General features: G+C 69.5%; 95 protein-coding genes and 9 pseudogenes (2 of these 104 cut by a window edge). 52 read left to right on the top strand and 52 right to left on the bottom strand.

What is annotated here, in order from left to right; genetic code table 11:
- Positions 1-556: the 3' portion of an RDD family protein gene (locus ACKTSN_RS28730; RefSeq protein ID WP_409471758.1), read on the top strand. It extends 482 nt beyond the left edge of the window; only the last 556 of its 1,038 coding nucleotides appear in the window; its start codon lies beyond the left edge, outside the window; the stop codon is at positions 554-556.
- A 144-nt stretch (positions 557-700) separates the two neighbouring features.
- Here the strand turns inward: ACKTSN_RS28730 and ACKTSN_RS28725 are convergent, their stop codons facing one another.
- Together ACKTSN_RS28725 and ahcY are read right to left on the bottom strand one after the other, a co-directional pair.
- Positions 701-1,315 carry a hypothetical protein gene (locus tag ACKTSN_RS28725; RefSeq protein WP_409471757.1) on the bottom strand — a complete coding sequence of 205 codons (615 nt, stop codon included), beginning with the start codon at positions 1,313-1,315 and terminating at the stop codon, positions 701-703.
- A gap of 145 nt (positions 1,316-1,460) precedes the next feature.
- Positions 1,461-2,918: an adenosylhomocysteinase gene (ahcY, locus tag ACKTSN_RS28720; RefSeq protein WP_409471756.1), complete on the bottom strand. Its 1,458-nt coding sequence runs from the start codon at positions 2,916-2,918 to the stop codon at positions 1,461-1,463.
- A gap of 507 nt (positions 2,919-3,425) precedes the next feature.
- Here ahcY and ACKTSN_RS28715 point away from each other — a divergent pair.
- Positions 3,426-5,648, top strand: coding sequence for a fructose-specific PTS transporter subunit EIIC (locus ACKTSN_RS28715; RefSeq protein ID WP_409471755.1), 2,223 nt, complete (start codon positions 3,426-3,428; stop codon positions 5,646-5,648).
- A 127-nt stretch (positions 5,649-5,775) separates the two neighbouring features.
- On the opposite strand, the gene ACKTSN_RS28710 is transcribed toward ACKTSN_RS28715, so the two are convergent.
- The 7 genes from ACKTSN_RS28710 to ACKTSN_RS28680 form a co-directional block, all read right to left on the bottom strand.
- A complete protein-coding gene (locus ACKTSN_RS28710; RefSeq protein WP_409471754.1) occupies positions 5,776-6,756 on the bottom strand; it encodes a cation diffusion facilitator family transporter in 981 nt (326 codons plus the stop codon).
- A 129-nt stretch (positions 6,757-6,885) separates the two neighbouring features.
- The gene (manA, locus tag ACKTSN_RS28705; protein ID WP_409471753.1) at positions 6,886-8,037 is read right to left on the bottom strand and encodes a mannose-6-phosphate isomerase, class I; all 1,152 of its coding nucleotides are present in this window, start codon (positions 8,035-8,037) and stop codon (positions 6,886-6,888) included.
- A 78-nt stretch (positions 8,038-8,115) separates the two neighbouring features.
- Positions 8,116-9,243, bottom strand: a complete 1,128-nt coding sequence (locus ACKTSN_RS28700) for an SIS domain-containing protein (RefSeq protein WP_409471752.1) — start codon at positions 9,241-9,243, stop codon at positions 8,116-8,118.
- A gap of 117 nt (positions 9,244-9,360) precedes the next feature.
- A complete protein-coding gene (locus tag ACKTSN_RS28695; protein ID WP_409471751.1) occupies positions 9,361-9,531 on the bottom strand; it encodes a Trm112 family protein in 171 nt (56 codons plus the stop codon).
- Positions 9,532-9,854: 323 nt separating this feature from the next.
- The gene (locus ACKTSN_RS28690) at positions 9,855-11,219 is read right to left on the bottom strand and encodes a phosphomannomutase/phosphoglucomutase (protein ID WP_409471750.1); all 1,365 of its coding nucleotides are present in this window, start codon (positions 11,217-11,219) and stop codon (positions 9,855-9,857) included.
- 103 nt (positions 11,220-11,322) lie between these two features.
- Positions 11,323-12,939, bottom strand: a complete 1,617-nt coding sequence (locus tag ACKTSN_RS28685) for an L-lactate permease (RefSeq protein WP_409474947.1) — start codon at positions 12,937-12,939, stop codon at positions 11,323-11,325.
- 132 nt (positions 12,940-13,071) lie between these two features.
- Positions 13,072-13,494, bottom strand: a complete 423-nt coding sequence (locus ACKTSN_RS28680; RefSeq protein WP_053760356.1) for a DUF3499 domain-containing protein — start codon at positions 13,492-13,494, stop codon at positions 13,072-13,074.
- 294 nt (positions 13,495-13,788) lie between these two features.
- On the opposite strand from ACKTSN_RS28680, the gene ACKTSN_RS28675 reads away from it, so the two are divergent.
- A complete protein-coding gene (locus ACKTSN_RS28675) occupies positions 13,789-14,238 on the top strand; it encodes a metallopeptidase family protein (RefSeq protein WP_409471749.1) in 450 nt (149 codons plus the stop codon).
- 14 nt (positions 14,239-14,252) lie between these two features.
- Here the strand turns inward: ACKTSN_RS28675 and ACKTSN_RS28670 are convergent, their stop codons facing one another.
- The 3 genes from ACKTSN_RS28670 to ACKTSN_RS28660 all read right to left on the bottom strand — a co-directional run bounded on the left by ACKTSN_RS28670 (position 14,253) and on the right by ACKTSN_RS28660 (position 19,877).
- The gene (locus tag ACKTSN_RS28670; protein ID WP_409471748.1) at positions 14,253-15,737 is read right to left on the bottom strand and encodes a DUF5719 family protein; all 1,485 of its coding nucleotides are present in this window, start codon (positions 15,735-15,737) and stop codon (positions 14,253-14,255) included.
- The gene (locus ACKTSN_RS28665) at positions 15,734-19,432 is read right to left on the bottom strand and encodes a glycosyltransferase (RefSeq protein WP_409471747.1); all 3,699 of its coding nucleotides are present in this window, start codon (positions 19,430-19,432) and stop codon (positions 15,734-15,736) included. The genes ACKTSN_RS28670 and ACKTSN_RS28665 overlap by 4 nt, the downstream gene beginning before the upstream one ends.
- Before the next feature lie 181 nt (positions 19,433-19,613).
- Positions 19,614-19,877, bottom strand: coding sequence for a WhiB family transcriptional regulator (locus ACKTSN_RS28660; RefSeq protein ID WP_010986447.1), 264 nt, complete (start codon positions 19,875-19,877; stop codon positions 19,614-19,616).
- A 718-nt stretch (positions 19,878-20,595) separates the two neighbouring features.
- On the opposite strand from ACKTSN_RS28660, the gene ACKTSN_RS28655 reads away from it, so the two are divergent.
- The 4 genes from ACKTSN_RS28655 to ACKTSN_RS28640 all read left to right on the top strand — a co-directional run bounded on the left by ACKTSN_RS28655 (position 20,596) and on the right by ACKTSN_RS28640 (position 24,528).
- Positions 20,596-21,087, top strand: coding sequence for a cysteine dioxygenase (locus ACKTSN_RS28655; protein WP_409471746.1), 492 nt, complete (start codon positions 20,596-20,598; stop codon positions 21,085-21,087).
- Between the two features lie 62 nt (positions 21,088-21,149).
- Positions 21,150-22,109, top strand: coding sequence for a 2-phospho-L-lactate transferase (gene cofD, locus ACKTSN_RS28650; RefSeq protein ID WP_409471745.1), 960 nt, complete (start codon positions 21,150-21,152; stop codon positions 22,107-22,109).
- Entirely contained in the window at positions 22,106-23,416 is a 1,311-nt protein-coding gene (locus tag ACKTSN_RS28645; protein WP_409471744.1) for a coenzyme F420-0:L-glutamate ligase, read from the top strand. Before cofD ends, ACKTSN_RS28645 begins: the two co-directional genes overlap by 4 nt.
- A gap of 74 nt (positions 23,417-23,490) precedes the next feature.
- Positions 23,491-24,528, top strand: a complete 1,038-nt coding sequence (locus ACKTSN_RS28640; protein ID WP_409471743.1) for a DNA-3-methyladenine glycosylase family protein — start codon at positions 23,491-23,493, stop codon at positions 24,526-24,528.
- 283 nt (positions 24,529-24,811) lie between these two features.
- On the opposite strand, the gene ACKTSN_RS28635 is transcribed toward ACKTSN_RS28640, so the two are convergent.
- Complete coding sequence (locus tag ACKTSN_RS28635) at positions 24,812-25,894, bottom strand: sugar phosphate nucleotidyltransferase (RefSeq protein ID WP_409471742.1); 1,083 nt, start codon at positions 25,892-25,894, stop codon at positions 24,812-24,814.
- A 105-nt stretch (positions 25,895-25,999) separates the two neighbouring features.
- Positions 26,000-27,397, bottom strand: coding sequence for a peptidoglycan recognition protein family protein (locus ACKTSN_RS28630; protein WP_409471741.1), 1,398 nt, complete (start codon positions 27,395-27,397; stop codon positions 26,000-26,002).
- A 111-nt stretch (positions 27,398-27,508) separates the two neighbouring features.
- On the opposite strand from ACKTSN_RS28630, the gene ACKTSN_RS28625 reads away from it, so the two are divergent.
- From ACKTSN_RS28625 to ACKTSN_RS28600, 5 genes and pseudogenes are all read left to right on the top strand, one after another.
- The gene (locus ACKTSN_RS28625; RefSeq protein ID WP_409471740.1) at positions 27,509-28,264 is read left to right on the top strand and encodes a TIGR03089 family protein; all 756 of its coding nucleotides are present in this window, start codon (positions 27,509-27,511) and stop codon (positions 28,262-28,264) included.
- Between the two features lie 392 nt (positions 28,265-28,656).
- Entirely contained in the window at positions 28,657-29,913 is a 1,257-nt protein-coding gene (locus ACKTSN_RS28620) for an LCP family protein (RefSeq protein ID WP_409471739.1), read from the top strand.
- Between the two features lie 249 nt (positions 29,914-30,162).
- Complete coding sequence (locus ACKTSN_RS28615; protein WP_409471738.1) at positions 30,163-31,902, top strand: LCP family protein; 1,740 nt, start codon at positions 30,163-30,165, stop codon at positions 31,900-31,902.
- 386 nt (positions 31,903-32,288) lie between these two features.
- Positions 32,289-33,932 carry an LCP family protein gene (locus tag ACKTSN_RS28610; protein ID WP_409471737.1) on the top strand — a complete coding sequence of 548 codons (1,644 nt, stop codon included), beginning with the start codon at positions 32,289-32,291 and terminating at the stop codon, positions 33,930-33,932.
- Positions 33,933-34,180: 248 nt separating this feature from the next.
- Positions 34,181-35,410 (top strand): annotated as a pseudogene (locus tag ACKTSN_RS28600) (IS701 family transposase).
- A gap of 363 nt (positions 35,411-35,773) precedes the next feature.
- Here ACKTSN_RS28600 and ACKTSN_RS28595 read toward each other — a convergent pair.
- The 3 genes and pseudogenes from ACKTSN_RS28595 to ACKTSN_RS28585 form a co-directional block, all read right to left on the bottom strand.
- The gene (locus ACKTSN_RS28595) at positions 35,774-36,679 is read right to left on the bottom strand and encodes a hypothetical protein (protein ID WP_409471735.1); all 906 of its coding nucleotides are present in this window, start codon (positions 36,677-36,679) and stop codon (positions 35,774-35,776) included.
- A gap of 105 nt (positions 36,680-36,784) precedes the next feature.
- Positions 36,785-37,231 (bottom strand): hypothetical protein, encoded by a 447-nt coding sequence (locus ACKTSN_RS28590; protein WP_409471734.1) that lies wholly within the window; start codon positions 37,229-37,231, stop codon positions 36,785-36,787.
- Positions 37,232-37,369: 138 nt separating this feature from the next.
- Positions 37,370-38,159, bottom strand: a pseudogene (locus ACKTSN_RS28585) (IS5 family transposase).
- Between the two features lie 168 nt (positions 38,160-38,327).
- Between ACKTSN_RS28585 and ACKTSN_RS28580 the strand changes: the two are divergent.
- A pseudogene (locus ACKTSN_RS28580) lies at positions 38,328-39,097 on the top strand (transposase).
- A gap of 27 nt (positions 39,098-39,124) precedes the next feature.
- Positions 39,125-39,421, top strand: a pseudogene (locus ACKTSN_RS28575) (LytR C-terminal domain-containing protein); the annotation flags it as partial.
- An 85-nt stretch (positions 39,422-39,506) separates the two neighbouring features.
- Here the strand turns inward: ACKTSN_RS28575 and ACKTSN_RS28570 are convergent.
- Positions 39,507-40,778, bottom strand: coding sequence for an ABC transporter permease (locus tag ACKTSN_RS28570; RefSeq protein ID WP_409471733.1), 1,272 nt, complete (start codon positions 40,776-40,778; stop codon positions 39,507-39,509).
- A pseudogene (locus ACKTSN_RS28565) lies at positions 40,775-41,068 on the bottom strand (ATP-binding cassette domain-containing protein); the annotation flags it as partial. The pseudogene ACKTSN_RS28565 and the gene ACKTSN_RS28570, both read right to left, overlap by 4 nt.
- On the opposite strand from ACKTSN_RS28565, the gene ACKTSN_RS28560 reads away from it, so the two are divergent.
- The 3 genes from ACKTSN_RS28560 to ACKTSN_RS28550 all read left to right on the top strand — a co-directional run bounded on the left by ACKTSN_RS28560 (position 41,051) and on the right by ACKTSN_RS28550 (position 42,485).
- On the top strand, positions 41,051-41,698 hold the full coding sequence (locus ACKTSN_RS28560) for a hypothetical protein (RefSeq protein WP_409471732.1): 648 nt from the start codon (positions 41,051-41,053) through the stop codon (positions 41,696-41,698). The pseudogene ACKTSN_RS28565 and the gene ACKTSN_RS28560 sit on opposite strands and share 18 nt — an antisense overlap.
- A gap of 103 nt (positions 41,699-41,801) precedes the next feature.
- Positions 41,802-41,993 carry a hypothetical protein gene (locus ACKTSN_RS28555; RefSeq protein WP_409471731.1) on the top strand — a complete coding sequence of 64 codons (192 nt, stop codon included), beginning with the start codon at positions 41,802-41,804 and terminating at the stop codon, positions 41,991-41,993.
- Between the two features lie 69 nt (positions 41,994-42,062).
- Complete coding sequence (locus tag ACKTSN_RS28550; RefSeq protein ID WP_409471730.1) at positions 42,063-42,485, top strand: spore-associated protein A; 423 nt, start codon at positions 42,063-42,065, stop codon at positions 42,483-42,485.
- A gap of 101 nt (positions 42,486-42,586) precedes the next feature.
- Here the strand turns inward: ACKTSN_RS28550 and ACKTSN_RS28545 are convergent, their stop codons facing one another.
- The gene (locus ACKTSN_RS28545) at positions 42,587-43,615 is read right to left on the bottom strand and encodes a glycosyltransferase family 2 protein (RefSeq protein WP_409471729.1); all 1,029 of its coding nucleotides are present in this window, start codon (positions 43,613-43,615) and stop codon (positions 42,587-42,589) included.
- A gap of 134 nt (positions 43,616-43,749) precedes the next feature.
- Between ACKTSN_RS28545 and ACKTSN_RS28540 the strand changes: the two genes are divergently transcribed.
- The gene (locus ACKTSN_RS28540; RefSeq protein ID WP_409471728.1) at positions 43,750-45,216 is read left to right on the top strand and encodes an LCP family protein; all 1,467 of its coding nucleotides are present in this window, start codon (positions 43,750-43,752) and stop codon (positions 45,214-45,216) included.
- A 7-nt stretch (positions 45,217-45,223) separates the two neighbouring features.
- On the opposite strand, the gene ACKTSN_RS28535 is transcribed toward ACKTSN_RS28540, so the two are convergent.
- Positions 45,224-45,790: an acyl-CoA thioesterase gene (locus ACKTSN_RS28535; RefSeq protein WP_409471727.1), complete on the bottom strand. Its 567-nt coding sequence runs from the start codon at positions 45,788-45,790 to the stop codon at positions 45,224-45,226.
- Between the two features lie 119 nt (positions 45,791-45,909).
- Between ACKTSN_RS28535 and ACKTSN_RS28530 the strand changes: the two genes are divergently transcribed.
- Together ACKTSN_RS28530 and ACKTSN_RS28525 are read left to right on the top strand one after the other, a co-directional pair.
- On the top strand, positions 45,910-47,181 hold the full coding sequence (locus ACKTSN_RS28530) for an LCP family protein (RefSeq protein ID WP_409471726.1): 1,272 nt from the start codon (positions 45,910-45,912) through the stop codon (positions 47,179-47,181).
- Positions 47,174-47,797: an HAD family hydrolase gene (locus ACKTSN_RS28525; protein ID WP_409471725.1), complete on the top strand. Its 624-nt coding sequence runs from the start codon at positions 47,174-47,176 to the stop codon at positions 47,795-47,797. Before ACKTSN_RS28530 ends, ACKTSN_RS28525 begins: the two co-directional genes overlap by 8 nt.
- Positions 47,798-47,841: 44 nt before the next feature.
- Here the strand turns inward: ACKTSN_RS28525 and ACKTSN_RS28520 are convergent, their stop codons facing one another.
- Both ACKTSN_RS28520 and ACKTSN_RS28515 read right to left on the bottom strand, forming a co-directional pair.
- Positions 47,842-48,198: a four-helix bundle copper-binding protein gene (locus tag ACKTSN_RS28520; protein WP_409471724.1), complete on the bottom strand. Its 357-nt coding sequence runs from the start codon at positions 48,196-48,198 to the stop codon at positions 47,842-47,844.
- Positions 48,199-48,391: 193 nt separating this feature from the next.
- Positions 48,392-49,549, bottom strand: a complete 1,158-nt coding sequence (locus ACKTSN_RS28515; RefSeq protein WP_409471723.1) for an acyl-CoA dehydrogenase — start codon at positions 49,547-49,549, stop codon at positions 48,392-48,394.
- 189 nt (positions 49,550-49,738) lie between these two features.
- Here ACKTSN_RS28515 and ACKTSN_RS28510 point away from each other — a divergent pair, with 189 nt between their 5' ends.
- Positions 49,739-51,082, top strand: a complete 1,344-nt coding sequence (locus ACKTSN_RS28510; RefSeq protein ID WP_409471722.1) for a UDP-glucose dehydrogenase family protein — start codon at positions 49,739-49,741, stop codon at positions 51,080-51,082.
- A 179-nt stretch (positions 51,083-51,261) separates the two neighbouring features.
- On the top strand, positions 51,262-51,654 hold the full coding sequence (locus tag ACKTSN_RS28505; protein ID WP_409471721.1) for a VOC family protein: 393 nt from the start codon (positions 51,262-51,264) through the stop codon (positions 51,652-51,654).
- Positions 51,655-51,666: 12 nt separating this feature from the next.
- Here the strand turns inward: ACKTSN_RS28505 and ACKTSN_RS28500 are convergent, their stop codons facing one another.
- The 3 genes from ACKTSN_RS28500 to ACKTSN_RS28490 are packed head-to-tail and all read right to left on the bottom strand — an operon-like array spanning position 51,667 to position 54,521.
- Positions 51,667-52,845: a dipeptidase gene (locus ACKTSN_RS28500; RefSeq protein ID WP_409471720.1), complete on the bottom strand. Its 1,179-nt coding sequence runs from the start codon at positions 52,843-52,845 to the stop codon at positions 51,667-51,669.
- Between the two features lie 15 nt (positions 52,846-52,860).
- Complete coding sequence (gene purE / locus ACKTSN_RS28495; RefSeq protein WP_409471719.1) at positions 52,861-53,385, bottom strand: 5-(carboxyamino)imidazole ribonucleotide mutase; 525 nt, start codon at positions 53,383-53,385, stop codon at positions 52,861-52,863.
- Positions 53,382-54,521, bottom strand: coding sequence for a 5-(carboxyamino)imidazole ribonucleotide synthase (locus ACKTSN_RS28490; protein ID WP_409471718.1), 1,140 nt, complete (start codon positions 54,519-54,521; stop codon positions 53,382-53,384). The genes purE and ACKTSN_RS28490 overlap by 4 nt, the downstream gene beginning before the upstream one ends.
- A gap of 173 nt (positions 54,522-54,694) precedes the next feature.
- Here ACKTSN_RS28490 and ACKTSN_RS28485 point away from each other — a divergent pair, with 173 nt between their 5' ends.
- A complete protein-coding gene (locus ACKTSN_RS28485) occupies positions 54,695-55,231 on the top strand; it encodes a GtrA family protein (protein ID WP_409471717.1) in 537 nt (178 codons plus the stop codon).
- Positions 55,232-55,371: 140 nt separating this feature from the next.
- Here ACKTSN_RS28485 and ACKTSN_RS28480 read toward each other — a convergent pair whose 3' ends face one another.
- Both ACKTSN_RS28480 and ACKTSN_RS28475 read right to left on the bottom strand, forming a co-directional pair.
- Positions 55,372-56,637 carry an ATP-binding protein gene (locus tag ACKTSN_RS28480; protein WP_409471716.1) on the bottom strand — a complete coding sequence of 422 codons (1,266 nt, stop codon included), beginning with the start codon at positions 56,635-56,637 and terminating at the stop codon, positions 55,372-55,374.
- Positions 56,638-56,709: 72 nt separating this feature from the next.
- On the bottom strand, positions 56,710-57,387 hold the full coding sequence (locus tag ACKTSN_RS28475) for a response regulator transcription factor (RefSeq protein WP_409471715.1): 678 nt from the start codon (positions 57,385-57,387) through the stop codon (positions 56,710-56,712).
- A gap of 457 nt (positions 57,388-57,844) precedes the next feature.
- Here ACKTSN_RS28475 and ACKTSN_RS28470 point away from each other — a divergent pair, with 457 nt between their 5' ends.
- The 3 genes from ACKTSN_RS28470 (at position 57,845) to ACKTSN_RS28460 (ending at position 60,070) form a co-directional block, all read left to right on the top strand.
- Positions 57,845-59,341, top strand: coding sequence for an oligopeptide:H+ symporter (locus ACKTSN_RS28470; protein WP_409471714.1), 1,497 nt, complete (start codon positions 57,845-57,847; stop codon positions 59,339-59,341).
- Between the two features lie 97 nt (positions 59,342-59,438).
- The gene (locus ACKTSN_RS28465) at positions 59,439-59,702 is read left to right on the top strand and encodes a hypothetical protein (RefSeq protein WP_409471713.1); all 264 of its coding nucleotides are present in this window, start codon (positions 59,439-59,441) and stop codon (positions 59,700-59,702) included.
- A complete protein-coding gene (locus tag ACKTSN_RS28460) occupies positions 59,699-60,070 on the top strand; it encodes a hypothetical protein (protein ID WP_409471712.1) in 372 nt (123 codons plus the stop codon). Before ACKTSN_RS28465 ends, ACKTSN_RS28460 begins: the two co-directional genes overlap by 4 nt.
- Before the next feature lie 57 nt (positions 60,071-60,127).
- Here ACKTSN_RS28460 and ACKTSN_RS28455 read toward each other — a convergent pair whose 3' ends face one another.
- The 6 genes from ACKTSN_RS28455 to ACKTSN_RS28430 form a co-directional block, all read right to left on the bottom strand.
- Positions 60,128-61,447: a hypothetical protein gene (locus ACKTSN_RS28455; protein ID WP_409471711.1), complete on the bottom strand. Its 1,320-nt coding sequence runs from the start codon at positions 61,445-61,447 to the stop codon at positions 60,128-60,130.
- Positions 61,448-61,527: 80 nt separating this feature from the next.
- Positions 61,528-62,592 carry a hypothetical protein gene (locus ACKTSN_RS28450; protein WP_409471710.1) on the bottom strand — a complete coding sequence of 355 codons (1,065 nt, stop codon included), beginning with the start codon at positions 62,590-62,592 and terminating at the stop codon, positions 61,528-61,530.
- The gene (locus ACKTSN_RS28445; protein WP_409474945.1) at positions 62,592-63,431 is read right to left on the bottom strand and encodes a hypothetical protein; all 840 of its coding nucleotides are present in this window, start codon (positions 63,429-63,431) and stop codon (positions 62,592-62,594) included. The genes ACKTSN_RS28450 and ACKTSN_RS28445 overlap by 1 nt, the downstream gene beginning before the upstream one ends.
- Positions 63,432-63,495: 64 nt before the next feature.
- Positions 63,496-64,185 (bottom strand): LPXTG cell wall anchor domain-containing protein, encoded by a 690-nt coding sequence (locus tag ACKTSN_RS28440; protein ID WP_409471709.1) that lies wholly within the window; start codon positions 64,183-64,185, stop codon positions 63,496-63,498.
- Between the two features lie 157 nt (positions 64,186-64,342).
- Positions 64,343-64,864: an ATP-binding protein gene (locus ACKTSN_RS28435; protein ID WP_409471708.1), complete on the bottom strand. Its 522-nt coding sequence runs from the start codon at positions 64,862-64,864 to the stop codon at positions 64,343-64,345.
- A gap of 257 nt (positions 64,865-65,121) precedes the next feature.
- Positions 65,122-65,505 (bottom strand): STAS domain-containing protein, encoded by a 384-nt coding sequence (locus ACKTSN_RS28430; protein ID WP_409471707.1) that lies wholly within the window; start codon positions 65,503-65,505, stop codon positions 65,122-65,124.
- 249 nt (positions 65,506-65,754) lie between these two features.
- Between ACKTSN_RS28430 and ACKTSN_RS28425 the strand changes: the two genes are divergently transcribed.
- The 3 genes from ACKTSN_RS28425 to ACKTSN_RS28415 all read left to right on the top strand — a co-directional run bounded on the left by ACKTSN_RS28425 (position 65,755) and on the right by ACKTSN_RS28415 (position 69,088).
- The gene (locus ACKTSN_RS28425) at positions 65,755-66,702 is read left to right on the top strand and encodes an RNA polymerase sigma factor SigF (RefSeq protein ID WP_409471706.1); all 948 of its coding nucleotides are present in this window, start codon (positions 65,755-65,757) and stop codon (positions 66,700-66,702) included.
- Between the two features lie 197 nt (positions 66,703-66,899).
- Complete coding sequence (locus ACKTSN_RS28420; protein ID WP_409471705.1) at positions 66,900-68,423, top strand: RICIN domain-containing protein; 1,524 nt, start codon at positions 66,900-66,902, stop codon at positions 68,421-68,423.
- Positions 68,424-68,476: 53 nt separating this feature from the next.
- The gene (locus tag ACKTSN_RS28415) at positions 68,477-69,088 is read left to right on the top strand and encodes an EamA family transporter (RefSeq protein WP_409471704.1); all 612 of its coding nucleotides are present in this window, start codon (positions 68,477-68,479) and stop codon (positions 69,086-69,088) included.
- Positions 69,089-69,105: 17 nt separating this feature from the next.
- On the opposite strand, the gene hutI is transcribed toward ACKTSN_RS28415, so the two are convergent.
- The 4 genes from hutI to hutU all read right to left on the bottom strand — a co-directional run bounded on the left by hutI (position 69,106) and on the right by hutU (position 74,856).
- Positions 69,106-70,437: an imidazolonepropionase gene (hutI, locus tag ACKTSN_RS28410; RefSeq protein WP_409471703.1), complete on the bottom strand. Its 1,332-nt coding sequence runs from the start codon at positions 70,435-70,437 to the stop codon at positions 69,106-69,108.
- A complete protein-coding gene (locus ACKTSN_RS28405; protein WP_409471702.1) occupies positions 70,434-71,774 on the bottom strand; it encodes a formimidoylglutamate deiminase in 1,341 nt (446 codons plus the stop codon). Before ACKTSN_RS28405 ends, hutI begins: the two co-directional genes overlap by 4 nt.
- Positions 71,771-73,012, bottom strand: a complete 1,242-nt coding sequence (locus ACKTSN_RS28400) for an allantoate amidohydrolase (protein WP_409471701.1) — start codon at positions 73,010-73,012, stop codon at positions 71,771-71,773. Before ACKTSN_RS28400 ends, ACKTSN_RS28405 begins: the two co-directional genes overlap by 4 nt.
- 179 nt (positions 73,013-73,191) lie before the next feature.
- The gene (gene hutU / locus ACKTSN_RS28395; RefSeq protein ID WP_409471700.1) at positions 73,192-74,856 is read right to left on the bottom strand and encodes a urocanate hydratase; all 1,665 of its coding nucleotides are present in this window, start codon (positions 74,854-74,856) and stop codon (positions 73,192-73,194) included.
- 162 nt (positions 74,857-75,018) lie between these two features.
- Here hutU and ACKTSN_RS28390 point away from each other — a divergent pair, with 162 nt between their 5' ends.
- The 5 genes from ACKTSN_RS28390 to ACKTSN_RS28370 all read left to right on the top strand — a co-directional run bounded on the left by ACKTSN_RS28390 (position 75,019) and on the right by ACKTSN_RS28370 (position 78,746).
- Positions 75,019-76,398, top strand: a complete 1,380-nt coding sequence (locus ACKTSN_RS28390; protein WP_409474944.1) for a diaminopimelate decarboxylase — start codon at positions 75,019-75,021, stop codon at positions 76,396-76,398.
- 170 nt (positions 76,399-76,568) lie between these two features.
- Positions 76,569-76,961, top strand: a complete 393-nt coding sequence (locus ACKTSN_RS28385) for a hypothetical protein (RefSeq protein ID WP_129799865.1) — start codon at positions 76,569-76,571, stop codon at positions 76,959-76,961.
- Positions 76,958-77,800 carry a transcriptional regulator gene (locus ACKTSN_RS28380; protein ID WP_409471699.1) on the top strand — a complete coding sequence of 281 codons (843 nt, stop codon included), beginning with the start codon at positions 76,958-76,960 and terminating at the stop codon, positions 77,798-77,800. The genes ACKTSN_RS28385 and ACKTSN_RS28380 overlap by 4 nt, the downstream gene beginning before the upstream one ends.
- Before the next feature lie 67 nt (positions 77,801-77,867).
- Positions 77,868-78,356 (top strand): roadblock/LC7 domain-containing protein, encoded by a 489-nt coding sequence (locus ACKTSN_RS28375; protein ID WP_409471698.1) that lies wholly within the window; start codon positions 77,868-77,870, stop codon positions 78,354-78,356.
- A gap of 15 nt (positions 78,357-78,371) precedes the next feature.
- Entirely contained in the window at positions 78,372-78,746 is a 375-nt protein-coding gene (locus ACKTSN_RS28370) for a hypothetical protein (protein WP_409471697.1), read from the top strand.
- Positions 78,747-78,753: 7 nt separating this feature from the next.
- Here ACKTSN_RS28370 and ACKTSN_RS28365 read toward each other — a convergent pair whose 3' ends face one another.
- The 3 genes from ACKTSN_RS28365 to ACKTSN_RS28355 all read right to left on the bottom strand — a co-directional run bounded on the left by ACKTSN_RS28365 (position 78,754) and on the right by ACKTSN_RS28355 (position 81,803).
- Positions 78,754-79,338: a hypothetical protein gene (locus tag ACKTSN_RS28365; RefSeq protein WP_409471696.1), complete on the bottom strand. Its 585-nt coding sequence runs from the start codon at positions 79,336-79,338 to the stop codon at positions 78,754-78,756.
- A 99-nt stretch (positions 79,339-79,437) separates the two neighbouring features.
- Positions 79,438-80,280, bottom strand: a complete 843-nt coding sequence (locus ACKTSN_RS28360) for a MurR/RpiR family transcriptional regulator (RefSeq protein WP_409474943.1) — start codon at positions 80,278-80,280, stop codon at positions 79,438-79,440.
- A gap of 14 nt (positions 80,281-80,294) precedes the next feature.
- The gene (locus ACKTSN_RS28355) at positions 80,295-81,803 is read right to left on the bottom strand and encodes an aromatic amino acid ammonia-lyase (protein ID WP_409471695.1); all 1,509 of its coding nucleotides are present in this window, start codon (positions 81,801-81,803) and stop codon (positions 80,295-80,297) included.
- Positions 81,804-82,069: 266 nt separating this feature from the next.
- On the opposite strand from ACKTSN_RS28355, the gene ACKTSN_RS28350 reads away from it, so the two are divergent.
- From ACKTSN_RS28350 to ACKTSN_RS28330, 5 genes are read left to right on the top strand one after another with little or no spacing between them, the layout of a single operon-like run.
- On the top strand, positions 82,070-83,176 hold the full coding sequence (locus ACKTSN_RS28350; RefSeq protein WP_409471694.1) for a TniQ family protein: 1,107 nt from the start codon (positions 82,070-82,072) through the stop codon (positions 83,174-83,176).
- Positions 83,173-83,934: a TnsA-like heteromeric transposase endonuclease subunit gene (locus ACKTSN_RS28345; RefSeq protein WP_409471693.1), complete on the top strand. Its 762-nt coding sequence runs from the start codon at positions 83,173-83,175 to the stop codon at positions 83,932-83,934. Before ACKTSN_RS28350 ends, ACKTSN_RS28345 begins: the two co-directional genes overlap by 4 nt.
- A complete protein-coding gene (locus ACKTSN_RS28340; RefSeq protein WP_409471692.1) occupies positions 83,931-86,087 on the top strand; it encodes a transposase in 2,157 nt (718 codons plus the stop codon). Before ACKTSN_RS28345 ends, ACKTSN_RS28340 begins: the two co-directional genes overlap by 4 nt.
- Positions 86,087-87,271: a TniB family NTP-binding protein gene (locus ACKTSN_RS28335; RefSeq protein ID WP_409471691.1), complete on the top strand. Its 1,185-nt coding sequence runs from the start codon at positions 86,087-86,089 to the stop codon at positions 87,269-87,271. Before ACKTSN_RS28340 ends, ACKTSN_RS28335 begins: the two co-directional genes overlap by 1 nt.
- A 58-nt stretch (positions 87,272-87,329) precedes the next feature.
- A complete protein-coding gene (locus tag ACKTSN_RS28330; protein ID WP_409471690.1) occupies positions 87,330-88,487 on the top strand; it encodes a TniQ family protein in 1,158 nt (385 codons plus the stop codon).
- Between the two features lie 73 nt (positions 88,488-88,560).
- On the opposite strand, the gene ACKTSN_RS28325 is transcribed toward ACKTSN_RS28330, so the two are convergent.
- Positions 88,561-89,457, bottom strand: coding sequence for a TniQ family protein (locus ACKTSN_RS28325; protein ID WP_409474942.1), 897 nt, complete (start codon positions 89,455-89,457; stop codon positions 88,561-88,563).
- Positions 89,458-89,493: 36 nt separating this feature from the next.
- Positions 89,494-90,516, bottom strand: coding sequence for a LacI family DNA-binding transcriptional regulator (locus ACKTSN_RS28320; RefSeq protein ID WP_409471689.1), 1,023 nt, complete (start codon positions 90,514-90,516; stop codon positions 89,494-89,496).
- A gap of 145 nt (positions 90,517-90,661) precedes the next feature.
- On the opposite strand from ACKTSN_RS28320, the gene ACKTSN_RS28315 reads away from it, so the two are divergent.
- From ACKTSN_RS28315 to ACKTSN_RS28275, 9 genes and pseudogenes are all read left to right on the top strand, one after another.
- Positions 90,662-91,231 (top strand): TIGR00730 family Rossman fold protein, encoded by a 570-nt coding sequence (locus tag ACKTSN_RS28315; protein WP_409471688.1) that lies wholly within the window; start codon positions 90,662-90,664, stop codon positions 91,229-91,231.
- Between the two features lie 2 nt (positions 91,232-91,233).
- Positions 91,234-91,866, top strand: coding sequence for an HAD family hydrolase (locus tag ACKTSN_RS28310; RefSeq protein ID WP_409471687.1), 633 nt, complete (start codon positions 91,234-91,236; stop codon positions 91,864-91,866).
- Complete coding sequence (locus ACKTSN_RS28305) at positions 91,863-92,891, top strand: ribose-phosphate pyrophosphokinase-like domain-containing protein (protein ID WP_409471686.1); 1,029 nt, start codon at positions 91,863-91,865, stop codon at positions 92,889-92,891. The genes ACKTSN_RS28310 and ACKTSN_RS28305 overlap by 4 nt, the downstream gene beginning before the upstream one ends.
- On the top strand, positions 92,875-93,603 hold the full coding sequence (locus ACKTSN_RS28300; protein WP_409471685.1) for a ribulose-phosphate 3-epimerase: 729 nt from the start codon (positions 92,875-92,877) through the stop codon (positions 93,601-93,603). The genes ACKTSN_RS28305 and ACKTSN_RS28300 overlap by 17 nt, the downstream gene beginning before the upstream one ends.
- On the top strand, positions 93,600-94,178 hold the full coding sequence (locus tag ACKTSN_RS28295; protein WP_409471684.1) for a phosphoribosyltransferase family protein: 579 nt from the start codon (positions 93,600-93,602) through the stop codon (positions 94,176-94,178). Before ACKTSN_RS28300 ends, ACKTSN_RS28295 begins: the two co-directional genes overlap by 4 nt.
- Positions 94,178-95,566, top strand: coding sequence for an MFS transporter (locus tag ACKTSN_RS28290; RefSeq protein ID WP_409471683.1), 1,389 nt, complete (start codon positions 94,178-94,180; stop codon positions 95,564-95,566). The genes ACKTSN_RS28295 and ACKTSN_RS28290 overlap by 1 nt, the downstream gene beginning before the upstream one ends.
- 453 nt (positions 95,567-96,019) lie before the next feature.
- Positions 96,020-96,946: pseudogene (locus tag ACKTSN_RS28285) on the top strand (IS630 family transposase); the annotation flags it as partial.
- Between the two features lie 670 nt (positions 96,947-97,616).
- A complete protein-coding gene (locus ACKTSN_RS28280; protein WP_409471682.1) occupies positions 97,617-99,422 on the top strand; it encodes a reverse transcriptase domain-containing protein in 1,806 nt (601 codons plus the stop codon).
- Positions 99,419-99,697 carry a hypothetical protein gene (locus ACKTSN_RS28275; RefSeq protein ID WP_409471681.1) on the top strand — a complete coding sequence of 93 codons (279 nt, stop codon included), beginning with the start codon at positions 99,419-99,421 and terminating at the stop codon, positions 99,695-99,697. The genes ACKTSN_RS28280 and ACKTSN_RS28275 overlap by 4 nt, the downstream gene beginning before the upstream one ends.
- Before the next feature lie 65 nt (positions 99,698-99,762).
- Here the strand turns inward: ACKTSN_RS28275 and ltrA are convergent, their stop codons facing one another.
- From ltrA to ACKTSN_RS28255, 4 genes and pseudogenes are all read right to left on the bottom strand, one after another.
- Complete coding sequence (gene ltrA / locus ACKTSN_RS28270; protein WP_409471680.1) at positions 99,763-101,034, bottom strand: group II intron reverse transcriptase/maturase; 1,272 nt, start codon at positions 101,032-101,034, stop codon at positions 99,763-99,765.
- A 755-nt stretch (positions 101,035-101,789) separates the two neighbouring features.
- Positions 101,790-102,740 (bottom strand): annotated as a pseudogene (locus ACKTSN_RS28265) (IS701 family transposase); the annotation flags it as partial.
- Positions 102,741-102,971: 231 nt separating this feature from the next.
- Complete coding sequence (locus ACKTSN_RS28260; RefSeq protein WP_409471679.1) at positions 102,972-104,225, bottom strand: IS4 family transposase; 1,254 nt, start codon at positions 104,223-104,225, stop codon at positions 102,972-102,974.
- A gap of 81 nt (positions 104,226-104,306) precedes the next feature.
- A pseudogene (locus ACKTSN_RS28255) lies at positions 104,307-104,591 on the bottom strand (transposase); the annotation flags it as partial.
- 58 nt (positions 104,592-104,649) lie between these two features.
- On the opposite strand from ACKTSN_RS28255, the gene ACKTSN_RS28250 reads away from it, so the two are divergent.
- A complete protein-coding gene (locus tag ACKTSN_RS28250) occupies positions 104,650-105,009 on the top strand; it encodes a transposase (protein WP_431197164.1) in 360 nt (119 codons plus the stop codon).
- 15 nt (positions 105,010-105,024) lie between these two features.
- Here the strand turns inward: ACKTSN_RS28250 and ACKTSN_RS28245 are convergent, their stop codons facing one another.
- The 4 genes from ACKTSN_RS28245 to ACKTSN_RS28230 all read right to left on the bottom strand — a co-directional run bounded on the left by ACKTSN_RS28245 (position 105,025) and on the right by ACKTSN_RS28230 (position 108,685).
- Positions 105,025-105,999 (bottom strand): DMT family transporter, encoded by a 975-nt coding sequence (locus ACKTSN_RS28245; protein WP_409471677.1) that lies wholly within the window; start codon positions 105,997-105,999, stop codon positions 105,025-105,027.
- A 536-nt stretch (positions 106,000-106,535) separates the two neighbouring features.
- Entirely contained in the window at positions 106,536-107,090 is a 555-nt protein-coding gene (locus tag ACKTSN_RS28240) for a nitroreductase family protein (protein ID WP_409471676.1), read from the bottom strand.
- A 58-nt stretch (positions 107,091-107,148) separates the two neighbouring features.
- The gene (locus tag ACKTSN_RS28235; RefSeq protein ID WP_409471675.1) at positions 107,149-108,165 is read right to left on the bottom strand and encodes an arginase family protein; all 1,017 of its coding nucleotides are present in this window, start codon (positions 108,163-108,165) and stop codon (positions 107,149-107,151) included.
- On the bottom strand, positions 108,101-108,685 hold the full coding sequence (locus ACKTSN_RS28230) for an isochorismatase family cysteine hydrolase (RefSeq protein ID WP_409471674.1): 585 nt from the start codon (positions 108,683-108,685) through the stop codon (positions 108,101-108,103). Before ACKTSN_RS28230 ends, ACKTSN_RS28235 begins: the two co-directional genes overlap by 65 nt.
- Before the next feature lie 490 nt (positions 108,686-109,175).
- On the opposite strand from ACKTSN_RS28230, the gene ACKTSN_RS28225 reads away from it, so the two are divergent.
- The 3 genes from ACKTSN_RS28225 to hypF are packed head-to-tail and all read left to right on the top strand — an operon-like array spanning position 109,176 to position 113,251.
- On the top strand, positions 109,176-109,892 hold the full coding sequence (locus tag ACKTSN_RS28225; protein ID WP_409471673.1) for a hypothetical protein: 717 nt from the start codon (positions 109,176-109,178) through the stop codon (positions 109,890-109,892).
- A gap of 36 nt (positions 109,893-109,928) precedes the next feature.
- The gene (gene hypE, locus ACKTSN_RS28220; RefSeq protein WP_409474940.1) at positions 109,929-110,936 is read left to right on the top strand and encodes a hydrogenase expression/formation protein HypE; all 1,008 of its coding nucleotides are present in this window, start codon (positions 109,929-109,931) and stop codon (positions 110,934-110,936) included.
- Complete coding sequence (hypF, locus tag ACKTSN_RS28215; RefSeq protein ID WP_409471672.1) at positions 110,936-113,251, top strand: carbamoyltransferase HypF; 2,316 nt, start codon at positions 110,936-110,938, stop codon at positions 113,249-113,251. Before hypE ends, hypF begins: the two co-directional genes overlap by 1 nt.
- A 485-nt stretch (positions 113,252-113,736) precedes the next feature.
- Here hypF and ACKTSN_RS28210 read toward each other — a convergent pair.
- A pseudogene (locus tag ACKTSN_RS28210) lies at positions 113,737-113,755 on the bottom strand (hypothetical protein); its annotated part runs 514 nt beyond the window's last position; the annotation flags it as partial.

The following is a 113,755-nucleotide window of genomic DNA, read 5'->3' as shown; positions in this document are numbered from 1 at the left end:
TCCGCCACCGTCGTGGCTGGCCGGGCGGTTCTCGGGGACTGACCTTTCCGCGGTCCCCGATGGGCTGTGGCTGGCCGTGCGCCAGTACCTGACGCGGATGCAGCAGCTTGACCCGCAGGTCGGCGGGGCCATGGCGGAGCGCTTGGCGGCCGACCTCGCGGGGCGGACCGGGACTCCGGTGCCGGAGGGTGTGCCTCCGGCGGCGTATCTGGCCGCGGTGGTGCAGGAGCGGCAGGCCCGGGAGGTTCGGCGGGCTTTCAGGAACGGGACGGCTCCGGGCGCGCCCGTCGCCGGTGGACCGCAGTACGTGGCTGGTGCGACACCGGGCTCGTACGGCTCGGTGAACGTGCGTCCCCCAGCCTCTTCCGCACCGCACTCCCCCGCCGTGCCGGACCCGCACAGTGCGGCCGCGCCGCCTGCACACCCGCTCGCTGGTGCCGCAGGGCCCGAGAGCCGCCCCTCGGATCATGCGGAGGAACCTCCGCCCGCGCTGCCGCCGGAAGGGCCGTCGGCCGATCCGCACCGGCCCGCCACGGGGTTCGTGCCGCCCGCGTAACGCCGTCGGCCCGCGCGGCAGCCGCCGTCAGACCCGTTGGTTCGGCGCCCAACGGCCAACGGCGCGACAGAGACAGCGGGACAGAAGGGCATGCCCGTCCTCTCGGCGATCTCGGGGGTTCCTGGCTCCGCATTCGGCCCGCGCTCAGGGGAAGACGGACGGCGGCGACTCGAGGTCCTCCAGCTCGATGCCGGGCGCCGCGAGCACGACGTCCCCGGCGATGTGGACGAGGTGCTGCTCTCCCGTGTCCAGGGCTGTGACCTGGTATTCGTCCACGGTCAGGGAGCCGTTGTCAGTGCCGTGTGTTTCTCTTTTCAGCAGAGTCCAGGACTGGTCCACGGTGCGTGGGGCGAGGACGGGATCAGTGAAGGCGACGAGTCGTACGCGGGTTGCGGAGTCGGAAGGGGTGAGGCGCAGCAGACGGGTGATGGCGATGAGGAACGCGGGGGACGTGCCGGTGAAGGCGTGGGCGCGGACATTGCCTTCCGTGGCATGGGCGCCGGTGGGGTCCGTACGGACCCAGGTGACGCCGTCGAGGGCGGCGCCCCGCACCTGCCAGCTCGCCGCGTGGAGTTCCAAGCGGATGGGGCGGCCGAGTTCGTCGAGGGCGAGGTCGACGGAGCCTCGGTGATCGCCGGTGGGGGTGGTCAGTTGGGAGACGTAGCGCCAGCCGGAAGGGCCGGGGGCGCAGTGGAAGTGCTCTTCTGCGAAGGGGGTGTGATCGTGCGGATCTTGGAGCGAATAGCGGCCGCGGGGCATGGGGGTCCTGGGGTGTGACTGGCTGGTCCGACGGGGCCAAAGGGGCAGGCCCCCGGCACGGGGGTGCGGGGGCCTGCCTTGGAGGACCTGCTGCTGAGCATCGCGTCAGTGCACGGACGCGCTGCTCAGCGGGTCGGCTGCGGACTCAGTACCGGTAGTGGTCCGGCTTGTAGGGGCCCTCGACCTTGACGCCGATGTAGTCGGCCTGCTCGGGGCGGAGCGTGGTCAGCTTCACGCCGAGCGCGTCGAGGTGCAGGCGGGCGACCTTCTCGTCGAGGTGCTTGGGCAGCACGTAGACGTCGGTCGGGTACTCGTCAGGCTTGGTGAACAGCTCGATCTGGGCCAGCGTCTGGTCCGCGAAGGAGTTGGACATCACGAACGACGGGTGACCGGTGGCGTTGCCCAGGTTCAGCAGGCGGCCCTCGGAGAGGACGATGATCTTCTTGCCGTCGGGGAAGGTCCAGGTGTGGACCTGCGGCTTGATCTCGTCCTTGACGATGCCGGGGACCTTGGCGAGGCCGGCCATGTCGATCTCGTTGTCGAAGTGGCCGATGTTGCCGACGATGGCCTGGTGCTTCATCTTGGCCATGTCCGAGGCCATGATGATGTCCTTGTTGCCGGTCGTGGTGATGAAGATGTCGGCCTTGTCGACGACCTCGTCCAGGGTGGTGACCTGGTAGCCGTCCATCGCGGCCTGGAGGGCGCAGATCGGGTCGATCTCGGTGACGATGACGCGGGCGCCCTGTCCGCGCAGGGACTCCGCGCAGCCCTTGCCCACGTCGCCGTAGCCGCAGATCACCGCGGTCTTGCCACCGATCAGGGTGTCGGTGGCGCGGTTGATGCCGTCGACCAGGGAGTGGCGGCAGCCGTACTTGTTGTCGAACTTCGACTTGGTGACGGCGTCGTTGACGTTGATCGCCGGGAACAGGAGGGTGCCCTCGCGCTGCATCTCGTACAGACGGTGGACACCGGTCGTGGTCTCCTCGGTGACACCGCGGATTTCGGACGCCAGCTGGGTCCACTTCTGCGGGGTCTCGCTCACAGTGCGGGTGAGCAGTTCGAGGATGACGCGGTGCTCGTCGGACTCGGCCGTGTCGGGCGAGGGGACCTTGCCGTCCTTCTCGTACTCGACGCCCTTGTGGACGAGGAGGGTGGCGTCACCGCCGTCGTCCAGGATCATGTTCGGGCCGCCGGTGGGGCTGTCCGGCCAGGTCAGTGCCTGCTCGGTGCACCACCAGTACTCCTGGAGGGTCTCGCCCTTCCAGGCGAAGACCGGGACGCCCCGCGGGTCGTCGGGCGTGCCGTTCGGGCCGACGGCGATGGCGGCGGCCGCGTGGTCCTGGGTGGAGAAGATGTTGCAGGAGGCCCAGCGGACCTGCGCGCCCAGGGCGGCCAGGGTCTCGATGAGGACGGCGGTCTGCACGGTCATGTGCAGGGAGCCGGTGATGCGGGCGCCTGCGAGCGGCTGCGCCTCGGCGTACTCCTTGCGGATCGCCATGAGGCCCGGCATCTCGTGTTCGGCGAGGGTGATCTCCTTGCGGCCGAACTCGGCCAGGGAGAGGTCGGCGACCTTGAAGTCCTGTCGGCTGTCGACAGTCGTCATTGCGGGCTGCTCCTCGGGTTGGGTCGAGGGTGGGTACGGCTGACCTGCGCGGCGGCGGACACATGCGTGCCCCGAAAAGCACACAGGCATGGCCGCGTGCGCGCAGCGCAGTCCGTCGGAGGCCCTCTCTCCCTCGGCCGGTCCACTGGGGACCGCCCGACCGCCATCAGCAGCGACGTCTGACTCCGTCCCAAGCTACACCGGGCGCCCCGGCCTTCCCCAGTCCGCCCTCGAACATTTCAGGCCGTTCACGGCAAGTGATCGGTATCGGCGTCGGTTGGCCGTGCACGTTCGCATCCTGGAGCAGGCCGGTCGGTTTGCGTCTTGGAGCAGGCCGGCCGGCATTGCAGGATGCGGGGGAGATCGGAACATCCGGTCGACCCTGCGGGACCTCCGGGACGGCGTTCCGGTGTGACAAAGGCGTTAGGAGAACGACGTGACGAGTCCGGTCGGCCCTCCCCCCCCACGGGCGGCGGTGACGAGCGCAGGCAGGTGAAGCTGCTTGCCGTGACCGCCTGCCCGACCGGCATCGCGCACACGTACATGGCGGCGGAGAAGCTCGCGCAGGCTGCCGAGAGCCGCGGTACCGAGATGAAGGTGGAGACCCAAGGTTCCATCGGGGCTGAGAACATCCTCGATGACAACGACGTCAGATCCGCTGACGGTGTCGTCATCGCCGCGGACAAGGACGTGGACCTCAGCAGGTTCGCCGGGAAGCGGGTCCTCACCGTCGGGGTCGCGGAAGGGATTCGGCACCCCGAGCGGCTGATCGAGCAGGTGCTGTCAGCGCCGGTGCACACGGGGGGTGGTGCGCCCACGGTGGCGCCGGCGGAGGGCGGCAAGGAGCGGAGCGTCACTTACAAGGCGCTGATGAACGAGGTCAGTTACATAATCCCGTTCGTCGTGGTCGGCGGGCTGCTGATCGCGATCTCCCTCTCGCTGGGCGGGCACACGGACCCGTCCGGCGGCCTGGTCATCCCGGAGGACTCCTTCTGGATGGACGTGAACAACATCGGCGTCATCGGCTTCACGCTGATGGTGCCGATCCTCTCCGGCTACATCGCCTACGCGATCGGCGACCGGCCCGCGCTGGTTCCGGGCATGATCGGCGGGTGGATCGCCAACACCGGTGAGCTGTACGACTCCGAGGCGGGGGCGGGTTTCATCGGGGCGATCGTGACCGGGTTCCTCGCCGGGTATCTGGTGTTGTGGATCAAGAAGGTCCGGGTGCCGAGGTTTGTGCAGCCGATCATGCCGATCATCGTGATCCCGATCGTGGCGACCACCGCGCTCGGCATGTTCTTCATCTACGTCATCGGCCGGCCCATCTCCTGGGTCTTCGAGCATCTGACCAGCTGGCTGGGCGGGATGACCGGCACCAGCGCGATCCTGCTGGGGGCGCTGCTCGGCCTGATGATCGCGTTCGACATGGGCGGGCCGGTCAACAAGACGGCGTTCCTCTTCGGTGCGGGGCTCATCGCGACCGGCAACCAGACCGTCATGGGCATGTGCGCGGCCGCGATTCCGGTCATGCCGCTGGGGCAGGGGCTCGCCACGCTGATACGCAAGCGGCTCTACACCGAGCAGGAGCGGGAGACCGGGCTGGCCTCGCTGTTCATGGGGTGCTTCGGCATCTCCGAGGGCGCGATCCCGTTCGCCGCCGCGCGGCCCGCGCAGGTCATCCCGGCCAACATGCTCGGTGGTGCGGTGGCCGGCGCGATAGCGGGGCAGGCCGGTGTGGAGGACGCCGTGCCGCACGGCGGGCCGATCGTTGCGGTGCTCGGTGCGGTGAGCGGGGTGCCGATGTTCTTCGTGGCCGTGGTGATCGGGACGGTGGTGACCGCGCTGACGACGGTCGCTCTGGTGGACATCGCCGAGCGGAAGCGGGGGCGAGGTGCGCCGGCCGGTGGCGGGTACGGCGCGGGATCCGAGGCCGCGCTGGTCGGGGCGGGGGTGGGGGCGCCCGGCGCGGGTGCCGTCGTATCCACGCAGGACGGTTCCGGGGCTACGGCTGCCGCGGCGCCGACGCCGGCCGGGCCCGGGGCGACGGCTGCCTCGGCGGGGGCACAGGCTGTGCCCGGGGCCACGGTCGGCGCAGTGTCGGCGCAGCCCCTGCCCGAGGCCACTGATGGTGCCGCGAGCACGGCATCCAAGCCCGATGCGGAGGCCGGGAGCGTCCGGGCTGCCAAGGACGGTGCGGAGGAGACGGTCGAGACAGGCGATGCCGTTGGTGCCGTCGATTCAGCCTCGAACCAGCCAGGGGATCGTGCGCCCGAGGTGCTCTCCGGGCACCTGACCAGGGAGACCGTGAAGGTCCGGCTGGACGCACGGGGCAAGGAGGACGCCATCCGCGAGATGGCCGGCCTGCTGGCACGGGTCGGCAAGGTCGCGGACGTGGACGAGTTGGTGCGGACGGCGCTGCGGCGCGAGGAGGAGGGTACGACCGGGCTCGGTGAGGAGATCGCGATTCCGCACGCCAAGACGGATGCGGTGACCGCGCCGGTCGTCGGCTTCGCACGGTCCGCCGAGGGCGTCGAGTGGGGCTCGCTGGACGGTACGAAGGCGAGGCTCGTGTTCATGATCGCCGTACCGGAGGCAGCGGCGGGTGATGAGCATCTGCGGATCCTCGCACTGCTGTCCCGGAAGCTGATGGACGCCGGGTTCCGCGAGCGGCTGCTGGCCGCGCCGGACGAGCGGGGGATCCTGGGCGTCCTGAGCGAGGTCGGGTAACCGGCCCTGCTGTGAGGCTGACCGTGGGGCTCGACGCTCGGGCGCCGGCCCGGCCTCCGGTCTGACGACAGCGGACGGGGCCCGCCGAATGTTCGGCGGGCCCCGTGGCCGTGGACATGGAAATGGGTCAGTGGCCGGTCGCGTGCGAGGCCGGGCCGCCCGGGGACGCCTCGCGGTCGGGGCCCTTGGCCGCTTCGGCCTCGCTGTAGATGTCCGGCTCCAGGTAGATGACGCGGGCGATCGGGACGGCCTCGCGGATGCGGGCCTCGGCGGCGTCGATGGCGGCGGCGATCTCGCCGGCCGTGTCCTCGTGCTGTACGGCGATCTTGGCGGCGACCAGCAGTTCCTCGGGGCCGAGGTGGAGCGTGCGCATGTGGATGACGCGGGTGACCGTGTCGCCGTCGACGATCGCGGCCTCGATCTTCTGGACCTCCTCGACGCCCGCGGCCTCGCCGAGCAGCAGGGACTTGGTCTCGGCGGCCAGGACGAGCGCGATCAGGATGAGCAGGACGCCGATGCAGAGGGTGCCGATGCCGTCCCAGACGCTGTCACCGGTGATGAGTGCCAGACCGACGCCGCCCAGGGCGAGGATCAGACCGACGAGGGCGCCGAGGTCCTCCAGGAGGACGACCGGCAGCTCGGGGGCCTTGGCGTGGCGGACGAACTCCTTCCAGGACTTCCGGCCGCGCAGGACGTTGGACTCCTTGATGGCCGTCCGGAAGGAGAAGGTCTCGGCGATGATCGCGAAGACGAGGACGCCCACCGGCCAGTACCAGTGCTCGATGTCGTGCGGGTGCTTGATCTTCTCGTAGCCCTCGTAGATGGCGAACATGCCACCGACGGAGAACAGGACGATCGAGACGAGGAAGGCATAGATGTAGCGCTCGCGACCGTAGCCGAAGGGGTGCTGCGGAGTCGCCTCGCGCTGGGCCTTCTTGCCGCCGAGGAGCAGCAGGCCCTGGTTGCCGGAGTCGGCGACCGAGTGCACCGACTCGGCGAGCATCGACGACGAGCCGCTGAAGAGGAACGCCACGAACTTCGCTACCGCGATCGAGAGATTGGCGAGCAGTGCCGCCACGATCGCCTTTGTGCCACCTGACGCGCTCATGTTGTTCGCGTTGTCCCTTCGTACGCCGTCCAGGGCTGCGCCGCTGGTGGGCTTTGCCCGTCCTTTGCCGGTGGGCCATTGTTGCAGCCCGGTCCGACAACGGCGCGCCTGGCCACCGATGCCCGTAGGTCAGGCCACCACCGTCGCCCGGAATACCGTGCCAGTGCCGGACACTTCGGCCTTTTCTCCCGCCGGTACGAAGACGGACCCGCCGGGCGTCAGCTCGTGCTCGCCGGCCCGTACGGTGCCGGCCGTGCAGAGCAGGATCTGCGGAGTGGCGCGGGTGAGGTCGTGGGCGGCACCGCCGGCCGGGAGGACGTACCGGGAGAGGCGGAACTCGTCGATGGGGGTCTCGTAGACCTCCTCGCCGTCGGGGGACGCCTCCGGGCGCAGCACGCCGGGGTCGCTCGGCTCGAAGCGGACGATGCGCAGGAGTTCGGGGACGTCGACGTGCTTGGGGGTGAGACCGCAGCGCAGGACGTTGTCGGAGTTGGCCATGATCTCGACGCCGAGGCCGTCGAGGTAGGCGTGCGGGATGCCCGCGCCGAGGTAGAGGGCTTCGCCCGGCTGGAGGCGGACGTGGTTGAGCAGCATCGCGGCGATGACGCCCGGGTCCCCGGGGTAGTGGTGGGCGAGGTCGGCGTACGGGGCGTAGGCGCCGCCGAGGCGGGAGCATGCGGCGGTGGCCTCGGCGACCGTGCGGGCCATCTCCTCGCGGTCGGCGGTGAGGACGGCGGTGAGGATCTCGCGCAGTGCCGCGTCCTCGGGGTGGGCGTGCAGCAGGTCGACGTACGGCTTGAGGGAGTCGACGCCGAGGCCGTCGAGCAGTTCGGCGGCCTCGTTGGGGTCGCGGAAGCCGCACAGGCCGTCGAACTCGGTGAGCGCGCAGATGAGTTCCGGCTTGTGGTTGGCGTCCTTGTAGTTGCGGTGCGGGGCGTCCACGGGGATGCCTCGGCGCTCCTCGTCCGCGTAACCCTCCCTCGCCTGGTCCAGGTTGGGGTGCACCTGGAGGGAGAGGGGGGCGCCCGCGGCGAGGATCTTGAGGAGGAAGGGCAGCGTGGGGCCGAACTTGGCCACGGCCGCGGCGCCGAGTTCGCGCTCCGGGTCGGCCGCGATGACGTCGACGAGCGTGCCGCGGTCGGTGCGCGAGGGTGCGCCCGGGTGCGCGCCCATCCACATCTCGGCCTGCGGCTCGCCGGTCGGCTCGACGCCGAGCAGCTGCGGGATCGCGGTGGTGGAACCCCAGGCGTAGGGGCGGATGGTGTTGTCGAGGCGGTCCATCGGTTCTCTCTGCCCGTTCTCTCTGCGTACGACGCGGGTTCTCGTCCGCGTACGAAGGTCAGCTCGTCCTGGGCCAGATCAGGCCCTCGATGCGAGCGCCAGGTAAACGGCGGCGAAATCCGTGATGGCGATCAGTTCCGCGAGAGTCTCCAGTTCGCCGCCGGGGTCCGGTTCGAGTTCGCTGATCGGCGTGTCGTGGCTGAGGGCCAGGTCACGGGCGGCGGGGGCGGCGGTGAGGCTGCCGATCGGGCGGTCGCGGAGCAGCACCACGCGCGCGTGCAGGGCGGGTGGCTCCTCGACGCGGTCGCGGAAGAAGTCCTCGGGGTCGGCGCCGGCGGCGAGCGGGCCGGCGAGCAGGGCGCTGTGCGCGGCGAGCGCCTCGGGCAGTTCCGACACCACGGCCGGGGTGCCGGAGAGTTCAGCCAGCGCGGCGGCGAAACGGCGGCCTGCCGGGCCGGCCGAGGTGCCCTCGGTCCAGATCACCGGGAGGGCGTCGGCGAGTTCGGCGGCGAGGGTCTTGGCGGGATTGCTGTACGCCGCGATGGCGGGCCCGCATCGCTCGGCGATGTGGTCGAGCCGGTCGGCGACCTTCTCCATCGCGTCGGCGGGGGCGGCGAGCAGACCTATGCGGTCCAGGAGCGCGAGGAGCGGGGTGAGCAGGGCCCACAGGACGCCGGGGGCGGACGCGGCGAGGGGTTCGTCGTGCTCGTACGGGGCGGTCGCCAGCGGTACGAACAGGCCGTGGGCGCCCTCGGCGGCTTCGGCGAGCGGGGTGCGGGCGGGCGCCACGGCGGCGACCGTGCAGCCGCGACGGTAGGCCTGCTCGGCGAGCAGGGACAGGCCCGGCTCGGTGCCATCGGGGGTGGCGATCAGGAGCAGGTCGACCGAGCCGACCCAGCCGGGCAGTTCCCAACGCAGGGCACCGGCGGCCGGTGCTACGCCGGTGGGGGCCAGCCGGGTCACGGGGCTGCCGGGGCCGGCGAGCGTGCCGAGGAGGTCGGCGGCGTGGGTGGCGGCGGCGCCGGGGCCGGCGATGAGGACGGCGCGGGGGCGGCCGTCGGGCTTGAGGTCCTGGACACCGGCCTCGGCGGCGTGCCGGGCTGCGGTGCGGACGCGGGCGCCGGCTTCCGCGGCGCCGCGGAGCAGGCCTCGGTGGTCGGCCTCGGCGAGGCCCTCCGGGGAGTCGAGCAGCGATTCGTCGAGCATGGGTGGGAGCCTCCGAACGCCGGGTCGTCGGTTACGCGGGCGGGCCCTCGCCTGTACGGGCCGGCGCCTCGTCCACGTGGGCGGCGGGCCTGGTTCTGCGCGGGCGGCGGGCCTCGTTCACGCGGGGCGGCGGGCCTCGTCCACGAGGAGGACGGGGATGCCGTCGCGGATGGGGTAGGCCAGGCCGCAGTCCTGGCCGGTGCAGATCAGCTCCGCGTCCTGCTCCTTGAGGGGGGCGTGGCAGGCCGGGCAGGCGAGGATCTCCAGGAGGCCGGCTTCGAGCGGCATGGGGGTGTCCCTTCGGGGGCGGATTGGGTGGTCTTGTTCGGGCGGGTACGTGCACGTCTTGTTGTGCGGATGTGCCTGGTCAGGGTACCGCCGTGGGGGGTGCTGTGCGGGGTTGCTGCGCTGGCTCGGGTTGGGGCCCGCGCGGCATTGGTGCTGGGGGGTGGGTCGCGCAGCCCGGCGTTTGCGGGGTGCCGCCCGCGCCCACCCGTGCCGTCCTGGGGGTCCCCCCTCTGGGGGAGGCACGAATGCCCGCGGACTGACGGGGTGGCGGCACGACTGCCCGCGGATGACGAGCAGGCCGCAACGCACCCCCCTGGCGGACCTCAGCCCCTGATGATCGCCAGCGCCTCGTCTCGCACCTTGGTCATCGTTGCCTCGTCCCGTGCCTCCGTGTTCAGGCGCAGCAGCGGTTCCGTGTTGGAGGGGCGGACGTTGAACCACCAGTCGGCGGCGGTGACCGTGAGGCCGTCGAGTTCGTCGAGTGTGATGCCCTCGATCCCCTCGTACGCCGCCCTGATCGCGGCGAGGCGGGCCGTCTGGTCGTCGACCGTGGAGTTGATCTCGCCGGAGCCGACGTAGCGGTCGTACTGGGCGACCAGGGCCGAGAGCGGGCCGTCCTGGCCGCCGAGGGCCGCGAGGACGTGGAGCGCGGCCAGCATGCCCGTGTCGGCGTTCCAGAAGTCGCGGAAGTAGTAGTGGGCGGAGTGCTCGCCGCCGAAGATCGCGCCGGTCCTGGCCATCTCGGCCTTGATGAAGGAGTGGCCCACGCGCGTGCGTACCGGCGTGCCGCCGTTCTCCTCGACGACCTCCGGGACCGACCAGGACGTGATCAGGTTGTGGATGATCGTGCCCTTGCCGCCGTTTCTGGCCAGCTCGCGGGAGGCGACCAGGGCGGTGATGGCCGACGGGGAGACCGGGTCGCCGTTCTCGTCGACGACGAAGCAGCGGTCGGCGTCGCCGTCGAAGGCGATGCCGAGGTCGGCGCCCTCCTCGCGGACCCGCTTCTGCAGGTCGACGAGGTTGGCCGGGTCGAGGGGGTTGGCCTCGTGGTTCGGGAACGTGCCGTCGAGTTCGAAGTACATCGGGACGAGGTCCAGGGGCAGGCCGGCGAAGACCGTGGGAACGGTGTGGCCGCCCATGCCGTTGCCCGCGTCCACGACGACCTTCAGGGGGCGGACGGACGTCAGGTCGACGAGGGAGCGCAGGTGGGCCGCGTAGTCCTCCAACGTGTCCCGCCGGGTGATCGTTCCCGGCGCGGCGGCAGGTTCCGGGGCACCCGACTCGATCCATCGCTCGACCAGTTCGCGGATCTCCGCCAGGCCGGTGTCCTGGCCGACGGGGGCGGCGCCCGCGCGGCACATCTTGATGCCGTTGTACTGGGCCGGGTTGTGCGAGGCGGTGAACATCGCGCCGGGCAGGTTCAGCGCGCCCGAGGCGTAGTACAGCTGGTCGGTCGAGCAGAGGCCGATCTCGGTCACGTCCACGCCCTGCGCCGCCGCCCCGCGCGCGAAGGCGGCCGACAGGCCGGGAGACGAGGGGCGCATGTCGTGCCCGATCACGATCGCGTCCGCGCCGGTCACCCGGACGAAGGCCGCGCCGAAGAGCTCGGCCGACGACTCGTCCCACTGGTCCGGGACGACCCCCCGTACGTCGTACGCCTTCACGACCTGTGACAGATCAGCCTCCACGGCCACCCCTCCTGAAAAGTCCTATCGGTGCCCCACAAAGTACCCGCAGCCTCTGACAGAGCTCCGTGCGGGCCGTGAGCGGAAGCTCAGCCGTAACCTCAGGTCAGGGCAGCATCCAGCCCAGCACCGGCGAACTCTGGCCGACCACGATCAGGCACATCACCAGCAGCAGCGCCACGCTCCAGGGCAGCACCTTGCGCAGCAGGTCCCCCTCGCGGCCGGCGAGCCCGACGGCGGCGCAGGCGATGGTGAGGTTCTGCGGCGAGATCATCTTGCCCAGCACGCCGCCCGAGCTGTTGGCGGCGGCGAGCAGTTCCGGCGACAGCCCCGACTCGCGGGCGGCGGTCACCTGGAGGGCGCCGAAGAGCGCGTTGGCCGAGGTGTCCGATCCGGAGACGGCGACGCCGAACCACCCGAGGACCGGGGACAGAAAGGCGAGCCCGGCACCGGCCGCCGCCACGAAGTGGCCGATCGTGGCCGCCTGTCCGGAGAGGTTCATGACGTAGGCGAGGGCCAGCACGGACGTCACGGTCAGGATCGCGAACCTCAACTCGTGCACCGTCGCGAGCCACTCCTTGACCGCCACGCGCGCGTGGACCCCGATCACGGCGGCCGTGGCCACGCCCGCGAGCAGTACGAGCGTGCCGCCGGTGGAGACGATCGGCCAAGTGAAGACATTGCCGCCGACCGCGTTCCCGTCGGCGTCGACGACGTCCAGGAAGGGCCAGTCGTATGTCTGGGTGGCCTTCGCCAGCCAGTCCTTGACCGCCGGGATCTGGGCGACGGAGAAGACGGCCACGATGAGGGTGTACGGCGCATAGGCCCGTACGACGTCCGCGCGCGGGTCGTCCTCGTCCAGTTCCTCGCTGCGTGCGCCGGTCAGCACGGACGCGCGTACGGGTTCGGCGGCGGGCCTGCGGGCCTGGGGTACGGCCACCAGCGCGGCCGCGCCCGCCAAGGCGGCGCCGATGTCGGCCAGTTGCGCGGAGACGTAGTTCGAGGCGGCGAACTGGGCGACGGCGAAAGCGATTCCGCACACCACGGCCGGCACCCAGGTCTCCCGCAGGCCGCGCCGCCCGTCCACGAGCCCGACCAGCACGAGCGGCACCACGAGGGCCAGCAGCGGGGTCTGACGCCCCACCACGGACGCCACGTCCTCCAGCGGCAGCCCCGTGACCTGAGCGAGTGTCACCACCGGCGTGCCCATGGCACCGAACGCCACGGGCGCGGTGTTGGCGACCAGCGCGACGACCGCGGCGCGCACCGGCTCGAAGCCGAGGGCGACGAGCATGACCGAGCAGATGGCGACGGGCGCCCCGAATCCGGCGAGGGCCTCCAGCAGGGCGCCGAAGCAGAAGGCGACCACGAGCGCCTGGATGCGCGGGTCGTCGGAGAGCCGCCCGAAGGACCGGCGCAGGATGTCGAAGTGCCGTGTGCGGACGGTCATCCGGTACACCCACAGGGCGTTGACGACGATCCACAGGATGGGGAAGAGGCCGAAGACGGCTCCCTGGGCGGCGCTGGAGACGGTTTGTTCCAGCGGCATGCCGTACGCGAGCCAGGCGACGAGGGCGGCCGCCAGCAAGCCGGTGAGGCCGGCCAGGTGCGCCTTCGTGCGGACGCCGCCGAGCAGGACCAGGACGATCACGAGGGGCAGGGCCGCCACCAGGGCGGACAGGCCGAGCGAGCCGGCGACGGGTTCCAGTTCCTGCATGTACACGAGCGCCTCCCCGGATTCCGCCATGCGGAAAGCGATTTCTCACGGGTGACGGAATGGTCGTGTCCGCGACAACGCCGCGTCAATGGGCGTGCATCACTCATGCACAACGGGAGGGGCGACCGAACCGGTCGGTCAGTTGTCGGGTGAGCGCAGAACCCGCAGGTGGCCGCGGCGCGCGACCTCCATCGGGTCCGCCGCGCGTCCGCCGCCACCGGCCTGGGCCGCGCGCTCCTGGGGGCGAGCCGCCTCGCGCACCGCGTTGGCGAGCGCTTCCAGGTCGTCGCCGCTGGGCCGGGCGGGAGCCGAACCGTCGAGGAGCCGGACGACCTCCCAGCCCCGAGGGGCCGTGAGGCGCTCGGAGTGCTCGGCGCACAGGTCGTAACAGTGGGGTTCGGCGTAGGTGGCGAGCGGGCCGAGGACGGCGGTCGAGTCGGCGTAGACGTACGTCAGCGTCGCTACGGCGGGACGGCCGCAAGCGGTTCGCGAACAGCGACGTACAGGGCTCACGACGTTGGACGGTACCGCACTCTTGAGCGGGCCGCGACGACTCTCCACCAGGTCACTCCACCGTGTCGTGGTGTGAAACGCCCCACACACCCTTCCCGCCCCACCGGGCTGACCTGCGCGGACACCGCTTTCCGGGATGTCGAACGATCCCGGAAACGGTCAACACTCCGCACAAACGCCATCAATTGCCTCGTGATTGCCGGTCTCGGAGGGATACGGAATCGAGCCCAACCTTGGCTGGAATGGTCATCTGTCGACATGCCGTCCCGGGGGACGACGGGGGTCCCGGACGCCGCGTGGGGCCGGGCGCGCACTGCCCGCGAGGACTACCCTTCACCAGTGATGGACAACCGAGTACCACCCCGTGCCACCGGCCCCGGGCCGCGCCGTCGTGATCGCCACGGCCGGGGCATGCGCGGGCCGATCGCCCCGCCGCAGGTGCCCCTCGCGGCGAGCCGCGCCGAGGCGTTCGCGGACTTGGTGCAGGACTCCGTGGAGCGCCTGGAGCGGCGGTGGCCGCAGCTCGCCGACATCGATTTCCTCGTCCTCGAAGTACCGAGGCTGGACGGGCCCGGGCAGGCCTGGAACGACGAGGCGGTTCCGCTCGGCGGCACGATTCCCGCGCGCGAGGGGCATCCCCCGCGCGTGGTCGTCTACCGGCGGCCCGTCGAGATCCGCACCAAGGGGCGGGACGAGCGGGCCGCACTCGTGCACGAGATCGTCGTCGAGCAGGTCGCCGAGCTGCTCGGGCTGACGCCGGAGACCGTGGACCCGCGGTACGGCGAGGACTGAACGCTGTCGTCGCGCTACTTCTGCAGCACCGACAGATCCTGCTCCGCTTCCGGCACCTCCACCGTCCCCCGGTCGTCCGGGAGGGTCTGCACCGTGAACGCCGGCACACCGCCCTGCGTCTCCGCGAGCGTCCGGGATGCGTACACCGGGCCGCCCGAGACAGGCTCGACCGTCAGCGCGTACGTGCCCTTCAGGCCGCTCGGCACCGGCAGGTCGACGTCCTGGGTGGTGCCGGACTTGATCGTGTACGTCTCGGAAGCAGCCGTACCGCCCTCCGCGCCGGCCGACGCGGTGACCTTGACCTGCGCCGTCTCCCCCGGCGCGGCCAGGGACAGCGTGGCGCCCTTCCCGGTGTTGCCGACGGACGTCGCGCGCGTGCCCACCGGACGCGTGGCCGGGATGAACGCCGTTTCCTGGGAGCCCGCCTTGCCGCGCATCACCTGAACCGCCGCCACCACCGGCACCGCCCGGTCCGTCGGCGTCAGGACCAGCGATCCGGGTTCGCCGCGCGTGACGTCGGCGAGGTCGACCGCCGTTGTCATGCCCGCCTTCACGTGCAGCGTCTCGTGCCCGGCGGGCGTGATCAGGCCCGACGGCGAGGCGAGCCGCACCTTCAGGTCGGCGTCGGTGTCGTCGGGCGTGAAGGCGATCAGGCGGACGGACGTGGCGTCCTTCGGGATGCCCGGCAGCACCAGGCTGCCGACCGGGTCCGTCGCCGCGGCCAGCCAGTCGCCGCCGAGCTCGTCGTCCAGTGCCTGGACGGCGGCGCCGACCCGTCCACTGCGGACGTTGACGTGCACCGTGAGGTCGGTCTCCTCGGCGTCGGTCAGCGTCGACAGCAGGATCGGCTCGTCGCCCTGCGGCGCGACCGTGATCCCCTCGCCCACCGTGGACTCCAGCGCCCCGTCCTTGCCGTACAGCTCGATGTCGACGACGGCGGCGGAGTCGTCCGGGTTGGTCAGATGGACATAGTCCGTGCGGCCGTCGGCGGTGCTCGCGCCCGGGAACCAGAACTCGGTGTCCGGCGCGGAGCAATTGACGCCCTGCAGTCCCCGGCCCGCGCCCGCGGCGACCTCCGTGGTCTCCTGCACGGTCCAGCCGGGCGCGAACTTCCCCTCCGCGGTACCGATCAGCGCGGGCGAGTCGCCTCCCGAGGTGTCACCGGAGACGGGCTTGCCGGGCTCCTTCGGCTCCAGCACGGGCTTGTCGTCCTGGCCCTTCTTGCCGCCCTCGTCGGACTCCCGTGTCGCGGACCGGAGTTCGGCCCTGCCCTTACTCGCCGCGCCCTTGGTGACGGGCGTGAAGGACGTGTACGTCGTCTCGGCGAGGTCGGAGGTGCTGGGTGCCGGGCACAGCAGGCTGGTGCGCTCCACAGGCAGCTCGGCGGCCGCCTTGGCGGTGTCCGTGCCGGTGGCGTCCGGCGCGGACAGCGCGGCGAATCCGGTGACGGCGGCGAGCGCGGTCACGCCGGCGATCAGGGACAGGGTGGTGCGGTTCACTGCTGACTCCCGTCGGGGCGCTCACTGCCGTTGTCGTGCCCGCGGTGCGCTTGCGTCGGGTCGTAGCCCTGCGGGTACGTCTCGTCGTAGGACTGGCCGTACGTCTGGCCGTATCCGCTGGTCTGCGACGAGCCGTCGTACGCGTACGGGTCGTACTGGCCGCTCTGGTACGGATCCGCCTGGTACTGGTCCGTCGGGTACGACTGCCCGTACCCGCCCGACGCGTACTGCTGACCGGCGCCCTGGTACTGCTCGCCGCCGTAGGTGCCGTACTCGGCGCCCGCGTAGCTCGCCGTGTCCCACTCGCCGTGGGGCTGCTGCTGCGGAACGGCCACCGGTGTCTCCTCCTGTTCGGGGGACGGGGACTCCTCGGCCCGGCCTGCCTCTTCGGCCTCGGCCTGGGCGCGCAGACGGCGGGCGCGGCGGCCCTCGCCGGCAACGGCCTGTGCGGGGATCGCCGGCTCCTCGGGGAGGTCGTCGTCGATGTCGCGGCGCCGGCCGGGCAGGGCGAGCACGACGAGGACGACGGCGAGGAGGCCCTGCGCCCACAGCCAGGCGGTGTGGCCGATCGGGTCCTCGTAAGTAACGTCCAGCGTGCCGCCGGTGGCGGGGAGTTCGAAGCCCTGGGCCCAGCCGTCGACCGTGGTGCGGGTGAGCGGCTTGCCGTCGAGGGTGGCGGTCCAGCCGGCGGCCGCGGTGTCCGCGAGGCGCAGGATCCGGCCCTCGGAGCCGTCCGGGACGGTCGTGTGGATCTCGACCGGACCGGCGGCGACGGGCTGCGGGTCGCCCGAGCCGGAGGCCGGGACGACGGCCGCGCGGGCGACCTGGCGGTCGACGCGCCACAGGGCGCTGCCGTCCTGCTGGCTGAGCCGGCTCAGGCCGGGCGTGGCGTCCAGGACGCGGCTGACCTCGCGGGGTGCACCCTTGTGGACGAGGACGTAGCGGACCGCGAAGTCACCGAGCTGGTCGGCCTGGTCGGCGCCGGAGCCGGCGACGAGGTTGGCGACGACCTTGTCGAGCGCGGCGTTGTCCCCGTCGGCCGCGGCGAGTTCGGCGTCGCCGAGGCGGGCGCCGGAGCCGCGGACCAGGGTGTAGCCGACATGCGCGGTGGAGTCGCTGTCGAGGACGAGGGTGCGGGCCTGGTCGCGGGTGTTGCTCTCCTCGGCGACGAACGCGGGCACCTGCACCGGGTCGCGGCGCTCCAGCGGCCCGTCGGCGCCGCGGATCATCCAGCCGGCGGCGACGAGCAGCGGGCCCGCGGCCGAGGCGAAGGCGATCAGCGCGGCGACCGGCTGGCGCCAGCCGAAGCTCTGCTCGGCGACCCGCGCGCGTGCACCTTCGGCGCCGATCACGGCGGCCGCGAGGAGGGCGATGCCGTAGACGAGCGTGGCCGGGCCGGCCCAGGCGGAGCCGTTCGACAGGACCGCGAGGACCAGACCCACCAGGGCGACCGCCCAGGCCGTCCAGATGCCCGACTGACGTTCGGTGCGCATCAGGGCGGCCAGCGCGGCCAGCACGATGCCGATGAGCATCAGTCCGCTGACCGTGCCGGGCCCGCCGGGACTGGCGCCGAGCAGATCGAGGGCGGAGGCGGCCGAGTCGCCGTACTCCAGGCCGGCCTCCTGGAAGAAGCCGAACGGCAGCAGCGACAGCGACCAGGGCGCGAGGACCAGCAGGGGTGTGCCCAGCTGGGCGAGGAAGCGCAGGCCGTAGGCGGTGATGTCGCCCCGGCGCACGGCCAGCAGCCCGATGCCGAGGACGAGCGCGACCGGCCACACGATCGGCGTGAACGCGGTGGTGATCGTCAGCAGCAGCGCGTAGGCCCAGGTGGCGCGCCAACTGCCACGCGCGCCCGAGGCGTTCGCCAGGCCGCTCGCCGCGACGCCCGCGCGCGCGACGAGCGGCAGCAGCACGGCGAGGACGGCGGTGCCGATGCGGCCGCCGGCGAGGGCGCCGGTGGCGGCGGGCAGGAAGGCGTACACGACGGCCGCCCAGGCACGCAGCAGCCGGGACTCGACGAGCGGGCGGGAGGCGAAGTACGCGGTGAAGCCGGCCAGCGGCACCGAGCCGACGAGCAGGACGGTGACCGCGAGCCCGGTGGAGCCGAACAGCATGGAGGCCAGCATCGCCACGAGCGCGAGGTACGGCGGTGCGGACGCGTCACCGCCGGCGCCGACGGGATGCCAGGAGTCGAGGTAACGCGACCACAGCTCGCTCGAGTCCGCGGGGGCGGGCAGCAGGGCGCCGCCCGCGAGGGCGCCGCCGCCGAGGAGTTCGCGGCAGGCGGCCAGCGAGACGAACAACAGCACCAGGAAGAGCATCGGGCCGGGATTGCGGGCGATGCGCTTCAGGCGTGCGAACTGCTCGATCTCCAGGAAGTCGGCGTCGTCGCCGCCGGGCCCGGACTCGACCGCGCCGCCGTGCCGTCCGGCGCCGCCGGCGATCTCCGGGTCGGAACCGCCGACGACACTGCTCGCCACCTGCTCGACGGTGGCCCGCACGGTCGCGCCGGGCGGCGGGAACAGCGCCCGCAGTTCGCCCTTGTCGATCTCCGGACGGCCGCGTCTGCGGCGGCCTGCGATGATCCGCTCGGGCCGCAGCAGCACACCCAGCAGACCGCGGATCTCGTCGACCGCCTGCCCGGGGACCTTGCCGACGAGGTAGGCGACGGTCCGCAGCAGCGTACCCAGGACGAGGCGCAGCAGTACCCAGGGCAGCGTGGCCGTACGGGTGTTGACCAGCAGGGTGTAGATGGCGCCGGCCTTGTCGACCTTGTGCGGGGACGCCGACGTCCGGCCCACGCAGTCGACGGTCCGGCGCTCACGGGATGCCGCCTCGGCGTGTCGTACGACCGCCTCCGGGGCGACGAGGACACGGTGACCGGCGGCGTGTGCGCGCCAGCACAGGTCGACGTCGTCGCGCATGAGGGGCAGTCGACGGTCGAACCCGCCGAGTCGGTCGAAGACATCACGCCGGATCAGCATGCCGGCGGTGGACACGGACAGCACGGGCCGTACGTGGTCGTGCTGGCCCTGGTCCTGCTCACGGCGGTCCAGGCCGGTCCAGCGGCGGCCGGAGTTGGCGATGGTGACGCCGACCTCGAGGAGCTGCCGGCGGTCGTACCAGCCGCGGAGCTTGGGGCCGACGACAGCCACGTCGTCGCGGCCCAGTTCGAGTTCGTTCTCCACGACCCGCAGCAGCTGTGCGAGCGCGTCGGGCTCGGGGGCGCAGTCGTCATGCAGCAGCCACAGCCACTGCACCGGCTCCCCGTGCGGGAGCTCGGGCATGTCGTACGCGTCGTCGCGCCATCTGCGCGTGACGGGGTCCCAGCCGCTCGGCCGCTTCAGGTACGGCAGTTCCTCCGGGGTGAGGACGGGGGCGGTGCGGTTGGCCTCCTCGACGGCCTGGCCGAAGCCGGTACGCCGGGCGAGGTGGAGCACGCGGTCGGGGCCGAGGGCGTCGGTGACCAGCTGGGCGGAGTCGTCGGCGCTGCCGGTGTCGGCCGCCATGGCGTACTGAACGGGCCGCTCCTGGCCGAGCAGCCCGGCGAGCGCGTCGGGCAGCCAGCGGGCGCCGTCATGGGAGACGAGGACCGCTGTCACCACGTGACGCGGAAACTCTGGCGGGCGGGTCGGGTCGAATCCCGCCGTGGCAGCGACGTCTTGACTGGCTGCCGTGTGGCTGTGCGCGGACATCGAGGTACGGGCCCCGGTTCGGTGGACTGCGGTGGACACCTGTGCCCACTGGGGGCAGCGGGGTGTCTCGGACGAGCGACCACACTATCGGCTGGCCATGACGACGGCCCGCCGCCTGTGGATAACCCACCCGCGGCGGACCGTTCGCCCCGTATGTCCGCAGTAGATGCATGCCGTTCGGTCAGATGGCCGCCTTCTTCAGCCGGCGGCGCTCACGCTCGGACAGACCGCCCCAGATGCCGAAGCGCTCGTCGTTGGCGAGGGCGTACTCGAGGCACTCGGAGCGGACCTCGCAGGCGAGACAGACCTTCTTGGCCTCGCGGGTCGAGCCGCCCTTCTCGGGAAAGAAGGACTCGGGGTCGGTCTGGGCGCACAGCGCGCGCTCCTGCCAGCCGAGTTCCTCGTCCGCGTCGTCGACCAGCAGTTGCTGCACCAGCTCGGTCATGTGCGCCCCTCGTCTGTCTTTCGCGTCCCCGTGATGTAGCCGTTACCGATTCCGGCTGAACGACACGAGTGAAATTACAAGTGTGCTGCTCCGGGCGAGTCAAGCCGAGATCTGCTATTGAGCCCCTTATTCACTCTGCGGAACCAAGGCCGTGCGGAAAGTGTTCAAATCGCCATAAACCTTGACACGCAGATCAGACCCCCGAGGCCTCCCGCTCCGCACGGGACCTGTACGGAGAAGGACGCTCACAGGTTCGATCTCGTTCCGGCACGCGCGACGAAGAGAACCGGATCACAGTCGGATCACGGGATCGCAACGAGGCTTGTGCGCCCGGTTGTGCGCCATGTGTCCCGGTGGGCCCGTGAACAAACCTTTCACCTGAGAGATGAACCGGATGAGGTGAACCATGTCCCACATTCCGGGCGTCAAGTTGACAGTGGGGGTGTGAACCGCTGTCCTTGTGGGCATGCTCGCGAACTTGGCGCCCACCTCGACCCGCTCCGCCGGGTCCCTCGGTGCTGCCCACGCTCGCTGTAGCTGTTGTTGCTGTTCCAGCTGTTGAGTCGAACGCGCTCCGGCTGCCGTCGAGTCCACCGCGACCCGACCGCTGTTTCCCCGTGAAGCCCCACCAGGGCACGCCCACCTCGCCCGTGACCCGGGCGGACGGTACGCGACACCCCGCCAGCCCCCTCTCTTCCGCCGAGGAACACCGCACCCCATGAACAGCGACAGCGACCTCCAGATCGCCGGCGACATCCTCGAGGTCCCGCACCTGCTCCAGGCCCCGCGCGAGCACCCGGCCACGGTTGCCGAGTTCGTCGGCCTGGCCCGCGCCATCGCCGCCGACCGCTCCCAGTGGGAGCACCTCGTCCAGTACGACGCGACCAGCCGCTGGTACCACCGGCTGCGCACCGGCCCCGGCTACGAGGTGTGGCTGCTGTCCTGGGTGCCCGGTCAGGGCAGCGGCCTGCACGACCACGGCCCCTCCTCCGGCGTCCTGACCGTCCTGGAGGGCACGCTGACCGAGCACAGCCCGCGCGGCACGCGCGCGTTGGAGCCGGGCGCGCTGCGCGTGTTCGCGCCGGGTTACGTCCACGAGGTCGTCAACGACACCCTCGAACCCGCCGTGAGCCTGCACATCTACTACCCGGGCCTGACCGAGATGCCGATGCACGGCGCCCGGTGCGCGGCGGTCGCCCAGGTCCATTGACCGCCCGGCCAGGTCCCCCAACCGCCCGGCGCGTTGTCACACCCACCTGCAAGACTGCTCCCATGCGCATTGTGGTTCTGGCAGGCGGCATCGGCGGTGCCCGGTTCCTGCGTGGTCTGAAGCGGGCCGTGCCGGACGCGGACATCACCGTCATCGGCAACACCGGGGACGACATCCACCTCTTCGGGCTGAAGGTCTGCCCGGACCTCGACACGGTGATGTACACGCTCGGCGGCGGCATCAACGAGGAGCAGGGCTGGGGGCGGGCCGACGAGACCTTCCATCTGAAGGAGGAGCTCGCGGCGTACGGCGTCGGGCCCGAGTGGTTCGGGCTGGGCGACCGGGACTTCGCCACGCACATCGTGCGGACGCAGATGATCGGCGCCGGGTATCCGCTGAGTGCGGTGACGGAGGCCCTCTGCGACCGGTGGAAGCCAGGGGTGCGGCTCATCCCCATGACGGATGACCGCGTCGAGACCCATGTCGCCGTCTCGATGGACGGGGAGCGCAAGGCGATCCACTTCCAGGAGTACTGGGTGCGGCTGCGGGCCTCCGTCCCGGCCGAGGCGGTGGTACCGGTCGGCGCCGAGCAGGCCAAGCCCGCCCCGGGTGTGCTGGAGGCGGTCGCCGCGGCGGACGTCATCCTCTTCCCGCCGTCCAACCCGGTCGTGTCGGTCGGCACGATCCTGGCCGTGCCCGGCATCCGGGAGGCGATCGCCGACGCCGGGGTGCCGGTCGTCGGCCTGTCCCCCATCGTGGGGAACGCGCCCGTGCGAGGCATGGCCGACAAGGTGCTCGCCGCGGTCGGCGTGGAGTCGACGGCCGCCGCGGTCGCCGAGCACTACGGCTCGGGGCTGCTCGACGGCTGGCTCGTCGACACCGTGGACGCGGAATCGGTGCAGCGGGTCGAGGCGGCGGGCATCCGCTGCCGGGCCGTACCGCTGCTGATGACCGACGAGGACGCGGCCGCGCAGATGGCTCGCGAGGCGCTGGCGCTGGCGGAGGAGGTGCGGGTGTCGTGAGTCAGAAGACCGCGGAGGGCTACCGGGTCTGGGCCGTGCCCGGCATCCCCGAGGTGGCGCCCGGTGACGACCTCGCCAAGCTGATCGCCGCCGCCGAACCGGGGCTGGCCGACGGGGATGTCCTGCTCGTCACCTCGAAGATCGTGTCCAAGGCGGAGGGACGGATCGTCGAGGCGACCGACCGGGAGGCCGCGATAGACGCCGAGACCGTACGGGTGGTGGCCCGGCGTGGCGCACTGCGCATCGTCGAGAACCGGCAGGGCCTCGTCATGGCCGCCGCCGGCGTCGACGCCTCCAACACCGCCGCCGGGACGGTGCTGTTGCTGCCCGAAGACCCGGACGCGTCCGCGCGCGCGATCCGAAGCGGGCTGCGCGACGCCCTCGGCGTCAACGTCGGGGTCGTCGTCACCGACACCTTCGGGCGGCCCTGGCGCGCGGGGCTCACGGACGTGGCGATCGGCGCCGCCGGTGTACGCGTCGTCGACGATCTGCGCGGGGGCGCGGACGCGCACGGCAATCCGCTCAGCGCCACCGTCGTCGCCACGGCCGACGAACTCGCCGCCGCGGGCGACCTGGTCAAGGGCAAGGCCGCCGGGCTGCCCGTCGCCGTGGTGCGCGGCCTGCCGCAGCTGGTGGCCGAGGAGGACGGAGAGGGGGCGCGAGCCTTGGTACGCGATGCGCGCGACGACATGTTCCGGCTCGGTACGTCGGAGGCGGTACGGGAGGCGGTGACCCAGCGGCGTACGGTCCGGGCCTTCACGGACGAGCCCGTCGACCCCGGGGCGGTACGACGGGCGGTGGCCGCGGCCGTGACGGCGCCGGCGCCGCACCACACGACGCCGTGGCGTTTCGTGCTGCTGGAGTCGGCCCGGTCGCGGACCGAGCTGCTGGACGCGATGCGGGACGCGTGGATCGCGGACCTGCGCCGGGACGGCAAGAGCGAGGAGTCGATCGCAAAGCGGGTGCGGCGCGGGGATGTGCTGCGCAACGCCCCGTATCTGGTCGTGCCGTGTCTCGTCATGGACGGGTCGCACACATACGGGGACGCACGGCGGGACGGGGCCGAGCGGGAGATGTTCGTGGTCGCCGCGGGGGCCGGCGTACAGAACTTCCTGGTGGCACTGGCCGGGGAGCGGCTCGGATCGGCGTGGGTGTCGTCGACGATGTTCTGCCGGGACGTCGTGCGCGAGGTGCTGGGGCTGCCGGAGGGGTGGGATCCGATGGGGGCGGTTGCGGTCGGGCATCCGGCTCAGGAGCCGAGGCCGCGGGCGGAGCGGGATGCGGGGGCGTTCATCGAGGTGCGGTGATCAAGCTGGTGCGGCGCCTACCCTCGTAGGGTCCGTTCCTCCCCTTTCCCTCTCCTTCTTCCGGGATCTCATTCGTGGCAGGACGTTTCGCCCCGCGGCCCACGCTCCCCCACAGCCTTAAGGGCGTGGGAGGAGCCCCCATGCCCGTGCGCGGTGGAGATGTCGTCGTGCCCGCGGGGGTGCCGCGGCCGACGGCGGCTGCGGCGGGGCGGGTACGGGTCTTGGTGCCGGACGGGCCGCTGGATCTGGGGCTGATGCTCGGGCCATTGCGGCGCGGGCCCGGGGATCCGACGTTCCGGGCGATGCCGGACGGGTCGGTGTGGCGGGCCAGCCGTACGCCGGTCGGGCCGGGGACGTTGCGGGTGTCCGTGCGGGGTGGGGAGGTACGCGGGGAGGCGTGGGGACCGGGGGCGGAGTGGCTGCTCGAGCAGTTGCCCGACCTGCTCGGGGCGTCGGACGATCCGTCCGTCTTCGTGCCGCGGCATCGGATCGTGGCGCTTGCGCGGCATCGGCGGCCGGGGTTGCGGCTGACCCGGACCGGGTTGGTACTGGAGTCCTTGATTCCGTCGATTCTGGAGCAGAAGGTCACGACCGATGAGGCGTATCGGGCATGGCGGTTGCTGGTGCGGAAGTTCGGGGAGCCGGCGCCGGGGCCCGTGCCGGGGCGGATGTGTGTGATGCCGACGCCGCGGACGTGGGCGCTGATTCCGTCATGGGAGTGGCATCGGGCCGGGGTCGACAACAAGCGGGCGTCCACGATCCTGCGTGCCGTGCGGGTTGCTGCGCGGCTGGAGGAGGCGGTGGGGATGGAGGCCCGGGCTGCGCAGGCGCGGTTGGAGGTTGTGCCGGGGGTGGGGCCCTGGACGTCGGCGGAGACCGTGCAGCGCAGTCATGGGGCGGCGGATGCGGTGACGGTGGGGGATCTGCATCTGCCGGGGATTGTGGGGTGGGCGTTGGCCGGGGATCGGGATGCGGACGATGCGGTGATGCTTGAGCTGCTGGAGCCGTATGCCGGGCAGCGGCATCGGGCGGCTCGGTTCGTTTTGCTGAGTGGGAAGGTGCCGCCGCGGAGGGCTCCGCGGATGCCGCGGGGGGATATCGGGCGGTTATAGGGGGCGCGGCGCTGGAGCTGACGCGGGGTGGGTCGCGCAGACCGGCGCTGACGGGGTGCCGCCCGCGCCCACCCGTGCCGACCCAGGCGGCACGACTGCCCGCGGACTGACGAGGTGGCTGGGTACCGCCCGCGCCTACCCGTGTCGCCCTGGGGGTCCCCCAGGCCCTTAAGACACTGGGGGAGGCACGACTGCCCGCCGACTGACGAGGTGGCGGGGTGCCGCCCGCGGGCTGACGGGTGGGGGCACGCGCCCGCGGGCTGGCGCGTGCCGCCCACCCCCGTTACTGATCCGACGAGAACCGCAGTGCCCCCGCTGGGATTTGGGCGTCGCACCAGACTCGGGCGCCGGATTGGAGTTCGTTGTCGGGGCCTATGATCGCGCCGTCGCCGATGACCGTGTCGGTGAGGACGGAGCGTTCGCCGATGCGGGCGCGGGTGCCGATGAGGGAGTCGGTGATGACGGCGCCGGGTTCGATGACGGCGCCGGGGAGGATCGTGCTGCCGAAGATGCGCGCGCCCTCGGCGACGAACGCGCCCTCTCCGACCACCGTGCCGCCCGCCAGCTTGGCGTCGGGTGCCACCCTTGCCGTCGGCAGGACCAGGCGGTCGCCGCAGCGGCCGGGGACCGCCGGGGACGGGGCGCGGCCCAGAACCAGGTCCGCCGAGCCGCGGACGAAGGCCGCCGGGGTGCCGAGGTCGAGCCAGTAGGTGGAGTCGACCATGCCCTGGAGGTGGGCGCCGGCCGCCAGGAGGTCGGGGAACGTCTCGCGTTCCACCGAGACCGGGCGGCCCGCCGGAATCGTGTCGATGACCGAGCGGCGGAAGACGTAGGCCCCCGCGTTGATCTGGTCGGTGACGATCTCCTCCGGCGTCTGCGGCTTCTCCAGGAAGGCGGTGACGCGACCGGACTCGTCCGTCGGGACCAGGCCGTAGGCCCGCGGATCGGTCACCTTCGTCAGGTGCAGGGAGACGTCCGCGCCCGTCGTCTCGTGCGTGCGCACCAGGGCACGGATGTCGAGGCCGGTGAGAATGTCGCCGTTGAAGATCAGGACCGGGTCGTCGGGTCCGGAGTGCAGCCGCGAGGCCACGTTGCGGATCGCGCCGCCCGTGCCGAGTGGCTCCTCCTCCGTGACGTACTCGATGTGCAGCCCCAGGTCCGAGCCGTCACCGAAGTACGGCTCGAAGACCTGGGCCAGATAGGACGTGGCCAGCACGATGTGCTCGACGCCCGCCGCTCTCGCTCTCGCCAGCTGATGCGTGAGGAACGGCACCCCCGCCGCCCTGACCATCGGCTTGGGCGTGTGCACCGTGAGCGGGCGCAGCCGGGTGCCCTTGCCGCCGACCAGGAGGATCGCTTCTGTCACCTGTCGTCTCTGCTTCCTGCCGGGACCGGCCGAACTGTGTTTCGGCCGGCCAGTGTATGCAGACCGTTGTCCGGCTCCTTCGACGGCCGTCGGTGTCGTGCGGCCTCAGGACCGCCCCTGGAAGCGCGCCGCCTGTGAGCGGATCGAGCCGAGCTTGCCGTAGAGGAGCCCTCCTGGGCAGTCCGTGAGGAAACCGTCCCGGTGACCGGAGATCACGTTCAGTCGTACGTTCTTGCCCTTTGCGTAGAGATTGCCACCGGCGGACTTCAGGTATGTCTTGCCACTGGGATTGCCTCCGTGCAGGCCCAGCTTCCAGGAGGCCAGCTGGCTGACGGCCGTCACCGTGGTGGCGGAGGGCCTGGTGGTGTTGAACGAGCCGATGACGGCGATCCCCGCGCTGTCGCTGTTGAAACCGAGGGTGTGGGCACCCATGACCGGGTTGGCCACGCCACCGGCGCGTCCCTCGTAGATGTTTCCGCACTTGTCGACGAGGAAGTTGTAGCCGATGTCCCGCCAGCCGTTGCTCACGACGTGGTAGCGGTAGATACCGCGGATGACGGACGGGGCCTGCGCGCAGGTGTAGTTGTTGCCGGTCGCCGTGTGGTGCACGAACGCGGCCTTGACCCGCTTCGTGTAGAGGAACGCCTTCTCCCGCAGCGACTCGTCCGCGCCCCAGCCGCGGCGGGTGACGATGGGCGGGCGCGGGCCGATGTACGGATTGGCCCGCTGCTCTTCGGTCAGCCCGTCAGCGTGCAGGGTGAGCAGTTCGTGCTGTGTCTGCGCCTGGTCCAGTGCCGGGATCTCGGTGGCGCCGAGCGGGGCGAGGTCGGAGTTGGGGGCGGAGGCGTCGGCCGTGTCCGGGCTCAGCGGTTCGGTCACGGGAGGGTCGGCGGGGGCGCCGCCGACGGGGGCCTCGACGGTGGATTCGGAGCCCGGGTCGACGAGTTCGAGGCGGAGGCCCGAGGGGAGCGGCGCCGGGGCGGTCCCGGCGGACTCGTCGGCCGACCGCACGCGCACCTCCACTCCGTCCGACTCACCCACCCACAGCGGTGCGGTGGCTCCGCGCACGCGGCCGGAGGTGCGTTCCTCCGAGCCCCGGTCAGGGGCGTGGTCGGCGTTGTGGGTCTCGACGTCCTGCCAGCCGGACCAGGCGCCGGTGGCTGCGGCACGGGTGCGGACCTGGACGCTGCCGTGCAGTTCGGTGTCGGGGTCGTCCCAGACGACGCCGAGGAGCGAGAAGGGCCGTACGTCCCGCGGGGTCAGGCCCTGTGCGGAGCCGAGGGTGCGGTCGTCGGCGAGGGGGGCGAGGGGCAGCGACTGGGTGCTGCCGGGGATACCGGGATCGGCGGCTCGCGCGGGCTGGGCGCCCGGTGCAGCGGCCGGCCTTGATATCTCGGTCGCCGTCGTCGTCGTGGTCAGGGTCAGCGGGAGGACGAGTGCGGCGGCGCAGGTGACGCCTATCGAGGAAGCGAGGAGTTTGCGCATGCCCCCGATCTTGGACATATCCATATGAATCTGTCCATTGGGGAATTGACGTGCCGTCGGGCCCCATTCGCCCGAACCGGTGAGCCCCGCCGCTCGATGCGCAGGCGGCCGCCCGCGTACGCTTGCCGGGTGAACGCCACCGATCGCACCCCTGCCGACCTGCTGCGTTCCGCGCTCGCCGCGGATCCCGCGCGCCCCCTGGTGACCTTCTACGACGACGCCACGGGCGAACGTGTCGAATTGTCCGTGGCCACCTTCGCCAATTGGGTGGCCAAGACCGCCAACCTCCTCCAGGACGGGATGTCCGCCGAGCCCGGTGACCGGGTCGCGCTACTGCTGCCCGCGCACTGGCAGACGGCGGTGTGGCTGCTGGCGTGTTCGTCGGTGGGCGTCCTCGCGGACATGGACGGCGATCCGGCGCGGGCCGACTTCGTGGTGGCCGGGCCCGGGCGGTTCCAGGACGGACTGGCGTGCGGCGGAGAGCGGTACGCGCTGTCGCTGGCACCGCTGGGACGTCGCTTCCCGGTGCCGCCCGAGGGGTACGCCGATTACGCCGTGGACGTGCCGAGCCACGGTGACCGTTTCGCGCCGTACGCGCCGGTCGACCCGGAGGCGCCCGCGCTGATCGTCGCCGGGGCGCAGTACACGGGGGCCGAGGTGGTGGAGCGGGCGCTGACCGACGCGCCCGGGCTGGATCTGACGGGGCCCGGTTCGCGGATCCTGTCCGCACTGCCGTACGACACCTGGGAGGGCCTCAGCGCCGGGCTCTACGCACCGCTCGTGACCGGCGGCTCGGTGGTGCTCTGCCGTCACCTGACGGAGCTGGGCGAGGAGGCCCTGGCCAAGCGGATCGAAAGCGAACGAGTCACGGCGACGGCCCGCTGAGCGCTCCGCTGGACGTCCGGTACGCCATCTGCGGGTGCGTCGTGGCTGGTCGCTCCCCCACTCTCGGCTCCTCCCCCACTCTCGGCTTCGCTCGAGCGGGGGGACCCCCATGAGCGGGGGACCCCCATCGCGGCGGAGCCGCATATCGGCACAGCCCCGCGCCCCTTGGGGGCACTGCCGAACCGCACCGGACTAGCCGCGCCCGTTCAGGGCCCGTCCGGAGAGCCGTCCTGTCCAGGGCAAGCGCAAGCGCGCCGCCCCCCACCCCCCCATCACCCATTCGGCCCTTCCCCGCCCGCGCCACCCTCCCGTCCGCGCCATGGTCGTAAGAGCAGCACGACATGCACGACTCGCTCGTACACGCTCGTACGCCATGAGGGGTGGATCCAGACGTGACGGACACCGCAGGCACGCCATCCGGAGGTCCGGACGACGACACGCCGGCGGCGGGCGGCGACAGAGCCCGGGGGCCGGAGGCCGGGGCGTCCGCATCCGGGACCGGGCTCATACGCAGGCGCCGGCGCAGATGGGCGCGGTACGGGTCCGTCGGGGTCGCCCTCCTCGCCATCGGGGCCATGGCCGCCGGATGGGCCCTCTACGCCAACCTGAACGGGAACATCACCCCCGACGAGGCCGCCGCCGCGGAGCTCGCGCGGTATGAGAAGGAGCGGCCCACCGCCCTGGTGCACGGCGCGCAGAACATACTGCTGATCGGGTCGGACTCCCGAGCGGGCGAGAACCGGCGTTACGGGCGCGACCCCGGGACCCAGCGGTCGGACACCACGATCCTGCTGCATCTGTCGGCCGGGCGGCGCAGCGCCACCGCCGTTTCGCTCCCCCGCGACCTGATGGTCGACATACCCAGCTGCCGGCGGTCGGACGGCAGCCATACCGAACCCACGTTCGCGATGTTCAACTACGCTTTCGAAAAAGGCGGTTCGGCCTGCACGATCCGAACGGTCGAGAAACTGACGGACATTCGTATCGACCACCACGCCGTCGTCGACTTCAGCGGCTTCAAGAAGATGGTCGACGCCGTCGGCGGCGTGCAGATCTGCCTGGCCGAGCCGATCCGGGACAAGGCCGCCAAGCTGCAGCTGCCCGCCGGCCGCGTGACGCTCAACGGCGAACAGGCACTCGGCTACGTCCGCGCCCGCAAGTCCCTCGGCGACGGCAGCGACACCGACCGGATGGAGCGTCAGCAGCGATTCCTCGCGGCACTGGTGAAGAAGGTGCGCAGCAACGACGTACTGCTCAACCCGGCGAAGCTCTATCCCGTGCTGGACGCGGCCACATCCGCGCTCACCACGGACCCGGGACTGGCGAGTCTGCGCGGTCTGTACGACCTCGTGCGCGGAGTGCGCGACATCCCCACCGAAAATGTGCAGTTCCTGACGGTTCCGCGAGAGTCGTATGTGCACAACTCCAATCGCGACCAACTGGTGGAGCCCGCCGCGGAGCGACTGTTCGAGCGGCTGCGCTCAGACGCCCCGGTCGAAGTCGCCCGAAACTTCGCGCGGGGTGACGGCAAGAACGCGCATGAGAACACCGATACGGAGTCGGACGGCTACAGCCTGTACGCCGATTCCGAGGTCTCCCCGGCCCCCACCTTCAGCGGGAACACAGCCGACGAGGACCACTGTCGGTAAAGTGCTCACCAAGTCGGCGAACTTTCGTTCCAGGAAATGGGCGGATTGCCCAGTTGTATGGACGTGGAATTTGTCACCGCCGTCGCTCGACGCTGAACTGGGCGGATAGTGTGAGCGCTCCGGTGCACCCGGCCCCCGGCCACGAAGTCCATTTCCGGGGGGTCGCGCACTGTGTACGAGGTTTGTACGAGACCGAGCGCCTCGAAGGGGGAAGGCGCCGCGTGGCCCCGACGGAGGATTCAGACAACCGTGGACGCGCAAGGCCGTGGGCGGGCGGACAACATCGACCCCGCAGACCAGTGGGTGCTCAACCCGAACACCGGCGAATACGAACTGCGACTGCCTGATTCCGGACCGCAGTCGACCGTGCCCCGACCGCGCAGAGCCGCCTCCCGTGGTGCCCGCGCAGAGCAGGTGCCGCGCGCCCGTACGGCGCCCGGCCGTGAGACCCATGACGTCCCCGGTCGCGAGATCCCGCCGCAGCGCAGGCGGCGCGGCGTGCCCAAGGCACCGGAACCGGGGCGGCGTGGGCGACGGCCGGCGAAGAAGTCGAAGGCCAAGAAGGCCGTGATGTGGACCGGCGGGACCATGGCGTTCGTGCTGGTCGCCGCCGGTACCGCAGGGTACTTCTACCTCAAGCACCTCGAGGGCAACGTCAACACGACGGACGTCGGTGACGTCGGCAACAGCGGCTTCAGCAAGGACGAGGCCTTCAACATCCTGCTCATCGGCACCGACAAGCGCACCGGCGCGGGCAACGAGGGCTACGGCGACAAGGGCAGTGTCGGCCATGCGGACACCACCCTGCTGCTGCACGTCGCCAAGGACCGGTCCAACGCGACCGTGCTGAGCATCCCCCGCGACCTGATCGTGGACATCCCGGACTGCCCGACCAAGCTGGAGGACGGCACCGAGGAGGTCATCCCGGGACTCCCGGGCGTCCGTTTCAACCGCAGCCTCGGCGAGAGTGGGCGGGACGCGGGCTGCACCTGGCGCACGGTGGAAGAGGCCACCGGCATCAAGGTCAACCACTTCATGATGGCGGACTTCAACGCCGTGAAGACGCTGACCACCGCGGTGGGCGGGGTCGACGTCTGTGTCGAGGAACCGGTCAACGACCCCGACTCCAAGCTCCAGTTGCCCGAAGGCAAGTCCACGGTCGAGGGCGAGGAGGCGCTGGCGTTCGTCCGGACCCGGCACGCCTGGGGCAACCAGGGCGACCTGGACCGCATCAAGGTGCAGCAGCAGTTCCTGGGCTCACTCATGCGCAAGATGTCCTCCAGCGACACCCTGACCAGCCCCACGAAGCTGGTGAAGCTGGCGGAGGCCGCCACCAACGCGCTCACCGTGGACAAGGGCATCGGCAAGGTCAGCACGCTCAAGGACGTGGCCCTGGAGCTGAAGAAGGTGCCGCCGAAGAACATCACGTTCCTGACGGTGCCGGTGAAGGACAACCCCGCCGAGACGGTCAAGGCGACGGTCGTCGTCGACGAGACGGCCGCACCCGAGGTCTTCGACGCGATCAAGAACGACGTGTCCTTCACCGAGGTCAAGCAGAAGAAGGAGCAGGAGAAGGCGGCCGTGGCCGCCCGCCTCAAGGGAACGAAGGCCGACCCCTCGGAGGTGCGCGTGCGGGTCCTCAACGGCGGCGCCGAGGACTACAGCGCACAGGCACAGTTGCTCTGGCTGCAGACCGAGGCGGGCGTGACCAAGTCCGAGAACGCCGGCAACGCGGACGCCGAGCAGGCCAAGACGACGCTGGAGTACGCACCCGACCAGGCGGACCAGGCACGCAGACTGGCCGACCTCATGGGCCTGAGCGGATCCGCGATGAAGCCGGGCAAGAGCGTCACCAACTCCCAGGGACTGCCGACGATGACACTCACGCTGGGAGAGGACTTCAAGGGAGCGGGCGTCTCGCTCACCGCTCCGACGAAGGCGCCGGACGTCAAGAAGACCACAGCGGACAAGGTTGAATGCGCCAGCTGAGTCGCTGCAGCAAGTGACCTGACGGGCCCGTCGCGCGTCCTACGGGGCGAGCGACGGGCCCCTGCCGGGTGCGGAGTTGGCCGGTACAAGTTCGGGATTGTTCGGCTGGGAACGCAACTGTGCGGGGCGCACGTTGGTCTGACAAGGGACACCGCTGTGTCGACTGCACGTCGGTCCGATGTCGACCGTACGTCGGGCCGGCAGCACGTGGCCGTGTCAGGGACGGATTTTGCCGACGCGCGGCCAACGCGGTCCGCCCACCGAGGTCTGACAGGTAGCGGCACGGTGTCGGACAGGGTGGTCTGACAGGGTTCGCCCCGCGTCGACCAGGGAGGTCCGGGCGCGGAGCGCGGCCTCGTCGGTAAAGGGTGCGGAAGGGCAGGGAGTTGGGGCAGAGCAGTGTGCAGGGGGAGGCACCCGCGGTCGAGGACACGATGTCCCTCACACCGCGGGGCCCGGACACGTCCGCCGAGGCCGGCCCGCACGGCGGAGGCGGGCGGCGCGGAGGGGGCCGCGGGACCGACCGGCAGCGCCGCAGACGGCGCGTCCTTCGCTGGTCGGCGACGGTTCTTGCGGTGGGGATACTGGGCACCGCGGGTGCCGGATACCTGTACTACCAGCACCTGAACAACAACATCCAGAAGGGCAAGCGCAGCAGCGGCAACTCCAAGGCGGAGAAGACGGAGCCGAACGCGGCCGGGCAGACGCCGTTGAACATCCTGCTGATCGGCTCCGACAGCCGTAACTCCGACGAGAACGTGAAACTCGGCGGCAGCAAGGACAACCGCGGCAACCCGCCGCTGGGTGACGTGCAGATGCTCATCCACCTGTCCGCGGACCGCAAAAGCGCCGCCGTGGTGAGCATTCCGCGCGACACCCGTGTCGACATCCCCAAGTGCACCGACCCAGAGACGGGCGACACGTACTCGGCGGCAAACGACATCATCAACACGTCGCTGGCCCGCGGCGGGGCCGGCTGCACGCTGGCGACCTGGCAGAACCTCACCGGCGTCTACATCGACCACTGGATGACGATCGACTTCGCGGGCGTGGTGAAGATGGCGGACGCCGTCGGCGGGGTCGAGGTCTGCGTGAACCAGAACGTCCATGACCGCCCGCTGCCCGGCGTGCCCGGTGGCTCCGGCCTGAAGTTGACGGAGGGCCCGCACAAGATCAAGGGCAAGGACGCGCTGCGGTGGCTGCGGACGCGGCACGCGTTCGGCAGCGACATCCAGCGGGCCAAGGCTCAGCACATGTACATGAGCTCCATGATCCGCGAGCTGCGCGGCCAGAACGTCTTCACCGACACCGGCCGGCTCATGGACCTGGCCGAGGCGGCCACGGACTCCCTGACGGTCTCCGAGGAGATCGGCACGGTCAAGAAGCTCTCCGACCTGGGCATGGAGCTGAAGTCCGTGCCGCCCAACCGCATCACCATGATGACCATGCCGTGGGCCGAGGACCCGCAGAACCGCAACCACGTGGTCCCGGACGGCGCCAACGCCGAGAAGGTGTGGGCGATGCTCCGCGACGACGTGCCCTTCGACAAGAACGGTTCGGGCAAGCCGTCCGGCAAGAAGCCCAAGGAGGTGGTCTCCTCCGACCCGGCCGCCCCGGACGGCGAGATCGGCGTGCTGGTGCAGAACGCCACGCAGTCCGACACGCTCGGGGTCGTCGACGGCCGTGCCAGCACGGTCGCGCAGGCCCTCGTGCAGCAGGGCTTCACCCTCGCGTCGGCCGACACCTCGGGTTCCTACGCCGAGGAGCGGACTGTCGTGCGCTATCCGAGCGCCGAGCTGGAGGGCGATGCCCAGCGAGTCGCCAAGTCGCTGCGGATTCCGCTGAGTTCGGTGAAGAGGTCGGCCGAGGTCTCCGGTGTCACCCTCATGGTGGGCGCCGACTGGCGCTCAGGTACGGCCTACCCGAAGCAGTCGCCGCCGAAGGCCGGTGACCTCCCCTCGAATGCCGACGCCCTGAACGGGGCGGACAGCGGCAAGTGCATGGACATTTACGAGCCCTACCGCTGGTAGTCGGCCAACGACTCCGGTGTGCCGCCGGGTTGATGGGGTTCGCCGCCAGGGACAGTGAACCCCTCACGCACGGCCACCAGCGGAACATCGCTGGCATCAACCGCTTACAGAGAAGTGAAGCTGAAGCGTGACGTGTGACGACCAACACATCTTGCATACCCAAAAACTTCATGACACGTACAGGTACTACAGCCGGAGATCTTGTGGCCGGGTCTGCGTGCCGTCGTTGACCGGGCATGATGCTGGGTGTGACGGCTGAGCAGATAGCCGGGTGGGATGCCGAACTGTCCGCGTTGACTGGTTCGTTGGGGTACTTGTTCAACCGGCCGGAGCCGCGTGTGGTGTTCGCGCAGTTCATCGAGGGGCTGCCGGCGGAGCTGCCGAGGAAGAACGGCTGGACGCTGTCGGAGCGGGCCGGGCATGTCACCGCGGACCGGATGCAGTAGCTGCTCAACGGCTCGGTGTGGGACGCCGACCGGCTGCGGGACGCGGTGCGCGACTACGTGGTGTCGCATCTGGGTAATCCGGATGCGTCGCTGGTCACCGACGGCACGCAGGCCCAGAAGAAGGGCACCAAGTCGGCTGGGGTGGCCTTCCAGCACTGCGGACTGACCGGGGACGTCCGCAACTGCCAGACGATGGTGATGCTCACCTACGCTGCTCCGGCCGGGCATGCCTTCATCGACCGCCGCCTGTACCTGCCCGGGGAATGGACCGCCGACCGTGAGCGGTGCCGCGAGGCCGGGGTGCCCGACCGGGTCGGCTTCGCCCCCAAGCCCGAGCTGGCCCTCGCCATGCTGGAGCAGGCCCTGGTGGCCGCCGTGCCGTTCACCTGGGTGCTGACCGACGCCGGCCACGGGCGCGATCCGCAGCTGCGGGCCTGGTGCCATGAGCGGGCCGTGCCCTATGTCTTCGGGGTCCCGGCCGACCTGCCCCTCGACGGCCCGCCCGGCCAGTCACGCCACCCGGCCGTGAAGCGCGCCGATGACCTGCTCCACTACGCCAAGGCCCGCGACCAGCGGGAACGCCGCTCCTGCGGCAACGGCGCCAAGGGCGAGCGGCTCTACGACTGGACCGCCTTCGCCGTCGAGGTCCAGGACGAGGAGCCGGCCGGCACCTTCACCCATTGGCTGGTGCTACGGCGATCTCTGCACCCGAACCGGCGCGGCAAGGACGGCCGGCTCCACCGTGAGATCGCCTACTTCCTCGTCCACGCGCCCGAGACCGCCACGGCCTCGGAGATCATCGCCCGGGCCGGCGGGCGGTGGCGGATCGAGGAGGCCAACGAGCTCGACAAGCAGCTCGTCGGCCTGGCGCAGTACCAGGTCCGCAAGCGGACCCCGTGGCACCGCCACGTCACCGCCTGCATGCCGGCCACCGCGTTCCTCACCATCCAACGCGCAGCGATCCCCGACCCGGAACACGCTCCCGAACCGGGAAAAGGCTCGAACCCCGACGAGAGCGAGGCCGCTGGCTGATCCCCGGACCGCTGCCGCGGCCCTCGGTCCACACCATCCGGCACTGCCTGGCCGCCACCCGGCTCAACCCCCACCATCCCGTCGAAACCACCCCGACCTGCGAGTTGTGGCGCCGTCTCCACCAGACCCGCGCGCTGGTCAGCCACTACCGACGCCGCGGCGACGCCCTCCCGCCCCGACTCCACACCTGGGCACAGCACCGACCGATCCCACCGATCACCGACCCTCAAGATCTCCGGCTGTAATACCAGCATGCCCGCAAACAGAAATCCCCGTTCTGAACGAGCAGAAAGGGTCCGTCAGCAAGCTGACGAACCCTCATGCAAGATCGAGGCTAACATCACCATCAGTGTCACGGCGCTGTCATCCACCCTGATCGATGATCTTGTCCGCTTCCGCCATGATCTGGGCCCTCTGCGCGTTCGCCTTCTCCAGGACCGACAGATGCTTCGCTATTTCCTTGTTCTGAATCTTGATCTCAACTTTCTGCCACGTGGAGATCAAATTGGTGGATGCTTTACAGGAATAATCGGCGGCCGCGATGCGCAGTTCTCTCGCGCTCGGCTTCGACGACCTCAGATCGGCCTTCGAAAGCGCCTGCAGTGGACCCGTGTATGAATATCCCTTCTTGGCCATGCAAGCCGACCAGTCCGCGGTGACCGCCTTCACCTTGGGATCCTTCAGAGACTCCATGAAGCTTTTACTGCTGATTTGCCGTGCGACCGGGGAGTCCAGAGAGCGGTTGCCGATGAGCTCTCTCCGGGCAACGGCAAGGCAACCCGACGGGCCGTTCATGGCAGCCTCCTGCTGAGCTGAAATTTTTGGAGGCGCAGTTGTACCGCCGAACCATGCAGGAGGGAGGTGATAGCCGTAAGTCAAAATATCGGCTTTGACGATCGGCCCATAGCGCCGCCCGACCTCATAGGGGTCGGGATAGCTTTGATGGCTTGCTGCACTCGTCGTCTGTTTTATTGGCGGAACGTTTCGCTGTCGCAAGCATGCATTTACTAGAATGGTGGTCGCAGGCCTGATTTCCGATATTTTACTCGGCGTCAGAAGATACTTCTGCACGGGCAATGGGAGCGGATTAGCCTCAACGTCGAGGGATGGCTGCGCGTGCCCGCCATGCGGCGGCCGCTGCGCGTGCCCCGTAGGCGCTGATCCTTGGGGATCATGGTCAGGACTGTCCCCGGAAGCGGCACAAGAGGAAAGCGCCAGCAGGGTGGCTGCGGCGCATGCCGTGGTGAAGATATTCTTGACGTATCGCATGATCCATCGATTCTTCGATCGCTCGACAGTCCGTAGCGAACCGCGGGTTGTACTAAACAGCTTGCCAGCCCTGGCTGAGGCAATCAGTCAGGGCTGGCGCATAGTTTACGGGCAGCCTGCCTTCAAGGAGGCGTTTTCGTTGTACGTGTACCAGAGCTGCCCATAGGAAGTATCGCCAAAATAGTCAATATTTCCGCCATAGTTGCTGTTGTAATAGACCCACATGGAACAATGGCTGCCGTAGATCTCCCCCGATGCGGCGTTATTCTTCACCGTCTGTCCCGCACCGGCACCGGAAGAGTCGAAGTAGTAGCCGGCGAGATCCGGTATTGCGAGCGTTACTTGGGCGCTACTGGCGTTGAAATAGCGGCTAAACTTGGCCCCGGACTGGCCCGAGTTATAGTAGAGGCATATGTGACTGTAGGCGCACCGACCGGTAGTCCCGTACGTATCCGACGAGTTATGAGTGTCGGCGAACGCGGCACCCTGCGCCGCCCCTAGGAAAGTTGTCAGAAATGCAGCGCCGGCGACGATGGCTCTCTTTATCTTCACTGAATGTCTCCGTTGTTGTGTACGCGCATGTCCATTTGCAAGATCACACACTACCGACCCGCAGCGATCGAAGTCAATGACTCGGAGGTGCGCTCGCGCATCATGCCCAGATTTCGGCGGCAACGAAATACGGGTAGCCTAAGAGGCTGTCTCATGTGGTGAGTTTTGCGAGCTTCTTGTAGCAGGTGAGGGCGGCTGCGAGGCGAGGAAGTGGGAGCCCTTTCGCTCGTACCGGACGGTGAGCCGGCGGTAGCCGAACAGCCAGGCGATCGACCGCTCGATCTTCCAGCGGTGTCGGCCGAGCCGCTCGCTCGATTCGATCCCGGAACGTGCGATGCGTGGGACGAGTCCGCGCTCGCGCAGCCAGGCGAGATGTTCGGCGGAGAAGTACGCCTAATAGGCACGCGTCGGGAGCGGACGGCGGGTATGCCGCGGATCAGCGGCTTGAGGGCCAGGCTGTCGTGGGTGTTCGCGCCGGACACCGCGACGGCGAGCGGGATGCCCTGGGCCTCGGACAGCACGTGCAGTTTGCTGCCCTTCTTGCCGCGATCGACCGGGTTCGGCCCGGTCAGCGTGCCCCCCTTTCAGCCCGGACCGAGGCGGCGTCGACGATCGCCGAGGCCCAGTCCGGTTCGCCCCGCGCACCGAGTTCGTCCAGGACCGCCCTGTGGAGCCGACGCCACAGCCCCGCCCGGGTCCACGCGGTGAACCGGCGGTGCGCCGTTGCGGGAGACACCCCGAACGTCTCCGGCAGATGCCGCCAGGCGCATCCGCTGGTCAGCACGTACACGACCGCCGTGAACACGGCCCGCTGGTCACACGGGGCGGTCCCGCCGCCCTGCGGACGGGAGTTGAACGGAGGCAGCAACGGGGCGACCAGTTCCCACAAGCCGTCAGGAACCAGCCGCTGCGACAGATCGACACCCACAAGCGGCAATCATGCCGCAGCCCACCCCATCACCACGTGAGACAACCTCTAAAGGCAGCTATTTAACCCTGGAACACTCCATTGTGATATTTATGCAGAAGATTCAATCTGAAACAGACCATTAAGGGCTATCCCGTAACTGCTGGTCACGGGTGAGATGATCTTGTCGTGTCTGGAGTGATCACGGCGTCGGAGCCGTCCTGGACAGCCCCCTTCACCGGGCTGAGCCCGCGACAGTTCGGCAAGTTGATCACCGCGCTTCGGCGTGAAGGCGCGGACCCGGTGCGCAAGGGCAGGCCGTGGAGCCTGCCGCTGGAGGACCGGTCCTGCTGGTCGCGGCGTACTGGCGCACCAACCTGACCCTGCGACAGCTCGCGCCGTTGTTCGGGGTGTCGAAGTCGGCCGCGGACCGCATCGTCGACCACCTCGGGCCGTCGCTCGCGCTCCAGCCCCGCAAGCGGTTCCGCAAGGACACCGTGCTGATCGTGGACGGCACCCTGGCGCCCACCCGCGATCACACCATCGCTGAGCAGTCGAAAAACTACAGGTACTCCACCAATCACCAGGTCGTCATCGACGCCGACGCCCGGCTTGTCGTCGCCGTCGGCCGGCCGCTGCCGGGCAACCGCAACGACTGCAAGGCGTGGGAACTGTCCGGCGCGAAGGAGGCCGTCGGCAACACGACCGTGATCGCCGACGGCGGTTACCGCGGCACCGGTCTGGTCATTCCGCACCGCCGCGAGAAAGGGCAGGCCGAACTCCCGGCCTGGAAAGAGGAACACAACGCCTCCCACCGCAAGGTCCGCGCCCGCGTCGAGCACACCTTTGCCCGCATGAAGAACTGGAAGATCCTCCGCGACTGCCGCCTCAAAGGCGACGGCGTCCACCACGCCATGCTCGGCATCGCCCGCCTGCACAACCTCGCGATCGCGGGGTGACGCGGAAACAAGCAGGTCACCCAGGCCACCGCCTCGCAGAGCGCGGATCCGCGCAAGGACACGGTGGTCAAGTACCCCAAGAGTGCGGGCGAGCAGGGCAAGGAGGACACCCTGTCGGTCGCCACGGCGCTCGGCCTGCCGCAGACGGCAGGCCGGGCCGACGACAAGGCGGAGGGCATCACCCTCGTCATCGGTGCGGACTGGCGCCAGGACACCGCGTACGAACAGCCGAAGACAGAGGCGGGCGACCTGCCGGAAGGCGCGAACGGCAAGACTGACTGCAGGGACGTCCCATGCGTCTACCGGTGGGACGGCAGGAGCTGACCCCGCGCCACCGGAGCGGAGCCCCGACGTGACACGTCGGGGCTCCGCTCTGTCCAGCTCTGTCCACCGGCGCTCCGGCTCGGACCTAGCGCCGCAGCGCTTCCACCGGCTGGATACGGCTGGCCCGCCAGGCCGGATAGAGCCCGGCGACAACCCCGGTCAGCAGGCCGACGGCGGGGGCCGCCACGACGGTGGCGGGATGAATGACCGGGGTCCATTCGCGCGCTATCGCGGTTCCGATGACGGCGAAGGTGCCGAGGCTGGTGCCGACCAGTCCGCCGAGGGTGCCCAGTGCTCCCGACTCGGCCAGGAACTGGAGGGTGATGTGGCGACCGCGGGCGCCCAGTGCGCGGCGCAGGCCGATCTCTCCGGTGCGTTCGAGCACGGCCACCAGAGTGGTGTTGGCGATGCCCACCGCGCCGATCAGCAGACAGATGGCCGCAAGGAGCAGAAAGAGCTGGTCGAGGTCCGACGTGACCGCCGTCCTGAGAGCCCTGGGGTCGGGTGGCGGAACGGCCTGGAAGTAGTCGGGGTGTGCGGGATCGAGTGCGAGGGCCGCCTCGCCGGCGACCTGCTGGGCGGCGCCGAGCTCCGTGGAGATCAGCATCTTGGCGCGGCTGCCGCTCGTGGGCCCGCCCCAGACACGCTCGGCGGTGGTGCGCGGGACCACGACGGAGAGCAGCACGTCCGACTTCCGGTCCACCTCCTCGATGATGCCGATCACCGTGAAGGCATCTCCGCCGATGAAGATCGCGGGGGCCGTCTCCAGGGTGGTGATGCCGAGCCGGGCCGCCATGCCGGAACCAACCACGGCGATCTGCTGCGCTTCCCGGTCGTGGTACGCGTCGAAGATCCTGCCCTGTTGGAGGTGCGGTCCTGCGGCGGCCAGGACGCCGGGTGACGCCGCGACGATCTGACTCTGGGTCTCCTCGCCGGCCTCGCCGACGGGCGCGGATCGTACCCCCCGCCCCTCCGGCAGCCGCACCGACCAGTAGACGCCGGCATCGCGCACCCCGTTCAGCCGCTCGATGGGGGCGTCTGCGTCGGCCGGGAAGGCGTTCTGCACGTACTCCGGCTGCTCACCGCCGGTGTCCTCGATCGTCACCTCGGTCGCGGTCAGTGCGTTGAAACGCTCGTCGATCTGCTGGGAGGTGGTGGAGGTCAGGCCCAGCACGGCGACGAAGGTGCCCACGCCCAGGACGGTACCGAGCGCGGTCAGGGCCGAGCGGCCGGGGCGCTGAAGCATCCCGGCTGTCGCCTCGGCCAGCAGGTCGCGTGGGGAGAGCCGCGAAGCACGGACCGCGGCCGCGCGCTTCCGACGGAGCCTCGAGAGCGCGGAGCGGGCGGGGCGCCTCATGCCGGTATCCGTTCGTGCAACAGGCCGTCCCGGATGGTCAGGGTGCGCCTGCCCCGGGCGGCCACCTCGGGATCGTGGGTGATGACGATCAGGGTGATGCCGTCCTCGTGGAGTTCGTCGAGCAGTCCGAGGATCTGCTGCGCGGTGGTCGTGTCGAGGTTTCCGGTCGGCTCGTCGCACAGCAGCAGCGACGGTCGGTTCACCAACGCCCGTGCGATGGCAACGCGTTGCCGCTCACCGCCGGACATCCGGGTGGGGACAGCGTCGACGCGGTGGCCGAGACCGACTCGGTGGCCGTCTACGGCTACCATCCTCCGCTGCCCAAGGGGATGACGGCCCGTCAGGCCGAGGCGGCCACGGCGAAGTCCCGCTCGCACTACGAGAACGTCTCGCCCGCCGCGGCCACGCTCTACCGGGGCGAGGGTCCTTCGTCGGTGAACGGCAAGGACGTCCCCGAGGGCGGTTGCCTCGGCGAGACCCGCCGCAAGGTGGGCCTGGGTGACACCACCCGCCTCGACGCCACCTTCAACAAGGTGAACCTCCAGGCTTCGCAGCAGGCGAGCAACGACCCCCGGGTCAGCAGCCTCAACAAGCGCTGGGCCGACTGCATGAAGGAGTCGGGCTACCACTACGCGGACCCACTGGCAGCCGCCGGCGATCCGGCGTGGACCGAGGGCGAGGGGGGAGACGGAAGCCAGGACAGCGACTCCGCGGGCACCCCGAAGCCACGGGAGATCACCGTCGCTTCCACCGACGTGCGGTGCAAGCAGCGGGTGGACTACGTCCGTGTCCGCTCGGGCGTCGAGGCCGAGTACCAGAACAAGCTCATCGAGCAGAACGCCACGGCTCTGTCCGCGGACCGTGACACCTGGAAGGCGGCCATCGCCAAGGCGAACGAGCTGATGGCGAAGCGAGGCTGACGACGGTCCGGGGGTGAGAGCTCCACCCCCGGACTGTTCCGCTTAGCGGCCTCTGCCCGGCACGACCGAGCATCCACGTCGAATCGTCCGAAGCACCGCGCCGGTGAGCGGCCCTCGTCGGCGCCGGAACCAGGTCGTCGGCAACAACGCGGTGTCCCTGTACTGCGCCATGGGCCCGCTGTTCACCTGCCAGACGTACTACAACTCCGGCTGGGCCGACGACTCGATCAAGCTCGGCGGCAAGCGGGTCAACCTCGCGAGCGGCGCCACGGTGATACGGGTCACGCCTTTATGAGTTGGGTACACGACATCCCACCGTAATGACCACATCCGGTTCCGTAACTGACCTGATGAAGACTCAACCATGCTCAACACAAAGCGACTTGGCTCGGCGGCGACCGTTCTCGGTCTGACCGTCGCCGGAACGATCGCCGCCACCGGCACCGCCTCGGCCGTCTCCTGCAACGGCGCCTGTGGGTCCGGCTACGGCGTGATCGACTCCATGGACACCTACGACGGCCACACGTTCCTGACGTACAACAGCTCCACCGGCTACAACTGCGTCGTGACCGTCAGCGACTTCCCGGGCACCTCGATGTACCTGGACGCCCGACTGCGGCTCTCCAGAAACGACACCGTGTGGAAGTCCAACGAAATGGACGCGGGCATCTACAAGTACTACGCCGGCCCTGTCTACGTCTCCGCCAGGAACTCCTGCGTCGACTGGGGCGGCGAAGCAGGGGCGCACAGCCACGTCCAGGTCGACTACGACGACCACTGCGGCTGACGAGAACCGGTGAGAGCAGGGCCTCCTGAACCGCTCGGGGATGAGCAGTCTGCCCCTGCGCCGAGGAGGCCCTGTTGCCGCTGCCGCGAGCGCCTCAGCGCTCAGCTCTCACCGACGACTGCGGGCCGCCGCGACGCGATCACCTTGCGCGCCAGCGCCTTCGGGCTGGTCAGGAACCCCCACCCCCACGACATGTGCATCGTGGCGAGGGCGACGGGGATCTGCAGGCGGGCCTTCAGCGACAGCCCCTTGCCCGCGGGGATCGAACCGGCCGCTATCGCCGCGAGATAGCCGCCGGGGATCAGGAAGCCCCAGTGCGTCAGCAGGGCGCCCACCACGAGGCCCGCCGCGATCGCGCACACCGCCGTCGGCGGGGCGAGGTAGCGCAGGTTGATGGAGCCGGAGTGGTAGCGGGCGACGACGTGCCGCCAACGGCCGTAGTCCTTGTACTGCTTGGCCAGCGCCCGCACGCTCGGCCGCGGCCGGTACGACACCTTCAGCTCCGGCGAGAACCAGATCAGGCCGCCCGCCTCACGGATGCGGAAGTTCAGCTCCCAGTCCTGGGCGCGGATGAACTCCTCGTTGTATCCGCCCTGCTGCTCCAGCGCCTCGCGCCGGAAGACGCCGAGGTAGACCGTCTCCGCAGGGCCGGCCTCCCCGCCCGTGTGGAAGGCCGCGTTGCCGACGCCGATCCGTGAGGTCATGGCCGCCGCGACCGCGTGCTCCCAGTCGTTCTCTCCCTCGGCGTGCATGATGCCGCCGACATTCTGCGCGCCGGTCTCCTCCAGGAGCCGTACCGCGGTCGCGATGTAGTTCGGCGAGAGCATGCCGTGGCCGTCGACGCGGACCACGATCGGATGCCGGGAGGCCTTGATCGCTGCGTTCAGCGCCGCGGGGGTGCGGCCCGTGGGGTTGGGGACCGTATGGACCCGCGGGTCCTCGCGCACCAGCTCGGCGGCGATCTCGTCCGTGCGGTCCGTGGACGGACCGAGGGCGATCACGACCTCCGTCTCGCCGGCGTACTCCTGGGCGAGGATCGCGTGGACTGCGCCGCGCAGATGCCGCTCCTCGTTGAGGACGGGCATGATGACGGACACGGCGGGAAGCTGCACGTCGGGATTGGCGTTCATAGGGGCCTCACGTTACCGCGAACGGGGGACAGCGAGCCGCCCCGCCCGGGTCGGTGCACCGGGCCACAGATCGTATGGGCCTACGGTGCTCATGATCCCATTTACGCCGCTCCCGCTTCAGCGGAGGTGCCCTCATGCCCGCAACGCCGCCTCGTCCGTACCCGGTCCGGCCGCAGCGCCGGCCGGAGTCGCGCCGCACCGTGCGGACGCCCGTACGGCGGAGGAAGCCGCGTTGGGCCATGCGGGCGGTGACCACGCTGTCCGTGGTGATCCTCGCCTCGGCCGGGATCGGGCACGCGGTGGTCTCGAGCCTGGACGCGGACATCGCCCGGGTCGATCCCTTCAAGGACATGAAGAACCGCCCGCGGGCCGGTCACGGCATGAACGTGCTGGTGGTCGGCACCGACGGCCGGGACAAGATCTCCGAGGCCGAGCGGCGCCGGTACCGGCTCGGCGGAGCCCCCTGCCACTGCACCGACACGATCATGATCGTGCACATCTCGGAGGACCGGGAGCGGGCCAGCGTCGTGAGCCTGCCGCGGGACTCCTACGCCGAGGTGCCCGCGCACACCGACCGCACCACCGGTGAGCGGCACAAGGCGCACCCGGTCAAGCTGAACGCGGCGTACGCGGAGGGCGGGCCGCAGCTGACCGTGCGCACGGTCGAGCACATGACCCGGGTGAAGATCGACCACTACCTCGAGGTCGACTTCACCAGCTTCATGAAGACGGTGGACGTGCTCGGCGGCGTGAAGATCTGCACCGCCCGGCCGCTGAAGGACACGCACACCGGCCTGAACCTGCGGGCCGGGAACCACCGGCTGACCGGCGGGCGGGCCCTGCAGTACGTGCGCGCCCGGTATGTCGACGGGGCGTCCGACCTCGGGCGGATGCAACGGCAACAGCGCTTCCTGGCCGCGCTGATCGACCAGGCGACCTCCTCCGGGGTGCTGCTGAACCCGATGAAGTTCCGCGACGTGACCCGGGCGGTGCTGGGCTCGGTGCGGGCGGACAAGGAGTTCGGCGCGCACGAACTGCTGGACCTCGGGCGGGCGATGCGGAACTTCTCCCCCTCGTCGTCCGAGTTCACGACCGTCCCGATCGGGCAGATGGGGTACGCCGTGAAGGGCATCGGTTCGACGCTGAAGTGGGACCCGGTCAAGTCCCGGCGGCTCTTCCAGGCACTGCGCGACGACAAGCCACTGGCGGCCGGGCGGCCGAAGGACACGGCGGTACTGGTGGACGTGGCCCCGCAGCAGATCCGCGTCCAGGTGGAGAACGGCACGAGGACGGCCGGGCTGGGCCAACGCGTCGACACGGCGCTGGTGCGGGCCGGCTTCCTCACGACGCGGCAGCCGAAAAACGCGAGGAATCAGTCGGCGGCGCGGACCGTCATCACCTACGACCCCCGATGGGACCGTTCCGCCAAGTCGCTCGCGGCGGCCCTGCCCGGGAGCCGGCTGCGGGCGGTCAAGGGGCAGGGGCCAACGCTCAAGGTGATCGTCGGGACGGACTTCCGGGAGGTACGGAAGGTCAAGGCGACGGATGTCCGGCAGGGCGAGGCCGGGGTGGTGCGGGGGGACGAGGTACGGTGCCCGTAAGGCCGCGTCAGTCCTCGAAGCCTTCGGCCGCCCGCTTCTCCCGCAGCTCCATGATGGCCCGGCGCCGGGCCAGGCGGTGCGTGCGCCGGATCTGCGCCTCCTGGTAGCGGCGCTTGTCCTTCTCCGACTCCGGGATCACCGGCGGGACCGCACGGGGCTTGCCGTCGGCGTCGACCGCAGCGAAGACGAGGTAGGCCGAGCCGACCTGGGTGGGCGGGGCGGACTCGTTCCACCGCTCGGCCAGGACCCGCACCCCCACCTCCATCGAGGTACGGCCGGTCCAGTTGACCTGCGCCTTCACATGGACCAGGTCGCCCACGCGGACCGGCTCCAGGAACGCCATCTCGTCCATGGAGGCCGTGACGGCGGGACCGCCGCTGTGCCGGCCGGCCACCGCTCCGGCCGCGTCGTCGACGAGCTTCATGATCACACCGCCGTGCACCGTGCCCAACAGGTTGGTGTCGTTGTGGGTCATGATGTGGCTGAGGGTGGTCCGGGAAGCAGAGGTGAGCTTGCCCGGTATGTCCGGAGTGCTGGGTGTCTCCTGCTCCGGGGCGCTGGCCTGGTCTGTCATGGCCTCCACCTTATGCCGAAGCGACTTCCGGTGATTTTGTGTCGGCTTCGCAACAGCCGCGCTGTGATTTCCCGCCGAACCTTGTAACGGACACAGCCCCGACCTGCACACTGGGGCGCATGAATGATTGGCCCCAGGGATGGTCCGACGACAACCGCGGCACCCGGTACGGGCGCGGCAGCTCAGGCGCGCAGCCTGAAGGCGCCCGTGTGATGCGCCAGGTGCGGCGCGGCCCGGCGGCACCGCCCGGCGGGGGCCAGGCGGCACCGCCGTACGGCGTTCCGCAGCAGCCGTCGTACGTCGACGGACAGGGATACGACGCGTACGACAGCGGTTACAACACCGGCCAGGTCTACGGCAGCCCCGGGGGCCCCGGCGACGGCGGAGGAATGTACGAGCCGCGCCCCGCGCCGAACTGGCGGCGCCGGATCAAGGTGACGTCGATCACCGTGGTGACCGTGCTCGTCGTGACACTCGTCGGCACGTACTTCTGGGCCGACTCCAAGCTCAACCGTGACGTCGACCTGTCGAAGGTCATCGACCGGCCGGAGAAGGGCGAGGGAACCAACTACCTCATCGTCGGCTCCGACAGCCGTGAGGGCATGTCCGCCGAGGACAGGAAGAGGCTGCACACCGGGTCCTCGGAGGGCAAGCGCACGGACTCGATGATGATCCTGCACACCGGTGACAACGGGCCGACGCTGATCTCGCTGCCGCGCGACTCGGACGTGGAGATACCGACGTTCGTGGGCTCCGAGTCCGGCAAGACGTACCAGGGCACGGGCCGGCATGTGAAGCTGAACGCCGCGTACGCCGAGGACGGGCCGGAGCTGCTGGTCCGCACCGTGGAGGCCAACACCGGCCTGTACATCGACCACTACGTCGAGATCGGCTTCGCCGGCTTCGCGAACATCGTGGACGCGGTCGGCGGCGTGGAGATCGAGATCCCCAAGGGCGGCATGAAGGACACGAAGTCCGGTGCCGACTTCGAGGCGGGCAAGCAGACCCTCAACGGCGAGCAGGCCCTCGCCTTCGTCCGCACCCGGTACGCGCTGGCCGGCTCCGACCTGGACCGGACGAAGAACCAGCAGAAGTTCCTCTCCGCCCTCGCCAACCAGGTGGCCACCCCGGGCACGGTCCTGAACCCCTTCAAGCTGTACCCGACCATGGGCGCGGGCCTGGACTCCCTCATCGTCGACAAGGACATGGGCCTGTTCGACCTGGCCGACATGTTCTGGGCGATGAAGGGCGTCAGCGGCGGCGACGGCACGTCCATGAACATGCCGATCTCCGGCTCGTCGGGCGGCAACCTCGTCTGGGACGAGGCCAAGGTCAAGACGCTGGTCGAGCAGCTGAACAACGACGAGAAGGTCACGGTGTCGGGTGACTGACGCCGGCGGCGGACTGCCCTTCGACGTGGTGCTCTGTGACGTCGACAACGTGATCCGGTTCTACGACCCCTCCCGGGTGACCGCCCTGGAGCGGGCGGCGGGGCTGGCCGAGGGCACCACGATGAAGGTGGCGTTCGCGCCCGAGACCGATCTGCCACTGATGCTGGGACGGATCACCCCGCAGGAGTGGGTCCACTCGATCGTCGCGGGCCTCGCCGGGCTGGTGCCCGAGCCCGTCGCCTACGAGCTGGGCAACGCCCTTGCGGACGCGCCGTTCCACGCCGACGAGACGGTGGTGGCGCTGCTGCGCCGGGCGCGGGAGCACGTCCCACTCGTCCTGCTCAGCAACGCCTCGGTGACCCTGGAGGCCGATCTCGCGTCCCTCGGTCTGTCCGGCCTCGCCGACGACCTCGTCAGCAGCGCCCGCGTCGGCCTCGCCAAACCGGACCCGCGTATCTTCCGGCTGGCGGCCGGGCGGGCGGGCGCCCCGCTCGACCGGTGCCTCTTCGTGGACGACACGCTGGAGAACGTGACGGCCGCGGCCGCGCTGGGCATGCAGACGGTCCACTTCCGCACACCGGCCGACCTGGAACGGGCGCTCGCGCCGCTGTTCTGAGGCCCGCCGCCAAGGGCCACGGAGCCCTTGACGGCGGCCGGGTTTCACATCGTGGCGCCCGCCATCGTGCGGCACATCTCGGCACAGCGACGACACGCCTCGGCGCACCGCATCATCTGCGGGTCGTCCGGCATGGACATACACGCCTCGGCACACAGGTCGCACGCCTTGGCACACATGGCGCACATGTCTGCCGACATCGGCGAGCGGCGCATCATCATGTCCGCGCACATGCGGGTCGTCTCGGCGCAGTCCATGAGCGCCCGCATGATCTGCATCTGAGCCTGGCCGCCCATCTGCATGACGGAGTTCATGGTCTCCTCGCAGATGCTGTGGCAGGACATGCACGCGTCGACGCAGTCCTGCATCTGCTTGCTCATTGCGGGCATGGTTCCGGTCATGGCTCCTCCTGGGGTGAGTGGAGTCCGGGGTCGGACCCCTCGCCCTTCCGTGGTACGCCTTGCCGAGGCGCCGCGCCATCCGGCGGACGCCCACAATCCACCACGAATGCCATGCCGCCAAAGCGGCAAAAGCCCCCGGATCCGCTCCGGGGGCTTGTTGTCGTACGCCGAATGCCGAATGTCTACGGCACGACTACGGCAGGTTCCGCGCCATCACAATCCGCTGAACCTGGTTCGTACCCTCATATATCTGAGTAATCTTCGCATCGCGCATCATGCGCTCCACCGGATAGTCACGCGTGTAGCCATAGCCGCCGAGCAGCTGGACGGCGTCCGTGGTGACCTCCATCGCCACGTCGGAGGCGAAGCACTTGGCGGCGGCACCCTGGAAGGTGAGGTCGCTGTCGCCCCGCTCCGACTTGGCGGCCGCCGCGTACGTCAGCTGGCGGGCGGCCTCGATCTTCATGGCCATGTCGGCGAGCATGAACTGGATGCCCTGGAAGTCCGCGATCGGCTTGCCGAACTGCTTGCGCTCCTGCACGTAGCCCTTGGCGTAGTCGAGGGCGCCCTGGGCGATACCGAGGGCCTGGGCGGCGATGGTGATGCGGGTGTGGTCGAGGGTCTTCATCGCCGTCGCGAAGCCGGTGCCCTCCTCGCCGATCATGCGGTCCGCGGGGATGCGGACGTTGTCGAGGTAGACCTCGCGGGTCGGGGAGCCCTTGATACCGAGCTTCTTCTCGGGGGCGCCGAAGGAGACGCCCTCGTCGGACTTCTCGACGACGAAGGCCGAGATGCCCTTGGAGCGCTTGGACGGGTCCGTGACCGCCATGACGGTGTAGTACTCGCTCACGCCCGCGTTGGTGATCCAGCGCTTCACGCCGTTGAGAACGTAGTGGTCGCCGTCGCGGACCGCCTTCGTCTTCATGCCGGCGGCGTCGGAGCCGGCGTCGGGCTCGGAGAGGCAGTACGAGAACATCGCGTCGCCCTTGGCGAGCGAGGTCATGTACTTCTTCTTCAGCTCCTCGGAGCCGGAGAGGATCACGGGCAGGGAGCCGAGCTTGTTCACGGCGGGGATGAGGGAGGAGCTCGCGCACACGCGGGCCACCTCCTCGATGACTATCACCGTGGCCAGCGCGTCGGCGCCCGCGCCGCCGTACTCCTCGGGTACGTGCACGGCGTGCAGGTCGTTCGCGACCAGGGCGTCGAGCGCCTCCTGCGGGAAGCGGGCCTCCTCGTCCACCGCGGCGGCGAACGGCGCGATCTTCGCCTCGGCCAGCGAGCGGACGGCGTCACGGAGCATGTCGTGCTCCTCGGACGGGCGGTACAGGTCGAAGTCAGCCGATCCGGCCAAGGTTTCTCACGCTCCAAAACGCTGCGATGGTGGCGCTAACTACCGTTAAGTAACCCAAATTTTATGGGGTCGCCCACTCGAGTGATACGTGAGCTTGGCGACAGCGGGAAAGTTGCCCGGTGAAGCGCGTTCCCATGCCCCGGCTATGCTCGGGCGCGCACTGCCCTGCCGTTGACCCCTGGAGCACCCATGGCCCTCAAGATCACCGTGATCGGTACCGGTTATCTCGGCGCCACGCATGCCGCGGCCATGGCCGAACTCGGCTTCGAGGTGCTCGGCCTGGACGTCGTGCCCGAGAAGATCGAGATGCTCCGGCGCGGTGAGGTCCCGATGTACGAGCCGGGTCTTGAGGAGCTGTTGCGCAAGCACGTCGCGGGGATCGAGGGGTCCAGCGGGCGGCTGCGGTTCACCACGGACTACGCGGAGGTCGCCGCGTTCGGCGATGTGCACTTCGTGTGTGTGAACACTCCGCAGAAGCACGGCGAGTACGCCGCCGACATGTCGTACGTCGACGCCGCGTTCGCCTCTCTGGCCCCGCATCTGACGGGTCCGGCCCTGGTCGTCGGCAAGTCGACCGTGCCCGTGGGCTCCGCCGGCCGCCTCGCCGCCTACCTCGCCGAGCACGCGCCGGCCGGTGCGGACGCCGAGCTGGCCTGGAACCCGGAGTTCCTGCGCGAGGGCTTCGCCGTGCAGGACACGCTGCACCCGGACCGGATCGTGGTCGGCGTGGTCAGTGACCGGGCCGAGAAGCTGCTGCGGGAGGTGTACGCCACGCCGGTCGCCGAGGGCTCGCCCTTCGTCGTCACCGACTTCCCGACCGCCGAGCTGGTGAAGACCTCCGCGAACTCCTTCCTCGCCACGAAGATCTCGTTCATCAACGCCATGGCGGAGGTGTGCGAGGCCGCCGGCGGCGATGTCGCCAAGCTCGCCGAGGCGATCGGGTACGACGACCGGATCGGGAAGAAGTTCCTGCGGGCCGGGATCGGCTTCGGCGGCGGCTGTCTGCCGAAGGACATCCGGGCGTTCATGGCGCGCGCCGGTGAGCTGGGCGCCGACCAGGCGCTGACGTTCCTGCGCGAGATCGACTCGATCAACATGCGCCAGCGTGGCCAGATGGTGGAGCTGGCCCGGCAGGCGCTGGGCGGCGGCCCCTTCCTGGGCAAGCGGGTCGCGGTGCTCGGCGCGACGTTCAAGCCGGACTCCGACGACGTACGGGACTCGCCCGCGCTCAATGTGGCCGGGCAGATCCATCTGCAGGGCGGGCAGGTGACGGTGTACGACCCGAAGGGCATGGACAACGCCCGCCGGATCTTCCCGACGCTGGGCTATGCCGACTCCGCGCAGGAGGCGGTGCGCGGCGCGGACGTCGTACTGCACCTGACGGAGTGGCAGGAGTTCCGCGAGCTGGACCCGGCGGCGCTGGGCGAGGCCGTCAAGGCCCGCGTGATCCTGGACGGGCGAGGCGCCCTCGACCCGGAGCTGTGGCGGCGGGCCGGCTGGACGTACCGGGCGATGGGCCGCCCGACCGCATAGCGCAACGCAGGGCGACGCCGGTTCGGCCGAGGCTCAGTCGGCCGAACCGGCGTCTTCCCGCATTCTGCACCAGGCGCCGCTGCCGCACGGCCGCTTCCCCCGGTACCGGAGCGGGTTGATGCCGGTCAAGCGGGGCACCCGTTCTGTCCCTGCGTCTGCTGAGTCCGGAGGTGAGTGCCATGGCGCCCGTGGCACGTGTGCATTCCGTCATCCTCGACTGCCCCGACCCGCGCGCGCTCGCCCGCTTCTACGCCGAGATCATCGGCGGCACCCCCGACGACGAGGATCACGACTGGGTGGTGCTCCAGGTCCCCGGCGGCCCGCGGCTCGCCTTCCAGCGGTCGGAGGGCCACACCCCGCCGGAGTGGCCGCGCGCCGACCGGAACGCGCAGCAGTTCCATCTCGACCTGGACGCCGGGTCCACCTGGGAGCAGGTCGACCTGGTCGAGAAGCGGGTGCTGGGGCTGGGTGCCCACGTCCTGGACGCGGAGGACTACGAGACCAAGGACTGGCGGGTGTACGCCGATCCGGCGGGGCATCCGTTCTGCCTCTGCCGGATCGAGCACCCGTAGGAGCCGTTGGTCCTATCCGTCCAGGTCCTCCAGCGTGGCGTTCGACGGGGAGCGTCTCGCCTTGAGCTCTCGTGCCACGTCCTCCGCCGCGCCCAGCACCCGTACCGCGTTCTGCCAGGTCAGCTTGGCCAGGTCGGACTTCGACCAGCCGCGGTCGAGGAGCTCGGCGATGAGGTTCGGGTAGCCGGAGACGTCGTTCAGACCGTCCGGGGTGAAAGCCGTGCCGTCGTAGTCGCCACCGATGCCGAGGTGGTCGATGCCGGCGACCTCGCGCATGTGGTCCAGGTGGTCGGCGACGGTCGCCACCGTGGCGACCGGGCGTGGATGGCGTTCCTCGAAGTCCCGGTGGACCTTCATCGCCTCGGCGGTGGTGTCGAGGTGGTGGAAGCCGTGCGCGCGCATGTTCTCGTCCGCCGCGGCGGTCCAGTCGACGGCGGCCTGGAGGACGAACTTCGGTACGAAGGTCACCATGGCCATGCCGCCGTTGCCGGGCAGCCGTTCCAGCACGTCGTCGGGGATGTTGCGCGGGTGGTCGCACACCGCGCGCGAGGAGGAGTGGGAGAAGATGACCGGCGCCAGGGAAGCGTCCAGCGCGTCCCGCATGGTCGTCGCCGCCACGTGCGAGAGGTCGACGAGCATGCCCTCGCGGTTCATCTCCCGCACCACCGCCCGGCCGAAGGCCGACAGGCCGCCGACGCCCGGCTTGTCCGTCGCCGAGTCCGCCCACGCCACGTTGTCGTTGTGGGTGAGCGTCAGGTAGCGGACGCCGAGTGCGTACAACTGCCGTAGCACGCCGAGAGAGTTGGCGATGGAGTGGCCGCCCTCCGCGCCCATGAGCGAGGCGATACGGCCTTCCGCGCGCGCCGCCTCCATGTCCGCGGCCGTCAGCGCGGGCGCCAGGTCGCGCGGGTAGCGGGCGAGCAACTGCCGTACGCAGTCGATCTGTTCCAGCGTCGCGGGCACCGGATCGGGCAGGTCCGAGCGGACGTACACCGACCAGTACTGCGCGCCGACCCCGCCCGCGCGCAGCCGCGGGATGTCGGTGTGCAGGTGGGCGCCCTGGGGGACGGCGATGTCCCGGGCGTCGAGGTCGTAGCGGACCTGCTCACGCAGCGCCCAGGGCAGGTCGTTGTGCCCGTCGACCACCGGGAACTCGCGCAGCAGTTCCCGGGCTTCGTCCAGCGCGGTCATCGCCGTACCCTCCCGTCAGTTGCCGAAGCCGAAGCCGTTGCCCGTGCCCTCGACCTTGGCGCGCAGACGCTTGCCCTTCTCGGTGGCCTGGTCGTTCAGCTCCTGCTGGAACTCCCGCATACGGGTGAGGAGTTCGTCGTCGTGGGCGGCGAGGATACGGGCCGCGAGCAGGCCGGCGTTGCGGGCACCGGCGACGGAGACGGTCGCGACCGGGACACCGGCCGGCATCTGCACGATGGACAGCAGGGAGTCCATGCCGTCGAGGTACTTCAGCGGCACGGGGACGCCGATGACCGGCAGCGGGGTGACGGAGGCGAGCATGCCGGGCAGATGGGCGGCGCCGCCCGCGCCCGCGATGATCACCTTCAGTCCGCGGTCGGCGGCCTGCTCGCCGTACGCGACCATCTCGCGCGGCATACGGTGCGCGGAGACGACGTCGACCTCGTAGTCGATCTCGAACTCGTCGAGGGCCTTGGCGGCGGCCTCCATGACGGGCCAGTCGGAGTCCGACCCCATGACGATGCCAACGACTGGGCTCATTCGGTGATCGTGCCTCTCAGGTAGCCGGCAGCGTGACGGGCGCGCTCCAGCACGTCGTCCAGGTCGTCGCCGTAGGTGTTGACGTGGCCGACCTTGCGGCCGGGCTTCACGTCCTTGCCGTACATGTGGATCTTCAGCTGGGGGTCGCGGGCCATGCAGTGCAGGTACGCGGAGTACATGTCGGGGTAGTCGCCGCCGAGGACGTTGACCATGACGGTCCACCTGGCGCGCGGGCGCGGGTCGCCGAGCGGGAGGTCGAGGACGGCCCGGACGTGGTTGGCGAACTGGGAGGTGATGGCCCCGTCCTGAGTCCAGTGGCCCGAGTTGTGCGGGCGCATCGCCAGTTCGTTGACGAGGATGCGGCCGTCGCGGGTCTGGAACAGCTCGACGGCGAGGTGGCCGACGACGTTCAGTTCCTTGGCGATGCGCAGGGCCAGCTCCTCGGCCTGCAGGGCGAGGGTCTCGTCGAGGTCGGGGGCGGGGGCTATGACGGTGTCGCACACGCCGTTGACCTGCTGCGACTCGACGACCGGGTAGGCGACCGCCTGGCCGTGCGGGGAGCGGACGACGTTCGCCGCGAGTTCCCGCACGAAGTCGACCTTCTCCTCGGCGAGGACCGGAACGCCGGCCTTGAACGGGGCCTCGGCCTCCTCGACGGAGTCGACCACCCACACGCCCTTGCCGTCGTAGCCGCCGCGGACGGTCTTGAGGACGACGGGGAAGCCGTCGCCCTCTGCCGCAAAAGCGGCCACATCGGCCGGGTCTCTCACGATGCGGTGCCGTGGGCAGGGCACGCCGATCGCGTCGAGCTTGGCGCGCATCACACCCTTGTCCTGGGCGTGCTGGAGCGCGTCCGGGCCGGGGCGCACGGGGATGCCGTCCGCCTCCAGGGCCCGTAGGTGCTCGGTGGGTACGTGCTCGTGATCGAAGGTGATCACGTCACAACCGCGTGCGAAGGCGCGCAGCGTGTCGAGGTCGCGATAGTCGCCGATGACGACATCGCTCACGACCTGCGCCGCGGAATCCTGAGGGGTGTCACTGAGGAGCTTGAACTTGATGCCCAACGGGATGCCCGCCTCGTGTGTCATACGAGCGAGCTGACCCCCGCCGACCATGCCGACTACCGGGAACGTCACGCCCCCAGGGTATCGGTCCCGCCAGGTCGGCCGGATTCCGCCTCTTTCCGCGCCGTTTCCCGGCTGGTTCCCGGCCTCTTTCGCAATCGTGAGCCCATACACAGGCGATCACAGAATGGCGGTGGTTAGCATGGCCGGGTTGACGAAACCGACGAGTGGGGGCCTGCACGACCATGGGACGTGGTTCCTCGGGGCTCCGACCGACGCCCCCCAGCGCGCTGCGGCAACGCATAGAACGGCTCGTGCGTGAGGTCGCCAAGTTCGGCGCGGTGGGTGGGGCGGGACTGCTCGTCAATCTCCTCGTGTTCAACCTGGTACGGCATGTGACCGACCTCCAGGTGGTGCGCGCCAGCGTGATCGCGACGGTCGTGGCGATCGCCTTCAACTACGTCGGCTTCCGCTACTTCACGTACCGCGACCGCGACAAGAGCGGCCGTACGAAGGAGATGTCGCTGTTCGGGCTGTTCAGCGCGGTCGGCCTGGTGATCGAGAACGGCGTGCTGTACACGGCGACATACGGCTTCGACTGGGACAGCCCGCTGCAGAGCAACATCTTCAAGTTCCTCGGCATCGGCATCGCGACACTGTTCCGCTTCTGGTCCTACCGGACCTGGGTGTTCCGCGCGCTCCCGGCCCGCCAGGCGATCGTCGGCGCGGAATCGTTCCTGGAGACGGAGCGGGCGCGCCCCCCGCAGCGCGCTCGCGTCTGAGCGACGGCTGAGCAGCGCCCAAAAGGGGCGCGGGGCTGTGTCGATATGCGGCTCCGCCGCGATGGGGGTCCCCCCGCTCGAGCGAAGCCGAGAGTGGGGGAGCGACCAGCCACAACGGTGCCGCAGCCGATCGACGGCATTTAGCGCACCGTCCGATCCTCATCCTTCTTCTTCACCGCTGTCCGCGACAGGAACAGGCCGAACACCGGAGGCTTGGCCTGGAGCATTTCCAGGCGGCCGCCGTCGGCCTCCGCCAGGTCGCGGGCCACGGCCAGGCCGATGCCCGTGGAGTTGCGGCCGCTGATCGTCCGCTCGAAGATCCGGGCGCCCAGGTCGGCCGGGACGCCGGGACCCTCGTCGGTGACCTCGATGACCGCCTGGTTGCCGGTGACGCGGGTGCGCAGCGCCACCGTGCCGCCGCCGTGCATGAGGGAGTTCTCGATCAGCGCCGCCAGCACCTGCGCGACCGCGCCCGGCGTGCCCACGGCCTGGAGGTGCCGTTTGCCGGAGCTGACGACCGCGCGGCCGGCGCTGCGGTAGGCCGGGCGCCACTCGGCGAGCTGCTGCTGGATGACCTCGTCGAGGTCGAAGGTGACGGCGGAGCCGGTGCGCGGGTCGCGGGAGTTGGTCAGCAGCCGCTCGACGACGTCCGTGAGGCGTTCCACCTGCGTGAGCGCGATGGTCGCCTCCTCTTTCACGGTGTCCGGGTCGTCGGTGAGGGTGATCTCCTCCAGGCGCATGGACAGCGCGGTGAGCGGGGTGCGCAGCTGGTGGGAGGCGTCGGCGGCGAGCCGTCGCTCGGCGGTGAGCATGCGGGCGATGCGCTCGGCGGAGGCGTCGAGGACGTCGGCGACGCGGTCCAGCTCGGGGACGCCGTACCGCTTGCGGCGGGGCCGGGGGTCGCCGGAGCCGAGGCGTTCGGCGGTTTCGGCGAGGTCGGTGAGCGGTGAGGCGAGGTGGCTGGCCTGGCGCAGGGCGAGCAGTACCGCGGCGATCACGGCCAGCAGCGCCACCGCCCCGATGATCATCAGCGTGCGGCCGACCTCCCGGGTCACCGCCGAGCGCGGCTCCTGGACGGTGACCGTCTCGCCCTCCTCGCCGGTGCGCGTGGCCTCGATGACGTCGCCCGAGGGCTTCTCGCCGACCTCGATCGGCTTCTGGCCGGGGATACGGACGACCGCGTACCGTTCGTCGCCGACCTGGTCGGCGAGTATCTCCGAGGTGATCTGCTCGGCGCCGAGGATCCGGCTGTCCACGATGCTGGCCAGCTGCACGGCCTCGGACTCCACGCGTTCCTGGGCGGTGGTGCTGATCGTCTTGGTCTCGACCACGACGAGGGAGACGCCGAAGACGGCGATCACGACGAGGACCACGGCGAGCGTGGACTGGATCAGTCGACGGCGCATTTTTCTTACTTACTTGTCTTACTTACTTGTAGGGAAGCTGTGGCTCGGCCTCATGTGCGGGGACGCCGTGGCTCAGCTCTTCTCGAAACGGAAGCCCACACCGCGCACGGTCGCGATGTACCGGGGGTTGGCCGCGTCGTCGCCCAGCTTCTTGCGCAGCCAGGAGATGTGCATGTCGAGCGTCTTGGTGGACGACCACCAGGTGGTGTCCCAGACCTCGCGCATCAGCTGGTCGCGGGTGACCACCCGCCCGGCGTCCCGGACCAGGACCCGCAGCAGGTCGAACTCCTTGGCGGTGAGCTGGAGCTCCTCCTCGCCCATCCAGGCGCGGTGCGACTCGACGTCGATGCGCACGCCGTGCGTGGCGGGCGGCTGCTGGGGCTCGGCGGCGCCGCGCCGCAGCAGGGCGCGGACGCGGGCGAGCAGCTCGGCGAGCCGGAAAGGCTTGGTGACGTAGTCGTCGGCGCCGGCGTCGAGCCCGACGACGGTGTCCACCTCGTCGGCGCGTGCGGTCAGGATCAGGATCGGCACGGTGTGGCCTTCGGCACGCAGTCGGCGGGCCACCTCGAGACCGTCCATACCGGGCAGGCCCAGGTCCAGCACGACCAGGTCGACGCCGCCCTGGAGTCCCGTGTCGAGCGCGGTGGGTCCGTCCTCACGCACCTCGACCTCGTAGCCCTCCCGGCGCAGTGCGCGAGCCAGCGGCTCCGAGATGGACGCGTCGTCCTCGGCGAGCAGTACTCGGGTCATGAGGTGATGGTAGTCCGCCCCTGACAAGTGCCGGAGGCCGATCGCAGGGCTCGGATTCCTACCCTCGGGTGTGCTGGTACGAACCTATGGCTGAGGGGTGCGATCCCGGGAAGGACCTTCGAATGGGTGTCTACGGTTCCCCCGACACCTGTGATCCGTCTCTCAAGTCCTTCCATATCTGGCAGTGTCATGACGTATGGTGATGGAACGCCTGCATCACCCGGGACCTTCAGCGAAGTGACGCTGAAGGTCTGTTTTTGTGTGAGGAATGACCTGTGGCCGGGCCTTGCGCGCACCACGCGCGGGGCGTGGATCCCGGTGGGCGCCGTCCACCGCTCCGTGATCCGGAGCGGACTCCCCGGGGGCGTGGGGTGGCCGGCCGAACCCGCCGGCGCCGGCCGTCCCCCACCGGGCGCGTATCGCTCTTGGAACGCGTCCCGACCAGCAAGGATCGACCATGGCGTCCAGCCTGACGAAGGACTCGGTCTCCCCGGGCACCCCCGGCTCCGAGAAGACCTTCTTCGGCCACCCCCGCGGACTGGCCACTCTCTTCATGACCGAGATGTGGGAGCGGTTCTCCTACTACGGCATGAGGGCTCTGCTCCCGCTGTACCTCGTCGCGCCGGGCGGCCTGCACCTCGACGCGGCCACGGCCACGGCGATCTACTCGGTGTACGTGTCGCTGGTGTACCTGCTTGCGATGCCGGGCGGCTGGTTCGGTGACCGGGTCTGGGGCCCGCGCAAGACCGTGGCCGTCGCCGGTGCGGTGATCATGCTGGGCCACCTCACGCTGGCGCTGCCCGCCTCCGGAACCTTCTACGCGGGTCTCGGCCTGGTCGCGATCGGTTCGGGTCTTCTGAAGGCCAACATCTCCACGATGGTCGGCCACCTCTACGACGGCCCGGACGACCCGCGCCGCGACGGCGGCTTCACCGTCTTCTACATGGGCATCAACCTGGGTGCCTTCGCCGCGCCGCTGATCATCGGCACCATCGGTGAGAACGTCGACTGGCACCTGGGCTTCGCGCTGGCCGCCCTCGGCATGGCGCTGGGTCTGGCCCAGTTCCTGCTCGGCAGCCGCCACCTGGACGCGCACTCGAGCGTCGCCCCCAAGCCGCTGTCCGCCGACGAGAGGGCCTCGACGCTGCGCAAGGCCGCGATCTGGGCCGGTATCGCCGTCGTCTTCTACGCGATCGTCGGCTTCTCCGGCCACTACACGCTGAACTGGATCCTGGTCCCGCTGACCCTGCTCGGTGTGATCATCCCGGTCATGGTGCTGACCCGGATCAAGCGCGACAAGGAGCTGGACCGCGCCGAGCAGTCGAAGATGTCCGCGTACATCTGGTTCTTCGTCGCCGCGGCCATCTTCTGGATGATCTACGACCAGGGCGGCTCGACCCTGTCGATCTTCGCCGAGTCGTCGGCCGACAACAGCGTCCTCGGCTGGGAGTTCCCGGTCTCCTGGTACCAGTCGGTCAACCCGGTCCTGATCATGGCCCTGGCCCCGGTCTTCGCCTGGTTCTGGCTCGCGCTGAACCGGCGCGGCAAGGAGCCGAGCACGATCGTGAAGTTCGCCTCGGGTCTGGTTCTGGTCGGTGCGTCCTTCTTCCTCTTCCTTGCCCCGCTGTCGATCGCCGAGGGTGGTCACAAGGCGGCCGCGATGTGGCTCGTGGCGATCTACTTCACGCAGACCGTCGGTGAGCTGCTGCTCTCCCCGGTGGGCCTGTCGGTCACCACGAAGATGGCGCCCGCCAAGTACGCCTCCCAGATGATGGGCGTCTGGTTCCTGGCCGTCACCGCCGGTGACGCCACGACCGGCCTGCTCTCCATCGCCGGCGTCGACCTCAACAAGACGGGCATCGTGGCCCTCGAGGCCGGGCTCGCCGTGGTCGCCGGTGTGGCGGTCTGGATGTACCGCAACAGGGTGAAGGAGCTCATGGGCGACGTTCGCTGAGCCCTGAAACAACCGACGGAGGGCGGCCGCGCCGGATGGTGCGGCCGCCCTTCGGCGTTGCTACAGCCCGCCTGGTATTCAGTTGTATTCTTCATGTATGGCCGACACCACCATCAAGATCAGTGAGTCGATAAGGGATCGTCTGCGCACCCTCGCCGAGGAACGCGGCCTCAGTACGCGTGCCTATGTGGAACGCGTGGTCGCCGCGACGCCCACGGAGACGGAGCGAGCGGAGCGTACAGCTCGAGCGATCGCCTACGTCCAGGCCAACCTGCGCACGGACTTCACCGAGGACGACGTACGCGAGGCGCAGGAATGGCGCGCCGCCATTGCGGCCCGGCAGCTGGGGGAACGCCGGTGATCATCCTGGACCATACGGCGGTCCTCGCCCTGTGCCGCGGCCACCGGTTGCTCTCGGGTCTGGCCGTCGTCGAGGTCGACGAGCCGCACCAGCGCGCACACGTCCCGGCGTTGTGCTTGGTGGCAGCGAGTCTGGAACGCCCCGGGGTGGCGGCGCACATCGGTGCGCTCCCCGGCCTCGAGTTCCTGCCGCTCGACTTCTCCGGCGCCGCCGCCGTCGAGCAGGCTGTGGCCACCGGACTGGACTGGACATACGGGCACGCCGTCTACGCAGCGGCTGCCGGTGCGACCGAAGGACAGGTACTGACCGCCACGCCTGAGGCCTACGACGGTACGGGAGTGTGGGCCGTCGACATCGGCAAACCCTGAACGGACCGGCCGCGGAACACTGAGGTGGGCGCCTCGCGAGAAGGCGCCCACTCGGCGCTACCGCACCCGCCGTCGCGGCAGGAACGTGAGGAACGCGCCGCCCAGCAGGATCACCGTCCCCGCCACCAGCCCCAGCGCCTTCAGGCCGCCGTTGTCCTCCGCGCCCGTCTCCGCGAGGCCGCCGTCGGGAGACGTGCCGCTCGATGTGCCGCCGGACGCCGAACCGCCGCCCGAGGCGCCACCCTCCTGTTCGGTGGTGTCCAGGGTCAGTGAGACCTCGGTCTTCGCCGGTGTGCACGTCGTGGTCGTGCCCAGCGCCTCGATCGTCAGGACACCCGGCGACAGGGTCGACTCACCGCTCGCGCCCGGCTTGTAGGTGCCGGTGAGGTCGGGGATCTCGATCGGGTCGCCCGCCTTGATGTCCTCGGCGTTGGTGGGGCCCTCCACATGGACCGTGCCGGTGTCGGCACCGCCCAGGACCACCTCCATCGACGGCTTGACGGAGTCCTTCGGGATGTCGGCAGGGCTGTCCATCACCGACTTCTTGAACTGCACGGTGAGGTCGAAACTCCCGCCGTTCTTCTTCGCGTTGATCTGCACCGGCGAGGTCGCGTTCTTGTCGCCGATCGGTGTCTTGCACTCGTACGGGACCTGGACCTCCTTGCCGGTGAAGTCGGTCTGGCCGCCGCCTCCGCCGCCCGTGCCCGAAGAACCGCCCCCACCGGAGTCCGAGCCCGTCTCGCTCTCGCTGGGCGTCGACGTCGGCGTCGGGCTCGACGACCCCGTCGGCAGACCGGTCGGCACGCTCGTCGGCAGCGTCGGGACGACCGTCGGCAGGCCTCCCGTCGTACCGCCCGAAGTCCCGCCCCCGTCCGTCACCTTGATGGTCGCCGCCGGCTTCACCGTCTCCTTCGGGGAGCACTTGGTGTCCGTCGAGATCGGCTTGTTGACGTTGATGTTGTACGCGTCCGGGGTCAGGGACACCTCGCCCGGCGCCGTCAGCTTCAGCTTGCCCTTCATGTCGGACAGCTTCATGTCGCTGTTCTTGGGGATCGGCGGGTTCTGCCGGGGCCCCTCCATGGCGACATCGGCCGTCTGCGCGCCGGCCGCCTTCAGCGTGCCGGTCGGCTGGACCGTGTCCTTCTCCAGGTCGAGGATGTCGGGGTTCTTGGACGCCGCCTGGACGAACTTCCAGACGATCTCCACCTCGTCCCCGACCTTCGCCTCCGCGGGGGCGGTGATCTCCACCTTCGTCGTCCCCTGGACCGGCGGCAGCCCGGAGATCGAGGGCGGGATGCACTCGGTCGCGTACGACACCTCCGCGGCCTGCGCGGGCCCGGCGGCCACGCCGAGCAGGACACCCGCGCCGCCGAGCATCAGGGCGACGCCCGCCGCTGACGTTCTGCTTCCGCGAGGACGACCACGTCGGCCGACCGGTGTGACTCTCCTTCTCTCGCTCACGTGGTTCCCTTCCTGGAGGGAGTCGTAGGACTCGTCGGGCTGTCGTCGTGCGGTGCGGAGAGCCGACCGGCCGTGCCCGGATCGGCGTCCGGGGTGAACCACGGCAGGGTCGAAGCCGATGCGGGCGCCTGCTCGCGCGAGGTCAACCGCGGCAGGCGCAAGGTGAGTTCGGGCGGTCGCAGGCCCCGGTGGCGGGTGCCGCCCGGCCGGGGCGGGCGGACCCGGTCCACCACGGCCATCCCGATACGGAAGACCGCGGCCGGTACGACCAGGCACACCAGGACCCGGAACAGGGTCACGCCCCACGGCCGGCCCACGCCCCAGGGCTGCTCGGCGAGCACCTTGCCGCCGTACTTCAGCGAGACGGTGTAGTCGCCGTGCGCCCCGGCCGCCAGCTCCACCGGCAGCCTGATCCGTGCCTTGCGGCCGGGCTCGATGGTGCCCCGCCACTGCTGCTCCTCCCACTGCGGCGCGAACACACCGTGCGAGGTGCCGACCTGGAAGACCGGGTTCTTGATCGCCGAGGTGCCGACGTTGCCGACGGTGAAGACGAGGGTGCGGGCGGGGGGCGCCCCGAACCAGGTGAGCAGCCCGCTGGAGCCGTCCAGCCGGGTGTCGTTGAGCACCGACAGCCGGCCGCCGGCCGGTTCCGCGGGCAGCGGTTCGACGGCGTGCCCGGCGACCTGGAAGATCGCGTCGGCCTGCGCCTTCGCCCCGGTCACGGTGGCGACGTGCACCACGCACGGGCACGGCACCGGCGGCTCGGCGACCGGCAGCTCCTTGCGGAAGCGGCCCTCGGCGTCGGTGGTGACGGCCCGGCCGTCGGCGTTGGCGCAGGAGTTGGTGCCGCCGATCACGCCCCTGGACGGCACCGACTGCCCGCAGATCAGGATCATCAGCAGCGCCCGCTCCCGCCATCCGCTGCCGGTCACGGTGACCGAACCGCCGGTTCCCGCCTGGGACTTGGACAGCTTCACGGTGGGCCCGTCGGCGGCAGCGGCCGGCGTGAGGGGCACGAGGAGCAGCGCAAGTGCCGCGATCAGCACAGGGATCCGCGTCATCACCGCATCGCTCCCGTCAACTCGGCTTGTTCCCACCGGAGTTCCGGCTCGCTCTCGGTCGTACGGCGCCTTCGACGTCGTACGACCGCCCCGGCCGCCGCTACGACGATCAGCGCACCGACCCCTGCCACCCCGCCCCACGGCACGAACCGCGCCGACGCCTGCGCCGTGTCGCGCGCCCCGCCCGCCGCGGTCACCGTCAGCCGGACGTCGACCGCGTCCAGGGCGGGCCGGTCGGGCCACGGTTCGTCGAGCCGCACCCGGTGGCCGGGCGGCAGCTGGAGCGGCAGGGTGCGCGAGGACCGGTCGAGAACGGTGCCGAGGACGCCGTCGGCGTGCACGGCGAGGGTCGGTACGAGGACCGTCGTACCCCGGTTGACCAGGTCGTACGTGATGCGGTCACCGTCCACGACCACATGCTCGACGGTCAGCGCGGACAGCGTCGGACCGCCGGTGCGCAGCCGCAGGGAGACGGACCGGGAGCGGCCGTCGGCGTCGCGTACGACGATCGTGCCCGCGCGGTCCCCCGGCACGGCCCCCTCGGGAACGGTCACGGTGAACGGGATGTCGGCGCGGGTGCGGGCGGGCACGCGCACCTCGGCGTCGGCGAAGGTGACCGGGACGCCGGTGCCGCGCAGCCGTACGGTGACCGGGTGCCCGGCACGGTTGGTCACGGACACCGTGTCCTGCAGGGCGGTTCCGGGCGTGCCCTCGGCGTAGAAGGACGGGCGTCCGCCGCCGGCGGGCGCGACGGACCAGCCGTCGGCAGCGGTCGCCGTCGGGGCGGCGCACAGCAGGGCGAGGAGGGACAGGCACACGACACGGGCGGCGTACGACATCGGCGGCTCCATCAACGCCTCGTTGAGAAGCGGCGGCGGGTGAGGGGCGGGCATACCGGCACGGTCAGCGGCGGACGCGTACCGCCTGGTTCCGGCGTGTCAGCCACAGCGCGCCCGCCGCGCCCGCGAGCAGGACCGTTCCACCGAGCGTGCCGAGGGCGATCGCGGAGTCCTCGGGGCCGGTCTGCGGGAGCTCGGCTCCGGTGTCGCTGCCGCTCTGGGTGCCGGTCGAGCCACCGCCGACCGCCGCCGTGACGTCGAGGGTCAGGGACGGTCCGGGATCGTTGCTGGGCGTGCAGGTGGTGGTCGTACCGAGGGCCTTGATGGTGAGTACGCCCGCCGTGAAGGTGACCTTGCCCGTCTTCTTCGGGGTGTAGGTGCCGGACAGGTCGTTGATCTTGATCGGGGTGTCGGCGGGGATCGCTTCCTGGTTGGCGGGGCCGGTGACCTTCATCGTGCCGCTGTCGGCGCCGCCGAGTTCGATGGTGGCGCTCGGGTTCATCGCGCCCTTGCCGAGTTCGACGGGGCTGGAGGAGACGCCCTTCTGCCAGGACATGGTGATCTTGTAGCCGCTGCCGCTCTTGACGCCCTTGATGTCGATCGGCGATACGGCACTCTTGTCGCCGATCGGCGTCTTGCACTGGTAGTTGACGTCGACGACCTCGGCGTGGGCCGTCGAGGCGGCGAGCAGCACCGCCGAGCCGGCCAGGGCCGCGGCGGACGCGAGCGCGGCGGTTCGTTTCCGGTACGACATCGTCCCCTCATTCCTGACGGCACATCAGATCGGCCGTCAAGGTACGCCGGGGGAGTTGAGGAGGGAAGACGCGGAGCACGCCGGAGTTGTGACGATCCGGCGTGCGTGTGGTGACGTACGAAGAGGGGTTCGAACCTCGGGTAACCCCAGGCGGGCGTTACGCGGGCGCTCCGAGTTCGGCCCACACCGTCTTGCCCGCGACGCCGGGCGTGCGCACGACCCCCCAGTCCAGGCACAGGCGCTGGACGATGAACATGCCGTGGCCGCCCGGGCGGCCGGCGCGGTGCGGGGTGCGCGGGGCCGGCTGGCCGGCGCCGCGGTCGGAGACCTCGATGCGCATCACCTTGTTGTCACAGGCGATCCACAGCTCGTCCGGCCCTTCCGCGTGCAGACAGGCGTTGGTGACCAGCTCGGAGACGACAAGCAGCACGTCCTCGGCGGCGGCCCGCTGGTCCGCGGTGGCGGCCGGCAGCCAGCCCCACGCGTACAGCGCCTGGCGGGCGAAGTCGCGGGCGAGCGGGACGACGCCGCTCGCGCCGTCGAAGCTCAGCCTGCGGGCCTGACGCGCCGCCGACGACACGGACGCCCCGGTCCCTGACGCGCCCCCCTCGGACGCCCCGGAAGCGCCGCTGGGCTCCGGGCCGCGGTCGCCCGGCGAGTAGGGCCGGGTGGTGCTCATCAGCGCTTCACCTCACCGATTCACCAGTTCACGTTTCAAGAGTGCTTTCCGAACACGCGGTGTGCTCAGTGTTCGATACTCAGTGTGGGTCACGCGGTCGACACGGGTACACACGGCCCGTACACCGCACGCAGGAAAGTGACCGGTTCGGCCGGTCCGCCGTGCAACCCCCGTCATGATTGCCGCCGACATGTTCAGGATGTCTCCTGCCCGGCCCGACCGGCGGGACACCCCCTTGTTCGGCACGACCGGCGCGCTCAGTCGGACTCGCCCTCACCGACCAGGGCTGCCTCGACCGAATCGTGGACGGTGAAGACCGCCTCGGCTCCGGTGATCTCGAAGACGCGGGCCACCACGGGCTGCATGCCCGCCAGGTGCACCCCGCCCCCGGCGGCCTCGGCCTTGAGCCGGGCGCCCAGCAGCACGTTGAGCCCGGTGGAGTCGCAGAACTCCAGCCGGGAACAGTCGACGACAAGTCGACTGAAACCCTTGGCGAGGCATTCCTCGAGTGGTTCACGCAACAGATCGGCGGTGTGGTGATCCAACTCACCCGCCGGAGTCACGACGGCGCTGGGGCCCTCTTCCCGCACCTCCACCAGAAGCCGGCCCGACTGTGCGCTGCCGACCGTCCCGTGGTCCATGCCGTCTCTCTCCCGAGGTCGTGGCTGCTGACGTTTGCCCTCGAACATTACGCCTTCCCTTCGCCCTTCGACAGCCGAACATCCGCCCAGAAACGGACATTTTCACACAGAACGGACTTGCGATCGGCTCAGGAAAGCGGGTAGGGCTAGTAGAGACACGTAACCGACACGGCCGGCTTTGGAGGCGCCGCACACCGCAGTGCACGTACTGGCTTCGGCAGCCATATGCCGAGAACGATGGAGGACATCATGTCACCCCGGCTCGACGCATCGCACACCCGGACGGCGACGTCGACACCCCCTCCGGAACATCTGGATCCCATCGAGCGTAACGGCGATCACACCGACACACTCGCCGTCAGGGACGACGTACTCGCCCTGCAGGACGACGTACTCGCCGGACTTCCGGAGATCCCCCCGTACGACGAGGTCGGCCCCGTCGATGCACGGGCCCTGTCCAAGACCCTCTTCGAGCGGCTGGAATCCCTCGAGGAAGGCACGCACGAGTACTCGTACGTCCGCAACACGCTCGTCGAACTCAACCTCGCCCTGGTCAAGTTCGCCGCCTCCCGGTTCCGCTCCCGCAGCGAACCGATGGAGGACATCATCCAGGTCGGCACGATCGGCCTGATCAAGGCGATCGACCGCTTCGAACTCAGCCGCGGCGTCGAGTTCCCGACCTTCGCGATGCCCACCATCGTCGGCGAGATCAAGCGCTTCTTCCGCGACACCTCGTGGTCGGTGCGCGTGCCGCGCCGGTTGCAGGAACTCCGCCTCGACCTGGCCAAGGCCGGTGACGAACTGGCCCAGCAGCTGGACCGCGCCCCCACGGTGGGAGAACTGGCCGAGCGCCTGGGCATCTCCCACGACGAGGTCGTCGAGGGCATGGCCGCGTCGAACGCGTACACCGCCTCGTCGCTGGACGCCCAGCCCGAGGAGGACGACAGCGAGGGTGCGCTCGCGGACCGGATCGGCTACGAGGACCACGGGCTCGAAGGCATCGAGTACGTCGAGTCGTTGAAGCCGCTGATCGCCGAACTCCCGCACCGGGACCGGAAGATCCTCTCCCTCCGCTTCGTCGCCAACATGACCCAGTCCGAGATCGGCGACGAACTCGGTATCTCGCAGATGCACGTGTCGCGGCTGCTGTCGCGCACGCTGGGGCGACTGCGCAAGGCGCTGACGGTCGAGGAGTGACGACCGTCCCGCAGTAACGGCTCGTCGTCCGGCGCCTTCCCGGGGCGCCGGACGAGCCATGCCCGGAAACCTCTCGGTTACCGGGTTGTTGGCGGAAAGACCTCCCCACGGGCCGCCTTCCACCACTATGGTCACCCGCAAACTGGCCGGTACGTCAGGGATCTTGACATGCCACGGGGTCACGAGGAGGCGGGTGGATGGCTCGGGCCGACGGGACCGGCAGGGATGCCGGAGCCGCACCGCACTCCGGCGCGTCCGACGCACGGCTGACGGAACTGCTGCGCGCCGACACCGCCACCGCGTATCCGGCCCTCCAGGAACTGCGCGCCCGCCACCGCGCATCGGTCCTCGCCTACGCCCGGCTGTGCACGACGAGCGAGTCCACCGCCCGGCAGCTCGCGGCGCAGGCCTTCACGCTCGCGGCCCGCGAGACGGCCCGCGGCACCGACCCCGCCGCGCCGTTGCGGCACCACCTCCTGCTGCTCACTGTGCGGGTGGCCACGGAGTGGGCCGCGGACGAACGGTCCGTCGGTCTCGACGCGGGTCTGCTGCTGGTCCTGAACACGGCAGGCCCGATCGGCCCCGTCCCGCCCATGCTCGCGGCGTACCAGTCCCTGCCGTCCCGCACCCAGGGACAGCTCTGGTACGCGGTGGTGGAGCAGGAACCCGACGAGCGCACGGCCGCACTGCTCGACCGCACCCGCGAGGACGTGACATACGGCACAGAACAGGCCCTCCAGGCGTTGGGCCGGGCCTGTCTGACGTCCCGGCTCGCGGCCTCCGACGACCCGCGCTGCCGGGACTTCCGTCGGCTCATCGAGGAGTCGGTACGGCCCGACGGCCCACGCCACAGCCCCGACCTGGACGCCCACATGGCGCGCTGCGTGCACTGCGCCACGGCGTACGAGGAGCTGACCGCCCTGCGCGACTCCCCGCGCACCGCGCTGGCCGAGGGGCTGCTGCCGTGGGCGGGCACGGCGTACGTCACACGCGACGGCGAGCCGGGCGTCACCTTCCGTGTCCGGCAACGGAATCGGCCGCCGTACCGCCGCCTCGCGCTGACCTCCGCGGTACTCGGCGCGGCCCTGGTGCCGCTGCTGGTCGTCCTGCTCGCACCGGGCGAGACCGCCTCCCAGGACAGGACCGACCCCGGCCCCATCACCACGCCGGTGGCCCCGCCCCCCGTGACGGTCACGGCGACGGTGTCGGCAAGCCCGCCGACACCCACCACGAAGTCCCCGTCACCGACGAGGAGTTCGGCCCCGCCGCACACTCCGAGCCCGAAGCCCTCCCCGACGCCTCCGCCGACACATCCGCCGAGCGGCTCCTACGCCCAGGTCGTGAACGTCGCCTCCGGGCTGTGCCTGGACATCCGCGACGGGGTGATGGAGAAGGGCACGGATGTCGTCACGGCGCCGTGCGGGGCGTCCCCTACGCAGCGGTGGCGGGTCGACGCGGTACGGGGTGTCGTCCAGTCGTCCGCCGACCCCGACTACTGCCTGGACAGCCGCGGCTCCACCGACAAGGGCGTGGGCATCTGGGAGTGCGCGTCGGTCGACGGGAGCAACGGGCAGAACCTGAAGTTCGCGGTGGGCGGTGACGGGGTGATCCGTCCGGCGGTCGCGGTCGAGACGGCGGTGACACCGGACGGGGACGGCGGTCTGGCGCTGCTGCCGGTGAACGGGGGAAGCGGGCAGCGGTGGCGGGCGGGCGCGCCGTGAACTGACCGGGCTCCAGCTACCTCGCCGCCAAGGAAGTCACCACGGCGCAGACCGTGCTGACCGTGCTGGTGCTGCGGTTCGCCGTGGCGCTGCCCGTTCTCGTGGTGGCGGCGGCTGCGGCGCTGAGCGCCGTTCAGACACGCGGCGCGGGGGTGCTGGGCGGCGTGCTCTTCGCGCTGCCGGGGACGGGTGCGTCGCCGTGGACGGCCGCGGCGGACCTCGGTGTCGGGGACTGGCTGGGGCTGCTGTACCTGTCCGCGTTCTGCACGCTGTTCGCGTTCTTCGTGCGGATGTGGGCGGTCCGGCGCACCTCGCCGTCCCGGGTCAGCCTGCTGCTCGGCACGGAGCCGGTGTGGGCGGCGGCCGCGGGCATCGCCCTGGCCGGGGACCGGCCGGGGTCGCTGGGGCCGGTGGGCGCGGTGCTGGTCCTCGTGGGCACGGCCTGGGGGCGGGCGGTGGCCGATCGGGGGCAGGCGGCGGAGGCTCCTGTACCGGTGGCTTCTGCGCCGGCTGCCGGGGCCCCTCCCGCAGGGTGTACCGAGTCCGGGGAAGCCGCCGAGTCCGCGAGGGCTGGGGCCCCTGCACCCTGGTCGGCGTCGTGCGCCGCGCACTGCTCGGCGCGGATGGTGGCGTGCTCGGCGACGGCCGGCGCGTGTCGCGCCTGACGCCGGGCGCAGGTCCCTCAGACCAGCCGCTCGCCCCGCCGCCACACGCCGGTGACCAGGGGCACGCCGGGCCGGTAGGCCAGGTGCACATGGCTCGGCGCGTCGAGGAGGACGAGGTCGGCGCGGGCGCCCGGGGTGAGGCGGCCGATGTCGTCGCGGCGGAGGGCTGCCGCGCCGCCCGCCGTGGCCGACCAGACCGCCTCGTCCGGCGTCATCCCCATGTCCCGTACCGCGAGCGCGATGCAGAAGGGGACGGAGGAGGTGAACGACGAGCCCGGGTTGCAGTCGGTGGAGAGGGCGACGGTGACGCCCGCGTCGAGGAGGCGGCGGGCGTTCGGCCACTCGGCGCGGGTGGAGAACTCGGCGCCGGGGAGGAGGGTGGCGACCGTGTTGCCGTTCGCGAGGGCGTCCACGTCCGCGTCCGTCAGGTGGGTGCAGTGGTCGGCGCTGGCGGCGTCCAGTTCGACGGCGAGCTGGACTCCGGGGCCGTACGACAGCTGGTTGGCGTGGATACGGGGGTGCAGGCCCTTCGCCTTGCCCGCGGTGAGGATCGCGCGGGCCTGGTCGCCGTCGAAGGCGCCCCTCTCGCAGAAGACGTCGATCCAACGGGCGTACGGGGCACAGGCGTCGAGCATCTCGCCGGTGACCAGGGCGACATAGGCGGCGGGGTCGTCGGCGTAGTCCGGGGAGACGATGTGGGCGCCGAGGTAGGTGACCTCGTCGGTGTGGGCGGCGGCGATGCGCAGGGCACGGGACTCGTCCTCGACGGTCAGGCCGTAGCCGGACTTCGTCTCGAACGTGGTGGTGCCCTGGCGGAGGGCCTCGCGCAGGTAACGGGTGAGGTTGGCTTCGAGTTCCTCGTCGCTCGCGGCCCGGGTGGCGGCGACCGTCGTACGGATGCCGCCCGCGCTGTACGGCCGCCCCGACATCCGGGCGTTGAACTCCTGCGTCCGGTCGCCCGCGAATACGAGGTGGGAGTGGGAGTCGACGAAGCCGGGGATGACCGCCCGGCCACCTGCGTCGACCCGATTGTCAGTGGCGGGTGCTTTGCTTTGATCACCGGTCCACGCGATGCGGTCGCCTTCGATGACGACGGCCGCGTCCTGGATCAGTCCGAGGGGGGATCTTCCCCCACTCTCGAATTTGCTCGAGCGGGGGGACCCCCATCCGAGGGAGGGGTCGTTGGTGACCAGGGCGGCGATGTTGGTGATGAGCGTGCTTGCGGTGCTCGCGGAGTGGGCGGGGCTGACGGTCGTCGCGTTGCTCATGGCGTCCTTGTTGGCCTGGTCGGCGGTGGGGTCGGGTTCGGGGGCGGAGGCGGGCCGCGCGGGTGGGCGGCCCGGGGTCATCCGCGCAGGGCTTCGACGGCGTCCGCGAGGGCTTTCGGCACATCCGGTACGAGGGTGTGAACCCCGTCCCGTACGACGTGCCGACCGCCCACGACCATATGCGACACGTCTGCTGCCGACGCAGCGAATACGGCCGTCTCGGCCCCGAGCCGCGGAAGCGGCCCTGCTGTCCTGACCGAGTCGAGCGCGATCGTCGCGAAGTCGGCGCGTGCGCCCGGCTCCAGGGTGCCCACGTCGTCCCAGCCGAGGGCCGCGTGGCCGTCGGCCGAGGCCGCCCGCAGAAGGGCCGCCGCCGTCCAGTGACCTCGCGTACGGGTGCGCAGCCGCTCGTTCAGCTCCATCGCGCGCGCCTCTTCCAGCAGGTCGATCACGGCGTGACTGTCGGAGCCGAGGGAGAGCGGGGAGCCTTCGTTCTGCAGGGCGACGGCCGGTCCGATGCCGTCCGCGAGGTCCCGCTCGGTCGTCGGGCACATACAGGTGCCGGTGCCGCTGCCACCGATGAGGGAGATGTCCTCGGCGGTGAGGTGGGTGTTGTGGACGCCGGTGGTGCGCGGCCCGAGCACGCCGTGCAGGGCGAGGAGCTGCGTCGGGGTGCAGCCGTGGACTTCCAGGCACGCCTCGTTCTCGGCGGTCTGCTCGGACAGGTGCACATGGAGCGGGGCCCGCCGCTCCTCGGCCCACCGCGCCACGGTCGCCAACTGGTCGGCGGGCACGGCCCGTACGGAGTGAATCGCCGCCCCGATCCGCGCGTGATCCCGTTCCTTGAGAACTGAACAGCGTTCCGCCCAGGCTTCCGCGCTGCCGTCGGAGAAGCGGAGCTGGTGGGTGTTGGGGGGCTGTCCGAAGCCGGAGGACAGGTAGGCGGTGTCGAGGAGGGTGATACGGATGCCGGCTTCGGCGGCGGCCGCGATCAGGGCCTCGCCCATGGCGTTGGGGTCGGCGTACGGGGCGCCACCCGGGGCGTGGTGGACGTAGTGGAACTCGCCGACCGCGGTGATCCCCGCCAGTGCCATCTCGGCGTACACGGCGCGGGCGAGGGCGTGGTAGGTCTCCGGGGTCAGCCTGTCGGCGAACGAGTACATGACCTCGCGCCAGGTCCAGAAGGTCCCGGAGCCGACCTGGACGGTGCCGCGCAGGGCGCGGTGGAAGGCGTGCGAGTGCGCGTTCGCCAGGCCGGGGAGCGTCAGCCCGCGGAGGATCTCGGCGCCGGGGGGTGGGGTGGGGACGTCGGTGCGGAGGGCGGTGATACGGCCGTCGTCCGTGTCCACGGCCACGCCCGGCTCAACGTGCGTGCCGAGCCAGGCGTGCTCCAGCCAGTACGTCTGCGTCTGCGTCACGTGCAGGCCAGCCCTTCCAGTACGTCGGCGAGTGCGGTCACCCCGGCCACGCAGTCGTCCTCGGCCGCGAACTCGGCCGGGGAGTGCGAGACGCCCGTGGGGTTGCGCACGAACAGCATGGCGGTCGGGATGCTCCCGGAGAGGATCCCGGCGTCGTGTCCGGCACCAGTACCCAGGACGGGGACCGTGAGGTCGGTGTCCTTGCCTAGGATGCGGGCCAGTTCGTCGCGCAGGGCGTGGTCGAACTCCACGACGGGCGTGAAGGACTCCCGGACGACATCGAGGTCGACGCCATGCGCGGCGGCGTACTCACGGGCGGCCTTCTCGACGCCGCCGACCACCGCGTCGAGGCTCGCCTGGTCGGCGGCGCGGGAGTCGAGCCAGCCGCGCACCAGGGAAGGGATGGCGTTGACGCCGTTGGGCTCGACGGCGATCTTGCCGAAGGTGGCGACGGCACCGGCGAGCTGCGCCTCCCGGCGGGCGGCCAGCACGGTCTCGGCGTACGACAGCATGGGGTCACGCCGGTCCACCAGCCGCGTGGTCCCCGCGTGGTTGGCCTCGCCCCGGAAGTCGAACCGCCACCGCCCGTGCGGCCAGATGGCGCTGGCGATGCCCACCCGGTCGCCGGACAGATCCAGCGCCCGCCCCTGCTCGACGTGCAGTTCGACGAAGGCACCGATGCGCGCGAGCCGCTCCGGGTCCGGTCCGATGGCACCGGGGTCGTACCCGGCGGCCTCCATGGCCTGCGGCAGCGTGACCCCGTCGCCGTCGGTCAGCCGATGCGCCTGCTCGACGGTGAGCTGCCCGGCGGTCAGCCGCGACCCGACGCAGGCGAGCCCGAAGCGTGCGCCCTCCTCGTCACCGAAGTTGACGATGGCGAGGGGCTTAGTGAACCGGGCGTTGCGGTGGCGCAGTTCGTCGAGCGCGGCGAAGGAGGACACGACCCCGAGGGGCCCGTCGAAGGCCCCGCCATCGGGCACGGAGTCCAGATGCGACCCGGTGACGACGGCGTCCCCTTGGGCGGGGTCCCCGAGCCAGGCCCACTGGTTGCCGTTCCGGTCAACTTCGTACGTCAGCCCACGCGACTCCGCCTGCGCCTTGAACCACTCCCGACACTCATCATCGGCACGGGTCCAGGCGAAGCGCCGGTAGCCGCCGGTATCGGGATGCCGACCGATGGGTCGCAACTCGCGCCACATCTCCTGGAACGAGACAGCAGTCGGTGCGGGCCGCCGCATCGGCTGTGGGCCGCCGCCACCCTCCACAGGCTGTGGGCAGTCGTTCCGCAGGGCGATGGGGGTCCCCCCGCTCGAGCGAAGCCGAGAGTGGGGGAGGGTGGGCACAGCCGGATCCGCACCCGGCGAGGAGACCTCAGCCCCCACCGGACGGTTGCCGCCCCCCGCGCCTTCCCGCTGGATCACGCGTCGTCACCCTCACGCATCGGCACCCGCACGCCCCGCTCCCCCGCCACCGACTCCGCGATGTCGTACCCGGCGTCCACATGCCGGATCACACCCATGCCCGGGTCGTTCGTCAGCACGCGCCGGATCTTCTCGCCGGCCAGTGCCGTACCGTCCGCCACCGTCACCTGCCCCGCATGGATCGACCGCCCCATGCCGACGCCGCCGCCGTGGTGAATGGACACCCAGGACGCGCCCGACGCCACGTTCACCATCGCGTTCAGCAGCGGCCAGTCGGCAATCGCGTCGGACCCGTCGAGCATCGCCTCGGTCTCCCGGTACGGGGACGCGACGGAACCGCAGTCGAGGTGGTCGCGCCCGATGACGATCGGCGCGGCCAGCTCCCCGCTCGCGACCATGTCGTTGAAGCGTTCGCCGGCCTTGTCGCGTTCGCCGTAGCCGAGCCAGCAGATACGGGCCGGGAGTCCCTGGAAGTGGACCCTCTCCCCCGCCATCTTGATCCAGCGGGCCAGGGACTCGTTCTCCGGGAAGAGCTCCAGGATCGCCTTGTCGGTCTTCGCGATGTCGGAGGCCTCACCGGACAGCGCGGCCCAGCGGAAGGGACCCTTGCCCTCGCAGAACAGCGGCCGGATGTAGGCGGGGACGAAGCCGGGGAAGGCGAACGCCCGGTCGTATCCGGCGAGCTGGGCCTCACCGCGGATGGAGTTGCCGTAGTCGAAGACCTCCGCTCCGGCGTCCATGAAGCCGACCATGGCCTCGACGTGCCGAGCCATGGACTCACGCGCGCGGGTGGTGAAACCGGCCGGGTCCTTCGCCGCGTACGACGCCATGTCGTCGAAGTCGACGCCGAGCGGCAGGTACGACAGCGGGTCGTGGGCCGAGGTCTGGTCGGTGACGATGTCGATGGGCGCGCCCTCGGCGAGCATGCGCGGCAGCAGCTCCGCCGCGTTGCCGAGCAGGCCGATGGACAGCGGGCGCCGGGCGTCACGGGCCTCGACGGCCAGTTGGAGGGCGTGCTCCAGCGAGTCGGCGCGCACGTCGAGGTACCGGTGCTCGATACGGCGCTCGATGGCCCGCGGGTCGCAGTCGATGCAGATCGCCACACCGTCGTTCATGGTCACGGCGAGCGGCTGGGCGCCGCCCATGCCGCCGAGGCCGGCGGTGAGGGTGATCGTTCCGGCGAGGGTGCCGTTGAACTTCTTCGCGGCGACGGCGGCGAAGGTCTCGTAGGTGCCCTGGAGGATGCCCTGGGTGCCGATGTAGATCCAGGAGCCGGCGGTCATCTGGCCGTACATGGTCAGGCCCAGCTGCTCCAGGCGCCGGAACTCCTCCCAGTTGGCCCAGTCGCCGACGAGGTTGGAGTTGGCGATGAGGACGCGCGGGGCCCACTCGTGGGTCTGCATGACGCCGACCGGGCGGCCGGACTGGACGAGCATCGTCTCGTCCTGCTTGAGGGTCCTCAGCGTGCGGACCATCGCGTCGAAGGAGCGCCAGTCACGCGCCGCCTTGCCGGTCCCGCCGTACACGACGAGCTTGTCGGGGTGCTCGGCGACCTCCGGGTCGAGGTTGTTCTGCAGCATCCGCAGAGCGGCCTCCTGCTGCCATCCCAGGGCGCTCGGTTCCGTACCGCGCGGCGCTCGGACAGGGCGAGGTCCTGACATGGTCTGCCTCCTGGTGGATTGCTCCCGGCGGAATGTTGCTGCGGTTATTCACATCCTGACTTTCTGAATAGAACTAGTCAATACCTTGGCCCCTCGGCGCGGGGGCACGGTGGATGTTTGGCTGGATGCATGGGCTCGGACATCGGCAGAACGGGGGACGGCATGGACAACGGCCACGAGGATCACGTGGGTGGCGGGGAGCGGGCCGCCCGGCGCGACGAGGCGGTACGGGCGGCGGTGGAGCAGGGGCTGCTCGGGCCCGGCATCCCCATCGTCGGTCTGCTCGACATCACCGGCATCCGGGAGTCGGCGGCCGAGCTGCGCGCGGCGTTCGACGCCGTCGTGGCGCCCGGCACGCCGGTGCTGCACGCCTTCGCGGTGAAGGCGACCCCGCTGGTGCCGGTGTTGCGGCTGCTGCACGACGAGGGCGTCGGCGCGGAGGTGGCGAGCCCGGGCGAGCTGGCGCTGGCGCGGGCGGCCGGGGTGGCGCCGGAGCGGACGGTGCTGGACTCGCCCGCGAAGACCCCGGCGGAGCTGCGCGAGGCGCTGGCGCTGGGCATCGCCGTCAACGCGGACAACCCTCAGGAACTGGACCGCATCGACGGTCTCATGCGGTCGGCGCCGAGCCGCTCCCCCATCGGGATACGGGTCAACCCCCAGGTCGGCGGGGGTTCCATCGAGGCACTCTCGACCGCCACGGCGACCTCGAAGTTCGGGGTGGCGCTGCGGGACGAGGGGGCGCGCGAGTGGGTGGTGCGGGCGTACGGGGAACGCCCCTGGCTGACCCGGCTGCACGCGCACACCGGCTCGCAGGGCATCCCGCTGTCCCGGATGACCGACGGCGTGGCGCAGACGTACGCGCTCGCGGAGGAGATCAACCGGCGGATCGGCCGTCGGCAGGTCGACACGATCGACATCGGCGGCGGACTGCCGGTGAACTTCGCCTCGGAGGCGACGACACCGACGTACGCGCAGTACGCGCGGATGCTGAGGGAGGCGGTACCAAGGCTGTTCGACGGGCGGTACGGGCTGGTGACCGAGTTCGGGCGGTCCCTGCTGGCCAAGCACGGGACGGTGGTGGCGCGGGTCGAGTACACCAAGAGCGCGGGCGGGCGGCCCGTCGCGGTGACACACGCGGGCGTGCAGGTCGCGACGCGGACGGTGTACGCGCCGGGGACGTGGCCGCTGAGGATCGCCGCGTACGACGCGAAGGGGCGGCCGAAGGAGGGGCCGGCGGTGGTGCAGGACGTGGCGGGACCGGCCTGCTTCGCGGGGGACCTGCTGGCCGAGGGTCGCGCGCTGCCGCTGCTGGAGCAGGGGGACTACGCGGCGGCACTGGACACGGGGGCGTACTACTTCGCCCACCACTACGCCTACAACTCGCTCGCCCGGCCGGGCATTCACGGCTTCGCCCCGGACGGTACGGGGGGCGTGGCCTTCGCGACCGTACGCGCTCCGCAGACCCTCGAGGAGATCGTGGCGGAGGCGGGAGGGGCGCACGCGACGGCGCTCACCACCCTGCGCACGCCGGACCGCCGTTGACGCCGACCGGTGGACGTGGTTGATCAACTGGCCTGAAAACAGGGCCAGTTGACCCACCCTAGTAACTCTGCGGCAAGTTCCACTGGAAAATGCCAGAACTCTCACCCGCCGCACACACGTTGCGTAGCCTCAGGGTTACTCAGCCGAACCCAGGCGGGAGGGGAGTCAGGGTGCCCGGAATCGACGAGTGCTTGCTGGAGGCCATGCGGCTGCCCGGTGCGCGGGGGGCCGCACTGGTCGACTGGACCAGCGGACTGGCCCTGGGCACCGTCGGTGAACCGCCGGGCGGCGACCACGAGACGGCGGCCGCCGAGGCCGCGGAGCTGGCCCGCCTGGCCGCCGAGCAGCGGGCGTTCGCACCCGACGACGGGGAGGAGGCGGCCGATCCGCCGGTCGAGGACCTGATCCTCAGCAACCGGGACAGCTATCACGTGCTGCGGTTCGTGCGGACGTCGTTCGACAGCAGCGTGTTCCTGCATCTCTGGCTGGCCCGCGCGGACGGCAACCTCGCACTGGCCCGTATCCGGCTGGGCGAGATGGCCGGACGGCTGGTGCTGGGATGACGATGGTCGGCACGACCCCACCGCCCCGGCTGCCGGTGCGGAACAAGGCGGCCGAGAGCCGTTCGGGCGGCGTCTCGCCGATGCTGACCCGGCTCGCCGCCGAGCGGGCCACCGGAGTCCTGGTCCGTGAGTGCGGCACGCTGTACCTCACCGAGGGCCGGGTGGTGCACGCCGAGAGCCCCCTCGCCCCCGGGCTCGACGTGATCCTCACGGCGCACGGCACGCTCGACGCGCGGGCCTGGCAGGACGCCGTCGACCGGGCCGACCAGCGGCATGACGCCGACCGCCTGCTGCTCGACGGCGGCCGTCTCGCCCCGGGCGCGCTGGAGCTGTGCCATCTGAGCGCGCTGTACGACGCCGCGTACTTCGCCCTCGCCCCGAGCCGCACGCCGGGCCGCTTCCACTACGGCACCACGCACTGGCTCGGATCGGTCCACCCCGTCCCGGTCGCCGCCGTGGAGCACGAGACGCTCCGCCGGCGCAGCCTGCTGCACCGCATCTGGCCGGACCCGGCGAGCGACAGCGCACTCCTGGAACGGGTCGACACTGCCGCGGCCCCCGCGGTCGCGCCCCGGCAGAGCGCGGTGCTGGCCCGGGTGGACGGCACACGCACCGCGCCGGACATCGCCCGCGAACTGGGCAGGCCGGCGTTCCACACCCTGGTGGCGGTACGGCGACTGGCAGCGGCCGGGCTGGTGGCTCCACGGACGCCGCCGACTCCCGCCGGGGCTGCTTCGGCCGCCCGCGCCGGAACCGGAATCGCCCCCGACGGCCTCAGGCCCGCCGCCCCCGACATCGCGCTGCTGAAGAGGGTCAGGGATGCGCTGGAGGCCCTTTGAACGACAGCAACCGCGGCAGCGGGCGCCGCACCACCCATCTCACCCGCCCGCCGAGAGGAGACCCCTGATGGCGGTGGAACCCCCGATACTCGACGAACTCCACCGGCTGAGAACCCGCGTGCCCCAGCTGACCGGCGCCCTCGCTGCCGGCGTGGACGGCCTGGTCATCGCCCACGACACCCCGGGCGTGGAGCCGGAGGGCCTGGCCGCGCTCACCGCAGCCGCACTCGGCGTCGCCGTGCGGATGGCCGACGTGACCGGTCAGGGCGACCTCCGGGAACTGCTCGTTCGCGGGGTGGACGGCTATGTCGCAACGTACGCGGCGGGACGTACCGCCGTGCTGACGCTGCTCGCCGAGGACCGCGTCAACGTCGGCCGCCTTCACCTGGAAGGCCGCCGCACCGGAGCCCGTATCGGCGAACTGGTCGGCGACGCCGTACGGGACACGGTCCCCGAGCCCCCCGCCAAGCCCGCCCCCGCCCGTCAGAAGGCCGTCCGCACGCCACGAACCCCACGCCCTCCACGAACCAACACACCTACAAACACGGAAAGTTGAGAGGAAACCGCAGCCATGGCCAACACCGAGACCGCACTGAAAGAAGCACTCGCCTCCATCGAGGGCGCGACCGGAGTCGCCCTCGTCGACTACACCAGCGGCATGGCCCTGGGCACGATGGGCGGCAGCAAGGGCTTCGACCTCAACGTCGCCGCCGCCGGCAACACCGACGTGGTCCGCGCGAAGATGCGCACGATGGAACACCTCGGGCTCAAGGGCCAGATCGAGGACATCCTGATCACGCTGTCGGACCAGTACCACCTGATCCGGTTGCTCAGCGGCCGCGGCGGCAACGGGCTCTTCCTCTACCTGGTTCTGGACGCCAAGCGGTCCAACCTCGCCATGGCCCGGCACCAGCTGCGACGGATCGAGGAGGAGCTCGAGGTCTGACGGGCGGTCAGACCAGCGCGGCGGTGCGGCGGCGGGAGCCGCCCGGGGCTGCGTCACCCGCCGCGATGCCCGTGCTGCGGTACGCCCTGACCGCCTTGCCGGCCGGGCGGCCGCCGTCGCGGGCGAGCCAGTCGACGCGCACCCACAGCAGCGTCTCCTCGGCCCGTTCGCGCCGCCCGAGCCACGCGGCCTTCAGCCACAGTCCCGCGCCGGTCCCGGCGAGCAGCATGCCGCCCGCCGCGGGCACGGCGTAGGAGCTGCCGAGCGCGGCGAGGAAGGCGAGCAGCAGCCACCAGCGGTGCCCGCGCCGCCAGTTGCGCACGGTCACCGCGCGGTCCTGGAGCACGTCGTGCTTGCCGGCGCGGGCGGCGCCGCGGGCGAGGGCGGCGTAGCGCCTGCGGCGGCGGAAGGCCACCGTGACGGCGGCGACGATGAACAGTGCGGCCCCGGCGAGCACACCGATCCTGCGCCCGGTGACGCCGGGGACCAGCACGCCGATGCCGGCCGCGAACACTCCGAGCCACCACAGTGGTGCGGCCCCCGCCCGTACGACACAGGCCACCCGAGCCAGCCCCTGACCTCCGCGTGCCACGTTCCGCCTCCTTGTCGCCTTGGCACAGCCCTGTCGTCGGGCAGATTAGCGAGCGAAAGTGAGACGCAGCTGAGAACACGCACCTGCGCAGGACCCGCCCTACTCCACGAACAGGCCCCGCGCCGCCGCCCGTGCGTCGAACTCCTCCAACCGGGCCTGCGCGTCCGGCAGGTCGTCGCACATCGCCTCCAGCAGGACCCGCCCGAGGAGCATCGGCGCACAGGCCGTGTCGAAGGCGAGCCCCGTGCCGACGGCGGCCGGCAGCAGCAGGTCGGACACCTTGGCGACGGGCGCGAAGGCGGAGTCGGCGACAGTCACGACGGACAGGCCCGCCTCCTTCGCATACGCCAGTGTGTCCACGACTTCGCGCGGATGCCGGGGCAGCGCGAAGCAGAGCAGCGCCGAGGCGCCGGCCCGTACGGCTCCGTCGATCCGGTCGTGGATCATCGTGCCGCCCTCGTGGAGCAGCCGTACGTCCGGATGGACCTTGGCGGCGAAGTAGGCGAAGCCGTACGCCTGGGAGGCCGCCGCTCTGAGGCCGAGCACCGGCAGCGGGCGGGAGGCGGCCAGCAGCCGGCCCGCCTCCTGCACCGGCCGCGGATCGGCGAGCAGTTCCGCGAGGTGCTTCAGATTCTCGATCTCGGCCTCGACGGCCTGCTGGTACTCGTTGTACGAAGCCGAGTCCGCGCTCTGTTCGGCGGGCGCGACCTCGCGCAGGTGCTTGCGCAGGGCCGGGTAGCCGTCGAAGCCGAGGGCGACCGCGAAGCGGGTGACGGACGGCTGGCTGACCCCGGCGAGTTCGGCGAGCTCGACGCTGGACAGGAACGGCACGTCGGCGGCCCGCCGCACCATGCTGTGCGCGATGCGCCGCTGGGTCGGCGTGAGCCGGTGCCCCTCGAAGAGCGCCTGCAGCCGCGCCGCCGGACTGTCTGGCACACCCATGTTCCTGTCCTCGCTCACGACGTGCTCCCCCTCCAGATGTCCGTGAACCGGTCGAGCAGTTCGGACGCCACCGTCACGTCGTGCGTGAGCGGCCGGTCGGCCGGGTCCGCGTCCAGCACCGACTCGGCGAGCTCCAGCGCCCGGCCCGCCAAAAGCTCCGGCTCGGGGCGGAGGTCGCGTTGCCGCAACGCCCGTACGGCAGCGACGAGTTCGCAGCCGACGACGAGACGGTACGCGCCGCACGCCCGCAGCGTCTGCCGTGCGGCGAGCGAGGCGAAACTGGCCTGTTCCTCGACACCTCGGGAGAGTACAGCGTGGCCGAGCGACGCGGGCGCGGAGAACGCACGCAGATCGCCGAGGGCGGCACCGGCGGCGTACTCGAGGATCATCACGCCGGAGGAGGCGGGCTCGTGGTCGGCGAGGAAGGGGCGCAGGCGGGTGTAGGCCGGCTCGTTCAGCGTCGACAGCCGTGACGTGGACAGGCGGGCGACCTGGGTTATGGCGAGCCTGAAGTGGTCCAGGGCGAGGGCGAGCTGCGCCTGGTAGAAGCCGCCGTGGTGGTACGCCGCCATGTCCTCGGGGGAGATCAGCGGGTTCTCCGCAGCCGCGTTGATCTCCACGGAGAGGACCTCCTCCAGGGCGTCGGCGGCGTCGTGCGCCGGGCCGTGGATCTGGGGCAGGCAGCGGAAGCCGTACGGGTCCTGGATCCGGCCGAGCGGTGGGGTGGGCCGGTCGGCGGCACCGATCAGCTCCCGCATCCGCCGGGCGACCTCGGCAGAGCCGCGGTGCGGGCGGGCGGCGTGCACGGGGGCGGCGTAGGCCTCGTGGGAGCCGTCGACGGCCAGCAGGGACAGCGCGGCGACGACCTGGGTGGCGGCGAGCAGGCCGCGCAGTTCGTGCAGGGCGAGCGCGGACTGGCCGAGGGTGAGGGCGTTGCTGCTGATCAGGGCCAACGCGTCGTTGTTGTCGAGGGGTTGGGGCGCGGGGGCGACCGTTCCCCGCCAGGGGTGCTCCCCGGCGAGCGCCAGCCCGACCTGCGCGAGCGCGGCGATGTCTCCCGTCCCGACCGACCCGAACTCGTTCACCACCGGGTACGCCCCGGTCTCCAGTGCCTCGCACAGCGCGGTGACGACGGACGGCCGCAGCCCGGCACCCCCGGCCAGCAGCTGGTTGGCGCGTACGGCGAGCATTGCCCGTACCTGCGGGGCGGGCAGCTCCTCCCCGATGGCGCCGGCGTGGCTGCGCAGCAGCCTCAGGCCGTGGTCGGCGGCCGCATCGGTGGGCACGTCCTCGTTCCGGTTGGCGCCGACGCCGGTGGAACGGCCGTAGACGCGACCGGTGGCGGCGATCCGGCGGGCGGCGTCCCAGGACTCCTCGGCGCGCTTCATCGCTTCGGTCCCCGGCACCGGCCGCGCGGCCCCGTCGGCGAGCCGGACGACATCCGCGACGCCGAGCCCACGCCCGTCGAGAACGACGAGGCCGGGGGCCACACCCTCCGGGGCGTCCACGATCCGAGACGACATCACGCGCATACCCTCCTCAAACCGGACACCTGATCTTGCCCACCAGCCATCCGTAACCGCGGATTAACGCCGGAGCATTGACAACCTATTCAGACACCAAGAACTCTGCATGACGTTATACAGGCCGGGCAAGGGACACCTCATGATCCAGTTCGACTGAGGGCCGGAAGTCCAAAACGAGAGTGTGAACCTCAATGCGATAGTGCACTTGATAGCGTGAACTTCAAGATGAGAGTGCTCTGGGACACCTTCGATGGGGTGAGCGTGTGCTGCCACGACGATTGGCCCTGGTCACGCCCCCGCGGCCAGGTGAGACGTTCGGGTCGTGGGTGGATCGGATGGCACGGGTGAACCGGTGTCCGCCGGCTGAGGTCGCCGACCTGATGGGACTCCGCCTGCGGGGTGCCTCCGGGGAAGTCCGACCGCCTGTGTTCGGGGTGCAGTCCGATGAGGCTGTTCGGCACACCGTGTACGCGGCGACGGGTATCTCTGGCGGCTTGGTGGACGGGATGCACCTGTCCGTTTTCGACGGCGGGCCGTTGAGCGTGGCGGCGGTGCTCTCGACAGCCAAGGCGCATCTGCCATCGACGGGGCGGGAGTGGGTGGAGGTGTACGGAAGCCGTGCGTGCCCGCACTGTCTGCTGGTGTCGGGTGGGGTGTGGCAGCTGTGGTGGAAGTTGTCGTGCGCCGCGGTGTGCCCTGAGCACCAGGTGATGCTGTTGGATCGTTGCCCATCGTGCGGTGGGGTCCTGCGGTGGGGTGGAAACCGCCCTCGAGTCGTGCCGGCGCAATGGGTCAGGCCACCGACTTGTTGCGCGAACTCCGTTCGCGGGAGGCCGTGTTCACAGTGGTTTCCCGCGATTCGAGCGAGGCGCGCACATGACCGGACGGTCGAAGCACAGCGGAGATGGCTGGACATCGCGTTCGGGCGGGCACGCCCTGTACTGGGAGGCGTGGATGTGCCGACGAGCGAATGGTTCGCGGCGTTCCGTGCGTGTGTGATCTTGTTGCGGCTTGGGTTGCCAAGAGCCTTGGGATGTCTGCCTGGTGTGCCTGTCTGGTGCGGTCGGGTTCTGCTGGCGGAACGCGGCGAGCGAGGGCTGCACCGGAGCCAGTTCGGGTGGGGTCCGGCTTCGGCCGAGGCCGCAGCGGCGTTCCTCGCGGTGGTGATGCCGCTGCTCGCGACAGCTAACGTGCGGGAATTGTCGCGGCGCCTGGCGCCGCTGGTGCGGACGGCTGTCGATGAGGGGTGTTTGGCGGCCCGGCCATTGGCGCGGCTCGCGGTGCCGGAGGTTTTCGCGGAGGCGGTGGCGGCGCAGGTTCCGGTGGGGCGCTCGGCCAGGAGTCCGTGGAGGAAGGGAGGTTCTTGGTGAACGGTGGTGTGAAGGTGCCGGAGCCATCTGTTCGGGAAATCGATCTGGTGCGGGTGCGGTACGTCGATGCCGAGGGGATCGAGCATGTAGTGCGGCTGGAGGAGGCGTCCCGCGTGCCGTTCGAGGACGGCCGGATGGTGCGGGCCATTCCCAGCTACCGGGACCAGGGGCACATGCCGGGCCAGTACTGGGTGGCGAAGTGGGGTGACTTCGTCGACTACGAGAGCGTGCTGGAGTCGAAGTGGCTCATGCTGCTGGACTTCGACCCGCAGGTGACCGCGTTCGTCTCACAGCCGTTGGAGTTCGACGCGATTGACGCCCGCGGGCCGTGGCGCCACACGCCGGATGTCTTCGCGCGCCGTCGGGACGGCAGCGTGCTGCTGCTGGATGTGAAGAACCCCGAGCTGCGGGACGACCCGAAGGTGCGGCTACAGGAGGAGCGCACTCGGCGTACGTGCGAGCGGTTGGGCTGGGAGTACGCGATGGTGTCGGAGCCGAGCGGTCAGCGCTGGGTGAACATCGACTTGCTGTCCAGCGCCAGGCGTCCGCTGCATCTGGGTGTGGAACTGGTGCCGCGTCTGCTGGAACTGGCCCGTGAGCCGGTGGAGATCGGGGAGTTGATGCGGTTCATGCAGTTTCCGGATCTGGCGCGCGGTGTGCTGTATCACCTGATGTGGCATCAGCGAATCATCACGGACCTGGACCGTCCGTTGCGGGAGACAACGCTGGTGAAGACCTCAGCGGAGGAGCGGGAATGACGGTCGACGGCGCGGTGCGGCTGCGGCACGGGACCAAGGTGTGGCTGGACGACGAGGTGCACACCGTGACCGGGGTGACCGATGCCGGGGTGCGCCTGCGTTCGGAGAGCGGCTCGTGGACCGTGATCGGCGTGGGGCACCTGCTCGCGGACCCCACCTTTCGTCCCTGCGATGGCGACGCGGACCCGGAGAGCGAGGACGCTGCTGAACACAGTGCCACGGCAGGCAAGTTGTGGCTGGATGCCGCTGCCCTGTTCGACAAGCTGAGTGACAAGCAGTTGGAGGACCTCCAGCGCGCCCAGGAGCACCTTCTGGAGATGACCACCGGTTATCGCAGTGGTGATCCGGAGGACGCGCTGCCCGGGGAACCCCGACCGGAGTACGCCCCGGACGTGTCGCTGGCCCAGCGGGTGCGGAGCAAGGCGGGAGAACTGGGCTACAGCGAGCCGCAGATCTGGCGGCGGCTGCGCAGGTGGCGGGAGGAGGGTCCGTGGGGGCTGCTGGACCGGCGCAGCCATCGGCCGTCGGATCCGCTGGCGGGCGTGGATCCCCGACTGGTCGATGCGATCCTGGCCCAGCACTACGTGACGGAGGAGGACGACTCGACCGGCAGCCTGAACCGCCTGCGCCGCCGGGTGGAGCGTCGCCTGGTCGATGTCCACGGCCCGGGCACGGTGAATGTGCCGTCGCAGAAGTCGTTCAACCGGTATGTCGCCGCTCTCCTGCCCGGCCGCTACACCACCGGGCAGGCCACGACGCGCCAGTCGGTGGCGAACCGGCCGGACGGGCACTACCAGCCGATCATCGCCAGCCGTCCCGGCGAGCTGGTGATGATCGACACCAGCTGGCTGGACGTACGCGCCTATGACCCGGTCGAGGACGTCGTCTTTTCGGTGGACCTGACGATCGCCATCGACGTGTGCACCCGCAGTCTGCTGGGGTGGCGTCTGGTACCCAAGGGCACGAAGGGCGTGGACGCGGGGCTGGTGATCGCGGACGCGATGATGCCGGAGCCGATGCGTCCGGGCTGGCCGGACGGATTGCGGCACCGGATGCTGCGTCTGCCGTGCGAGCCGCTGCTCGCGCAGGACGAGCGGTTCGCGGCCGCCGCGGCCCGTCCGGTGGTGTTTCCCGAGAAGATCGTGATCGACCACGGCAAGGCGTTCGCCTCGCAGGCGGTGAAGAACGTGTGCCGCCGCTACGGGATCACCATCCAGGACACCCGTAAGTACCGGCCTACCGACAAGCCACAGGTCGAGGCCGCGTTCAAGACGATCAGAAGCCAGTTCTCCGAGCACATCGCCGGATACAAGGGCAATCACGTGGTGCACCGGGGCCGGGACGTGGACGCGGTGGCCCGGTGGACGATCGAGGAACTGGAGGAGTTCTTCGCCGAGTACGTCGTTGCCGTCTATCAGCGGCGCCGGCACAAGGGTCTGGTGCTGCCGGGGTTCCCGGAGCTCAATCTGTCGCCGAACGACGCTTACCGATTGGCCGTGCACCGCTGCGGCTACATCGCGGCCCCGCGGGACCCCAACCTGTTCCTGGAACTGCTGCCGATCCACTGGTGCGCGGTCTCCAACCGTCGGATCCAGAAGGACTACCTGTACTACAGCGCGCCCATCCTGCGTACCCACAATGGGACCAAGTCCCCGTACGCACAGGCCAAGGGCGCCTGGCCCGTCCGCCACGACCCGCGGGACATGACGCAGGTGTACTTCCATGATCCCTACAGCGGTGTCTGGCACACGCTGCGCTGGACCCATGCGCTGACCGGTCTGGAGCCGTTCACCGACGTCACCCTGCGCCAGGTCAAACAGGAACTACGTGAACGAGGCCGCGACCCGGAAGATCAGGAGGCTGTCCTGGACGCGTTGTTGGACCTGCAGAACCGCACGGACGCCGCCGAGGCGTCTACCGCCCGTACCCGCCGGGCACGAGCCCGGGACGCCGAGCGCGCCAGGGCGGCAGCCCGGGACAAGGCTCGCACCGAAGTGGTCGACTCCGCCGCCGACGCCCCTGTCCAGGAGCCCCGGCTGCGAGTCGTGCCGCCGCTGCCCGCAGGGGACGAGGAAGAGGTCACGATCGACTTCGACGCTCTGCCCTCGTACGAGGTGTGGGGCGGCCGTCCGGAGGGGAACGACGCCCCGTGATGGCCCCACTGCCTCCGGAGGATGTGGAATGCCTGCACCCGGGGCTGGCCGAACCGCGTATGAAAGAGGATTGGTTCGCGTACGTCTTCTATGATCCGCCGTCTCGGCCGTTCCTGCCCTCGTACGAGGTCTACTTGGCGATGGACGGCGCTGAACGCCGTCGTCTGAACCGGATCCGCAACCGTTACCACAGCGCCCTGGTGCTGGCCTGGACGCCGGCCGTGCAGCACTTCGAGACGGAGATCACGGAACTGCTGGCCGCCAACGAGATGGCTCCGCCGGGTGCCCGGCTCGGACTGCTCATCGACGGCCCGCCCACCGTCGGCAAGTCCACCCTGGTCAAGATGATCGCCCGGAAGTTCGAGCAGGAGCTGCGGGAGGACTTTCCCGAACGGTTCGTCCCCGAGCGGCTGGGCTCCTACGTCCCCGTCGTCTACATCTCCCTCACCGACCAGGTCACCCCCAAGCAGATCTCCCTCGCGATCGCCCGTTACCTGAACGTCCCCACGAGTGGCACCAAGGACACGATCGACGACCGCGTCCTGACCGCGCTCACAGCCAGCGGCACCCAGCTGATCATCTTCGACGACCTGCACTTCCTGGACTGTTCCCTCAAGGAGGGCCGGGCCTCCAACGACCACATCAAGTTCCTGGCCAACCATGCCCCGTGCACCATCGTCGGCACCGGCGTCGACCTTGAGAACAGCCCGCTGCTCAGCGAGGGCGGCCCCATCGGCCCCCGCACGAAGTCTGCCCGCCCCAAGAGTCCGGCCAGCGGACCCAGGACACAGACCGCCGGCCGCTTCAGCCGCCAGGAACTCGCTCCCTTCGCCCTCGACAGCAACGATCGCATCCTCCAATGGGTCGCTGTCATCCGCTCGTTGGAAAGCTCGCTGGCCCTGTACCAGCACAAGGAGGAGAGCCTGACCCGTCGGCACTGGCGCTACCTGCACGAGCGCACCGACGGGAGTATCGCCGGCCTCCATGCCCTCATCCGCCGCAGTGCGGTACGCGCCGTCCAGCAGGGAACCGAGGCCATCACGCGGGAAATCATGGACTCTATCGTCCTGTCGTACGCTCACGAACGCGCCTACGCAAAGGTCACGGAACTCAAATCCCGTCAGGCGGCAACGGAAGCGAAGAAGCAGAGCCAGAAGCAGCGGGCGGCCGACGGAACCGCTTGAGGAGGCCAACAGCGGCCACCCTGACGCCCGTTATGACCATACTGGCAAGATCAGCATCATGCCCCCGCCACTGCGCCGCCTGGCCCTGGTGCCCGAGCTGTACCCCGGCGAGTCCCTGCTCAGCTGGGTCGATACACTCGCCCGCCTGAACCGCGTCAGCCGCATCCACTCCCTGCGTCTGGCGGCCTTCGTCCGCGCCAACGCCGCCTGGTACCGGCCCGGCGTGCACTTCGGCGCCTACGTGTCCGCCAAGACGATGGACCGTGTCCAGGCCACCACTGGGCTGTCCGCGGAACAACAACGCCGGATGACGCTCATGCACTTCGCCGCCGGCGTGCTGCCCGCACTAGCCTCTCCTTCGCACCAGACGGCTGCTGCCGTCTGGCTGGCCCGCCTCCGGCTCGCCCTGCCGGACCGGTCGCGCGCATGCCCGCCCTGTCTGCGCGAGAACGGCGGGCGCTGGCTGCTGCGGTGGCGGCTGACCTGGTCCTTCGCCTGCGTACGACACCGCGTCTATCTCCTCGGCGCCTGCCGCGGCTGCGGCAACGGTCTACACCAGGTCGTTCCCGGTCCGACCGACGCCGCCGTCTGCGGCCAGTACGACCGCAGCCGTCGGGGACGTGTCTGCCCGCAGGTCATCTCCCGCATGCGCCCTGCTCGGCTCTCCGATGCGCACCTGCTGGAGTGCCAGCGCCGTCTCGAAGATCTCGTCGACCGCCCACACCGCGAGGGCGGCCAGGACATCCTGCGGTCCTTGCACAGCGCGTTGGAAGGCATCCGCATCGGCTACGACGACGCCCCGCCGTTGCCGGATACCGACGCCGTGCTCCACCGGCGCTGGCGCGGCCATGGCGGCGCCCTGGGGTACCGGAACGATCCGCTACTGACGGCCGCCCTCATCAAGATCGCGACAGTGGGCGGACTCGCCCCTGACCACGACGCCCGGGCCCAGACTGACGCTGCGTCGTGGTCAGCCAGAAGTCTCCTCCCCTCGCACAGTGCTGCGTCGGCCAAGGTCCTGTCAATCGCTTCGGCGGCGCGTGCCGGGCGGTCCGTTGCGCGGTCTGGGTGCCGCCCGGGCACGGACACATCGTGTACACGAAGGACGGATGGCACGTGCTGTGCCCCACGCATGCGGGGCACAGCAGTCGTGACGATCGCCCACGGTTCCACAGTGCCTCGGCCTGTGCCGTACGACGAGACCGCAACGCGGTGAAGGCGGAGAGCGAGCGAGCCGGCCCCGCGCGTCAACCACCGGTCACATCCACACTCCGGCTGATATCCCCCGCTCAGGGCGCCTGGATCCCCGAGTGGTTAGCCAGTACGGTCCGAGCGGCGATGCGTACCAGCGCGGAGACCGCAGCGGGCGATCCATGTTCCAGAGTCCACGACAGCGGAGGCTGCCACGGCTGTCGCTCTACGTCATGCACGGCGCGGATGACGGCGCTCTCCATCCCGTCAAGGAGACCGGCTGTCGTCTTCCGTCGTGTGGCGTCGTGGACAATCCGGGCCAGATGCTGCAGCAGTTGGCGCGAGGCCTCGTTGTGAGAGGCGTCGGCAGGGAGCAGAAGCGCGGAGACACGGCGCTGGATGTGGAGGGCCTCCTCGTCGTTCACCGGGAGTGCCTGCATCTCCGCCACCGGGAACCCGCACACAGCTGCCCCACTGCGTCTTTGGCCGCGTCCCTGCCGCACCGTCGGCCGGATACAATGTGTGCGCTGACCGGTAGCGGTCGCCTCCAGGCGCCAGTAGAGCCGCAACTCGCAGCGCGGGCAGCGGTCCACCAGATACACCAGGTGATCCGCGCACAGGAAGGTCCACTTCAGCCGCCAGCTGAGCAGCCACCGGCCGCCTGACGCATGGATGCACAGCGGACACGCTGCCGAGTGCTCACGGCGCAGCCATGGATTGCTCACTCGCTCACTCATGTCCGGGGCCAGCTGCGGCAGCGCCGTGGGAGTGTAGAAGCTGAACAGCATCCGCTCCACCTGCGCCGGACGCAGACCGGTCCGCTGCCGCAGTTCTTCCAACTGCCTTGGACTCAGGTGGAATTGATGTGTGCTGAAGCTCGCCGTACCCGAGAGCCCCAGTACCCGCAGTGCCGCCGCTCGCGACAGCTGCATGGTCACCGCAACCGTGTCGACCCAGCTGACGAACGACTCTCCGGGAAACGGGACGGGGACCATTCCGAGCCGCCGGACACGCTCTTCCTCACCCACGGTTCAGGCAGCCTGGGACGGCGGCCCGGTGGAGCCTCGCACCACGAGGTGGACCGGCAGGGAGACTGGGTCATTTGTCACCCCTTGACGCAGGCGCAGATACGCGTGCATCCCCTGGGCGCCCAACTCCTCAGCGGGTAGGCAAACGGACGTCAACTGTGGGTAGAGCAAGGAGGCGATCGGGAGGTCGTTGAAGCCTACCACCGAAAGATCATCAGGGATAACTATGCCCAGTTGAGAGGCCGCCGCATAGACGCCCACCGCGATGTTGTCGTCGTCGCAGATCACTGCGGTGGGGCGGTGGGCCTTCGCCAGCACCTTCGTCACCCGGTCGCGCGCATCTGCGGGCTCGAAGGAACACGCGACCTGATAGGCAGCCAGATCAGGGTAGGTCAGGCTTCCCCTAACAAACGCAACAGATCGAGAGGTAAAGGTCCAGGCGGACCGCGAGGCACGTACGTGAAGAATCCGCCGGTGCCCCAGCCCTACCAGATGCTTCACAGCCTGCTCCATGCCTCCGGTCACGTCCATGCTCACCACGGGAGCCTCGAAAGACGGGGCGTCATCCAGCACCACCAGCGGCAGTCCGTCCCGCAAAGCTGAGACCGAATCAGGCGACACCGAGCAGGAGATGACACCGTCGATCGCCTGCTGCGGCGCCGAGAACGGGCCCCGGCCGTCCTCGGCGCCCAGCGGGAAGAGCACCAGGCCGACCCCGTGTTCCATGCCGACCCGGGCCGCGCCGGCGTGGACGGCCGCAAAGAAGGGGTTGGTCAGCGCTGGTACGACCATCAGAGCCGCACCGGTGCCACCGAGTCGGAGGCTGCGCGCGGCAATGTTGGTGCGGTATCCCATCACGCGAGCGGTGTCGATGACCCGCCGCGCCGTCTCCTTCCCGATCCGGTTCTGCCACTTGCCGCTCATAACCAAGGAGACCGTGGACTGCGACACGTTCGCCGCACGCGCCACGTCTGTTGCCGTCACCTGGCGAGGTGCAGCAGCCCCGTCTTGACCCGAACTGATCATCAGTCACCTTGACTATTCGCCTTGGACCTTCGCCCAAAGCCCGTGTACTGTCAAAATCGCCCGTCATACGTATGATGACATGCACCGCCGCCTCTTGCCTCTGAGGGTAAGGGGCTTGGTCATTACCAAGGCTGAGGACTTACCTGTGCTTCACATCACCGTATTCTGTGGCGCCTCGCCGGGTCACCACCCCGTCCATCTGGAGGCGGCCACAGCATTCGGGCGGTTACTGGTCGAGGCGGATCTCGGCCTCGTGTACGGAGGGGCCTCCACCGGTCTGATGGGGGCGCTCGCGGACGCCGTCCTGTCGAACGGCGGCCGCGCGATCGGCGTGATGCCACACGACCTTGTCCGGCACGAAGTCGCACACGCCGGTCTAACCCAGCTACACGTAGTCGACAGCATGCACGAACGTAAGGCCCGGATGGCTGACCTCGGCGACGCCTTCGTCGCTTTACCCGGTGGATTCGGTACCGCGGAGGAACTGTTCGAGATCCTGACTTGGGCCCAGCTGGGATTACACGACAAGCCGTGCGCGCTACTCGACACTAACGGGTTCTACTCGCCGCTGCTTGCGTTCCTGCGTCATGCCGTCAACGAGGGCTTCATCCACCAGCGGTACCTGGACAACGTCATCGTCTGCGACCGGCCACAGGACGTGCTCGTGCAGCTGACCAAGCACCGGGCGCTTCCCCATCTGTTCGAGACGGCATGAGCATGCGGCAGTTAGCCAACCAATCCCCGATCCGACTCGCCGTGTTCGACATGGACGGGACCCTGCTGCCCGGTACCACCGCGTGCCAGCAGATCGCCCTTGCCGCCGAAGCCCCCACCGTCATAGAACAGTTGGAGCACGACTACCGGAACGGGCTGATCGACAGCACCGTCTTCGCCGAGCGCGCGCTAGAGTCCTGGGCTCACGCGGGCGACGACCTCTACCAGCGGGCCTACCTGGCAGCGCCGAAGATCGCCGGAGTCGACCGCACACTCCGCTGGCTCCGCTCCCACGGCATCGTCACCTGCCTGGTGACCATGGCGCCCAGGCAGTTCGCCGAGTGCTTCAGTGACTTCGGCCATGTCTACGCATCGACCTACCCCACGGACATCCTCAATCCCGAGGACAAGCCGCACGTTGTCCGGGAGCTCCAGCAGAAACTGGGCATCGCTGACTTAGAGACGATCGCCTTCGGCGACTCTGATTCGGACCTTCCGCTGTTCCAGAGGCTAGGCCGGACCGTGGCCGTCAACGCCACACCGAGCCTGCTCTCTGTCGCGGCACACAGCTACGAGGGTGACGACATCTGGGACGCACTTCGGCTGGTGTGCCCCGAGGCGGAGTCAAGGTCGTGAGGCCAGCGACAGCGATTCTCGCCGTGTGCCGGGCGTTCGGGCGCGACTTCCCCGGCCAGTCCACGAACCTGACTACGGCGCTTCAGGAGGCCGGACTTGCCGTTGACCTGCACCCTGCCGTAGACCAGCGCTTCCCCGACGGGGAGTTGTGCATAGACATCCCAGTGGACCCGGCCGTACGACCGGTTCTGCTGACTCAATCTCTCACTGGGCCGCATGCCGATCCAGACAGCGCGCTACTGGCGCTACTCGCTACCGCCCGGTCGTACCGGGAGCACGGCGCGGGTCCCATCACCGCCTTCGTCCCGCACCTGGCGTACGCTCGGCATGACCGGCATGTCCCCGGCCAGCGTCGTCCGTTGATGGCGGCCCTGCTCGGCGACCTCGCCGCCGCAGCCGGCCTCGACCACGTGATGACCCTCGCGTCTGGGGCCCAGGATCTGCTCCAGGCGCTGTTCGTCGGCAGCCGGCTGACTTTCCTCGCGGCGCAGCCGCTCCAACTCGAACTACTGGGGAAGCTCAGCGTCCCGCCGACGTTGCTGGCGGCCCCCGATGCGGGAGCCGCCCCTCGCGTCCGGGAGCTGGGCCGAGCGCTGGGCGTGCCGACTCTGGCGGCCGAGAAGCAGCGGCTCGGGCCGGAACAGGTCCTCGTCACGCTTGGAGGCGACGATCGGTTGCCGGCGAACGGCCACGCCGTGATCGTCGACGACCTGGTCACCAGCGCTGGCACCCTCGAAGGCATCACCCGGGCGCTGCGCGAGCAGTCGCCCGGCCTGCGGGTGAGCGCAGTCGCCACGCACCTGCGCCCCACCGCGCGCGGGCTGGAGCGGCTCCGCAACCTGTGCGGGCCCGAACCTGCGCTGAATCTAAATGTCACCGACTCGGCCGGCCACCGGCCGTCACTCGCCGGACTGACCGTGTCACCCGCACTCCCCTCGCTGTCCCGAGCCGTCGCAGCCTCCTTCCTCGCCAACCTCGAGGACAGCCTGCGGTTACCAAGGAGTTCTCGTGCAGTCCTTCGCTGAACCGTCCGCCACATGGCCCCCGACACTTGCCCTCCCCACGCTGTCCATCTCCGTCGTCTGTCTGGACCAGACCCGGCTGGGTGAGCACGTCGAGGAGCTGCGCGGGCTGAACGTCGAACGCCTTCACGTCGACGTTGCCGATCCCGCCTTCGGCGGCGCGCCGGGCCTCCCGCTGGAGACGATCAGTGACCTCCGTCACCACTGCGACCTGCCGATCGACGTGCATGTGATGCTGTCCGAGCCCGAACGGCTACTCGACGACATCGTCGACCGGGGCGCGGACGCTGTCTCTGTCCACCAGCGCTCGCTGACACCCCGTCTGACGCGCATGCTGCGCAGACTCGCGGAGAACGGGGTAGAGACCGGACTGGCCGTCGACCCGGGCGAGAGCATCGACGCGGACTCCGTCGCCGCGGTCCGGCCCGAGCGGCTGACCGTGATGACCGTGGCCCCCGGCGGCGCAGGCCGCCCCTTCCGCGAGGAGGCACTCGCGACCGTCCACGACGCCGCCCTGTTGAAGAAACAGGGCGTCATCCACCGGGTCGAGGTGGACGGTGCCGTGGGACCCGCCACCGCGCCCCGGATGCTGAACGCCGGCGCCGACCAGCTCGTCCTCGGCAGCTCCGCGTTCCCCCACCGCTCGGCGCGGGACCACCGCCTCGCCGAACTGCGCCTCTCACTCGAATCCCTGCTCACCACCACTTCCCGATGAGGAATAGCACCGTGGACATCCACCCCATCCGGATCGGCACCGTCCAGCGTGACCTGCCAGTCGTGCCGGTCTCCGCCGACCTCTCCATCGCTTTCCTGAAGCTCTACGGCGACCTCCCGCTGGTCGAGGCCGCCACCACCGAGCTCGCCGCGCGGCTCGAACCCGGCATCGACATCATCGTCGGGCCCGAGACCGGCGGCATCCTGCTCGCTCACAAGATCGCTGAGAAGACCGGCAAGCCCTACGTGGTGGCCCGCAAGAAAATCCGGCCGTACATGCGGAGCCCTTTGTCCGTCCCCGTCAGCACGATCGGGACAGCGGGCGTGCAGCAGCTCGTCCTCGGCGAGGACGATGCCGTGCTACTCAACGGCGCGCGGGTGGCCGTCGTGGACGAGGTGGTCAGCAGCGGCGGCACCCTCACGGCCCTGGGTGAGCTCATCGCCAAGGCCGGTGGCCGCATCGCCCAGACGCTCGCCGTCGCAACCGAGGGCGCACCGAGGCCGACCGTGGTCAGCCTCTGTCACCTGCCGCTCTTCCCAACGGACGGAGCCATGGCTGAGGCGGCCCAAGCCTGATGCCGCAGGGCACCGGACGGGCACAGATGCTGGCGCTGTGCCTGGTCAACTTCCTCGTGGCGCTGGAGTTCTCCATCGTCAATGTCGCGCTGCCCGCCCTGCAGCAGGATCTCGACATCCAGGCGACCACCGCACAGTGGATCCTCTCCGGCTATGCGCTCGCATTCGGATCGGCACTGCTGTGCGGCGGCCGGGTGGCCGACCTGCTCGGTGCCCGGCGTGTCCTACTGGCCGGGCTGCTGGCCTTCGTCGCCACCTCGGCAGCCGCCGCAGCCGCGCCCAACTTTGCCTTGCTGGCCGCCTGCAGGGTCAGCCAGGGGGCCAGCGCCGCAGCCGCCACACCGGCAGCGCTCGGACTGGTTACCAGGCTGTTCGCGGGCCCTGACCGGCTCCGCGCCCTCAGCTGGTGGGGAGCCGCCGCCTCGCTCGGCTTCGCCTGCGGCGCGGTCTTTGGCGGTGTGCTGACCGGAGTGGCCGGCTGGCGGTCGATCTTCCTCGCCTGCGCGGCCCTCGGCTGCGTTGCCATCGCCCTCGTCCGCTTTCGAGTACCCGACCTGCCCAGGGCAGTCGGCGCCCAGCCGGACTGGCTCGGGGCCGTCCAGATGGCGTTGTGCGGCGCCGCGCTCATCATGACCCTTTCGCTGGCACCGCGTGCCCAGCAGGAGCCGGGACTCCTCCTGCTCTCCGGAATCGCTGCCACCATGCTCGCCACCGCTCTGGTGTTCCGTCGGCGGCGACACCCGGCACCGCTGATACCGCACGGCTTCCTCACCCGCAGGGTGGTCCTCCAAGGGAACCTCTTCGGTGCCTGGGCCGCAGCGGCGGGCGGGTCGATGGTCTATTTCGCGACTTCCCTCATGCAGTCGGCGCTGCACTGGTCAGATGCCGTCACCGGACTGATGCTCCTGCCCGACGCCGCGGCGGCGGCCGTGGGCGCCCGTGTCGCCGCACCCCTGAGCCGCCGACTCGGTCGCACCCAGACCTGCCGGGCCGGACTAGCCGCCATCCTGACAGGCATGGTCGTGCTCGCCGCCACCCCGCTCGATGCTGCGGCCGTCGGGGTGCTCGTGCTCGGCACCTCCCTTGTGGGCTTCGGTCTCGTGCTCGTCGCGGTGGTCGCCTCGATGCTCGCATCCGACGGGCTGCAGGAGGGCGAGCACGGGCTGTCAGGTGGCGTACTGATGACCACTCAGCAGCTGGGGGTCTCGATCGGTCTGGGCTGCCTGCTCCTAGTGGCCCAGCTCGCCCCCGGGACACCGACCTCGGTCGGCTCGATCAGGGCCTGCTTCCTGGCCGGCGCGGGCCTGGCCGCGCTCGCCTGCCTGAGGATCGCCTCGGCTTCGCGGTCCAAGAATGCCGCAGCCGCGGACGCAGCTACGGACGCATGACGGGGCTGGTGTCGGCGTACACCTGAACGGCCAGTGGGGTACGGGGATACGTCCCCACCCTGAAGAGGGACTTGTGCAGGCCGGAGAATCGGAGCCGCCCGATCTCTGAGAGCGGGACAAGACGGCCAGTCAAGGGCGCCGTTCGGGCGGCTCTGCGCAATGGGGCGGCGCCCCACCCTGGACAGCCCACCCTGCCCCCGAGGGGCGGTGTGTAAGGGCGAGCAGTCGGTCGAGCCTGTGTCGAGAAAGCTCGTTTCGGAGCTACACCAAGCGGGTGGCCGTCGCCGACGAAAGCCTGACCACTCCACGCGCCAGCCGTGTCCTCGTCGTTCGACGGCAAGACGAGGTCCGCGGCGCGTCCCACCTTCTCAGGCGCGTTCGCGGGGCACCCAGCCCAGCCAGCCGCAGCACGGCCAGGTCATCTATTGATCCGAAACGATCGTTAGTAGTTGCGTGACTTCTGCTGCTGGTGCGTCAGTTCCTCGTCGGGGCCCGAAGCTGGAACCGTTGCTGCTGTCTGATGACGAGCGGGCGGTGTTGGAGCGGTGGACGCGGCGGGCGTCGTCGGCCCAGGCACTGGCCCTGCGCGCGCGGATCGTGCTGGCGTGCGCGGGGCCGGAGGTACCGCCGATCGTCGTGGTCGCACGCGAGTTGCGGGTGGCCGCCGACACCGTCCGCAAGTGGCGGCGCCGGTTCCTGGCGGAGCGGCTCGACGGCCTGGTCGATGAGCCCCGGCCGGGCCGGCCACCCACGATCAGCGTGGATCAGGTGGAAGCGGTCGTGGTCACGACGCTGGAGGAGATCCCGAAGAACGCCACCCACTGGTCGCGGAAGTCGATGGCGGAGCACAGCGGCCTGTCGAAGTCCACTGTCGGCCGGATCTGGCGGAGGTTCCAGCTCAAGCCGCATCTGACGGACACCTTCAAGCTGTCGACGGACCCGTTGTTCGTGGAGAAGGTTTACGACGTTGTCGGCCTGTATTTCAACCCGCCCGAGGGTGCGGTGGTGCTGTCGGTGGACGAGAAATCGCAGATCCAGGCCCTGGACCGGTCCCAGCCGGTGCTGCCGATAATGCCGGGCATGCCTGAGCGGCGCACCCACGACTACGTCCGCAACGGGCTGACCACTTTGTTCGCCGCGTTCGACGTCGCCACCGGCGAGGTCATCAGTGCTCTGCACCGCCGGCACCGGGCAGCGGAGTTCAAGAAGTTCCTGATCCGGATCGACAAGGAAGTGCCCGCGCACCTGGCGGTTCACCTGATCTGCGACAACTATGGCACCCACAAGACGCCCGCGATCAGGACGTGGCTGGCCAAGCACCCACGTTTCCATATGCACTTCACCCCGACCGGCTCCTCCTGGATCAACCAGGTCGTGCGACACGAAGTCGCTTGAGAAGAGTGGGAATCACCAGGAGGTTCGACGATGTCGAAGGTGTAGACCCGAGCCAGTGCGCAGGGCTCGTTCCCGCCTCAGCGTGCGTCGCGAGTAATCGCGGGGTGCGAAGCCTGAGGAAAGGCCCAAGGATTCCCGTTCCATCCGGGGATTACAGGCCGGGAAATGCCGGACGGGTGAATGCAAATGAACCCTTGATGATGCCTCGTCATGAGCGCTCTCGCCGATGGATTGTTTCAGCGGGAGATAGGGACTGGCCGTTGAAAGGCGGCAGGCGCCGACCGGAGATATCTGACCGGTCGGGAGTGCACCGCCGTCCCCGGGGTGCAGAGGGCACCCTCCCCGGCAGCATCTCTCTCATGCGGAACGTGACAACCCCGATGGAGTCCAGGCAATACAGTTTCTGGCCTGGTAAGCCAACCGCAAGGAAGGCCCAAATCTCCAGCGGGTGCAGGAAGACCCAGCAAGCGAATGCCGGTGGCCGAAAGGCAGCAGGAAAACGGGAACCACATGCCGACACCTCCGTCGGCGGTTCCCGCATAACTGGCCGGATAGGGGCCGATACCCCGACCTGAAAGGGTGCTGACGTGGGTCTGGTGAGCTTGTGAAGGCACGATGACCGAAGACACCGGAACCGAAGGACAAGTTGGACGTCATGACGACACACGCGGCCGGGACGGCGCAAGCCGCAGCGACCGCCGCCGGCATGGCGAACGGACCGGAGGACGAGATCACCGACTGGCCGTCGATCGACTGGCGGAGGGTCGAGGACGACGTACGGCGTCTGCGGCAGCGCATCTTCACGGCATCGCAGGCAGGAGACCTGGCCAAGGTCAGGAATCTGCAGAAGCTGATGCTCCGCTCCCGCGCCAACACACTCGCGAGTGTGCGGCGGGTCACGGAGGTCAACGCTGGCCGCAAGACGGCGGGGATCGACGGGAAAGTCGTCCTGCTGCCCCAGGAAAAGGCCGAGCTGGCCGACTGGGTGCAGCATGGCGCGGCCCCGTGGAAACCCAAGCCCGTCAAGCGGGTGTATATCGCCAAGGCGAATGGAAAACAGCGCCCGCCCGGAATTCCCGTGATCGCTGACAGATGCCTCCAGGCTCTGGCACTGAATGCACTGGAGCCCGAGTGGGAGGCACGGCTGGAACCGAAGGTCTACGGTTTCCGTCCCGGCCGTGGCTGTCATGACGCGATTGCGGCCATCCACACGACGGCGTGCGGCAAGACCGCCAAGCGCCTGTGGGTGCTCGACGCCGACTTGAAAGCGGCATTCGACCGAATCGACCACGATAATCTGCTCACGTCGCTGGGTTCGTTTCCCGGAAGGGGAATGATCGCCGGATGGATGAAGGCGGGTGTGGTCGAGAAAGGTTGGTTCGCCCTCACGCTGGAGGGAACTCCCCAGGGCGGGGTGATCAGTCCCGCGTTGTTGAACATCGCCTTGCACGGAATGGGAAAGGCCGCTGGAGTCCGCTACCAGACTCTCGGCAGCGATGCCGCGATTTTGGCGCGTGACTCACCGGTTCTGGTCGTCTACGCCGACGACCTCCTCGCCCTGTGCCACTCACAGGAACAGGCCGAGCAGGTCAAGGCACGGCTCGCCGCATGGCTCGCGCCCCGGGGGCTGGCTTTCAACGAGGACAAGACGCGCATTGTCCACCTCGATGAGGGCTGCGACTTCCTGGGGTTCAACATCCGACGCTATCGCGACAAGTTGCTGACCAAGCCGAGCAACGCGGCCCTGCGGCGGATCCGGGAACGGCTCGCCGCCGAGATGCTGGCCCTGCGAGGGGCCAACGCCGACGCGGTGATCGCCAAGCTCAACCCGATCATCAAGGGCTGGGCCGCCTACTACCGGATCGGGGTGTCCAAGCGGGCGTTCAACTCGCTGGACGCCTACGTGTGGAGGCTGGTCTACAAGTGGGCCAAGTTCTCCCACTCGAACAAGTCGAAGCGCTGGGTGACCGACCGGTACTTCGGCATGTTCAACCCGTTCAGGCTGGACAGGTGGGTGTTCGGGGACCGCACCAGCGGTTTCTACCTCTACAAGTTCGCCTGGACGCCGATCGTCCGGCACCGGATGGTGCCAGGAACGGCGTCGACCGACGATCCCGCCCTGGTCGACTTCTGGGCCAAGCGGCGTCGCCGCGGCAAACTCCCGCTGGGCAAAGGCACCCTGCACCTGCTGCAGAAGCAGGACGGCCGATGTCCACTCTGCGGAGGGCTGTTGCTGCACGCCAACCACGAGCCGCAAACTCCCGACCAGTGGGAACAGTGGCTCAAGGTCACCCGCACGGCGATCCGGAAACACGCGATCATCGCCGATGCGGGCAACGGCAAGCCGGACAAATCCACCGCCCCACGTCTGATCCACACCCACTGCCACCGTCGGCTGACCACCAGCATCGGCAAGCCGCCAGCACTTCTGACCAGCCCGCGAGCCATAGAGCTTGCTTGAGCCGGTTGCCTGGAAATCGGGCACGGCCGGTTCTGAGGGGGGACCGCTGCAGCAATGCAGCGGTCCTACCCGACGAGCGGTGGTTCGGCTTCCTGGCCGACCAGAAGATCCGCCGCGGCGCCCACAAGAACGTGCAGGCCCTCGAGGCCGACATCCGTGCGTGGGTCAAAGACTGGAATGAGGACCCCAAGCCGTTCATCTGGACCAAGACCGCCGAAGAGATCCTCGATTCCCTCGCCCGCTTCTGCCGACGGATCTCCGGCGCAGGACACTAGTAGTCGGGTCGCCCGGGGGAATCGCACCCCCGGGCTCCCACGGAACCGTACGTGACAGTCTCCCGTCATACGGCTCTTGTCGTCCTGGTCCTCGACCCTGCCGGAGCTGCCCAGGTCCAGTGAGCGAAGTACTTCGGGCGCAACGTGTGGCCGCGCGCCAACCGTTGCAGGGCTTGTTTCATCCCGACCCGGTACTTCTTCTGAATCCACCGCAGCAAGTAGGTGTTGATGCGGTCGAGCAGCGGATACAGCGCTGAGCGGTAGAAGCGCCCGTAGTAGTTCATCCATCCCCGAACCACCGAATTGACCATCCGGGCCAGATCGGATGACTCCTGCGCCGTGCGCCGGTGCAGTCTCCATGACCGCACCGTCTTGCTCAGCCTCTTCAGGACTTGGTTACTGATCGCGGGCAGGAACGCGGTGAACATCACCCCGTGTTTGTCCTTGGCTCCCCGCGGCCGGAACGTGAACCCGAGGAACGTGAACTCGGTGACCGGAAACCGGCCCCGACGGTTGTCGTCCTTGCAGTACACGATCCTGGTCTTGTCCGGATGCAGCTCCAGACCGACCTCGGCCATCCTGGACCGCAGCGCGGCCAGGACCCGTTCCGCTTCCGCCAGGGTGCGGCAGTGCACCACCGCATCGTCGGCGTAACGCTCGAACGGGCAGCCCGGGTACTCCCGGACCATCCACGCATCGACCGCATAGTGCAGAAACAGGTTCGCCAAGACAGGCGACACCGCAGAACCCTGTGGCGTGCCCTCTACCCGTTCAGTCGTGGACCCGTCGGGCAGGCGCAGCCCCGCGGCCAGCCACCGCTTGACATACAGCACCACCCAACCGGCGTCGGTGCGCGCCTCGACCGCAGCCACCACCTTGTCCCACGGGACGGTGTCGAAGAACTTCCGGATGTCGAACTCGACCACCCAGTCGAACCGCCAGCACCGCTCCCGGCAGGACGCGACGGCGTCCAGTGCCGACTTGCCCGGCCGATACCCGAAGGAGTCCGGATGGAAGATCTGCTCCACTCGCTCCGACAGGTGACCGGCCACCACCGTCTGCGCGACCCTGTCAGCGACGGTGGGCACCGCCAACACCCTGGTGCCACCCCCGCTCTTGGGGATCGGCACCGCTTTGACGTCCGGTGGGAAGTACGTGCCCGAGGACATCCGATTCCAGACCTTGTACAAGTTGTTCTTCAGGTCCTTCTCGAACGCCTCGATCGACACTCCGTCCACCCCGGACGAGCCCTTGTTTCCCCTCACCTTCACCCAGGCGTCCCACACCTCCTGCTTGGAGATGTCGAACGGCTTGGCCGACGCTTTCAACTCGTCCATCCCGCTCCTCCCGGAGAACCTCCGGTTGACCGAACAAACCAGTCACGAACGACCCGGCCCCTTCGCTCCATCCCGATTACCGGGACTTCACCGCTACTACGAGCCGGTCCGCCAGCGCGCCGCGCAACGGTACTCAGCACCCGGGCCGGAACTTCCGTACCAGGCTCTCCCTGTCGCCCCGGCCGCTGAGCCAGGGCAGTATCGCGACACGCCTTCCCACGTTCCGCACGGAAGCCGCAGACCGGGCTCGCGCCGCCTTCATGCCGGACACCGCCTGGCCAATAAGCGGTCACCCGCCAGGCTCATCCCGGGATCCTGTAGATACCCCGGTTTCGATGTCATCTACTACTTACGACACGTCATCAGCGGTTCACTCGCGTTCGCCTTCCCGGTCCCCACCTGACGCCTGACCGGCGCCTTTTCCCCGGACGCTCACCACGACGGTCTTCAGCCAACGCAGCTCGGGGCGGTTTGACGCCTCCCACCGCAGGGCGACGCCAAAGGGCCACAAAACCTTCATCTTCCGCACAGCACCACATCAAGCACGGTCTCTGCCTACATCAACCTCACTCCCGTGTTCGTGGCACACCTACAGGGCTAGATCTTGATCATCTGGAGTCGTAGTCGCTTCCGGAAGTGGTGTCGTCGTGCCTCCGCCTGGTGTGCGCGTCGCCAGATCGACCAGCGAAGTCCCTGGTCGATGGCGGTGCGGGTCGAGCCGATCAGATTGAACAGTCGTCGGACCTCGGCGGTGGTCAGGGCCGCGAGCCGCCGGGTTCGCGGCCCGCGGTCACCGTCCAGGTCCGAAGAGCCCCTTTTTGGGGGGTTCGGGCCATCGCGGCCAGGAATGCCAACGCCAGCATGGCCATGGTGATATGGCGATGCCAGGCGTCGTATGTGCGTACCTGGTAGTTGTCCAGCCCAGCCTGCTGCTTGGCCGCTTCGAAACATTCCTCGATCGGCCAGCGCAGTCCGATGACCGCCACCAGTTCCGAGAGTGACTCTCTCCGCGGATTGTGGCAGTGGAAGTAGGCGATCTCTCCGTCCGCGAGGGTGCGGCGGACGACGTACTGGCTTCCGTCTCGTCCGGTGATGACCGCCCAGTCGTAGGTGCGGAACCCTTTCGCTCCGATCCCGCAGGCACGCCGGGAGAAGTCCCCCGGTCGCAGGCGTGATGCCAGGTTGTCCAGCCGGGTCGGGGTGTCGGGGTTGGTGGTGATGCCCGCGGTGTTCACGTCGGTGGATTTCGGGACCGCCATGCAGTAGGCGATGCCTTCTGCTTCCAGGTGCCTGCGCAGGATCCTGTTCTGGCCGAACTCCTCGTCCGCGACGAACCATGAAAAGGGCACCCCGGCCGCCACGGCGCGGTCAATCATGGTCTGGACCTGCTGCGGACGGGTGCGGAAGGTCACCTCGTCCGGGATCCCGGCCTCCCGGCGGCGTTCGAAGTCGACCGCCCAGGAGTCTTTGGGCAGGTAGAGCTCCCGGTCGATCAGTACACGGTCGCCACGACGGTTGGCGTAGGCCAGGAACGTCCCGATCTGGCAATTGTCGACACGTCCGAGGGTGCCGGAATACTGCCGCTGGACCCCGGCGGACTTGATGCCCTTCTTCGCGAATCCGGTAGGGTCGGCGATCAGCACGCCCTGGGGATCCGCGAAGTGTTCCATGGCGTAGTCGCGGACCAGGTCCCGCATCAATGCCACGTAGCGTAGGTTGATCAAGCTGTCCGGGTGGCTTGCTCCGGCAGGTTGACCAGGCGAACGGTGGGTGGCCCGGTGTGGCGGACGCCGTGATCGCCGGGCCGTTTGGCCGGGAAGCGGCTGCGCCGTACCCGTTTGACCTTGCGGGGGTAACTGCGGTGGCGGCGCGGGGAGTTCAGGTGGCGTTTGCGGGTGATCTCTCGCTGGACCTCGGTGACAGCGACGGCCAGGTCCTCAGGGGGACATAGCCGCCGGATCGGCGATCCGGCGGCGCACGATCCGCAGCGTACGGGTGGGGCTGAGCCGGTCGGGGTCGAGCCCGGCCTCCGAGGCCGCCCGGCACATCAGCGCGGCGAGTGTGTACTGCGTCAACAACAGCCCGAACACTTCCTGTTCGACCAGCTCAGGGCTTTTGGAGCGCAGCATCCGGCCGGCCGGGTCGAGCAGCTCCTTCAAGATCTTGTTGGCGGTCTCGTGCTCCCACCGCTCGGCATAGGTGTGCGCCAGCAGGGATGCGGGATGAGCGGCGGGGTTGGTGAGCGTGGTGAGCAGGCAGAACAGCTCGCGGTCCGGCGCGTCCCCACGGTCTTCGACCTCGTACTCCACCACCCGTACCAGCCGGGCCCGTTCGGGATCGGGTTCCCGTCCGGCACGGGCGGCCTGAAGCAGGCGCGCGCGGGTGGCGGTCTTGACCGACGGCGCGTAGATGAGCGCCAGGTAGGAACCGTCGCCCAGGTCCTTCACTTTGGGCAGTTCGGGTCCGGCTCCGACCCGCCACAGCAGCTCGGCCCCGGTCTGCTCGGCCCGGCACCACAGATCGAAGCCAAACAGCCCTGCGTCCGCGGTGGCCAGCATGCCCTCCTCCAGATAGTCGAGCAGATCGGCCAGCAGGGTGCGCTCGCCGCTGCCCTTGCCGTGGCAGGGGGCGATCGCGGCGGCCAGTGGGGCGCGGGGTCCGTCCTCGATCAGGGTGAGCAGGCGCAGCTGGGGGAAGGCGGCGCGCTCGCCGGACGATCCGGGGTAGCCGTAGGCGTCCGCGTTGGAGCGGGTGTCGGGCATGTCGAGGGTGGTGCCGTCGAAGGAGACCAGCCGCAGGCTGCCCAGATGGGCGCCGACGGTCAGCAGGTCGGCGACCGGCACCGCGATGCGGTGGAAGACCTCGCGCACCACCTGCGGGCCCAGCCGCTTGCGGGCCTGGGTAATCGCGCTGGCGGTGGGCACGGGGTCGCCGCTGCGGCAGGCACCAAGGCGGGCCAGCGGCTCGATCATGCGGGCCGCGACCTCCTCATAGTCCTCGCCGCGGAACAGCGCCAAGCCCATGACCAGGTAGACCACCACATGCGGGGGCAGCTTGCCGTCGGAGCGGCGAGCCCCTCTGCCGTGCTCAGCCACCACCTCGTCGATCACGTCGCGTGGGACATCGGCGGCCAGGACCCCGACGGAGACCAGATCCTGCAACTTCCGTTCCTGCAACGCGTCCTGATCCATGCCCGGCACGGTAGCCAACCCGACGGGCGGGTGACGTGACCCACCCCAACGACAAGATCAACTTACGCTACGTGGCATTGGGTCCCGCATCAGATCCGCGCTCCATGGGGTGAGGTTCAAGAACCGTTGGAGTGCTTTGGGTTCCTTCTCGCCGACGAACTCGGCCATGGTCCAGCCGTTCTTGCGCTGCAATGGAGAGAGGAGCCCGCGTAGGTACTGAAGGGCGTGCTCTTGGGATTCCGGGCGGTAGAACAACGGAGTGATCCGCTCGCCCAGGGCGGCGAACTCGCTGTCCCAGACGGCTAAATCGGCCGGGCTGACGGCGTCTGACGAAGAATCTGGATCATGGGGCTGTGTCGTGGCCACAGCCAGAGCCTCCCATCACCCCATGATCAAGATCTAGCCCTGTAGTACTAGACCTTCGATACCGACGTCATGTGCCGCTTCCTGGACCGGCTCGCCGGACTTCGACCACAAGGTCCACCTCGTCCTGGACGGCCACTCCGGGCACCACTCCCGTAGGGTCCGCGCCTGGCTCGCCGATCACCCAGACCGGATCGAGCTCCACTTCCTGCTGTCCTACTCGCCGGAACTGAACCCCCGACGAACTGATCAACGCCGACCTCAAACGGAGCCTTCCGATGCACAGCCGGGCCCGCGACCAGGCCCAACTCGCCGCCGAGACTCGAAAGGTTCTTCCACCGCAGCCAACGCCAGCCACACATCATCCGCAGCTACTTCGGCGGCCCACACGTCCGCTACATCCCCGAATAGAACCGCTTGAGTCTCGGATCAATACTCATTGCTTGCGAGTGAATTTTCTCTGCGTGAGGGCCGCCCCCAAGATGATGATCAGCGCACCGACCGGTTCATTCCAGGAAAGGTCCTCCCCCAGGATGAGCACGCCTGCGAGAGTGGAAAAGATTGGAATTAGATAAGTTACCGTTGACGCGGTAACGGCACCGACATCCTGAATGATTGAATAGTTGAGGATATACGCAAGTCCCGTTCCTAATATCCCGATTGCGAGAATGCTTCCAACAACTTTCCAGGGCATCGATGAAGGGGCGCTCCCAAAGAATGGAGTAACCGCACCTAGTTCAACCGTTGCGCAGAGTAGCTGTCCAGTAGTCAGCGCGAGCGGCCCTTCCGGTCGGTCGCCAAGATAACGCCGAGCGTAGGGAAATCCCACTCCATAGCAGATCGCTGCACCCATGCACAGCAAGTTGCCCTCCAGGCCCTGCGCGCCCAGACCTGTCCACACGCCGAGGACTACGAGGACGCCTGCAAACCCTACACCGAGCCCTACGAGCCGTTGCCTCGTGGCCTTCTCTTGAGGAATAAGGATGAGAGCCACAGGCAGAGCCACGAGCGGAGCAGTCGCGTTCCAGATGCCCGCCAGGGCCGAGGAAACATGCTGTTCGCCGTAGGAGAAGAGTGCGAACGGGCCGGCATTCATCAGTAGGGCTGCCACGGCCATATGGGTCCAGACCTTGCGCCCCCGGGGAAGCCGAACTTTCCGTAGTGGTAACACCATGAGGAGGACCGCTGCCCCACAGGCAGCCCGAGCGAATGCGACCTGCAGCGGGGCCAGTACCTCGACACTAACCTTGATGAAAAGGAACGAGAGGCCCCAGATCGAAGCCAGGGCGACGAACCGCACAGGCCAGCTGAGAAGCTGGCGAGACCAGCCATGGCGGGCATGTGATGTTGAGTTGTCACCCTCGCTCGTTTCAACGAGTGCAATTACCCCGGCTTTGGCACCCTTCTCCAACGAGCCGGTTTCCTTACTTTCGTCGTGTTGCACTGCGTTGACTCCCGCTAGATAGATCTGCCACCAAGGGTGCTGAGATTGAACTCGCGGTGGCGGGTGGGGGCTGACGTTTCGTGAATTGCGGCATGCTGGAGCTACTGTTTTGGCTCCTCAAGGAAACCCTGCCCGCGGCGGACAGCACTCTGGTACCCACCATCCGGCCGCTGAGCAGTCCAACAGTTGCCGGTACTTCACCAAGCAGCAGGTCGTCGCCGACGCCGACACTCACCCGTCGTCGTGGCCAGCCGGCCGCTTCCCGGAAACCGCAACGACTGCAATGCATGGGAATTCTCCGGCGTGAAGGACGCCTTCGGTCACACCGCCGTGGTCCCCCACGGTGGCTACCGGAGCACCGGACGAGTGCGGCCCCACTCCCGTGAGCGAAGGCACAGCGAACTGCCCGCTGGGAAAGAGGAACACAACACCTCCCCCGCCAAGTCCACGCCCGTGTCGACGGCACCCTCACTCCACCGAGAATCATCTGCTGGGGACAACCCTTAGTACACGGCCGCTGCGGCGGCGCTGAAGGTGGAGACCCAGTCGGACACGTCTGCGCGGGCTCGTCGGGTCAGTCGCTCCGACTGGTCGGGAGTCCCGATGTCCAGGGAGCCCAGCAATCGCTCCGTGTGCGCCAGGCCGAGGAGTTCGCGAGCGGCTGTGCTCTCGCAGAGTCGCCCGCTGCGCCAGATACTGCCGTAGTCACGCGCATGCAACAGCAACTGCATGGCGTACATCATGGAACTCGCGGCGGCCAACTGCTCCCACTCCGGAACCTTGTGATCCACATTAGGAGAGAACACCAGTACCGCCACCAGCGGTGCCCTCAGCAGCTTCCGGGCGACCTGCTCCTGCCGCTCCGGAACGACCTCGCCGGCCAGGCATGCACCGAGAGTCTCCCGATCCCTGTCGCGTAGCAGGATCCAACGCCACGGCCTCAGGCCACCGTGATCCGGAGCCGCTGCCGCGCCGCTGAGCAAATAACAAAACTCCTCGTCGCTGGGCGCGGGCCCACTGAGCGTCTGCCTGCTACGGCGAGTCAGTATGGCCGTCATGACGTCCAATGCAACAGCTCCTCAAGGTCAGCGTTTGTGCGAGAGTGAGGATTCAGCGTTACCGTCGTGCGGCCGCGATGCGCGCGAGAAAGGCGGTGGTGATCGCCATGACCGCATGACCGGTCACGCCACCGAGATCGTGGCTCGGCGCGAACTCGACGATGTCGTAGGCGACTACGGGCTCAGGAAGCTGTTCCAGCAGGCCGAGCAGTTCGCCGGTCCCGATGCCCCCGGCGACCGGGGTCCCGGTCCCGGGCACACACGACGCGTCCAGCACGTCTATGTCGACGGTGACGTAGAACTGGCCTACGCGTTCCGAAATCTCCGCGAGGCGCCGCCTATAGGCATCCCGGGCGCCTGCCGGGTCATCGATGAAGTCGGCCGCCCGCACCTCGTTGATGCCGCTCTTACTGATGAAGTCGACTTCGCCCGGATCGTAAGCACGGGTCCCTACAAGCAACACATTCTCCGGTGCGACCGCGCCGTCCTCCACGATGCGCCGCAGCGGTGAACCGTGCGAGATGGTCGAGCCCTGATAGCCCTCGAGTACATCCGGATGTGCATCGAACCAGACCAACCCGAGCTCTCTGCCGGCAGCGGCCCCTGAGACGATGGGGTAGGTGATCGAATGGTCGCCGCCGTAGGTCAGCACGGGGGCGGTGACCTCATGGAACACCTCGCGGTACACCTCGGCGACGTGCTCGATCGACCTGGGGAGGTCGAAGCGCCACGTCTCGACGTCCCCCAAATCGAGCAGACGCAACCCGGAAACGTCACGGCCCCGTCGGTCGGTCGTCTTCAGCCTGCGTGACAATTCGCGGACTCGCCCGGGCCCCAGGGAAGCGCCCCCAGCACCACCCGCTCCGCCCTCGAAGGGCACCCCGATGACCACTACATCCGGCGATCCGGCCGTATCTCGGGAAACGGCGAGGCCGTTCCAGACACGGGCCCCGCCTCCGTCAGGTCCTGCACGGAACCTCCTCCTTCCTCTCCAGGTTGTTTCAACGTGGCTACGGCAGCGCCTGGACGGAGAAGTCGAAGCCAACTTTGTCCCGAATACGCTTGACCACCTCATCCATTGGGGTGATGACGGCGCAGTATGAGGCCAGCCATTCGAGTGCCCTGACTCGGTCTTCATCACGGGTCGAGACAACCCCGTCCGAGGGGACGATCACGTTGTAACCGCGGAAGTGGGCGTCTGCTGCCGTGGTCTGGATACACACCTGGGCCTGCATTCCCGTGATGATCACGGTGTCGATGCCGTGCTCCTCCAGGTACTCGTGGAGCTTGGTCTCGAAGAATCCGCTGTCCTTCTTCTTCTCCATGACCACGTCCGAGGGGTGGACGAACTCCGGAAGCAGCTCGGCTCCCGGAGTGCCCCGCAGCACGGGAATACGGCCGTCGTGGAGCTCCAGCTTCTTGTCGGTGACGTCATAGATCAATTGCAAGTGGATGACGTGGACCTCCAGCTCCCTCATCTCCGCGAGGAAACGTATGAAGTGCGGAGTCATCTGCTCCACGTTGGCCTTGCGTTGCTCATTCTTGTCGACCAGATCGCGCTGGAGATCGTTGGTCAGGATCGCGTATCGAGACATGGCTCTTCCGTTGTGAGGGGTAGGGGTCAGAGAGGTGCCTCTGACTCTCACCAGGCTAGTCATACGTATGAGCAAGTGGCAACGGGGCGGGTGGAGGCATCGCCAACTACGCATCGACGTCCGCCTTTTGTTACAGACGGTGTGCACGCGGATCAGCAACGCTGTTACTGGGCAAGCTAGTTGTTGCTGGAGTCACGTGCTGCACATGCCCAACTACGTGCAGGAGCAACCCTCTTGTCTCGCCGTCATGCGTATGACACGCTGTGCCAGGCGCTAGCCGGCTTAGCTTGAGTCAATCAATCCACCTGCGCGTTCGCCCGCCGAGAGAACCTCCGGACAACGGCGGGAGCGATCTTCGCAACGGTCATCTCCGCTGGCCGGCGATAGCTTCCGGCCGTCACGTTCCGCCAGACCCGCCGTTTCCGGCCAATCTCTCCGTTGTGACGCAAATCCACTACTCCTTCACTCTCAAGAAGGCAGAGGTACGACCATGTCTGATCTCCTTTCAGCCCACATCGACGAGGCCAACGACGCTTTCACCGGCGCGGTGAAGGACAAGCTCCTCAAGAGCCTGTCCAGCATGAGTACGGAGTCCCTGGAGTGGCTGGTGATGGAGTGGTACCAGTTCTCCTTCGCCAACGCGGAGCTGCTCCGGAGCGCGGTGGAATGCACCAAGAAGTTCGCCGAGCCCGGCGTGTCAGTGGAGCTTCAGCGGAACCTGGACGAGGAGGACGGCCACGCTCCGATGAACAAGCAGGGCATGCTGAACATCGGCACCGACATGGACAAGCGGGTCGAGTTCCCCGCAACCACGATGTTCCTGGCCAACGTCGCGGAACTCTGCGCCCCGAACCCCTCGCGTGCGCTGGGCGCCTTGTACGCGACCGAGACCGCCGCGATCTTCGAGCACGAGGTCTTCTTCGAGATCTGCCGCGAGATCTGCGAGCGCCGTGGCTTCACCTACGAGGGCAGCCTGATCAAGCGCTTCCATGACATCCATCTGGAGGAAGGTGTCGAGCAGGGCCACAAGGACGGTCTGGCCGCCTTCGTCGACCTCGACACCACGGGCGCCGATCGGGCCGATGGCGAGCCGATCGACCCGGCGCAGGTCCGCGCCGGCGCCCTGGATGCCATCAAGGTCATGCAGGTGTGGTGGGACGCTCTCCTGGAGAGGGCGTTCGCGGAGCCTGTCAGTACAGGCGCCTGACCGACCACCGACCGTGACAGGAGAGGTTGACACGTGATGGAGAAGGTCGTCCTGGACCACGGAGCTGGTGGCGGGATGAGCCAGGAACTCATCTCGGGCACAATCGCCGCGATTCTCGGCGATGCTTACATCGGCGAGATGGAGGACAGTGCGGTTCTGGAGGTCTCCAGCACGCGGATAGCCATGACGACCGACTCGTTCGTTGTCGATCCGGTCTTCTTCGGCAACGGCGACATTGGAAAGATCGCCGTCGCAGGCACGGTGAACGACCTCGCGGTGAGCGGCGCGAAGCCGCTGTACCTGACCCTGGCGGTTGTCCTGGAGGAGGGTTTCGCCCTTGAGGACTTCCGGCGGATCCTTCGCTCCGTCAGGGACGCCGCAAAGGCGGCAGGTGTGAAGATCGTCGCCGGCGACACCAAGGTTGTCCGGCGGGGGGAAGCCGACGGGATCTTCCTGAACACGACCGGCATCGGAGTGCTGGAGCGCCCACTCCAGCTCTCCAGCCGGGCGCTGCAGACCGGTGATCAGGTCATCGTCTCCGGCTTCCTCGGAGACCACAGCATCCACATTCTCTCCATGCGGGAGGGACTGGGGTTCGAGGAGCGGGTCCAGAGCGACTGCGCAGTGCTTAACCACGTCATCGCGGATGTCTTGGACGTCGCCGGCGACGGCGTGCGCTGTATCCGGGACATCACCCGCGGCGGACTCGGCACAGTCGTCAACGAATTTGCCGACGCGTCCTCCACGGCCATCGAGCTGACGGAGTCGGCCCTGCCGATCCGGCCGGAGACAGCGATGGCGGCCGATATGCTCGGCGTCGATGTGATGTACCTCGCCAACGAGGGAAACCTCTGCCTGGTCGTGGCACCCGAGTACGCCGAGGCCGCTCTCAAAGCGCTGAACGCCCACCCGGAGGGCACGCACGCCGCGGTGGTGGGGAGCGTCGTAACGGGCGATCCTGGAAGCGTCCGCATGGTGGGACCGGACGGCCGCAGCAGCACCGTCGAGCTGCTGTACGGCGCCCAGTTGCCGAGGCTCTGCTGATGGCCCGGAAAGCGGTGCGCCGCACTCTCCGGGTGACCGGTTTCGTGCAGGGAGTCGGGTTCCGGCCCTATGTGTACCGACTGGCCACCCAGCACATGCTGGGTGGCTGGGTGCGCAACGACACCAAGGGCGTCACGATCTGCGTCGAAGGGCCGACGGAGGTGGCCGACATCTTCGGCGAGGACCTGCTGAAGCACCTCCCCGGCTTAGCCCGGGTGGACTCCTGCACCGTGACCAGCGAGGTGCCGGTCCGTGACTGGACTTCCTCGTTCACCATCACCCACAGCGAGGAGGACGGCGGTACCGGAGCACTCATCACCCCCGACAGTTACGTCTGCGCGGACTGTGCTGACGAGCTGTTCGACCCGGAGGACCGGCGACACGGCTATCCGCTGATCAACTGCACCAACTGCGGGCCGCGCTTCAGCATCATCAGGGAGGTCCCGTACGACCGCCCGAAGACCACCATGGCCGACTTCGCCATGTGCGAACAATGCCAGACCGAGTACGACTCTCCGGCAGACCGCCGGTTCCACGCCCAGCCCAACGCCTGCTGGGTGTGCGGGCCACAGGTACGGCTGCTGGCGTCGGACGGCTCCGACACCGGCGCGGCCGACCCTGTCTCGGCGGCTGCCAAGCTGCTGCGGGACGGCGGCATCCTGGCCGTCAAGGCGCTCGGCGGGTACCAGCTGATGGCCGACCCTCGCAGCCACACTGCGGTGGCCGGGCTCCGCGCCCGCAAGGAGCGCAGCACCAAGCCCTTTGCACTGCTGGCGCGCGACTGCGCGACTGTCGAGCGGCATGCCGTTGTCAACAACCAGGAGAGGCGGCTCCTCGAGTCGCCTGGCAGGCCGATCGTGCTTCTACAGGCCCGACCATGCACTGGCCTCTCACCCGACATCGCACCGGGTGCCCCGACCCTGGGGTTCATGCTGCCGGCCACGCCGCTGCAGCTCCTCCTGCTGGACGACGTCGCACCGGTGCTGATCGCGACCAGCGCCAACGCGGCGGACGAGCCGATGGTCCATACCGAGGAGGAGGCGCATCGGGCCCTGGCAGGGCTGGCGGACGCTGTCCTGGTCCACGACCGGGCGATCCACATGCGGGTGGACGACTCGATCGCCAGGGTTGTCCACAGCGCGGTCGAGCCGAAAGTGACTTTCATCCGGCGAGCCCGCGGCTACGTTCCCGATCCTGTTCCGGCCCCGTTCCCGGTGTCGCCGATCCTGGCGGTCGGTGGCGAGCTCAAGAACACCGTGTGTCTCGGCAGCGGTGACTCCCTCTACGTCAGCCAGCACATCGGCGATCTCAAATCCCTGGGCAACCAGCGCTTCTTCGCCGATACCGTCGCGCATCTCTCCGGCGCCTTCGGCGTGACACCGCGGTACGTCGCACACGATCTGCACCCCGACTTCCACGGCACCCGCTACGCGGCCTCCTGCCAGGACGTGCAACTGGTCGCCGTGCAGCACCATCACGCCCACATGGCCTCCTGCATGGCGGACAACGGTCTCGACCAGCCCGTGATCGGAGTCGTCTTCGACGGCACTGGATACGGCACCGACGGGACGATCTGGGGAGGCGAGTTCCTGATCGGGGACTACCGTGGATTCGAGCGACTTGGGCACCTGGCCCGGTTCCGACTACCCGGCGGCGACAAAGCTGTACGCGAGCCCGCCCGCATCGCGATCGGCCTGCTGGCGCAGTACTTCGGCGCCGGGGCCGCGGAGCTGCCGCTGGACCTCGTTCAGCAGCGAGACTCCTTCGAGGTCGGTGTGCTGATGAAGATGGCGGAACGCGGGATCAACTCCCCGCAGACGTCCAGCATGGGGCGGCTCTTCGACGCCTACTCCGCGCTGTTGGGCGTCTGCGAGCAGGTGGACTACGAAGGACAGGCGGCCATCGAGCTTGAACAGCTCATCGCCTGGGACCACGCTCCCGCAGAGCCATGGCCTCTGCGGCTGGCGGAGGAGGAAGGCCGGCTCGTCATTGACCACAGGCCCTGGCTGGAGGCCCTGCTGGCGGACGTCTCGGACCGCGGCCACTCCGCAGCGCAGGTGAGCCGGACGTTCCACGAGAGTGTGGTCAACGCTGTAGTGGAGATCTGTCTGCGGATCTCCCGCACATCCGGGGTGCGGGATGTCGTTCTCAGCGGTGGGGTCTTTCTCAACCAGCACCTCCTGATCCGTACCGAACAGGAACTCACCCACGCGGGCCTGCGCGTGTACACCCACGGCCGCATCCCGACCAACGACGGCGGCCTCTCCGTCGGGCAGGTAATGGTCGCAGCCGCACGAACCAGCGCCGACTCATGATGAAGAGAGTCACAGGAGAACAACCGCGCCGCCGTCCAGGCCCTGCTGCATCAAGTCGCTTACGCCCACCGTCTGCTGGCCCTCATCTTGACTGAAGGCGGCTACACCGGCAGCCTCGTCGAATACTGACTGACCCCGCTCACCCTCGTCCTGGCGAACGTCAAACGCAGCGACGACAGGCGCGGCTTCGTGGTGCGGCCCAAGCCGAGCGCCTCTTCCCCCACCTGATGCACACCCGCTGCCTGGCGCGCAACTTCGAACGCCGCACCACCAGCGCCGAGGCGATGATCTACTGGTCGATGACCCTGCTCATGACCCGCCGCCTAGTAGGACTCCGTGAGGTCGCTTCGACCTGCGGCGATGGTGATCGCGCGGCATGTGGCCCAGCGCCCCGCCGGCCGAGTTCCCGCAGGTCGGTGCCGCGGCCCGGGCTGTCGGCCGACAAGGCCGGCGGCAAAGCCCGGAACCTCACGGAGTCCTACCAGCCCGCTCACGCCCTGCGCG

The organism is Streptomyces flavusporus, from assembly GCF_046267975.1.
Taxonomy (GTDB): domain Bacteria; phylum Actinomycetota; class Actinomycetes; order Streptomycetales; family Streptomycetaceae; genus Streptomyces; species Streptomyces flavusporus.
Note: the sequence above shows the minus strand (reverse complement) of the source record. Positions and strands in the feature narration are given on the sequence as shown.

Bases quoted from the DNA above. Each gene is read 5' to 3' on its own strand.
- ACKTSN_RS28725 (WP_409471757.1), bottom strand. From the start codon at position 1,315: ATGCCCCGCGGCCGCTATTCGCTCCAAGATCCGCACGATCACACCCCC.
- ahcY (WP_409471756.1), bottom strand. From the start codon at position 2,918: ATGACGACTGTCGACAGCCGACAGGACTTCAAGGTCGCCGACCTCTCC.
- ACKTSN_RS28710 (WP_409471754.1), bottom strand. From the start codon at position 6,756: ATGAGCGCGTCAGGTGGCACAAAGGCGATCGTGGCGGCACTGCTCGCC.
- manA (WP_409471753.1), bottom strand. From the start codon at position 8,037: ATGGACCGCCTCGACAACACCATCCGCCCCTACGCCTGGGGTTCCACC.
- ACKTSN_RS28700 (WP_409471752.1), bottom strand. From the start codon at position 9,243: ATGCTCGACGAATCGCTGCTCGACTCCCCGGAGGGCCTCGCCGAGGCC.
- ACKTSN_RS28695 (WP_409471751.1), bottom strand. From the start codon at position 9,531: ATGCCGCTCGAAGCCGGCCTCCTGGAGATCCTCGCCTGCCCGGCCTGC.
- ACKTSN_RS28675 (WP_409471749.1), top strand. From the start codon at position 13,789: ATGGACAACCGAGTACCACCCCGTGCCACCGGCCCCGGGCCGCGCCGT.
- ACKTSN_RS28665 (WP_409471747.1), bottom strand. From the start codon at position 19,432: ATGTCCGCGCACAGCCACACGGCAGCCAGTCAAGACGTCGCTGCCACG.
- ACKTSN_RS28660 (WP_010986447.1), bottom strand. From the start codon at position 19,877: ATGACCGAGCTGGTGCAGCAACTGCTGGTCGACGACGCGGACGAGGAA.
- ACKTSN_RS28655 (WP_409471746.1), top strand. From the start codon at position 20,596: ATGAACAGCGACAGCGACCTCCAGATCGCCGGCGACATCCTCGAGGTC.
- cofD (WP_409471745.1), top strand. From the start codon at position 21,150: ATGCGCATTGTGGTTCTGGCAGGCGGCATCGGCGGTGCCCGGTTCCTG.
- ACKTSN_RS28630 (WP_409471741.1), bottom strand. From the start codon at position 27,397: ATGTCCAAGATCGGGGGCATGCGCAAACTCCTCGCTTCCTCGATAGGC.
- ACKTSN_RS28595 (WP_409471735.1), bottom strand. From the start codon at position 36,679: ATGCGATACGTCAAGAATATCTTCACCACGGCATGCGCCGCAGCCACC.
- ACKTSN_RS28570 (WP_409471733.1), bottom strand. From the start codon at position 40,778: ATGAGGCGCCCCGCCCGCTCCGCGCTCTCGAGGCTCCGTCGGAAGCGC.
- ACKTSN_RS28550 (WP_409471730.1), top strand. From the start codon at position 42,063: ATGCTCAACACAAAGCGACTTGGCTCGGCGGCGACCGTTCTCGGTCTG.
- ACKTSN_RS28545 (WP_409471729.1), bottom strand. From the start codon at position 43,615: ATGAACGCCAATCCCGACGTGCAGCTTCCCGCCGTGTCCGTCATCATG.
- ACKTSN_RS28540 (WP_409471728.1), top strand. From the start codon at position 43,750: ATGCCCGCAACGCCGCCTCGTCCGTACCCGGTCCGGCCGCAGCGCCGG.
- ACKTSN_RS28535 (WP_409471727.1), bottom strand. From the start codon at position 45,790: ATGACAGACCAGGCCAGCGCCCCGGAGCAGGAGACACCCAGCACTCCG.
- ACKTSN_RS28530 (WP_409471726.1), top strand. From the start codon at position 45,910: ATGAATGATTGGCCCCAGGGATGGTCCGACGACAACCGCGGCACCCGG.
- ACKTSN_RS28520 (WP_409471724.1), bottom strand. From the start codon at position 48,198: ATGACCGGAACCATGCCCGCAATGAGCAAGCAGATGCAGGACTGCGTC.
- ACKTSN_RS28510 (WP_409471722.1), top strand. From the start codon at position 49,739: ATGGCCCTCAAGATCACCGTGATCGGTACCGGTTATCTCGGCGCCACG.
- ACKTSN_RS28505 (WP_409471721.1), top strand. From the start codon at position 51,262: ATGGCGCCCGTGGCACGTGTGCATTCCGTCATCCTCGACTGCCCCGAC.
- ACKTSN_RS28500 (WP_409471720.1), bottom strand. From the start codon at position 52,845: ATGACCGCGCTGGACGAAGCCCGGGAACTGCTGCGCGAGTTCCCGGTG.
- purE (WP_409471719.1), bottom strand. From the start codon at position 53,385: ATGAGCCCAGTCGTTGGCATCGTCATGGGGTCGGACTCCGACTGGCCC.
- ACKTSN_RS28485 (WP_409471717.1), top strand. From the start codon at position 54,695: ATGGGACGTGGTTCCTCGGGGCTCCGACCGACGCCCCCCAGCGCGCTG.
- ACKTSN_RS28480 (WP_409471716.1), bottom strand. From the start codon at position 56,637: ATGCGCCGTCGACTGATCCAGTCCACGCTCGCCGTGGTCCTCGTCGTG.
- ACKTSN_RS28475 (WP_409471715.1), bottom strand. From the start codon at position 57,387: ATGACCCGAGTACTGCTCGCCGAGGACGACGCGTCCATCTCGGAGCCG.
- ACKTSN_RS28470 (WP_409471714.1), top strand. From the start codon at position 57,845: ATGGCGTCCAGCCTGACGAAGGACTCGGTCTCCCCGGGCACCCCCGGC.
- ACKTSN_RS28465 (WP_409471713.1), top strand. From the start codon at position 59,439: ATGGCCGACACCACCATCAAGATCAGTGAGTCGATAAGGGATCGTCTG.
- ACKTSN_RS28455 (WP_409471711.1), bottom strand. From the start codon at position 61,447: ATGCTCGGCGGCGCGGGTGTCCTGCTCGGCGTGGCCGCCGGGCCCGCG.
- ACKTSN_RS28450 (WP_409471710.1), bottom strand. From the start codon at position 62,592: ATGACGCGGATCCCTGTGCTGATCGCGGCACTTGCGCTGCTCCTCGTG.
- ACKTSN_RS28445 (WP_409474945.1), bottom strand. From the start codon at position 63,431: ATGTCGTACGCCGCCCGTGTCGTGTGCCTGTCCCTCCTCGCCCTGCTG.
- ACKTSN_RS28440 (WP_409471709.1), bottom strand. From the start codon at position 64,185: ATGTCGTACCGGAAACGAACCGCCGCGCTCGCGTCCGCCGCGGCCCTG.
- ACKTSN_RS28435 (WP_409471708.1), bottom strand. From the start codon at position 64,864: ATGAGCACCACCCGGCCCTACTCGCCGGGCGACCGCGGCCCGGAGCCC.
- ACKTSN_RS28430 (WP_409471707.1), bottom strand. From the start codon at position 65,505: ATGGACCACGGGACGGTCGGCAGCGCACAGTCGGGCCGGCTTCTGGTG.
- ACKTSN_RS28425 (WP_409471706.1), top strand. From the start codon at position 65,755: ATGTCACCCCGGCTCGACGCATCGCACACCCGGACGGCGACGTCGACA.
- ACKTSN_RS28420 (WP_409471705.1), top strand. From the start codon at position 66,900: ATGGCTCGGGCCGACGGGACCGGCAGGGATGCCGGAGCCGCACCGCAC.
- hutI (WP_409471703.1), bottom strand. From the start codon at position 70,437: ATGACCCCGGGCCGCCCACCCGCGCGGCCCGCCTCCGCCCCCGAACCC.
- ACKTSN_RS28400 (WP_409471701.1), bottom strand. From the start codon at position 73,012: ATGCGGCGGCCCGCACCGACTGCTGTCTCGTTCCAGGAGATGTGGCGC.
- hutU (WP_409471700.1), bottom strand. From the start codon at position 74,856: ATGTCAGGACCTCGCCCTGTCCGAGCGCCGCGCGGTACGGAACCGAGC.
- ACKTSN_RS28390 (WP_409474944.1), top strand. From the start codon at position 75,019: ATGGACAACGGCCACGAGGATCACGTGGGTGGCGGGGAGCGGGCCGCC.
- ACKTSN_RS28380 (WP_409471699.1), top strand. From the start codon at position 76,958: ATGACGATGGTCGGCACGACCCCACCGCCCCGGCTGCCGGTGCGGAAC.
- ACKTSN_RS28375 (WP_409471698.1), top strand. From the start codon at position 77,868: ATGGCGGTGGAACCCCCGATACTCGACGAACTCCACCGGCTGAGAACC.
- ACKTSN_RS28370 (WP_409471697.1), top strand. From the start codon at position 78,372: ATGGCCAACACCGAGACCGCACTGAAAGAAGCACTCGCCTCCATCGAG.
- ACKTSN_RS28360 (WP_409474943.1), bottom strand. From the start codon at position 80,280: ATGGGTGTGCCAGACAGTCCGGCGGCGCGGCTGCAGGCGCTCTTCGAG.
- ACKTSN_RS28355 (WP_409471695.1), bottom strand. From the start codon at position 81,803: ATGTCGTCTCGGATCGTGGACGCCCCGGAGGGTGTGGCCCCCGGCCTC.
- ACKTSN_RS28340 (WP_409471692.1), top strand. From the start codon at position 83,931: ATGACGGTCGACGGCGCGGTGCGGCTGCGGCACGGGACCAAGGTGTGG.
- ACKTSN_RS28335 (WP_409471691.1), top strand. From the start codon at position 86,087: ATGGCCCCACTGCCTCCGGAGGATGTGGAATGCCTGCACCCGGGGCTG.
- ACKTSN_RS28330 (WP_409471690.1), top strand. From the start codon at position 87,330: ATGCCCCCGCCACTGCGCCGCCTGGCCCTGGTGCCCGAGCTGTACCCC.
- ACKTSN_RS28325 (WP_409474942.1), bottom strand. From the start codon at position 89,457: ATGGTCCCCGTCCCGTTTCCCGGAGAGTCGTTCGTCAGCTGGGTCGAC.
- ACKTSN_RS28320 (WP_409471689.1), bottom strand. From the start codon at position 90,516: ATGATCAGTTCGGGTCAAGACGGGGCTGCTGCACCTCGCCAGGTGACG.
- ACKTSN_RS28310 (WP_409471687.1), top strand. From the start codon at position 91,234: ATGCGGCAGTTAGCCAACCAATCCCCGATCCGACTCGCCGTGTTCGAC.
- ACKTSN_RS28295 (WP_409471684.1), top strand. From the start codon at position 93,600: ATGAGGAATAGCACCGTGGACATCCACCCCATCCGGATCGGCACCGTC.
- ACKTSN_RS28290 (WP_409471683.1), top strand. From the start codon at position 94,178: ATGCCGCAGGGCACCGGACGGGCACAGATGCTGGCGCTGTGCCTGGTC.
- ACKTSN_RS28280 (WP_409471682.1), top strand. From the start codon at position 97,617: ATGACGACACACGCGGCCGGGACGGCGCAAGCCGCAGCGACCGCCGCC.
- ltrA (WP_409471680.1), bottom strand. From the start codon at position 101,034: ATGGACGAGTTGAAAGCGTCGGCCAAGCCGTTCGACATCTCCAAGCAG.
- ACKTSN_RS28260 (WP_409471679.1), bottom strand. From the start codon at position 104,225: ATGGATCAGGACGCGTTGCAGGAACGGAAGTTGCAGGATCTGGTCTCC.
- ACKTSN_RS28240 (WP_409471676.1), bottom strand. From the start codon at position 107,090: ATGACGGCCATACTGACTCGCCGTAGCAGGCAGACGCTCAGTGGGCCC.
- ACKTSN_RS28235 (WP_409471675.1), bottom strand. From the start codon at position 108,165: ATGAGGTGGTCAAGCGTATTCGGGACAAAGTTGGCTTCGACTTCTCCG.
- ACKTSN_RS28230 (WP_409471674.1), bottom strand. From the start codon at position 108,685: ATGTCTCGATACGCGATCCTGACCAACGATCTCCAGCGCGATCTGGTC.
- ACKTSN_RS28225 (WP_409471673.1), top strand. From the start codon at position 109,176: ATGTCTGATCTCCTTTCAGCCCACATCGACGAGGCCAACGACGCTTTC.
- hypE (WP_409474940.1), top strand. From the start codon at position 109,929: ATGGAGAAGGTCGTCCTGGACCACGGAGCTGGTGGCGGGATGAGCCAG.
- hypF (WP_409471672.1), top strand. From the start codon at position 110,936: ATGGCCCGGAAAGCGGTGCGCCGCACTCTCCGGGTGACCGGTTTCGTG.